Origin of the sequence: Brenneria roseae subsp. roseae, from assembly GCF_003115845.1 — a bacterium.
Lineage (GTDB): Bacteria > Pseudomonadota > Gammaproteobacteria > Enterobacterales > Enterobacteriaceae > Brenneria > Brenneria roseae.
The window spans coordinates 1-115,343 of the sequence record NZ_KZ819028.1 but is presented as its reverse complement, the minus strand read 5'-3'; the positions used below and the strand labels follow the sequence as shown (position 1 = coordinate 115,343).

Sequence of the window (115,343 nt, the reverse complement as noted above, 5' to 3'; positions counted from 1 at the left end):
CTCAGATTGGTGCGGATGTGAATCACGCGACTCGCGCAGGTCTGCTGTCCAAGTGCGATCTGATGACCAACATGGTGTTTGAGTTCACCGACACGCAGGGCGTGATGGGGATGCACTATGCGCGTCACGACGGCGAGGCGGAGGATGTTGCCGTTGCGTTGAACGAACAGTATCAGCCGCGTTTTGCCGGTGACGCCCTGCCATCCTCCCCGGTGGCCTGTGCGCTGGCGATTGCCGACAAAATGGATACGCTGGCCGGGATTTTTGGCATTGGTCAACATCCTAAAGGGGATAAAGACCCGTTTGCCTTGCGTCGTGCGGCGCTGGGCGTGCTGCGTATCATCGTCGAAAAGCGTTTGCCGCTCGATTTGCAGACCCTGGCGGAAGAAGCGGTGCGTCTGTACGGCGACAAACTGACCAACGCCAGGGTAGTGGATGATGTGATTGAGTTTATGCTCGGCCGTTTCCGCGCCTGGTATCAGGAAGAAGGCCATAGCGTGGATACCATTCAGGCGGTATTGGCGCGTCGTCCGACCCGTCCGGCTGATTTTGATGCCCGGGTGAAAGCGGTCAGCCACTTCCGTACGCTCGACGCGGCGGCAGCGCTGGCCGCCGCCAACAAGCGGGTTTCCAATATTCTGGCGAAATCCAGCGATACGCTGAAAGCGAATGTTGATGCGTCGGTATTGAAAGACCCGGCGGAAATCACGCTGGCGACGCACGTCGTGGTGCTGACTGATAAGCTGGAACCGCTGTTTGCCGAGGGCCATTATCAGGAAGCGTTAGCGGAACTGGCTTCGCTGCGCGAACCGGTTGATGCCTTCTTCGATCGGGTGATGGTGATGGCGGATGATGAGCAATTGCGTGTCAACCGTCTGACATTGCTCAGCAAACTGCGTGAGTTGTTCCTGCAAGTCGCGGATATTTCTGTATTGCAATAACTCCTTGTACAGACCCCGGCATTGTCCGTGCCGGGGTCTGAGATTCATCCCTCCTGATCCCGACTCAACCCCGTAGCGTCTTCGTTCTTAAAACGTTTCTTCAATGCCAAATGCGATAAATGGTGTCGATCAGCGTATTTTATCTCTTAAGGAAGAATGGCCGTCTCGCACGCCTTATATGATAGAAGATTATGGTTATACCAACGCGTCTTTAGGCACATCCTGCACTTTACGGTCTATTGCTTGTGGAATAAGTAAATTTGTCATGGGAAGTATTTCTGATAGATAAAATCCTGAATATTGTGCGACAACGGGGTTATTAATCAGCGCGTTTATTGGCATCGTCTTTGCACTTGTTCGGGGAGTGGTGTTGGGTATTCCCGTCATGTGTGCGTTGCGTTTTATCAATGGTGTTTTTGTTTATTTTATTCGGTATGGCGTGGTGGACTGGGCTCCAACCTATTTATCTGAAGTAAAAGGTTTTAGTAAAGAAAATTCAGGACGGGCATATTTTTATATGAATGGGCCGGCATACCGGAAATGCTGGTGAGTGGATATCTGAGTGGCCTGATATTTAAAGGAAAAACAGCGCCTGCAACATACGCTTCTGACCTGATGCTGCCATGTGCCAACACTGTGGGCCGTTGATCGTTCAGTATTGATTAATTAACACATGAACGTAAATTAAATATCATCCCATTAACGTGCGTAAACAATTAATTTTTCATCTTTTCAACATGGCGATAATTATTTCTTATGTGTATTACTTATACCGCTAACCTTATTTTTTCCTGAACGTTGTTGTGGTTTTTTATACTATTTCATTTTTTGTGAAATAGAGTGAAGATCACAATTCTTAGCCAATGGCGAGCCTATACTGAAACAGCCTGTGGTTACGATCAAGGTGCGATAAGCATCACTAAAAATAAATAATTTAATGATTTTGGTTATTTATTTTTTTATTGATTTCGAGGCAGAGAAGGGGATGCTATTGGTCAAATTGGACGAATAAAGAATGAATTAATAACCAACGTACTTTGAACTGATAACGTCGTTACTCTCTGTCTGCTGTAATGCTATTTATATAGTTTATTATTAATTACAGGAGATTATTATGAGTTCGATTAGCTTTTCTATCCCGCGTGATATCACCTATGGTGAAGATGCGTTGGAACGGCTCGCCACTCTGCGCGGACGCAAGGCGGCGATCGTGACCGGCGGTAGTTCGATGAAACGGCACGGTTTTCTGGCGCGTACCGAGCAACTGCTCGAACAAGCGGGGATGGCGTGCCTGATTATTGACAATGTTGAACCCAACCCTTCGGTTAGCACGGTCCAGCGTGGCGCGAAAGCCATGCTGGAGTTTGAACCGGACTGGATTGTCGCGCTCGGCGGCGGTTCCGCCATTGATGCGGCAAAAGTCATGTGGTGTTTCTATGAGCATCCGCACCTGACGTTTGAAGATATCTTACCCGTCGGCTCCATGCCCCCACTGCGTAACAAAGCCAGGTTTGTCGCCATTCCCTCAACCAGCGGTTCCGCGTCGGAAATTACGGCTTTTTCCGTGATTACCGATACGCAAAGCCACATCAAATATCCTATCGTGGCGTCCGATATGGTGCCGGATATTGCGATCCTCGATCCGGCGATCCCCGCCACCTGCCCGCCGCACGTTACCGCCTACTCGGGGATGGATGTGTTGACTCATGCGCTGGAAGCCTATGTATCCACGTCAGCCACGTCGTTTACCGATCCCTACGCGCTGGAAGCGGTTCGGCTGGTGTTTGAGAATCTGGAAACGGCGTATCTGTCGCCGAATAACATGCGCGCACGTTACCACATGCATAATGCGTCGGCTCTGGCGGGTATCGCCTTCACTAATGCGTCGCTGGGGATTATCCATTCGCTGGCGCATAAGCTGGGTGGTGAATTTGGCGTTACGCATGGGCTGGCCAACGCCATTCTACTGCCCTATGTGATCCAATATAACAGCCACTGGACAAACAAATATCAGCAGATTGAGAAACGCTTTGGCATTATCAACCTGGCCAGCGCTATTCGGGATCTGAATCACCGACTAAATATCCCCGATACGCTACGTGAGTGTGATGAGGTGGATTTCTGTGAGACGAAATTTACGCAGGTACTCGACCGGATGAGCAGCAATGCGCTGGCCGATCCCTGCACGTTAACCAATCCGGGTAATCCTCAGGTAGAAGACATGCGGGATCTGTATACCGCGGCGTATTACGGACAATAATCCGGCGTCTTGCTGACCGATGTCATCCGGGATCGATTTTTCGATCCCGGATGGTTCGTGGTTGCGTTTAATCAGATGCGGCTTACGCCGTCTTTGTCATCAATCTTGTGTGCTGGCGCACAATCCGACTTTAAGTGAACAACATCTCGGCACAGCCGGGTTGAGCCGACTATGCTTAATCGTAGCCGGACAATCGTATACCCGTCATCTTTCAGGTTGCAGACGCGTTGGCTGTATATTCAGCCCCGCCACAGGCGTTTTTTAACGTCACGTTAGCGATGCCCATAGGAGGACGGGCATGAATGCCGATCATAAATCTATCGGGTATAGAGCATATAAAAACAGGAGCATGGAATGAGAGGAGTGATGGAATATCGCACACGTTGGCTGTGGTCTGTTTTCGTATTTTTTATGGCATTGCAGATGGCGGGATGTGGCGATAGCGAAGCCGATCAGCGTAAAGCGTTTACGGCTTTCGTGCAGAATGTTCAACTGCAACAGGATGGGAAACTGCCTGAATTGACAGAAGAACAAAAGAAGAATTTCGGGCCTTTTGTTAACGATTACGCGATTTTGACCACCTTTTCCCAGCAGTTTCATCAGGCCGTAGCCGGTAGCCTGACGCCAATGATGGCGCAGGTTTCCCGTATACGCGTCCCCGAAGATTTCCTGTCTCAACGTGACGCGCTCCGCCAGTCTATCGGCGCCATAAATATGCTGGGGCAGCATATTCAGACGGCAAAAGCGCAAGCGGATAATGCCCGCCGCGCGCTCAAACAACCGGAAGAATTACAAGTTGGCTATGACCGATTGTATAACCGCGTGGTGACGCAGCCGACCAACATATTGCTGCCGTTGATCCCCAGCGCGATTTCGTTTGCCCAGAGTCTGATTCAGGTGGGGGATTATTTGCAGGCGCAAGGCGATCAGGTCGTTTACAACGGTGCCTTGGTGCAGTTTCATACGCCACAACAGGTGGCTCAGTACAACGGCATGATATCGGGGTTATCTGCGCAGCAGCAGAATCTGTTGAGCGCGCTAACGTCGCTGGGTGTCGCCGCCGCGCCGTAAGTTCGACCATTGAGGGGGGAAACGGGGACTGGGGTGAAAATAAATTGTGATAAGAATCACATAATCAAAACAAATGGCATGAGTTGAAATGTGATTAGTATCACAAATATAGCTAAGGGATACTGGCTGGCGGCGTGAGATTTTGGCCTTTTTAAGGCTTTTTTGTGAAGTTAATCACCTATTTGTGGCGGTAATGTAGGGTGATTGTGTGATTTTTGTCACGTTTATGCCGTGAAGTTGCGGTATGAAAACAGCGTGCTAGAGTCCGCGTTGCATATAGCAATACAGACGGGGACGTTCATGTGATGAATGGTTGTCACAGCGTCTCACGATAATTATCACGCGCTCTTATTGTCAGCGCGTCTCAATAGGGGTGTGTTTTTATGCTTTCACCAGACTTTAAGGTCAAAGTGCAAAATTTTGGCCGCTTTCTGAGCAACATGGTGATGCCCAATATTGGCGCATTCATCGCCTGGGGTATTATTACCGCACTGTTTATTCCTACAGGCTGGATTCCCAACGAGACGCTGGCGAATCTCGTCGGTCCGATGATTACCTATCTGCTGCCGTTGCTGATCGGTTATACCGGTGGCCGTCTGGTCTTTGGTGAACGCGGCGGCGTGGTGGGCGCCATCACGACCATGGGGGTGATCGCCGGGACGGATATTCCCATGTTCCTGGGCGCAATGATTGTTGGCCCGCTGGGCGGCTGGGCAATCAAGCGTTTCGACAGAATGGTTGACGGTAAAATCAAAAGCGGTTTTGAAATGCTGGTCAACAACTTCTCTGCCGGTATCCTCGGCATGTTGCTGGCTATTCTGGCATTCCTGGCTATCGGTCCGCTGGTTGAGGTGTTCTCCCATGTACTGGCGGCCGGCGTTAACCTGATGGTGCAGAATAACCTGCTGCCGTTCACCTCGATTTTCGTTGAACCGGCAAAAATTCTGTTCCTGAACAACGCCATTAACCACGGTATCTTCTCGCCGTTGGGTATCCAACAGGCTACTGAAACCGGAAAATCGATTTTCTTCCTGATCGAAGCCAACCCAGGTCCGGGTATGGGCGTATTGATGGCCTACATGTTCTTCGGTCGTGGCAATGCAAAAGAATCTGCACCGGGCGCGGCGATCATCCACTTCCTCGGTGGGATTCACGAAATTTATTTCCCTTATGTCCTGATGAATCCGCGTCTGATTATTGCGGTGATTCTGGGCGGTATGACCGGCGTGTTCACCCTTAACATTCTGGGGGGCGGTCTGGTTTCTCCTGCTTCTCCGGGTTCAATTCTGGCGGTGCTGGCGATGACGCCAAAAGGCGCGTACTTCGCTAACATTGCGGCGATTACGGCGGCATTTGCTGTTTCCTTCATCGTTTCTGTGATTCTGCTGAAGAGCATGAAGCAAAAGAGCGAAGACGATCTGGGCGATGCGACTCGCCGTATGCAGGAAATGAAAGCCACCGCCAAAGGGCAGGGCGGCGTGAATACGGGCATCAGCGGCGATCTGAGCACCGTGCGTAAAATCATCGTGGCATGTGATGCCGGTATGGGTTCCAGCGCGATGGGCGCGGGGGTGCTGCGCAAGAAGGTGCAGGATGCCGGGCTGACCAATATCTCCGTCACCAACAGCGCGATTAATAGCCTGCCGGACGATGTCGATCTGGTTATTACCCACCGCGATCTGACCGAACGGGCAATGCGGCATGCGCCGCAGGCTCAGCATATCTCGCTGACCAATTTCCTCGACAGTAATCTGTATAGCGATCTGGCGACCCGCCTGGTTGCCGCGCAGGGGAGCGCGACGCCGTCTGTTGCCGCGCCTGCCGCCGCAGCTGCCGAGTCGTCAAACCTGTTCCAACTGCGTGCCGAGAATATCTTTCTCAATCAGCATGCGACCGATAAAGAGCAGGCGATTCGCTTCGCGGGTGAGCAATTGGTTAAGGGGGGCTATGTTGAACCGGAATATGTCGAAGCGATGCTGGATCGCGAGAAACTGACGTCCACGTATCTGGGTGAATCCATCGCGGTACCGCATGGTACGATTGAAGCGAAAGATCGGGTGCTGAAAACCGGCGTGGTTTTCTGCCAATATCCTGATGGCGTACGTTTCGGCGATGAAGAAAATGAGGTGGCTCGTCTGGTCATCGGCATCGCCGCCCGTAACAATGAACACATTCAGGTGATCACCAGTCTGACTAATGCGCTTGATGACGACGCGGTGATTGATCGTCTCGCGCATACCCACGACGTGCAGGATGTACTCGACCTGCTGTCCGGTAAAAAGAACGCCTGATTATACCCGTCATCTTTCAAGTTGCAGATGCGTTGGCCGTTCCCGGTTTACCCCGGTCACTTACTTAAGTAAGTGACCGGGATTAATGAGAGACCTCCGGTCTCTCATCGTAGGCTGTTCAGATTCGTTCCCGACGAATTGGTCACTCGATTGCCGCCTTCCTGCACGTTGAAATCTATTGGGTATATATGCCGCCGCCTCCGGGCCGCCTCTTTTTATCTTTTCGTTTTAAAAGGTTAAAGCATGATGAAAGCATTACATTTTGGTGCCGGCAATATTGGCCGGGGATTCATTGGTAAACTGCTGGCCGATGCCAATATCGAACTGACATTTGCTGACGTCAGCCAGCCGCTGCTGGATGCGCTGAACCGTCGCAAAAGCTATCAGGTGCGTATTGTGGGAGAACAAACGCGTCTGGATACCGTAAGTAACGTCAGTGCGGTGCACAGCGGCAGTCAGGAAGCCGTCGCGTTGATTGCCGCGGTTGATCTGGTCACCACTGCTGTCGGGCCGCAGATTCTGGAAAAAATTGCCGGGACGATCGCACAGGGATTGGTGAAACGTCATGAGGATGGCAATTCACAGCCGCTGAACATCATCGCCTGTGAAAATATGGTGCGCGGCACCAGCCAGCTTAAGCAGCACGTTCTGAAACTGCTGCCGGAAACGCTGCTGGCATGGGTCGATGAACATGTGGGATTTGTGGACTCCGCCGTTGACCGTATTGTTCCGCCTTCCGAAGCGGGCAGCGACGATGTGCTGGCGGTAACGGTAGAAACGTTCAGTGAATGGATTGTTGATCAAACCCAGTTCTGCGGTGAACTGCCCGCCATTCCGGGTATGGAACTCACCGATAACCTGATGGCGTTTGTTGAGCGCAAGCTGTTTACGCTTAACACCGGTCATGCCATTACGGCCTATCTGGGGCAGCAGGCCCGGCACCAGACTATCCGTGATGCGATCCTCGATCCGGAAATCCGTGCCGTGGTCAAAGGCGCGATGGAAGAGAGCGGCGCGGTACTGATCAAACGCTACGGTTTTGATGCCAACAAGCACGCGGCGTACATCAATAAAATCCTCAGCCGGTTTGAAAACCCCTATCTGCACGATGACGTGGAGCGGGTGGGGCGTCAACCGTTGCGTAAGCTGAGTGCGGGCGATCGTCTGATCAAGCCGCTGTTGGGGACGCTGGAATATCAATTACCGCATGACAACCTGATTATCGGTATCGCGGCGGCGATGCACTATCGCAGCGAGCAGGACCCGCAGGCGCAGGAGCTGGCTGAACTGTTGCGCAACCTTGGTCCACAGGCTACGCTGGCGCAGATCTCCGGTCTGGATGCGAACAGTGAGGTTGTCGCGCAAGCCGTGAGTGTGTATAACGCCATGCAATAATGGGTGGGTTCTGATGTACGCCATGTTTGCCTTCTGAACGTTGACAAACTTTATCCGGCACGTGTCATCCCCGTGAACGCGGGGATTTTCCCCTGATGTCATTGGTTGATCTTAAAAAGATGTCTGTCTGCGCGGGCATGACGGATAATGCCGTTGAGCGTTCTGTTGGGGATGTGTGGGACGGATAGTGTCGGGAAACGGGCATGGTTGCGCTGGCTAGTTGAATGTCCTACCGGAGATAAGCAGGTCTGTGTGCGGGTTAAAGGTACGAGAAGTGATGATGGAAGAAACACAGGCGTTTGAAAACCGGGTTCTTGAGACACTGAACTCAGGTACAACGGTGCGCAGCTTTATGCTCAAGGCCGTTGACCTGCTGGCTGAGGCCGTCAGTATCCTGATGTTGCAGGTGTTTCGCAAAGATGACTATGCCGTGAAATATGCGGTTGAGCCACTAATGACCGGGACGGGGCCGCTGGGCGATCTTTCTGTGCGTCTCAAACTGATTTATGGCCTGGGCATGATTAGCCGTACAGAGTATGAAGACGCCGAATTGCTGATGGCGCTGGGCGAGGAGCTCGCTCATGACGAGCATGAATACCGTTTTACGGATGACGAGATTCTTGGACCGGTTGGCGAACTGCATTGTGTGAGCGCGCTGCCCTCTGCGCCTGCGCTACCGTCTGGCGGCGATACCGTCGACCCACTGCTGGTCAGCATGCAGCAACAGCGCTATCAGCAAATGGTGCGTTCGACGCTGGTGCTGTCGCTCACCGAACTGATTTCCCGGATCAGTTTGAAAAAAGCCTTTTAACCCCCCTGTTTCTCTGTTTTCGTCCACTGCACCGGTGAGCCATTTGGTGTATGCTTGTGCCCCGCATGATTCTTCAATGATATACCCCGATTAATTGGCGTTGCGGATAAGCGGCAACGGCAGGTAAGAAGGGACGACAGGTTTATAGGTTATGAAAGAGCAAGAAAAAGCAGAAATTAAACGCCTTAGCGATCAACTGGATGCGTTGACTCGCAAGCAAGCTGTGTTGCTTGCTCAGGGTGATGCCGAAGCGATAGCCCTTAATCTGGAGGCATGCGAGACGCTGACGGCAGAAATCGAACGTTTGCGAAGCGTACGAGTTCAGAAGCTCAGCCAGGAAGCGCAGAAACTGTCTCGCTTACCCTTCAGCCGTGCCATCACCAAAAAAGAGCAGGCGAATATGGGCGCGTTGAAGAAAAGCGTCCGTGGGCTGGTGGTCGTGCATCCCATGACGGCGCTGGGCCGTGAAATGGAACTGAAAGAGATGACGGGCTACGCGCCGAAGCCATTTTAAGCGGCCATTTTCCCCGGCCGCTTTACACAATCAATAACGCTATTGGCCGTGTTGTCTGGCAGCAAATGCATTTCGATGCGCTTACATTGGTAAGTGCGCAGCCTGTAACGAACTGCGCACAATAATAATGTATCGTTCCTGATTAGGGTTTGTAGCCCAGTTGCGTTGGCGATTGGGAGAAAGCGATGCCGGCTGGCGTTGATTCATCGCGCGTATTGGATAAACGGAAGACGGAAACCGCCTGCTTCAGCAGTGCCGCCTGCTCTTCCAGCGAGTCGGCCGCCGTCGAGGATTGTTCCACCAGTGCGGCATTTTGCTGGGTAGTGCTGTCCATTTCGACAATAGCCTGATTGACCTGCTCGATACCGCGACTCTGTTCATCGGAGGCGGTAGCAATTTCACCCATAATGTCATGTACTTGAGTGACTGACGTCACGATGTCGCTCATGGTTTTGCCTGCGTTGCTGACCAGCACGGCTCCCTGAGTCACCTGACGGACGGATTCGGCGATCAAACCTTCGATTTCTTTCGCGGCTTGCGAACTGCGTTGAGCCAGATTACGCACTTCGCTGGCCACTACGGCGAATCCCCGGCCCTGCTCGCCCGCGCGAGCGGCTTCTACCGCGGCATTCAGCGCCAGGATATTGGTCTGGAAGGCTATGCTGTTAATTACAGAGGTAATTTCTGCAATGCGTTTGGAGCTGTGTTCAATGTCATTCATGGTTTTCACCACGTTGTTGACTTGTTCACCGCCTTGTTTCGCGGTTTGAGACGCGCTGATGACCAGATTATTGGCGTGGTGCGCGTTATCGGCGTTTTGTTTCACCGTGGCCGTCAGCTCTTCCATACTGGCCGCCGTTTGCTCGACCGCCGCCGCCTGTTGCTCGGTGCGTGAAGACAGATCGGTATTACCCGCCACGATTTCGCCTGATGCGGTCGAGATCTGGCTGACGCCGATACGGATTTCATCGATCATGTTATGCAGATTGTCATTCATTTTCGCCATGCTGCTCATCAGCTGGCCTAGTTCATCACGGCGAGCGGTCTTGATCGACATGGTGAGATCGCCGGTGGCGATGCGTTCGGCCATATCCAGCGTTTGATGCAGCGGCGTCGTAATTTGGCGGGCAATAAACCAGGAAATCAGCAGTCCAAGCACCAGCGTAATCAGCGCGGTGATGACCATTTGAATTTCGGAAGAACGAATATCCTGCTGGGTGGACTGTAGCTGGTTGTCGAGCAACGTTTCGATCGCGTTATTCATCTGGTCGGCGATGGTTCCCATCTGCCGGGCTAACGCCACTTCTTCCTCATAGGCAGGCATATACGCCAACGCCCGTTCTTCATAAGTGTTCATGATGCCGAGTACCGGATTAAGAATTTCCTGTTGCTCAGCTGGCAGGTTTTGATACAGAGCGCTCAGCGTCTTTTGTGCATCATCGATCGCGTTCTTCAGATCGCTTTCCGCTTCTCTATCACGGGAAAGAAGAATACCACGCACATGATAGCGAATAGCGGTCAATTTCTGGTTGAGTTCGGAAAACTGTAGTTGAAGCGCAAAGTTATACTCATCAGCCTTTAACTGATCATCGAGTTGTTGTAAATATTTTCCTGCTTCCGAGAGGTTCCAGCTTTTGCGGATGTCATCTTTTTTATTGATGGCCGCAATGTAGCTTTGCTGAATTTTCTGATATTCGGCAACGGCGGCGGTGATTTGAGAAAGCATCGCGGTGTCATTTCCCCACCAGTCCCATTGCTTCGCCTCAGACACCAACTGATTCATATTATTGATGTGAAGGATATTTTTTTGCATATCTTCAGACTGGTAACTGGCACTATATAGCGCCCGGTAATACTTGGCCTGATTGATTTCTTCACGGATATTGTTGCTTAAATTGGTTTTATCAATACTTTGCTTTAATTCCTCTATGTGCATGACGCCCGCGCCGGCAATGATCGCCGTCATTATTAAGATCAGAAAGAAACCTAATCCTAGTTTTTTACCTACTTTGATATTTTCGAATTTTATCGCCATTCCATTTCTTCCAATCTTTTATGATTTGATTACCTACTCGGGTGACTCCTGCATTGCGAGTGGTATTGGCACCGTGAGATTGTCGTTTGCTGAAGGATATCTTCACAAAAATCACACGATAGAATTGCACATGAGTTATCGGCAACTTGTATGAAAACTTTATATTTATACGGCGATTAAATAGTCAAAGAAGAGGGAGATAAGAAAGGATTTGTGACGCCGGTAAATAAAAAACCGGAATAACAGTACGTTATCCCGGTTTATGTCATCAATGGATGTTCCCTTTATCTTTCAGGTTGCCGCATCCTGAAATCAATGAGTAGAATCCCTGATAGCTGCGAAAAAGATTATTTTTTCGCTTGCGCAAAACGGCTTGCCGCTTCGTCCCAGTTCACCACGTTCCAGAATGCCTTGATGTAATCCGGACGACGGTTCTGGTATTTCAGATAGTAAGCGTGTTCCCACACGTCCAGGCCAATGATTGGGTAGCCGGACGCGCCGGAAATCGCTTCACCCATCAGCGGGCTGTCCTGGTTTGCGGTAGAAACCACCGCCAGTTTGCCGTCATCTTTCAGCACCAGCCAGGCCCAGCCGGAACCAAAACGGGTTGCCGCCGCTTGCTCAAATTTTTCTTTGAAAGCGTCAACGCTGCCAAAATCGCGTTCGATTGCGGCTTTCAGGTCGCCAGCCAGTGTCGTACCCAGCTTCAGGCCTTTCCAGAACAGACTGTGGTTTGCGTGACCGCCCGCGTTGTTACGCAAAACGGTTTTTTTCTCTGCCGGCACTTTGTCCAACTGAGCGATCAGCGCTTCAGCTGACAGGCTGGCAAACTCAGGCAGAGATTCCAGCGCTGCATTTGCATTATTGACGTAAGTCTGGTGGTGTTTGGTGTGATGGATTTCCATCGTTTGTTTGTCGAAATGGGGTTCCAGCGCGTCATAAGCATAAGGCAGGGATGGCAGTGAATAACTCATGTTTAGCATCTCCATGGTTGTAGTACTGAAAGTGGTAGTACCGAAAAAGCGTTGTCGTACTGAAAAACACGATTAAGTACGCCATATTCTCGTACCTAGTACGGCGCCTTTTTTGTTAGCACCGCGTAAGCATTACGTTCATTATAGTTAATTAAATGATATTGAAAATGATTATTCTCGCTCCGGCGTCAAAGGCGGGGCGGTTTTAGCCCTGTATAACAGGCGCTTATGTCATTATTTTCCGGGTTAAAAACAAATTGGTCTATACCCGTCATCGTTCAAGTCGCAGGTGCGTTTTTTACCTGTCATTCGCTCAACCGTTGAGGGTGAGTATAAATGGTGGAGCGGCCCGGTCGACTGAATCCTGCCAGCGTCAGGTTACAGCGTTCGGCAACCTCAACGGCCAGTGACGTGGCGGCGGACACCGCAAACAGGATCTCTACTCCGCACATGGCGGATTTCTGCACCATTTCATAACTCGCCCGGCTGGAAACCAGCACCGCTCCCTGCTGCCATGGCTGTTTGGCCCGCATGCCAAGCAGTTTATCCAATGCCACATGACGGCCAACGTCTTCACAGCCTCCTTGTAGCGTGCCATCCGGTGTAATCCAGGCGGCGGCATGCGTACAGCCGGTCAACTGCCCTATCTGCTGTACGTTTTTAAGCTGTGCCAGCGCGGTATCAAGGTGACTGAGCGAGAACGTTTGGGTAAACGGCAACGGCGCGACGGGTTTGCCAATCTCGGACAACTGCTCCACGCCACAGACGCCGCAGCCTGTGCGTCCATCCATTGCCCGGCGGCGTGCTTTCAATCCGGCAAACCGACGGCTCGACAGCTCGATTTGCACTTCGATACCGTTACACACCCGCAGAACGTCCATCCCATAGATATCTTGTGGCGACGCAATGATGCCTTCCGACAGAGAGAAGCCCAGCGCGAACTGTTCCAAATCCTTCGGCGACGCCATCATGACAACATGTGAAATGCCGTTGTAAACCAGCGCGACCGGCACTTCTTCTGCCAGCCAATCGCTCTGTGTCAGTGACAGCGTGCCTTGATGGCGCACGGTGCGCGGCGATACCCCGACAGGGACGGTAACCGCTGATGGATGGAGGTTTTTCACCTGACATACCCGTAAGTTAGCAACCATAAACTGTGGAGGGCATTATTTCACCACCGAATGATGGATGCGAGCTTTTCTCCCTGAACGGTGAGCGCCTCCGCAAGGTCATGTATGTGCATGGCGGTACAAATGATAAATTGTGCGTTAACTCGAAGAGTTATCATTCTCCCCGCTTTCTGCCTGTCGGAAACATAAATCTCTGTGTACGCTTTATTCAACGAATTTCTTCATATTGCCTCTATTTTCACTGCGGCATGGCCGCGCATTTGGACAGCGAAAAGGAGACTGAAATGACACAAGACACCTCTACAGGCCGATTGACATCCGGCGAGTATGGCTCTCTCAATCTGAAAAAACGCTATGACAACTTTATCGGCGGCGCCTGGGTACCCCCTGACGGCGGTCAGTATTTTGTTAACCTGACGCCTATCACCGGTCAGCCTTTATGTGAAGTAGCCAGTTCGACCTCTCGTGACGTCGACTATGCGCTGGATGCTGCCCATAAGGCTAAAGTGGAATGGGGCGCAATGTCTGTGCAGGAGCGGTCGTTAATCCTCAACCGCATTGCTGACCGGATGGAGCAGAACCTTGACCTGCTGGCCAATGTGGAATCCTGGGATAATGGCAAGCCCATTCGTGAAACCAGCGGTGCGGATGTCCCTCTGGCTATTGACCACTTTCGCTATTTTGCCGCCTGCATCCGTTCGCAGGAAGGCGCAATCAGTGAAATTGACGGCGATACCGTGGCCTACCATTTCCACGAGCCGCTCGGTGTGGTGGGGCAGATCATTCCCTGGAATTTCCCGCTGTTGATGGCCTGCTGGAAAATGGCGCCGGCGCTGGCCGCGGGAAACTGTATCGTACTGAAACCGGCCAAACTGACGCCGATGTCGGTGTTGATCCTGATGGAGCTGATTCAGGATATCCTGCCGCCGGGAGTGATTAACGTTGTTAACGGTTCAGGTAGTGAAATCGGTGAATATCTGGCGACCTCGAAGCGTATCGCCAAAGTGGCGTTTACCGGATCAACAGAAGTGGGCCAGCAAATCATGGGCTATGCCGCGCAGAACGTGACGCCGGTGACGCTGGAGCTGGGAGGCAAATCGCCGAATATTTTCTTTGCTGATGTGATGGATAAAGAGGACAGCTTTTTTGACAAAGTGCTGGAAGGGTTCACGCTGTTTGCCTTCAATCAGGGGGAAGTCTGTACCTGTCCGAGCCGGGCGCTGGTGCAGGAATCGATTTACGATCGCTTTATGGAGCGCGCGATCAAGCGCGTCGAATCTATCCGCGTCGGTCATCCGCTGGACAGCAAAACCATGATGGGGGCGCAGGTATCTTCCGGTCAGTTGGATACCATTCTGAACTATATCGACATCGGCAAGAAAGAGGGGGCCCGCGTCCTGACGGGCGGTCGCCGTAAAGAGATGCCGGGGGATCTGGCTCAGGGTTACTATCTGGAGCCCACCATTCTGTTTGGTAAAAACAGCATGCGCGTTTTCCAGGAGGAAATCTTCGGACCTGTGCTGGCGGTGACGACCTTTAAAACGATGGATGATGCGTTGGAGATTGCCAACGACACCGAATATGGATTAGGCGCGGGCGTGTGGAGCCGCAACGGTAATATTGCGTATCGCATGGGGCGCGGCATCCAGGCCGGACGCGTCTGGACCAACTGTTATCACGCTTACCCGGCACACGCGGCGTTTGGCGGCTATAAACAATCGGGTATTGGACGTGAAAATCACAAAATGATGCTGGAACATTATCAACAGACCAAATGCCTGCTGGTAAGCTATTCCGACAAACCTTTGGGCTTGTTCTGATATCCGTTGCTTACCCCGTTCGGACTTGCTCCCTCCTCTGTGAAGGGGGGTTGGGGTTAATACTTGTAGACCCCACCCAAGCTCCCCCGGCCAGGGGGAGCAACTTCTCTCGGATTAACCCGATTGTTGATTGTGTCAATATGGAACAAGCACTACTCTGTTGAATAGGCACCATATTTTAAGAGGCTGTGCATGACCGACAAGATCGGCTGGATTGATAATTTACGGGCAGTGGCCTGTATGATGGTCGTTCTCATTCACAGCACAACGTACCCGATTACCGCAGGGGGGACTCCGGGTGAAACGCATTGGGACGTGGCGAATATGCTTAATTCGGCTTCCCGCGTTTGTGTGCCGCTGTTTTTCATGATTTCCGGCTATTTGTTTTTTGGTGAACGCAACGCACAGAAAAAACACTTCCTGAGAATAAGTCTGTGTATTCTATTTTATAGCGCGGTCGCATTGATTTATATTTCGACGCTGACGCCTATTAATGGCCTGAATTCACTGCATCATGCTTTACAGAAACCTGTTTTTTATCACTTATGGTTTTTCTATGCCATTGTCGTGATTTATCTTTTTTCTCCGTTGATTAATATCGGACCGGTTTCCGGAAAGTATCTGCTGATATTTATTGCTCTGCTGGCGATTATTGCTAATCCGAATACGGGGCGTGTTGAATTTGCCGGGTTTACGTTATTGCCCATCAATCTCTATATTTATGGCGATACCTTTTATTACTTGCTATACGCCATGCTCGGGCGCGCGCTGGGCATGCTGGATATACCACGGAAAGCGGCGCTGGCGGCAATACCGTTATTTATTTTCTGCATAGTGATGGTGGCGCTGGGAACTAAATACCACACGTTGCGAAACGATAATTTTACCCAGACGTTTTATATTTATTGTGGTCCACTGGTATTTCTGGCGGCGGTCAGCCTGCTGGCGATCGTTAAACATTATCTGAATCATCGGGTGTTGCCGGGATTCGCTTTTATATCGCGCCATTCATTGGCGATTTATGGCTTTCACGCGCTGATTATTCACTATATGCGTTCGCACGGTCTGGATTTTTCCTCTCGTCCCGTATTGGATATTTTCTATATTTTTACGATCGCACTGCTGGGCAGCCTGTTACTGTCGATGGCGTTACAGAAGCTGGATACGCGGCGTCTGGTTTCCTGAGGCAGCGTATCTTGCGCCAAATCTTACATGAGTGGACTAAGCTGCTGATAAAGCGCTTTGAATGTACGTCGTTGCTCCGCATAGGCCGCATGGCGCCGTTCATCCGGCAGGTGTACCTGCTCCAGGGGCAGCGCTGGCAACAGGTCGGATAATGATGCATCGGGATTGATGGCGATCTGCGCCAGACGTGCGGCCCCCAGCGCCGGACCAACATCTCCCCCGGTGCGGTATTCCAGCGTCTGTCCGCTGATATCGGCCAGCATCTGCCGCCAGTAGGGACTGCGGGCGCCGCCGCCAATCAGCGTAATGCTGCTGGGTTTCAGCCCCGTCATATGCAATGCGTCCATACCGTCGGCAAGGGCAAAGCCGACGCCTTCGAGCACCGCGCGCGCCAGCTCCGCCCGGCCATGTTGATGGGTCAGCCCCCAGAACGCACCTTTGGCATTGGGGTTATTGTGTGGCGTTCGCTCGCCGGAAAGATAAGGCAAAAACCATACCGGCGTGACCGTTGCATCGTTGGGGGTTTGCACGACTTCTTGCAAAAGCGACGCGACACTTTCGGCATGGGTCAGATGAGCGACCCAGTCAAGACATGAGGCGGCGCTCAGCATGACGGACATCAAGTGCCAGGTGTCAGGCAGGGCGTGGCAGAAGCTGTGTACGGCATGCTGTGGATTACTGAGAAAGCCATCGCTGACGGCAAAGTAAACGCCGGATGTGCCGAGAGATAGCATTGCCTGCCCTGCCTGATAGAGCCCGACGCCGATTGCGCCTGCTGCGTTATCGCCGCCGCCTGCAATAACCGGGACTGCTGGCATTCCCCAGCGTTTGGCCATTTCTGATCGCAGATAGCCGGTTATCTGGTTCCCTTCGAACAGGTCGGGCATATGCTGACGATTCAGAGAACAGGCAGCCAGCAGGGTTTCGCTCCAGTCCCGTTTTGCCACATCCAGCCATAGCGTACCGGCTGCATCGGACATATCGCTGGCAAACTCGCCTGTCAGGCGCCAGCGCAGATAGTCTTTTGGCAACAAGACCTTATCAATCCGGCGAAAAATATCGGCCTCATTCTCCTGTACCCACTTCAGCTTGGGTGCGGTGAAGCCTGGCATCATCAGGTTGCCGGTGATCTGCCGCGCGGTGGGCACCCGTTGTTCCAGCGTCTGGCATTGGGCCGCGCTACGTCCGTCATTCCAGAGAATGGCTGGACGCAACACGCGCTGATGCGCATCCAACAGGGTCGCGCCATGCATTTGCCCGGTCAGACCCAGCGCTTTGACGGCGTGAAGATCGTGCTGGGCCGCAAGGGCGTCCAATGTACTTTCGGCGGCCTGCCACCATGACTCGGGTGACTGTTCAGACCATAAAAGATGCGGGCGGGAAACGGTCAGGGGGGCGCTGTGGCTGGCAACAACCTGCCCGGTTTCATTCAGTAGAATCGTTTTGACACCCGAGGTGCCAAGGTCGATACCGATGTACATAGAAGCCTCTTGGTGTATTCAGCGACAAGATTAAGCAGAATGAGTATCGCGCTTTGGGTCTTCTGCGCAAGACCGGAATTTCCCGCGCCGCGGGCGGCCATCGGAAGCCGGTCCCTGCCTGTTGCCGCAGGGACGATGGCGATGAACGCCCGCCTATGATTACCCAAACAAATGACGGTTGACGATATTTTCCAGCCGTTCCTGATGGCCGCTCTGATGTTGTGGCGCCAACTGATGGCTTTCCGCATAGTGCGCCAGTGATTCTAGCGATGCTTTACCTTGCAGAATCTGTTGACCCAGTTCGCCGTTCCAGCCGGCATAGCGTTTGGCAACCAGTTGATTCAGCGTGTCGTCTTCAATCATGCGGGCCGCGACCTTGAGCGCCAGCGCCATGGTGTCCATTGCGCCGATATGCCCATGGAAGAGGTCATAGCGATCGGTGCTTTGACGGCGAACTTTGGCATCAAAATTCAAACCGCCGGTGGTGAAACCGCCCGCCTTGAGGATCTCATACATAACCAGCGCGTTTTCTTCCACGCTATTGGGGAACTGATCGGTATCCCAACCTAACTGCGGGTCGCCCCGGTTGGCGTCAACGGAGCCGAAAATACCCAGCGCGATGGCCGTGGCGATTTCATGGTGGAACGAATGGCCGGCCAGCGTGGCATGGTTGGCTTCAATGTTGAGCTTGATTTCTTTTTCCAGACCGAACTGCTTCAGAAAACCATAAACTGTCGCGACGTCATAGTCATACTGATGCTTGGTGGGCTCTTGCGGTTTGGGTTCGATCAGCAACGTGCCCTGAAAACCGATTTTATGCTTATGCTCGACGACCATCTGCATGAAACGGCCAATCTGCTCACGCTCCTGGCGCAGGTCGGTATTCAGCAGGGTTTCATAGCCTTCGCGGCCGCCCCATAGTACATAGTTTTCTCCCCCCAGTTGTTTGGTGGCGTTCATGGCGGTGAAAACCTGTGTCGCCGCCCAGGCGAAGACGTCAGGATCGGGATTGGTGGCGGCCCCGGCGCCATAGCGGGGGTTCGTGAAGCAGTTCGCGGTTCCCCACAGCAGTTTAACGCCGCTGTTTTGCTGTTTTTCGGCCAGTAAATCGGTGATAACGGCGAAATTACGCCGGTATTCCTGCAAAGAATTGCCTTCGGGCGCGATGTCGACATCGTGAAAACAGTAATAAGGCACATTCAGTTTTTGGAAAAATTCAAATGCGATATCGGCTTTGAGTTTCGCCAGCTCCAGCGCGTTCCCTGCCTGTTGCCACGGACGTTCAAACGCACCAACGCCGAACATATCCGAGCCGTTCCAGCAGAATGTATGCCAGTAAGCCACCGCGAAGCGTAAATGATCCGCCATACGTTTACCCAGGATTTCCTGGTCAGGATTGTAGTGGCGGAACGCGAAGGGATTTTCGCTTTCGCTGCCTTCATAACGCACTTTTTCAATCTGTTCAAAATAGGATTGCATCATTGACTCCTTAGAAACCACCCTGACGGAAGAGAAGGGAATTGGAATTAATCTTCGGATTTGATCGGGGTTTACTCAATTACGTTATTTCACACTGAAATTCAGAGAATTATTAAATGTGCGCTGAGTCGCAAAAAAAGATGCGGTTAATTCTGAATGTGCTTCGCAAACGTTAAAAATAGAAAAACATCAGTCGGCAATAAAACATGACCGCTATCAAAAAAAAGAAATTAAACCAAAAAACATAATTGGAGGATAAAAATCTGCAATTGCTGGGGGCGTATTTAGCGACAATACTTTGCGGGCTATTGGAGTTTCATGCCCTGCATTTTAAATAAAAAAGGTACTCTACGATGAAAGTTAAACACTTCTTACTGTCAGCCTGTGCCGTACTCGCCCTTGTCAGCCAACCCGGTTTTGCCAAAGAAGTAAAAATAGGGATGGCTATCGATGATTTACGCCTTGAGCGCTGGCAAAAAGATCGCGATATCTTTGTTGAACGGGCCAGGTCCAAAGGGGCGAGCGTTTTTGTGCAATCGGCAAATGGCAATGAAGAAACACAGATTTCGCAAATAGAAAATATGATTAACCGCGGTGTGGATGTGCTGGTTATTATTCCTTACAACGGGCAGGTATTAAGTAATGTTATTGCGGAAGCAAAACGTGAAGGAATAAAAGTTCTGGCGTACGATCGCATGATTAACAATGCGGATGTGGACTTTTATATTTCGTTTGATAATGAGAAGGTCGGTGAATTACAGGCGAAATATTTGATTGACAAGATCCCCGAAGGGAATTATTTCCTGATGGGCGGTTCGCCAGTGGATAATAATGCCAAGCTGTTCCGTCAGGGGCAAATGAAAGTATTAAAACCGTTGATCGATAATGGAAAAATTAAAATTGTCGGCGACCAGTGGGTTGATGCCTGGTTGGCGGAAAATGCGTTGAAAATTATGGAAAATGCGCTGACGGCAAACAATAACAACATTAACGCGGTGGTCGCCTCAAACGATGCGACGGCGGGGGGGGCTATTCAGGCTCTCGCGGCACAGGGCTTATCCGGCAAGGTGGCTATTTCCGGGCAGGATGCGGACTTGGCGGCGATAAAACGTATTGTTGCCGGAACGCAAACCATGACGGTGTATAAACCGATTAGCAAACTGGCCAGGGATGCCGCCGATATTGCCGTTACCCTCGGTTCAGGCCAGGCGCCGGAGTCCAACGCCACATTAAACAATGGGCTGAAAGATATCCCGGCCTTTTTACTGACTCCCATCCCGGTGGATAAAGACAACATCGATAGCACGGTCATTGCCGATGACTTCCACAAGAAAGCGGATGTGTACTAACCGTATTATCCACGCACCACGATACAACGTCATGGTGTGTGGCGATGTCCCGCGGCTTCTCAGTCTGAGCATGGTGAATCACGGGGGGTTATGATGCCGTGTCTGTTGGAAATGAAAAACATCACTAAGGCGTTTGGGGCCGTGAAAGCGGTGGACAATGTCAGCCTTACGCTGGAAGCCGGACAGGTGTTATCGCTGTGCGGTGAAAATGGTTCCGGGAAATCCACCCTGATGAAGGTGCTATGCGCCATTTACCCTTATGGCAGTTATAGCGGGCAGATACTTTTTGCCGGCGATGAGCTACGGGCAAGCCATATCCGCGATACGGAGCAAAAGGGCATCGCCATTATTCATCAGGAACTGGCGCTGGTGAAAGGAATGACCGTGCTGGAAAACATCTTTCTGGGCAATGAGTGGTCACGCTTCGGGGTCATGGATTATGACAACATGTATTTGCGCTGCCAGCGCCTGCTTGAGCAGGTAAAACTGTCCATCGATCCGAATACCAAAGTGGGCGATTTGGGGCTTGGGCAACAGCAACTGGTGGAAATCGCGAAGGCGCTGAACAAACAGGTGCGTTTGCTGGTGCTCGATGAACCGACCGCTTCGCTGACGGAGCGGGAAACGGCCATTCTGCTCGACATCATTCAGGATCTGCGCGATCACGGTATCGCCTGTATTTACATTTCTCACAAACTCAATGAAGTCAAAGCGATTTCCGATGTGATTTGCGTCATTCGCGATGGCAAACACATTGGTACGCAGCCCGCGTCGACGCTGAGCGAGGATCAGATCATTGCGATGATGGTCGGGCGCGAATTGACGGAGTTGTATCCTAACGAACCCCATACCATCGGCGAAGAGGTGCTGCGTGTTGAGCACCTGACGGCATGGCACCCGGTCAACCGTCATATTCGCCGGGTGGACGACGTGTCTTTTTCTCTGCACCAGGGAGAAATTCTGGGCATTGCCGGGCTGGTTGGCTCGGGCCGTACTGAAACCGTGCAGTGTCTGTTCGGCGCTTATCCCGGCCGTTGGGAGGGCGAACTGTTTCTGGGTGGCAAGCGCGTGACGATCAATACCTGTCAGCAGGCGATGAGGCAGGGGATTGCCATGGTGCCGGAGGATCGTAAAAAGGACGGTATCGTGCCGATCATGAGCGTAGCGCACAACATTACGCTGGCCGCCCTCGATCGTTTCGCTGGAGCCTGTTCGGTACTGAATGAGGCGAGCGAACAGGATGTCATCCGGCAGTCGCTGGCGGATCTGAAAGTGAAAACGCCAAGCCCTGAATTGGCCATTGCCAGGTTGAGTGGGGGGAATCAGCAAAAAGCGGTGCTGGCGAAATGTCTGTTACTGAACCCGCGCATCCTGATTCTGGATGAACCTACTCGTGGTATCGATATCGGCGCCAAATACGAGATCTATAAACTCATCAACGCGCTGGTGAAACAGAAAATAGCCGTCATCGTCATTTCTTCTGAACTGCCTGAAGTCCTGGGATTAAGCGATCGTGTGCTGGTGATGCATCAGGGGTGTATCAAAGCGGATTTGGTGAATCGTGATTTAACGCAGGAACAGGTCATGGAAGCCGCACTGAGGAGTGAACATCGTGTTGAAAACATCGCTGTCTGAACAACGAAATGCCGTCGCTGAGCCGAAATCCCTGTTGCACCGGTTGAAAAGTATCAATCTTCAGGTCTACGTGATGATTGCGGCCATTATCGCGATTATGCTCTTTTTCACCTATATGACCGACGGCTCCTACCTCAGTGCGCGCAATATTTCCAACCTGCTGCGCCAGACCGCGATTACCGGCATTCTGGCGGTGGGGATGGTATTTGTCATTATTTCGGCGGAAATTGATCTGTCGGTTGGATCAATGATGGGGTTACTCGGCGGCGCGGCGGCGATTTTTGATGTCTGGTTTGGCTGGCCGTTGCCGTTGACCGTTGTCGTGACGTTGGTGCTCGGTCTGCTTCTGGGCGCATGGAACGGCTGGTGGGTGGCGTATCGTAAGGTGCCTTCGTTTATCGTGACGCTGGCGGGCATGTTGGCTTTTCGCGGCATTCTTATCGGTATTACCAACGGCACCACGGTTTCCCCCACCAGCGAAGCGATGTCGCAGATTGGTCAAAGCTACCTGCCTTCAGGCGTCGGCTTTACGTTTGGCGCATTGGGATTGATGGTGTTTATTGCCTGGCAGTGGCGTAGACGCAGCAGTCGGGCACGGCTGGGGTTGCCTGTCACGCCGCCTGCCGGGGATGTGGGGCGGCAGACGGTTACTGCCCTGCTGGTGCTGGGCGCGATTTATTTGTTGAACGATTATCGTGGGGTGCCAACGCCGGTGCTGGTCTTAACGCTCCTGATGCTGGGGGGGATTTTTCTGGCTACCCGTACCGCATTCGGCCGCCGTATTTATGCTGTGGGCGGTAATATTGAAGCCGCGCGTTTGTCCGGCGTAAACGTGGAGCGCACCAAGCTGGCGGTGTTTGCCATTAATGGGCTGATGGTCGCGGTCGCCGGGTTGATCCTCAGTTCACGGTTGGGTGCCGGGTCCCCTTCTGCTGGCAATATCGCCGAACTGGATGCGATAGCGGCCTGCGTAATCGGCGGAACCAGTCTGGCGGGCGGGATTGGCAGCGTGGCCGGCGCGGTCATGGGGGCGTTTATCATGGCGTCGCTGGATAACGGCATGAGCATGCTGGATGTGCCGACATTCTGGCAGTACATCGTAAAAGGCGGCATTTTGCTGCTCGCCGTGTGGATGGATACCGCAACAAAACGCCGGGTGTGAGCGTTCGTCATGCCGTGGCGGTGACCAACGGGAAATACGTGGCAGGTCGCAATAATAAGGAAATTATTTTCACCCTCCGGGAGAGCTGTGTTATTCAGGTGAATACGCTATCGAAGGTCGTGTGATTAAAGGGTTTGTCACTAAAGGGACATCGCCACCAATGAACGTTCACTGCCATGTTTGAAAAACGTTATCGCATTACCCTGTTGTTTAATGCAAACAAGGTGTATGACCGTCAGGTTGTTGAGGGCGTCGGTGAGTATTTGCAGGCTTCTCAATGTGACTGGGATATTTTCATCGAAGAGGATTTTCGTTGCCGTATCGATAATATTAAAGACTGGCTGGGCGATGGCGTGATTGCTGATTTTGACGACCGTGAAATCATGCGGTTGTTGCAGAATGTCCATGTACCGCTGGTAGGCGTCGGGGGGTCTTACCATAATCCGGAGGATTATCCGCCGGTCCATTATATTGCCACGGATAACCATGCGCTGGTGGAAAGTGCGTTTATGCACCTCAAGGAAAAGGGATTAAATCGCTTTGCTTTCTACGGGTTGCCTGCGTCGGTCGGTAAAGGCTGGGCGCAGGAGCGCGAGTATGCGTTCCGGCAGCTGGTTGCGGCCGGGCAATATCGAGGGGTGGTTTATCAGGGAATGGAAACCTCGCCGGATAACTGGCAGTACGCGCAGAACCGGCTGGCTGATTGGGTGCAGGCGTTGCCGCCACAGACGGGCATTATTGCCGTAACCGATTCCCGGGCGCGTCACCTGTTGCAGGTGTGTGAGCATCTGAATATCGCGGTGCCGGAAAAGCTGTGTGTGATAGGCATCGATAATGAAGAACTGATTCGCTATCTTTCCCGGGTGGCGCTGTCGTCGGTGGTGCAGGGAACCCGTCAGATGGGTTATCGTGCGGCGAAATTGCTGCATCAACTGCTGTTGAATAATCGTGATCTGCCGCTGCAACGTATTTTGGTGCCCCCTGTCCGGGTGGTTGAGCGCCGTTCGACAGATTACCGCTCGGTGCACGATCCGGCGGTGATTCAGGCAATGCACTTTATTCGTTATCACGCCTGCAAAGGGATTAAAGTCGAGCAGGTGCTGGATGCGGTGGGGATTTCCCGTTCTAATCTGGAAAAACGCTTCAAGGATGAGATCGGCCAGACGATTCATGGGGTGATTCATGCGGAAAAGCTGGATCGCGCGCGGAATTTACTGATTTCGACGTCGCTTTCGATTAGTGAAATTTCGCTGATGTGCGGTTACCCGTCGCTGCCTTACTTTTATGCAGTGTTCAAGAAAGGGTATGACATTACGCCGAAAGAGTATCGTGAGCGTTATGGTGAGGCTGGCTATCAGAATGATTAGGACGTTTGCGGGAACATGGCGCGGATGGACCGCGCCAGAGATAACGTTCAGGCCGGGATGCGCCAGTAATCGTAATCGATGTGCTCAACCTGGAAGTTGGCGTTTTCCTTGTCGCCTGTCAGACGTGTGGCGATAGTGAAGGCGAAATCGAACGCCACGCCCAGACCTTTGCCGCTGATCAGGTTGCCATCTTCGACAACCTTTTCATTCACGTAGACGCCGTCGGTGACATCCTGCCATAGCTTGCCTGAGCAAACGTAGCGACGGCCTTTCAGCAGTTTATTGCCGCCCAGAACGCGAGCAGCGGCGGAACACAGCGGGCAAATCAGTTTGCCCGCTTCATCGTGACGACGGATGAAATCAACCACCGCAGGGTTTGCTGCCAGGTTTACCGTTCCCTGTGGGCCTCCGGGGATGATCACGGCATCGAACAAGACATCCTGATTTCTTTCCAGTAAGGCATCGGCAAACATACGAATATTGTGATAGCTGCGCAGTTCCAGCCTGTCGTGACAAGACAGCATGGTGACTTCCACTTTCATGCGGTGCAGTACATCGATCACCATAATCGCTTCTGCTTCTTCAAAACCAGGTGCCAGCAGAATGGCGACTTTCTTAGACATAACCTCTCCAGCAACATGCAAAGGAAACCATTAACAGCGAGAGGATAGCAAAGATTAACAATGAAACTGAAACGATGTTTTATTATTGTCGGCGATGTCGCGTAAACCGTTTTTGCTGCTTAGCTTGCATAAGAAATCGCGCTATACTCGTCAAATTGGCTGAAAATTACTTAGCTGGTTTGATCGCTATCTTATGCAACATATCCAAGCCTGTTGCATAAGAATAAGAAGCGACTCTACATTTTGCATAACCGTTGGATACACCCGGCAAACAGTTCGACACCCGTTAGTAGTGATTGCTCGTCGAAATCAAAGTTGGATTGATGGTGTCCCGCGGTAAGGTCCGATCCCAGAATAAAATAGAGCGCCTTACCGCCTTTGTCTTGTACTCGTCTGGCAAGGATAGTGGCATCTTCACTGCCGCCAAAGTGGTGTGATACCACCTTCAACGAAGGGTGCTCGGCAATGGCCTGTTTCAATACCTCAATCATTTCTGGATCGTTATGCAGGTCGATGGCTTCGCCTGTAATTTCTGTTTCCAGTCTCAAGTCAAAACTGTGCGCCGCGCCTTGGGCAATACGCATTGCGCGATCGGTCATATAGTCGTTGATCTCTTTGGTCGCGCCCCTTACTTCTATCTGTAGTTCAGCTTTCGCGGGGATCACGTTGCGGCCTTCGCCAGCGCGGATTACGCCAACATTTATCTGCGACATGCCATCGCCGTGTCGGGCGATACCCAACAACTGAATGGCGCAATGGCAGCCGCCTGCCAAGGCGTTATGCCCTTTGTGCGGATCGGCGCCCGCATGAGCCGGTACGCCATGGAAACGAAAATCCAGCTTGGTCGTACAAAGAAAACCCTGCGGATCGACCAAAACTTCATTGCTTTTGGCCACGGTTCCCAGATGTAGAGCCAAAAAATAATCTACATCGTCTAGAATGCCGCTTTCAGCAATGGGCCTGGCCCCCCGAACCCCTTCTTCCGCGGGTTGAAAAATCAGTTTGAAGCGTCCGTTCAGCGTGTTTCGCTGCTGCATCAACCACTGCGCGATACCTAAGCCGATGGCGGTATGTCCGTCATGACCACAGGCATGCATTTTGCCCGGATTGACGGAAGCAAACTGCGCCTGATTGGGGATATGGTCGGGAGACGCGGTTTCCTGCACCAATACGCAGTCAATGTCGAAGCGCAAGGCGATGGTCGGGCCGGGGCGGCCGCTGTCCAGCAGCGCCACGCAGCCTGTCAGTCCGTCCATTTCCGCCAGCAGCGTAGGGTCAATATTCTGGGCATACGCGGCGGCGAGGCCTTTTTCCACCACGTTATCGCTTCTGCCCCGGATGAATTGTTCATTGATATTTTTTTTACCCGCTTGCACGCGATAGCCCATCGCGCGCAGACGGGTAATGATTTTTGCTGTAGTCACAAACTCCGACCAGCCTTCTTCGGGGAATTGGTGAAATTCTCTACGCCAGTCGATTAACGGTTGTAACGTGATGTCTTTCATTTTTTGCACCTTATTACAGGAAGAAAAGCGCCACGACGATGACCGCGACGATCATCCCCGGGGCGGTTCTTTTTATCATATCGACCGGGTTAACCCCGGCCAAACCCGCACAGACGATCGCTGCGCCGGCCAGCGGGGACATATTGCGGCCAAGACAGGCCGCCAGCATGACGCCGACGCCCAGATTGGGAATTTCATACCCGAAAGAGCCGGCATGTGGGGTGACCGCTTCATTAAATGCGAAGGCGGTGGCATCCCCGGTGCCGGTGATCAATCCCATCATGAACGGGCCAATGGTGCCGCCCCAGCGGGCAAACTCAGGATATTGAGTTAACAGCGTGATAAAACTTTTGATAATGCCGCAGGCTTGCAGACCTTCAATAAACACCGCGGCGGCGATGATGATGCCGAGAATGTTGGCATAGGCGGAACCCATGCCGTTGAAGAATTCTTTTGTTAATTGACAGGCGCTGGAGCGGGTAATGAATAAGGCATAAATCGAGCCGATTAACATTGCCGCAGGGACGTTCATTTCGGTTTTACCCAACCATCCCGCATTGGAAAAAACCAGTAATAGCACCGGAATAAAAGGGGCTAACGCATGCAGATAATGGGGTTTTTCATCGGGCGGGTTTTCCGTATCACTGGTTGTCGTTGTCGCCGATATGTCCTGTCCGGCCTGATAATTTAACTCTTTGCGAACCATCGCCACGATCATCAGGCTGACCGCGCAAATCACCCCACAGGCGATACTGATGGGAGCGTGGTAGAACACCAGATCCATGACATTCATTTTGGCGATATTGGCAATAAAGGCGTTATGCGCCACGCCGGGATTGAGCACCGCACCCAGCGTGCCGGATAAAACCGCTCCCCCGGCAATCGCCGGATGCACTTTGGCGGCAATCAGCAAGGGAATCAGCGTTGCTCCCACGGCAGCAGAAACCCCGGCAGCCGAGGGGATGGCGATACTGATGACGAATGTGACCATGACGGCCATTGGCACCAGAAAGATCCCTAGTCGGCTGAGCCCTTTCGTTAAAATCTGCACCAGACTGGCATCACACCGGGTATATTTCATTACATATGCAAACCCCATGCTGGCACAGATCGCCTCAATCAAACCCGCGGTGGTCATCCGCTTGCTGAATGCGGCAAAGGCATCCATGGGTGAAAATGACACCAGGCACAGTAACAGGCCGGAGCCGATGAGCACGGTACGGGTATCGTGCCGTTTTATCAGCAGCCAGAGCGTCGCGAGCAAAACCAGGATACCTAAAATGAGCTGTAGCACGGAGTAAGCTCCATCGTAACGGGACAAAATAGCAGGATGGATACTATGTAACATAACCACTTTGATTGTGTGGAGATGATAATAAGTTGTAGGCGATACCAAAAGTTGATAGAGGCCGTGATGAAGTATTTACCCAAATTACAACAGCTAAGAATTTTTCATGAGATCATTCGATGTGGCAGTATCCGTGCGGCAGCGCGAGCGCTGAATCAATCGCAGCCTGCACTGACTCGGGCGCTACGGGAGTTAGAACAAACGCTGGGCGCGACTCTGCTGATAAGAAGTAATAATGGTATTACGCTAACGGAATCAGGCCGTGCTTTCGCTATACGGATGCGGTTGATCCTGGAAGAACTGGAACGGGCGGCCGATGAAATTGAACAGATTAATCAGCATTCTCAGGGCGGGGTGGCGTTCGGGATTTCATCGCTGTTGGCTGTGACGATTCTCTCCTCGGTTCTCAATGACTTTAAAAAAGAGCTTCCTCAAGCCGGCGTGGTTATAAAAGAGGCCCAGCTTTCGACCCTGTTGTCTGCGCTACGTGAGGGGCAGCTTGATTTTGCAGTAGGAACAATTGCGCCGACGGTGCCGGTCGCCGAATTTGTCATCGAACCCCTTTTTGTCGCGCCGTTTGGCGTGGCGGCGCGTATTGGGCACCCGTTGGCCCACTGCCGTTCTCTGGCGCAGTTGAAAAAGGGACGCTGGTTTATGCCGGAAACGGATATGGGATATTACCAGCAGATAGAAAAGCAGATTTTGTTTGGCGTTTCCGATGTTTCCCAGGCGCCGGTACGTTCGGATTCCAGTATTTGCGGCTTACAGCTGGTGTTGCGTGAAGACTACCTGACCGTATTGTCGCTGGCGCGGTTGGCGTTGGATGATTTTAATCAGCAATTAGGCGTTATACCCATTGAGGATGCTTTACCTGATGCGGTTTATAGCCTGGTTTATTCTCGCTCTCGTCCATTAACCTATACGGCGCAGAAAATGCTCGATTTAGTTTGTCGCCATGTACGGTGTTATAATTGGAGACCGGTTCCCCATCATTGTTGATCGCGAATTTTTTTGCATAAAGTATCACTCTACTCTTCCTGTCCCAGCAAAAAGATGTTTAAATTATCACTCACTTATTTTGCATAAATATGCATTCTTGAGCGTGTTGATTTTGACGATAGTCTTGGCCTGCCTGTTCTGCGATGCGGCAAAGGTATCACCTCTCATCAATGTATTGCGTAACATAATGGTGTGGGCTGCTAAGCTTCTAACCATAGATCTTTCGAGCAGGGATTACATTTATGACAACGATTCTCAAGCATCTTCCAGTTGGTCAGCGTATAGGTATTGCGTTTTCAGGTGGTCTGGATACCAGCGCTGCGCTACTTTGGATGCGTCAGAAAGGCGCGGTTCCTTATGCGTATACCGCAAATCTGGGTCAGCCGGATGAGGATGACTACGAGGAGATCCCACGCCGCGCTATGGAATACGGTGCTGAAAATGCCCGTTTGATCGACTGCCGCAAGCAGCTGGTTGCTGAAGGGATTGCCGCGATTCAGTGCGGCGCATTCCACAACACCACGGCGGGCGTGACCTATTTTAACACCACCCCGTTGGGCCGAGCGGTCACCGGTACGATGCTGGTTGCCGCAATGAAAGAAGACGGCGTTAACATCTGGGGTGACGGCAGTACCTATAAAGGTAACGATATCGAGCGTTTCTACCGTTACGGTTTGCTGACCAATGCCGAGCTGAAAATCTACAAACCGTGGCTGGATACCGACTTCATTGATGAGCTGGGCGGCCGTCAGGAAATGTCCGAGTTCATGGCGCAGGCCGGTTTCGGTTACAAAATGTCTGCGGAAAAAGCCTATTCCACCGATTCCAATATTCTGGGCGCGACGCATGAGGCCAAGGATCTGGAATATCTGAACTCCAGCGTCAAAATCGTTAACCCGATCATGGGCGTTAAATTCTGGGATGAAAGCGTCAAAATCGCCGCGGAAGAAGTCACCATCCGTTTCGAACGCGGTCACCCGGTTGCCTTGAACGGCAAAACCTTTGCCGACGACGTCGAACTGATGCTGGAAGCAAACCGTATTGGCGGACGCCACGGTCTGGGCATGAGCGACCAGATTGAAAACCGTATTATTGAAGCGAAAAGCCGCGGCATCTATGAAGCGCCGGGAATGGCGTTACTGCACATTGCTTACGAGCGTCTGGTAACCGGTATCCATAACGAAGATACCATTGAACAGTACCACGCGCACGGACGTCAGTTGGGCCGCTTCCTGTATCAGGGGCGTTGGTTTGATTCGCAGGCGCTGATGTTGCGTGATGCCTCTCAGCGTTGGATTGCCAGCGCCATCACGGGTGAAGTGACGCTGGAACTGCGTCGCGGTAACGACTATTCCATCATGAATACCGTTTCCGACAATCTGACCTACAAGCCGGAACGTCTGACGATGGAAAAAGGTGATTCGGTGTTCTCGCCGGATGATCGTATCGGTCAGCTGACCATGCGTAATCTGGATATCACCGATACGCGTGAAAAACTGTTCAACTATGTTGAAACCGGTTTGCTGTCTGCGTCTGCCAGTGCGGGTCTGCCGCAGGTTGGTCAGTTGCAGGATAAAACGGAAAAATAATTTTCGATTCCGGCTATAAAAACGAAAGGCACGACATGGGCGTGCCTCAGACTGATTGTGTTAATTGCTATTGTGACGTTTTAGCACAATAGAACAGGTATAGCGGTCAGCGGGATGGATTGATACCGTGGTTTCAAACGTCTCACCGTTGCGATCGATATAGCGGCGCACGATTCTTAAGGCGGGCGATCCGTTTTCAACACCCAATGCTTTGGCTATCCTGGCGGGAATGTTGACGGCGGAAATAGTCTGCCTGACTTCCTTACTTTGCACGCCATAGTGTTCTTCGATTAAATCACTGATTAATGCAAACGGATCGCTGCGCACCAACTGACGTATTTTGGCGTATGTCGGGCTGGCATAGCTGTCAGTCCAGCATATCGGTTCATCTTTTTTCTTGCTGTCTTCACGGATGCTGGCGATATGCAGCCAGCGCGAGCCGGGCTCACAGCCGATAACCCGGGAAAGTTCATAATCCGCGACGATTTCATCGATCTTTTTAACCACCCGCAGATTGTTTTTCGCCAGGAAAAATAAATCTTCAAGACACGCCAGCGGGTGATTAAGCCCCTTATCTGCGGTTCTGTCGGCCACCATGGTGCCGATGCCCTTACGTCGCAAAATTAAGCCCTGCTCGGTTAAATCACGCAATGCCTCGCGTACCGTGTGGCGGCTAACCTGATACTGCTCGCACAATTCCAATTCGGACGGCAGGAGCGTGCCTGCCGGGAACCGGCCGGACGCGATGTTTTGAATCAGTTCACGCGAAATACGCTTATACAAAGACTCTTTCATAGGTAACGGCTTCAATAAATATTAATGATCCACATCACAAAGGGATGCAAAAATACTTCCCTTTAAATGTCCGTACATTCTATTTTGTCTGTACATATTAAATGTACGTACATTTACAGTTGTACGGTCATTTAATCTGACTGCGCATGTCTTATCGTCATGCGGCATTCAACTGATTGTAGCCGCGTTCCGGAGTAAGGCATGCCGTATTTTATCACCCTTATGATTTATCAAGGATTCTTTTATGGCCTCGAATGTACTTGATTCAGTTTTATTTCGTGATGCTTTCGGCACCCCGGAAATGCGCGCTGTTTTTGACGATCGCGAGCTGATCCGCAAATACGTGGAAGTGGAAATCGCGCTGGCTAAAGCCCAGGCTCGCTGCGGTGTTATCCCTGAAGCCGCTGCGCAGGAAATCGCGGCTAAATGCGATGCCGATACGCTTGATTTTGAGCTGCTGCGCCATGAAACAGAAATAGTCGGTTATCCCATCCTTCCGCTGGTACATCAAATCTCTAAGCAGGCGGGTGAATCCGGTGGTTATGTCCATTGGGGCGCGACCACCCAGGATATTATGGATACCGCCGTAGTGCTGCAAATCCGGGACGCTTTTGAACTCATCAAGACGGATATTAAAACGCTGCGCGGCACGCTGGCCGATCTGGCGCTGCGTTACCGCAATACGCCGATGGCCGGCCGTACCCACTTGCAGCAAGCCTTGCCCGTAACGTTTGGCTACAAGGTCGCCATCTGGCTCGATATTTTTGATCGTCATGAAGAGCGCCTTCAGCAAGCCAGTCCGCGCATTCTGGTTGGTGAATTCGCGGGGGCCGCCGGCACGCTTGCTTCTCTGGGCGATAAAGGGTTGGAAGTACAACAAGCCATGATGGAAGAGCTTGGCCTGGGGGTTCCGGTTTCAACCTGGCACGTTGCGCGCGATGGATTTGCCGAAGCGGTCAACTTATTGGCGTTAATCACCGGTTCGCTGGGCAAGATTGCGTATGACGTCATGCTGATGGCCTCCAACGAATTTGGGGAACTGTACGAACCCTTCGTAAAAGGCCGTGGAGCCAGCAGCACCATGCCGCAAAAGCGCAATCCTATCTCCAGCGAATTGATGCTGGCCTGCGCCAAAGGTGTACGCCAACAGGCGGGATTGATGCTGGATGCCATGGTACAGGATTTGGAACGCGCGACCGGCCCCTGGCACGCCGAATGGATCGCCATTCCTGAAAGTTTCGTGCTGACGGCAGGCGCGCTGCATCAGGCCAAGTTTATGTTGGGCGGACTGATCGTGGATGAAGACGCCATGGCCAGAAACCTTGATATGACCAAAGGGCTGATTGTCGCGGAAGCCGTGATGATGGGGCTGGCGCCTTATATTGGCCGTCAGGATGCGCACGATATCGTTTATGACGCCTGCCGCATTGTGAATGAGAAAGGCGGTCGCCTTGCCGATGTGTTGAATGCCATGCCCGGCGTTTCCAGCCGTCTTGACGCTGAATTAATTGAGCAACTGACGAATCCCGCTAATTACCTTGGCATGGCGCCAGCCATGGTTGATCAGGTATTAAAAAGTTCAGCCAGCCGGAATTAATTCACGAAAATCAAACTACCTAGCGATTGAGGAGATGATGATGTCATCTGGATCATCTACGGGGAAAAAGATCATTGCCGCGATTATTCCTGTCGCCATCGGCGGAATAATCTGGCTGTGTCCTATCCCGGAAGGTCTTACGCCTCAGGCATGGCACATGTTTGCTATTTTTGCCGCGACTATCGCTGCAATTTTGACACAGCCATTACCCTCTGGCGCGGTTATGTTAATTGCGCTTTGTGTGACAATTTTCACTAATACGTTAACGGAAGCAAAAGCCTTATCCGGTTTTTCCAGTGGAACCGTATGGTTAATCTTTTGCGCCTACATTCTTTCTCTTGGTTTTGTGACATCGGGCCTGGGAAAACGGATAGCGTATAAAATGCTTTCATTATTCGGCGGAAGCAGTCTCGGTATCGCCTATTCGTTAGGGATATCCGATTTGATCATGGCGCCCGCCATGCCTTCGGTAACCGCGCGTTCCGGCGGGATCATTTTCCCGATTGCACGTTCGATTAACGGCGTATTGGGATCAGCCCCCGGCGAAACCGGGAAGAAGATCGGTGATTTTCTCACCATGGTCTGTTTTCAGTTTACGCCGATTACTGGTGCAATCTTCCTCACGGGGATGGCGGCAAACCCGCTGGTCAGCAGCCTGGCGAAAGGCTCTTTGGGTATAGAAATTACCTGGGGGGGTTGGTTTATCGCCGCGGTTGTTCCTGCCATGGTTTGCTTTTGTCTGATGCCGCTGCTGGTGTACAAAGTTCTCAATCCGGAGCTAAAACGCACGCCTGAAGCGAAAGAGATGGGGCGTCGTTCGCTGGAAGAATTAGGCCCTATGACGCTGGTGGAGAAAAAGGTCGCATTTGGCTTTATTCTCGCGCTGATCGGATGGGGAACCAGTCTGATAACCGGTTTATCTGCCACCTCGGTCGGGCTTGGATTGGCCGCGTATCTGTTCGCTGTTCGCGCCGTTGACTGGAAAGATTTGCTAAAAGATTATGCGGCCTGGGATACCGTTATCTGGTTTAGCGTGATTATCAGCCTCGCCAGCGGACTATCCGATTTGGGATTCATTAAATGGATGGCCGCGATATTAGGCAGTTCCATTCACGGCTTTGGCTCGATACAAACATTTGTTTTATTGGGTGTGCTGTATATTTACGTGCATTATCTCTTTGCCACCGCCTCCGGACATGTTGCGGCGCTGTATGTTCCCTTTGCCGCGACGGCAATCGCCGCAGGCGCACCGCCGATGATGGTTGCCATTTGCTTTGGTATTTTTAGTAACCTGATGTGGGGAAATACGGAATATGGCGGCGGACCCGGGCCGATTTATTTTGCTCAGGGATATTTTGAACGTATACGCTTTTATAAAATTAATTTTTTAATTGTCACCTTCAACGTCATCCTGATTTTCGCCGTCGGTCTGGTTTGGTGGAAATTACTGGGTTATTACTAAGCCAGATTAATCAGTACGTAAGGCCGTACCCCTCGTTAAGGTAAAACAGCGGGTATGGCCTTTGCGGTGAATCTACCCGCTTAATGCCAGCGGCCCCAGATAACAATCAAAGCTATTGCGGTAATACACCAGCAGGCTAAAGCACCGATCAGTGAATAGGATAACTTCGTTATGCCGCTTAAGTACCAGAGAGACGCAAGGTAGGCGAAATAAGGAATGATGGCCCACATGCCGAATAAGATGGTGGTGCGTAGTGCGGCGACATTGCGCTCAGTCGCAACGATGTAATGGGCAATAAGGGCAAATGTCGGGAAGAGCGGAACCAGTCCGGCAATGTAATAATTTTTTGTCTTTGATAAGTATCCGATGAGCAAAACAACAACCGCACCGATCACCGCTTTCAACACTAAGCCCATTTCATTCCCCTGATCAAAACCCGTTATCGGTATCCCAACATGTATGGACAGATCTGTAAATCCTTAAAAACAGAGGAACGCCATTTTAGATGTCCTGCTTATTGAGTCGCTCAATAACCGCCTACAACGTCGTTTATCAGGTCAGGTATAGTGATAAATACACTGAAAAAATAACATTTAATATTGCTTGAAGAGGGTGTTGTTCGGAATTTCTTTTGATGACGGCAATAAATCAGAGCGTTGTTGCTGGATCTGAATACCAGCTAACTTTCCAGGTTTGCCATCAATGCGAACGCCGTTCAGGCAATCGGATGGAGTCTTGGCATATTATCGTGGCTGACTTAGAAGTATCTTACCGCAGGCTATGATTGATTATGGTCTCGACGGTAAAGCGCCCACTCTTCGATACGCTCGCCGTTTGGCAATACGCAGTACCCGACTGTGCCGCTATTCATTTCAACCATCTCCAGCTTGCCGCCTTTTTCCTGGCAATAAACGGATGCAGGATTAGGCATGCCGACTGATTTCTTGGCGCTAACGCCATGTTGAGCGCTACATCCAGCAACAACCATTAGCGCCAGGAATGCCGTAGCGTACTTCATTTCAAATCTCATTCGAATATTTCCTTACGTATACTTGCAGACACCTCTTCACCACGGTAACGGCGCTGTATTGCTCATATACATAAATACACTGAGCAGCAGGACGGCAATAGCAATAAATATAACGACAAGCCTCAAAATACTTCCCTTTCCTGAACTGTTTTGACTACCTGAATCAACGATTATGTACGGCCACAGCGATAAAGACTATCGTCAGTTTACTCATTTTGGTTCTGTTTGGGCGAGGGCACATCAAACTCAGCTTGTTAACTACCAATGAACCCGCCCTTATTGAACATATGACGATGTATGAGAATAAGACAAAGGGTGGAAATGATCTACTGGCATCTAAGGGGGGGTATTGAGGAATGCAGGCGCTGCGCAAAAGAGATCAATGATGAGACATTGTGAGAAAGAAACCGCCCGTATAATCGGGCTGTTAGAGCGGGTTTTAGTGACGGAGAGGTATTATTCGATAAACGCGTTTCGACCATGTGTTGATGAAATGCATTTTTTTAAACATACGGACAGAACATGTTTATGGTATCGACACATTTCAGCTATGTGTTGATAAAACGCGATTTTTTAAACATGATGGCGTGACATGTTCATAGCATCGACATATTATAACTATATGTCGATGAAAACGGTTTTTTTAACCATATGAATTGGAATCCAGAAACCCCTAACAACGCGTTGCCGATACTGCCGCCCGATCTGGAGCGCGTTGAAACGCGCCTCGTACTCAAAGCGTGCATAAGTGCGCGCGCAGCAATCGCAGAGTTAAAAACTGCCGGTGAGTTGATCCCCGATCAGGGTTTGTTGATAAACATCCTTCCGATGCTGGAAGCGAAAGACTCTTCGCGCATTGAGAACATCGTAACGACCAGCGATCAGCTCTTTCAGTATGCTGACCGCGCAGATGGCGCAGATCCGGCCACCAAAGAAGCGCTGCGCTATCGTACTGCGCTTTATGATGGCTATATCCACCTTGAGGACAATCCACTCTGCACAAATACAGCGGTAACTATCTGCACCAAATTACGCGCAGTGCAAACCGATATCAGGAAAACGCCGGGTACGGTATTGCGTGATCAGAATAATAACGTGGTATACACGCCGCCGGTGGGTGAGGACGCCATTCGTAACTTACTGGCGAACTGGGAGCGGTTTATACACGGTGATGATGATTTAGATCCGTTGGTGAAAATGGCTATTGCGCACTATCAGTTTGAGTGCATCCACCCGTTCCCTGACGGAAACGGACGAACGGGCCGTATCCTGAATATTCTGTACCTGATTCAGACTGGATTGCTTTCTCTGCCTATTCTGTATTTGTCCCGCTTCATCTTAGAAAGGCGTGATGATTACTACCTATTTCTGCGCAGGGTAACAGAAGACGGGGACTGGGAATCGTGGATTTTGTTTATGTTAGAGGCAGTGGATAACACGTCGCGGTGGACGATTGATAAGATATCGGTTGTCCGGGCATTGATGGCGGAAACCACCGCGTATGTGCGCGAGAAGCTGCCGAAAATCTACACCCATGAACTTATCCAGGCGATTTTTGCGCGGCCGTATTGCCGGATCGATAACCTTGTTGAACGGGGTGTGGCCAAACGCCAAACGGCATCAACATATCTCAAACAGTTAGTAGATATTGGCGTGCTGGAGGAAATGACAGTTGGTCGTGAGAAGCTGTATATCAACACTAGGCTGCTGCGTGAATTGAGTCAGTAACGTGGATGCTATGTAGTGAATTCACGGAACTTATAAAAAAGGTGATCAGGAACTGGCTAAAGTAGTTTATAAAAATAGAGATATATTCAGTACGAGTGTCATTTTTTATGATTTTTATAAACCGTCATTCTTGACGTAAAAATTGCAGTCAAATGGATATAATGAAACCTATTGATCATCAGCCCAAAGCCTCGCAAATCGCCTGTCTCCCGCGCCAGCAAAATCATATGGATTACTGGCGATTTTTGTTTTCTGACTGCTATCGATTTCCATCTTGTTCCGGTCATTTTTACCGTGAAAAATTTTGATAACGCCAACTATAAAGACAGCACGCGCTGCATAATACAGGGCATTATCAAACGCGACGTCGCTCCGAAGTTCGGCAAAAAGCTGTTAAGCGAGATCACGCCCGATATACTGCGCAACCACTGTGAGCAGGTGAATAGTAGGGTGGCGTCCGCATCGGCGTTGAAAGCGCGCAGACCTCTCATGCGCTCAAAGTCGCGTTCAAGATCATCATGCTGACGCTGGTCAGAAAAAATTCCATCGTTAACGTCACTTAGGATGAGATCGATTTTGTGAATGCCGAATGGACCATACCGGCGGAGAAAATGAAAGCCAACCGCCGTGGCGCGGGACGTCCGTATGTGGTCTATCTCTCCCGGCAGGCGCTGGATCTGTTTATGCAATTACATATTCTGGCCGCTGGCGGTGATTTGCTGGATGATGGCGCGTATGTCCAGCGGTGTGACCTTGCCTAACGCCAGCTCGCCAATGTGTGGCGCGATCTCTCTGGCGAAGATCCGCTGTGGGATATGCGGGTGTTTAAGGCGTCGCACCAAATCCTGTTTCCAGTCGTTAAACAGTTCATCGACGGTATGGATTCTGGCGGGGCGATTGCGTTTACGTTCGGCGATAGGATCGTCGCCTTTCCTGACCTTTCTGCGGGCGTCTTCGGCCTGAGAGCGGCCTCCGCCAGCGCCCGTCAATCGTGGTCTGCGCGAAAAAGTGGATAGTATATAGGTTATAAAACGAACATTTTGGCTTGTAAAGCGATTGTACTACCCAATGTACTACCCACTCGACAGTGGATTTCGGTGGATTCGGGTAGTACGCAGTAGACGTTGATGGCAACAAAAACGCCCTGAAAACAGGGCGTTGTGGCAGTCGGTGGAACCGGGTGGAAGTTATTCGATATTCTGGATCTGTTCCCGCATCTGCTCAATCAACACTTTCAGTTCAATCGCGGAAGTTGTGACATCGGAATTAATGGATTTTGAGGCCAGCGTGTTAGATTCGCGGTTGAATTCCTGCATCATGAAATCCAGACGGCGGCCTACGGCTTCTTCTTTTTTCAGGATTTTGTAGGTTTCAGCTACGTGGGCTTCCAGCCTGTCCAGTTCTTCTGCGACATCAACGCGCTGCGCCATCATCACCAGCTCCTGTTCCAGTCGGTTATTTTCCAACTGAACCTGCGCCTCTTCCAGTTTGCTCAGCAGTCGTTCACGCTGCCATTGCAGGATGTTCGGCATATGGGCGCGGACTTTGAGAACCTCGGCACTGACGCCAGCCAGGCGCTGTTCAATCAGCGCTTTCAGCGCGTTACCTTCGCTTTCCCGTGCGGTGATGAAGTCATCCAGCGCGCCATCCAATCCCTGTAATAATTCGGCGCTGATTGCATCAAGGTCCTGCTCTTCAGCGGCCATCACGCCGGGCCAGCGCAGAATATCGACCGGATTGATTTCTCCCTCATCGCTCTGCATTTTTACCCAGTTAGCGGCGTTGACCAGCTGTTTTGCCAGCTGTTCATTCAAAATCAGCGAACTTTGTGCCCGCGGGTCGAGATCGAAACGCAGGTTGCATTCAATTTTTCCGCGGGTTAATCGTGCACGGATACGATCGCGAATAACAGGTTCCAGACTGCGGAATTGTTCTGGTAAACGGATGTAGGTTTCCAGATAGCGCTGGTTAACAGAACGCAGTTCCCAGGCTGCGCTTCCCCAGTCGCCCTTGATTTCTCGCCGGGCGTAAGCGGTCATGCTGCGAATCATTGGTGCATACCTGTAGAGCAAATGATGAAGGGATTATAGCGTTGAGTACCGGGACAAGGTAGGACAAAATCTACAACTACGCCGTCGGACGATAGTGAATCGTCTTATTGGTTGTGGATAAGTACTCATAATGTGCTGTTATCCCAGCTCACTTGTCGGTTTACGCCGCATGCAACAGCGCTTCGTTTTGGCGGGCGATTTCCCAACATTTACTCTTCATTATCTGTTTCAACTGCAACGTTGCCCGCGACTGAGGGTTATCACGCCGGCTAATCAGTGTGACTTCAAACGGCAAAGGCTGATCAATCGGTACGATCTTAAGCTGATCGGCGTAGCGACAGGCGGTAAAAAGATCCACAACGCCCACGCCTCCGCCGGCCAGCACCATATCGGCAATCACGGAATACGTTTTGATGTATAACGAGGTCGAAGGTTTCAGGGCTTTGTCACGCATTGCCCGATGCAGCACCTGTCCGAGCGGATCCTGTAGCTGCATCATTAGCAGGTTGTTGTTGCATAGCCATTCCAGAGAAACCGGCCCGGTTATCGGGCTGTCCTTAGGAAGCAGCGCCACCATGGATGATTGAAACAGCGGCTCTGCCAGAAATTCGGCAGGGACCTGTTGCCCAAATATCAGCGCAAAATCGAGCTGGTTTTGCAGAATGTTTTGGCACAGGGTATTGAAATGTTCCGTAACCAGTTCGACATTCACCAGAGTAGCCTGCCTGCGAAACTCTACCAGCGCGGGCGCAACGATCATTTGCCCGAACGCATGGGCCGCGCCCAGACGAACCGATTGTTCTTTGCCGGTTTTGATTTGTTCGGTCAACTGGCTAATGTTTTGTAACTGGCTGAACAACTCCTGTACTTTGGGGATTAAGCGGCGGCCTTCAAGCGTCGCAACCATGCCCTGAGCGTGTCGCTCGAACAATGCGAAACCAAGCTGTTGCTCCGCGTGGCTGAGAACCCGGCTGACGTTAGGTTGAGAAACATTGAGCAGGCGCGCGGCGCCGCTGATCGTGCCAGCCTGAATAATGGCCTGAAAGATTTCAATGTGGCGTAAGCGCATGGTCACATGCTCCGGTTGCAACGGGTGTTTCTTCGGTGTGATGCCGTGAGAAAGGTTCGGACGATATCTATACAATGCAATTATTACGCCATTTCCCGGCAATACCGTGACGCTTACCGACACGGAGCGGGTGGAGAGATTGAGGACGAGAGCTAAAGGTTGGGCAACGGTGGTTGTATGCATACTGGTGGCGCACGGCGCACTATGATGGCGCAGAACGCCGGCCGAATCCGTAACGGTATCGTTGGCGCGGCAGATCGGTTATTCGCCGCGCTCAGCGGTAAATCGCCGCGACAGGCGTTTCCCCAACATAGCCGTAGCCGCGGTACATCCCTTCACTGTTAAACGGCAGCGCAATATTGCCGTTGCGATCGACCGCAATTAACCCACCGCTGCCATCCAACTGCACCAGCTTCTCCATCACCACACGATTACCGGCCTGTTCCAGCGTAAGCCCGGCATAGTCCATCAGCGCCGAGACGTCGTAGGCGGCGACGGTGCGCATAAATACTTCCCCGGTTCCGGTACAAGACACGGCTACTGTTCGGTTATTGGCGTAGCAACCTGCACCGATGATTGGACTATCGCCTACGCGTCCGGCCTGTTTGTTGGTCATGCCGCCGGTTGAGGTCGCCGCCGCCAGATTACCCATGCTGTCCAGCGCCACGGCGCCTACGGTGCCGAACTTGCGATCGGGATCGATAGGATCGTTAGCCTGACCATCATGATCCAGTACGACGTTACCTGCTCCGGCTTGTGCGTGATGCAATTGCCGGCGTCGCTCTTCAGTCGAGAAAAACGCCGGTTCGACCATGTCAAGGTTGTGCTGGCGGGCGAACGCTTCCGCGCCTTCAGCGGTAAACATGACATGCTGACTCTGTTCCAGCACCGTTCTGGCCGCCAATACCGGATTGCGGATATGGCTGACACAACAGACCGCCCCGGCATCCAGGCTGCGTCCATCCATGATGCTGGCATCCAGTTCGTGGGTTTCGTTGTGAGTGAATACCGAACCGTGGCCGGCGTTGAACAACGGGCACTCTTCCAACAGCCGGACGGCTTCGGTCACCGCATCCAGCGCGCTGCCGTATCGCGCCAGAATACGCTGCCCACGGGCGACGATATCCGTCAATGCAGCCAGATAGCGCTGCTCTTTTTCCGCGCTCATCGCCGAGCGGGTCAATGCGCCGGCGCCGCCGTGGATCACAATCACTGGTTTGGTCATGCCGCCTCTTATTGGGTTCGTCATTTCTACGCTTCCCGGCTGTCGCCGGTATTTCCTTCTACGGTCTCTGTGCTTTTCATCATGTCTGTGGATACGGCATTGGGTCAGTTTTGCGTTGTCGCCAGATAGGAAAAAGCGCTTAACAGGCTAACAATTTCCGCCATGGTTTGCGCGGTATAACTGACGGTAATCGCATCCTGACGTTTTACGCAAGGGATCAGACAAAACAGATCGGCCAGCACCGGTTTTGCCACCATCAACTCAAGATGGTACGGAGCCTGAATACGCGAGGTGATGGTGTGATGCGCGTGGCTGACTGCCTTCATGGCCGCCTGTCGGATGGTCTGACGGGCGATTTCCGGGCTTGATGATTCCGCTGCGTGTTGGGAAATGGCGCGTTTCACACAGGCATAGTGGGTGGCGGGATAATAGCGGGCGATCCACTGTTGCAGCGTATCGTCGCCGCTGACCAGCAAGAGTGGCGTGTGTTGCTCGGCGCCGGCGGCGGCATAAATATCACTCTCGGCCATGACTTCGCCGTTAATGTGTACCCGGTAAAACGCCCGACCGTTGATGGTATGGGCCAGTACGCCAAATTCCCCGGCGGCGCTGTGATAACCGATGAACATCATGCCGTCATACTGCTGTTGTTCCAGCCCTTCCACCATGGATAAGCCACGCGGCTTCCCCTGCACCAGACGCGCGCGGGAATCGATGTTTTCCGCCCGCAGATTCACCATGGCGGCGTGGCTGTCGGCAACGACCACCTCGGTCGCGCCCCCCGCGAAGGCGCCGTCAATGGCGGCATTGACTTCCTGTTCCATCAGCCCGCGAGCCAGTTGGTACTCGGCGGTGCCGGGGCTGCACTGTTCCGGGCGCATAACCCCGGCAACGCCTTCAATGTCTGCGGAAATAAAAATTTTCATATCCTGTTCCTTACTCAGATAAATTAGCGGCCAGACGGTCCAGCACCTGACGTAATGCCGGGCGATGATGTCCGCGAAAGCCGGTCACCGCATCCGCGCTGAGCATGGCGTCGAGCACCGCGTGTTCAGTGGCGTCGGCGGCGGCGCTCAACAGCGTTTCCAGCCGGGCGTCTTCGGGCGGTTGCGGGTGTGGCTGCGTGGAAAATGCTACGGCAATATCACCGGAACCGTGGCCCCAATAGCTGCCCAGCCGGCCTAAACCGGCGCCGGCACGTTTGGCGATGCGCCGAAGCTGACGTGCATCCAGCGGCGCGTCGGTTGCCATAATAATGATGATCGAACCGGCATCTTTCTGTGGTGTCGGCTCCGGCGATAATAAAGAGGCAATGGCCTCTCCCGCCTGTACGCCATCCAGCGTCAGCGCGGAAAGCGTACCGAAATTGGCCAGCACCAATACACCCAGCGTTGCGTTGAGTTCAGGAACCAGACGCGACGCGGTGCCGATGCCGCCTTTCAGGCCAAAGCAGCTCATGCCGCGTCCGGCGCCGACGCTACCGCGGTTGAACGTTTCTCCGGCTTCCCGCAACGCGTTCTGCGCCATGTGTTCGGTGACGGCCAATGCCTGAATGTCATTCAGCCAGCCGTCATTGCATTCCAGCACCAGCGGATTGACCGTGGGCTGGGAGCGTCCTAATTCGGGATTTTGTGCAATGGCGTGGCGTGTCAGCGCGGTGAACAGGGTGCCGACCGCCAGCGTATTGCTGAGCAGAATGGGCGTTTGCAACAGACCCAGTTCCTCAATCTGAACCAGTCCGATCGGTTTGGCAAAACCGTTCAGTACCGCCGCGCCGCAGGGCAGGGGATGCGTAAACAGATTGGCGTCTGAGGGCACAATCGCGGTGACGCCCGTCTGAATTTCGCCGGCTGCCAGCGTACTGTGCCCGATACGAACGCCAGCGACATCGCTAATGCTGTTGTATGGCCCGCTGGCCGAGCGCGGCGTCCCCAGCTGTTTCTGTGTCCGCCACCGGCGTATGAGCAGGTCGAGCTGTTGCTGCTGGTAAGCTGTCATCACGCTTCCTTAACTTTTCAGTTTGGGGTCAAGCGTATCACGCAGTGCGTCCCCCAACAGGTTAAAGGCCAGTACGGTGAAAAATATCGCCATGCCGGGGAAAACGCTGACGTGCCATGCGCCCGCCATCATCAGGCTGCGGCTCATGGCCAGAATATTGCCCCATTCGGGCACGTCCGGCTCCGGGCCAAGGCCAATAAAACTGAGACCGGCGGCGGTCAGGATGCTGGTGCCGATACGCATGGTGAAATAGACGATAACGTTAGGCAGCGTGCCGGGAAGAATATGACGCATCAGGATAATACGATCCGATGCGCCAGCGCAGCGTACCGCTTCAACATATGCCGCCTGTTTCAGCGACAGCGTGGAGGCGCGTACAATACGGGCGAATACCGGCACGCTGAAGACAGCGACGGCGATGATAACGTTGTTCAGTCCCGGCCCCAGAATCGCCACCACGGCAATCGCCAGCAGCATGCCGGGGAAGGCGAACAGCACATCGGAACCGCGCATAATGAGCATGTCCACCCAGCGTCCGTAGTAGCCTGCCAGCAACCCCAGGGCGATGCCCGCCAGCATGCCCAGCGTGACCGAGAAAATGCCGATATACAAAGAGATGCGCGCGCCGTAGATGATCCGGCTCATTACGTCACGCCCGAGGTCGTCGGTGCCCATCCAGTGGGCGGCCGATGGCGGCGAGGCGAGCGCCATCCAGTCCGGTTCCGAGGGATCCCACGGCGCCAGCCAAGGGGCGAAGATCGCGACCAGCACCAACAGCAGAATAAACCCGCTGGAAGCCAGCGCCATCGGGTTATGAATAAACACCTGAGCGAAATCGCGCCATGGCGAACGGATCGTATCGTTATCAAGCGTGATAGCCGCCACGGCGGGCTCGGAAGGGAGTTTCATCTTGTCTCCTAACGTAAGCGAATCGCCGGATTGACCACCGCGTACAGCAGGTCCACCAACAGGTTAATCACAATAAACTCAAACACAAACAGCATCACCAATGCCTGAATGACGGGTTGATCCTGTGTTTTGATGGATTCGATCAGCAGCCAGCCGAGGCCCGGCCAACTGAACACGCTTTCCACTACGATTGAACCACCGAGCAGAAAACCGAACTGTAATCCCAGCATGGTAATCACCGGGATCAGCGCGTTGCGCATCACGTGTTTCCACGTGACCAGCCGATTGCGTAGCCCTTTGGAACGGGCGGTACGCACATAATCTTCCTGCGCGACTTCCAGAAAAGCAGAGCGGGTAAAGCGCGCCATCACCGCGGCCACCGAGGCGCCCAACGTCAACGCAGGCAGAATAATATCGCTGGGCTGATTAAAGCCGCTGACGGAAAAGACCCCGAACGGCATGGCAACAAACTGAATCAATAACAGGCCCAGCCAGAACGGCGGCATGGAGATACCGCCGACGGCAACGCTCATCAGCGTCCAATCCTGCCATTTCCCCCGTTTCAGCGCAGAAACCACGCCAATCAGCAGACCCAGCGCCACCGACCAGGCAAACCCGGCCAGGGCCAGCCACATCGTCGGCATAAAGCTTTTACTAATCACCTCTGCAACGGGTTGCTGGGTACGGTAAGTGACCCCGAGATCGCCCTTGAACAAACCGCCGAGCCAGTTGATGTACTGCTGTGGCAGAGGGTCGTTCAGCCCTAATTGCTGGCGCGCTGCCTCTACCGCTTCAATCGAGGCATCCGACCCGGCGTAGATGCGTGCCGGATCGCCCGGCAGCAGTTTGATAAAACCGAACACTAACAGGGAGATCACCAGCAGAACCGGGATCATTTCCAGCAAACGTCGGGCGATATAGGCAAGCATGGTTTTCCCCCTGGATGATTACTTGAATTCCGCCTGATCGAAGATCAGCGAACCATCGGCCAGTATGTAAACGCCGGACAGATTTTTCACTTTACCCACCAGATTATCCGGTGCGCCCAGGAAGGCGACGGCCGCATCCTGCCAAATCAGCTTCTGCGCTTGCGCATACGCTATGGCGCGTTTCGCCGGATCGGCGGTTTGCAGGCCGGCCATAATGGCCTTATCGACCTCAGCATTGCTGTAGTAAGAGACGTTGTAGGCGGTCGGCACCCAGGATTCGGTGGCGAACAGCGGGCGCAGCGCCCAGTCGGCATCCCCGGTTGAGGTTGACCATGCGCCATAATAGAGGTCATATTCCGCCTGTTTCGGATCCTTCACTCCCCAGAGTTTGGCGTTGCGCGCGCCGGAGTCCATTGGCGTGACGGTGGCGCGGATGCCGACCTGGGCCAACTGTTGTTTGAAGAACTGCGCGCTACGGATGTAATCCGTGCGGTTGGTGGTCCACAGTTTCAGATCGAGCCCGTTGGCGTAACCGGCTTCTTTCAGCAGCGCTTTGGCTTTTTCCGGGTTATAGCTGTAATCCGGCGTGGTTTGCTGCTGATAGAACTGGACGTTAGGCGGCATGGCCGAGGTGGCGGGTACGCCCATGCCGGCGAATCCGACTTTCAACCACATATCGCGGTTGATGGCATAGTTGATGGCCTGACGCACGCGCACATCCTGCAACGGTTTGTGCTGGGTGTTGAGCGACATGTAGTAGAGATAAATACCTTCATCACGCTGTACCGCCAGCTTGCCGTCGCTTTGCACCGCGTTCAGCAGATCGGACGGCAGCGGGTAGATGGCATCGACCTGACCGGATTTCAGCGACGCGACGCGGGTAGAGTCTTCCGGCGCCGGGAAGAACGTTACGCTATCGACTTTCGGCCAGCCCTTCTGCCAGTAGTTGTCATATTTCACCAGCTTCACATCTTTGCCTTGCTGCCATGCGCTGAATTTGAACGGACCGGTTCCCACCGGATTAAGGCGCAACTGTGCTTCATCCGGGTATTTTTTCAGGGCTTCCGGGCTGTGCATAACGGCTGACGGGTGGGCCAGCGTGTTCACAAAAGCGCCGAATGGCTTGTTCAGATCGATTTTTACCTGTGTCGGGGTGATTACGGTGACCGTTTTCACCATGTTGAACAGGCTGTTGCGTTTCAGTCCTTTACTCTGATCGGCCAGACGTTCAAGATTGGCTTTTACCGCATCGGCATTGAACGGCGTCCCGTCCTGAAAAGTGATGCCCTCGCGCAGGTTGATCACAAACTCGGTGGCGTCCGTGTTGCTGGTGTAATCGGTAGCCAGTCTGGGGACCAGCTTCATCTTGTCATCGAACTGGAACAGGCGTTCGAAGATACCGCTCTGGATGGAGTAACTCAGCGTATCCGAAGTGTCGTGCGGGTCCAGCCCGGTAATATCGGCGTAGATGGAAATGCGAAGATCCTGTGCCTGGGCAACAGCTGCCAGACACAGTGAGAGCCCGAGGGCGGCGGCGGAACGGCGAAGTAATGGCTTCATGGTGTCTCTCCTGGTTAGCAATAAAAAAGTCGTCTTTGGTGTCAGGCCGCGAATTCGCTGTCTGCCACCCAATGGTGCGGCGCGACCTGTCGATAGCGTGTTTTTGTCACGGTCTCGTCCGCTTTACGCAGCGGAGAGGGGATCTCGCTGTCATCAAGTTCACGCCCGCCGCGCTGCATGGGGTCGGCAATGGGTACCGAAGCCAGCAGGCGACGGGTATAGGGATGCTGTGGCGCGTTGAATACCGACTGACGCGGCCCGATTTCCACAATCTGACCGAGGTACATCACGGCAACCCGGTTGGCGATGCGCTCGACGACGGCCATGTCGTGAGAGATGAAAATCCACGCCACCCCGGTATTTTTCTGCAAATCCATCATCAGATTGACGACCTGAGCCTGAATGGACACATCCAGCGCGGAGACGGCCTCATCGGCGATGATGATTTGCGGCTGCAACGCCATTGCGCGGGCAATGGCGATACGCTGCCGCTGCCCGCCGGAGAATTCATGAGGATAACGGCGAGCATGTTCCGGCAGCAGACCGACGCTTTTCAGCAGCGCCTGAACCTGCGGCGTCGCTTCTTCCAGTGATTTCACCAGACCGTGCAGCAGAAGTGGCTCGGCAATGGTGAAGCCGACCGTGAGGCGGGGGTTCAGCGAGGCATACGGATCCTGAAAGACCATCTGCATTTCACGGCGTAGCGGCTGGAATTCGTTATCCTTCATCTGGGAAATCTCTTTGCCCTGGAAATGAATGCTCTCCGCCTCACTTTGCGTCAGACGCAACAGCGCCCGTCCGGTGGTGGATTTACCGCAGCCGCTTTCCCCGACGATGGCCAGCGTTTCCCCCGGCCAGACGTTAAAATCAATTTGTTCTACAGCATGAACATGGTGCGTCACGCTGGAGAGAATGCCGGTGCGTACCGGGTAATAGACGCGCAGGCCACGAATATCCAGCAGCGGTTCGGCGTCGTAGCGGGCCGTGATCTGCTCGCTGTCATCATGGCCGGACAATTGGCCAAGCAGTGGAAAACGTTTGGGCCAGGCGCTTTCGCGCATATCGCCCAGTTTGGGCACGGCGGCCAGCAATGACTGAGTATAAGGATGTTGGGGATCGGCGAAAATCTGCTCAACGCTGCCCTGTTCCACCACTTCACCGCGATACATCACCACAACGCGATCGGCAATTTCCGCCACTACGCCCATATCGTGGGTAATAAACAGTACGGCCATATCGCTCTGCTGTTGCAGATCGCGCAGGATTTGCAGAATGCGAGCCTGAACGGTGACGTCCAGCGCGGTTGTCGGTTCATCGGCGATAAGCAACTGCGGATCGCAGGCCAGCGCCTGCGCAATCATGACACGCTGGCGCATACCTCCGGACAGCGAATGGGGGTAGTTTTTCATGACCCGATCAACGTCGGCGATGCGTACCTTACGCAGCAGTTCGCGCGCTTTCTTATCCGCGCCGGCGGCATCGCAAATCTGATGATCGCGCAACGCCTCCGTCAACTGGTCGCCAACCTTCAGTACCGGATTCAGTGAGGTCATCGGCTCCTGAAAGATCATGGCGATTTCGCGGCCACGCAGCTGGCGACGCTGCTCCGCTTTCAGCGTGAGCAGGTTGTGCTGCCGTCCGTCGCGGGCGGTAAAATTGATGTTGCCCCGCTCAATGTTGGCTGAATCTGCCAGCAGGCCCATCACGGTTAGCGACGTGACGGATTTGCCTGAGCCGCTTTCCCCGACCACGGCGACGACTTCCCCCTTATTCAACGTGAAGGAAACGCCTTTCAGCGCTTGATGCGTACCGGAGCGTCCGCTAAAGCTAACGCTCAGATCGTTGATTTCCAGCACCGGTCTGGTGGCTTTATCGGGTGTCGTGGCGGTTACGGCACCCGTTTGCGTGATATCCGTCATGGTCACTCCGGTTGGTTGCGTCATAGCCAGATACGGCCGAGGTTATAGGTCAGATAGGGTGAACTGTCGGCCGCAAGCCAGATCGGGCCGTCGAGGTCGACGTGTTCCGCGAACGTGGTGAGAGGCAGCGCGGCCTCCATCGCCATAGATGAGCCCAGCATGCAGCCAACCATGATCCGCATGCCGTAAAGTTTCGCTTCTTCCACCATGGCCAGCGCTTCGGTAATACCGCCGCATTTATCCAGCTTGATATTGATCATGTCGTAGCGGCTACGCAGTCTGGCAATGTCAGCGCTGTGGCGGCAGCTTTCGTCCGCACAGACCGGAATGGGATGGGTAAGGCGCAATAAATCATCATCTTTACCTGCCGGAAGCGGCTGCTCCACCATGGCAATCTGGTATTTCGTCAGCGCGTTGAACAGGCTGCCGAGATCCAGACCGCTCCATGCGCCGTTAGCATCAATCATCAGCATGGCATTCGGGGCGGCCTGACGAATGGCGGCCACCTTTTCCAGAATCAGTTCGCGATCCAGTTTGATTTTCAGCAATAGCGCCCCGTGAGAAACGGCCTCTGCGGCGGCTATCGCCATGTTTTCCATACTGTCGAGAGACAGGGTTTCCGCACTGATGACCGATGCAGGCGGTTGAATGTCGAGACACTGCCACAGGGTCTGCTTGTTTAACGCGGCTTTGAGTCGCCAGAGCGCGCAGTTCAGCGCGTTTCTGGCCGCGCCCGGCGGCAATATGTCCTGTAGCGCGTCGGGAGTCAGTCCGTTTTCTACGGCCTGAGCGATCGTTTGCAATTGATGAGACACGCTTTCCGGCGATTCGCCGTTAGGGAAATTGGGCGTGCATTCTCCTTGCCCGATGAACCCCCGTTCTTCCAGCGTGACGCGCACCACGGTGACCGCGTTGCGGGTATGGCATGAAATAGAGAGAGGCCGTGCTAAAGGTAGCTTGACGATTTCAATTTGCATGTCTCGCATCGTTGACCTTCCTCCTGTCATGCCGGCTTTGCATTTATGCCGATGGCATCACACGCGGAAGTCCCCATCAGACGCTGATATAGCGTGACGGTGACAGGCATCGTCAGAACCAGGGATTCAATCTCATTACCGGTAGCGGGCAGGTAAGGCGGTGGAATCAACATGACGCTTTTCTCATCAAAATATGGGGTGATGAGAAGAATATTTCATGATGCATCATCACTGACGAATACTTGTTCATGGGTAGGGTATAGCCTGAGGTTATACCCGGAGGTGGTATGATTTTTTGTTCTTTTAGTCAGTTAGACGTTAGCAGCGTCAGCAGGTTAATCAGGGCAACCAGTAACGCAGTGACGATAATCGCGCACGTAAAGCCGCGCATCATACGGATGGAAAACCGTGAACACGGTGAGTGGGAGCGCAGGATGAGGCGTAGTCTGATGGCCGACCAGGCATACATGGCCAGTGTGACCAGGAATAGCAGCGCACCGCCGGAAATAAATCCGGGGCTGGATAACGTTAATCCTGCTTTCAGCAATAGCAGGCTGTTGACTAACAGCAGGAATGCGGTCCGTGACCAGGCCAGCGCGGTTCTTTCCTGTTGCAGGCCCGGATCGTGCGGCGCGGCGTCGGTATCCATGTTCACTCTTGATTAAACCATGAAAATCAGCAGGGTCAGAATCACGGCAATCCCGATGACAAACACGGTGATAACCAGCAACAATCGGGTGTATGGCAGGTTTTTCCCGGTGCGCATGGCCAGCTCGTTGGCAACCCAACGACGATAAGCCATCCAGGTCAATAACGCGCACGCGAGCGACAGGAAGATCGCCATCCCTTCGCGGACAACGGTTGGCGCCAGCGTCAGGGCAAACTGATCGATAGCGATAGCGCCGGCGAGAAACGCCAGTGCCGTTCTGATCCAGGCGAGAAAAGTTCGCTCGTTCGCCAGAGAGAAACGATAATCGGGCGTACTCCCCTGTTGCTGCCAGGGGATTTTTTTCTCATGTTGTCGGGTCTGCTGCTGAGGTTCGCTCATGTTTATGCCTTTTATCTTTCAGATGGCCGCCGCGCTGGCTATCTCCCTCATTCCAGTCATGGTATGGCTGATGGCGATGATCGACTGCAAAGCCCGGCATCCCTTAAATTATAACCGTGTGCCGCAAGGCAAGATAGGCATTGCGCCGCTAAGGCCGTATAATGCGCGCCAGTTACCTTTACCCGCCGGAGATGAGCCATGCGCCCTACAGGCCGAAGTGCACAACAAGTACGACCCCTCAAGTTGACCCGCCATTACACAAAACATGCCGAAGGATCGGTTCTGGTCGAGTTTGGCGATACCAAAGTTTTATGTAATGCCACGGTTGAAGAGGGCGTGCCGCGTTTTCTGAAAGGGCAAGGCCAGGGCTGGGTGACCGCCGAGTACGGCATGCTGCCGCGCGCGACGCATAGCCGCAATGCGCGTGAAGCGGCCAAAGGCAAGCAGGGCGGACGGACGCTGGAGATTCAGCGCCTGATTGCCCGTTCTCTGCGCGCGGCTCTCGATCTCAAAGTGTTGGGCGAGTACACCATTACGCTGGATTGCGACGTGCTGCAAGCGGATGGCGGTACGCGAACGGCCTCCATTACCGGCGCTTGCGTAGCGCTAGCCGACGCGCTGAATCAGATGGTCGCCAGTGGCAAACTGAAGAAAAATCCGCTGAAAGGCATGGTGGCAGCGGTATCTGTGGGTATCGTCAACGGCGAGGCGGTGTGCGATCTGGAATATGTGGAAGATTCTGCCGCGGAAACCGATATGAATGTGGTGATGACCGAAGACGGCCGCATGATTGAAGTGCAGGGTACCGCGGAAGGTGAACCGTTCACCCACGAAGAGCTGTTGTCCTTGTTGGCATTGGCCCGCGAGGGGATCGGGAGCATCATTCAGGCACAGAAAGCGGCGTTAGCCGATTGATTTTCTTAAAGCGACCTGTTGGTCGCTTTTTTATGGTCTGTCTTTTATCGATGTGGCCGTGATGCACAACAAATCTATTAACCCGTAAGACGAGGAGATGCAGTAATGAAAGCCTATCAGCGCCAGTTTATTGAATTTGCGCTCAGCAAACAGGTATTGAAATTCGGTAAATTTACGCTGAAGTCGGGACGTATCAGCCCTTATTTCTTTAATGCCGGATTGTTTAATACCGGGCGCGACCTGGCATTGCTGGGGCGTTTTTATGCAGAAGCGCTGGTAGATTCAGGCATTGAATTCGATTTGTTGTTTGGGCCGGCTTACAAAGGTATTCCGATTGCAACCACCACGGCAGTGGCGCTGGCAGAACATCATGAACGTGATATCCCATACTGCTTTAACCGTAAAGAAGCCAAAGATCATGGCGAAGGCGGCAGTCTGGTCGGCAGCCCGTTACAGGGACGCGTGATGCTGGTGGACGATGTGATCACCGCGGGCACCGCGATCCGCGAATCGATGGAAATCATTACGGCCCATGGCGCCACGCTGGCCGGGATCATGATTGCGCTGGATCGTCAGGAGCGCGGACGCGCCGAGATTTCGGCTATTCAGGAAGTGGAGCGAGATTACCAGTGTAAGGTGATTTCCATCATTACCCTGAAAGATCTGATCGCGTATCTGGCGGAAAAACCGGAGATGGCCGCATACCTGACAGCGGTGAAAGAATACCGCGAACAATACGGCATTTAATGATGGCCTGTTGATGTGGCTCCGCCAGAGACGCTTCTGGCGGGAATTGACCGACAGAAAAAGAACGCTAGTACAACTGTGCGGCGAGCAGAGGCCAGCGCGTATCAAATTCCTGCGTCGGGCGATAGCGGAACTCGGAGCGAATAAAACGTGAGAGCATACCTTCGCAAAACGCCAGTAATTGACTGGCCAGCAGCGTTTCGTCATGTTGAAAGCCTTTGCCATCCCGCAACTTTTGCTCACGTAAGACCTGACGCAACTGCGATTCGATACGCTCGAACAGTTGATTGATGCGACCCTGCAAACGATCCTGTTCAAACATCAACGCGTGACCGGTCATGATGCGTGTCAAACCCGGATTACGCTCTGCAAACCCCAGAATAAGCAATAAAATCAAACGCAGACGGTTAAACGTATCTTTTTCATCTTGCAGAATCAGGTTGATGCGAGTGGTCAGACTGTCCTCGATAAACTCGATAAGACTGTCAAACATACGCGTTTTACTGGGAAAGTGCCGGTAAAGCGCCGCTTCAGATACCCCAACGTTGGCAGCCAGTTTCGCCGTGGTGATACGTTGGCTACCGTCACTGGATTCCAGCATTTGCGCCAGCGCCTGCAAAATTTCCTCGCGACGATTCCTTTTCGTATTTTCTTTTTCTGCCATGTATGAAAAGACCCTTGCTAAAAATTTGACTGACAAACAGTCACTAACGCCACAGTCGCGATAACGCGCTGTGGCTTATATATTTTTCATCGTAACAGGAGGCCGTGCGTGTTAGCTACGACCAGAATGGCCGAACCCCCCTTCTCCCCGTTCGCTGCTGACAAAATCTTCGACCAGATTAAATTCGGTCTGAACGACAGGGACGAAAACCATCTGCGCGATACGTTCGCCCGGTTCAATGGTGAATGTCTGCTGACCACGGTTCCAGACGGAAACCATCAACTGTCCCTGATAGTCAGAGTCAATCAGGCCAACCAGATTACCCAGTACTACGCCGTGTTTATGACCGAGACCAGAGCGCGGCAGCACCATGGCCGCCAGATTGGTATCGGCAATATGAATCGCCAGTCCGGTTGGGATCAGCGTGGTTTCACCGGCTTTTAATTCGATCGCCTGATCCAGACAGGCGCGCAAATCCAGTCCGGCGGAACCCGGCGTTGCATAGGTTGGTAAGGGGAATTGCTGACCAATGCGTGGGTCAACAATCTTTACGTCGATTTTTTTCATCATAACGGCTGACAATCTCGTCGATTAAGTTTTGGCTAAGAAGATGCTTGTCGCATTGCGGCAACTGCTTGTCCCCGTCCTGCCAGAAAAGATGTAATGCATTGGTTTCACTGTTAAAACCATGCCCGGAAAGGGAAACGTTATTCGCGCAGATCAGATCCAGCTTTTTACGCGCCAGCTTTTGCCGGGCGTATTCTTCCACATTCTGGGTTTCGGCAGCAAACCCGACAACATAAGGCCGATTTTCATCCAGCGCGGCGACATCAGCGATAATATCCGGGTTTTTTATCATGGTGACAGTGATTTCATCACCCTGCTTTTTGATTTTTTCGTCGGCGACGAATTTGGGGCGGTAGTCTGCCACGGCGGCGCAACCGATAACGATATGCGCACGCGGAGCCTCGCTCATCACGGCCTGATGCATGTCCAGCGCACTGCTGACATCAATCCGCTTCACTCCGCCCGGCGTTGCTAAAGTGACGGGGCCCGTAATCAGCGTAACGTTTGCCCCTCTGGCCGCAGCGGCCTGTGCAATGGCAAACCCCATCTTTCCGGAACTGTGGTTACTGATAAAACGCACGGGATCGAGCGCTTCCCGGGTTGGGCCGGCGGTAATCATGATATTCAGGTGTTGCAGATCGCTGACGGCGTAGAAATGCCGCCGCGCGCGTTCAACAATTTCCAGCGGATCGATCATACGGCCGGGGCCAATATCACCACAGGCCTGGCTGCCGCTATCCGGTCCCCAGAGCATCAGGCCACGCGCTGTGAGCGTATTCAGGTTGTCCTGTGTCGGTGTGGCGCGGTACATCTGCTGATTCATCGCCGGGGCGACGGCAATCGGCGCTGCGGTCGCAAGACACAGCGTGGTCAGCAAATCGTTGGCCATGCCCGCGGCCAAACGCGCGATAAGATCGGCGGTGGCGGGGGCAAGGATCACTAAATCCGCCCATTTCCCCAGCTCAATATGGCCCATTGAGGCTTCAGCGGCGGGATCGAGCAGATCGTCAGAAACCGGGTAACCCGAGACGGCCTGCAACGTCAGGGGAGTGATAAAGGCTTTGGCGGCTGGCGTCATGACCACTCGAACATCGGCGCCGGCGTCGCGCAGGCGTCTTACCAGCTCGGGACATTTGTAAGCCGCAATGCCGCCGCTGATACCGAGCACGATTCGTTTGCCGGAAATACATTTACCAGAAACAGGTTGGCTGGAAAGTTCCGTCATCATCATGATCCGATTGAAAACCGAAAGAGAGGCTATTTTACCATAACCTTGACCCGGTAGAGGAGTCTTAAGCGGTCGCGCGCTTTTATAGCCGAAAATTGCGTAGCGCTTCGCAGCCTGTTCCGTTCGCTGTCGTTACTCAATACGGGAGCTGTCATGATATCCGTCTGTCAGGAGAGGAGGGGTGATGGACTGGGATAATGGGCTGGCGCCGCGGGAGAAACTGGTGAATTTGGGGGCTGAAGCGCTGACGGATGCAGAATTGCTGGCGATTTTTTTACGGACCGGGTTACCCGGTATACATGTGATGCAACTGGCGGAACATTTGCTCGCGGAATTTGGTTCGCTGCATCAGCTGCTGTCGGCCGATCGGGCGACATTCTGTATGGCAAAAGGGATTGGGCTTTCAAAATATGCGCAGTTGAAAGCCGTGGCGGAACTGTCACGCCGATTATTTTCGTCTCGTCTGGCGAAAGAGGATGCGATGCTGAGCCCGGAAATTACCGGACAATATCTGCAATTATTGCTGGCGCGTCAGGAAAGGGAGGTTTTTTTGGTGATGTTTTTAGATAATCAGCATCGGGTTATTCGTCATCAGGAGATGTTTGCTGGTACCATTAACAGCGTGGAAGTTCACCCGCGGGAAATTGTGCGTGAAGCGCTGAAAGCCAATGCCGCCGCGCTGATTCTGGCGCACAATCATCCCTCCGGGAAAGCGGAGCCCAGTCAGGCTGACCGTGCGATAACCGAACAAATCATTAAAGCTTGTCTGTTACTGGATATTCGCGTGCTTGATCATCTGGTCATCGGACGCGGTGAATACGTTTCTTTTGCCGAGCGTGGATGGATTTAACCGATATTTCCGCGATCCTTCGGGATCTTTAGTTGTTCGGGACTTGAGCACTAACGCTTCAGAGCGTATACTACGCCACCTTTGAGAATCTTGGGTGTGGCGTTAAGAGCCTATCTCAGCAGGTTTACCCTGATGACAGAGTCTTTTCAGTGAAGTTGCTGAGATGGGCTCTATAGCCTGACGAGGCGGCCAACATCCTATACGAAGCTCGAGCTGATTTGATTTTTGGAGAATAGACATGTCCCGAGTCTGCCAAGTTACTGGCAAGCGTCCGGTGACGGGTAACAACCGTTCCCACGCACTGAATGCGACCAAACGCCGTTTTCTGCCGAACCTGCACTCACACCGTTTCTGGGTTGAAGGTGAAAAGCGCTTTGTAACGCTGCGCGTATCCGCTAAAGGTATGCGTGTTATTGATAAGAAGGGTATTGAGACGGTTCTGGCCGATCTGCGTGCCCGTGGTGAAAAGTATTAAGGAACTGAATCATGGCTAAGGGTGTTCGCGAGAAGATCAAGCTGGTTTCTTCTGCTGGTACTGGTCACTTCTATACCACCACGAAGAACAAGCGCACGAAGCCGGAAAAATTGGAACTGAAGAAATTCGATCCAGTTGTCCGTCAACACGTGATTTACAAAGAAGCTAAAATTAAATAATTTTAGTGGACTATTGAAAAACCCGGCCTTGGCCGGGTTTTTTTATGACAGAATTTCCTGCCCATTCTTATATTGGGCGGTTGACGAAGACGCTTGCGGCGTTGTTATGTTAACTTACCCGGCATTTCTCAGGAGATAAGCGATGCCTGAATTACCAGAGGTTGAAACCAGTCGTCGGGGAATCTCTCCCTACCTTGTCGGTCATACCATTCTCTATGCCGAAGTCCGCAATTCCCGCCTGCGCTGGCCGGTTTCCAGCGAAATTTTATCGCTCAGCGATCAGGCTGTGCTGGGCGTTCATCGGCGCGCCAAATATCTGCTGATTGAATTAACCACCGGATGGATCATTGTTCACCTGGGCATGTCCGGCAGCCTGCGTATCCTGCCGGAGTATATCGAACCGGAGAAACATGACCACGTCGATCTGGTCATGGATAGCGGCAAGGTTCTGCGTTATACGGACCCCAGACGTTTCGGCGCCTGGTTATGGACAGATAACCCAGAGACAAGCTCTGTGCTTGCACATCTGGGACCTGAGCCGTTAAGTGAGGTATTTTCCGGTGATTATCTCTATCAGCGATCGCGTGGTAAAAAGATGCTGGTTAAGCAGTGGATTATGGATAATAAAGTGGTGGTTGGCGTAGGGAATATCTATGCCAGCGAGTCGCTGTTTATGGCGGGCATCAGGCCGGACAGGGCGGTCGGTTCGTTAAATGCAGCTGAAGCGCATTTACTGGTCGATACCATCAAACGGGTACTGCTGCGCTCCATTGAGCAAGGTGGCACGACCTTGCGCGATTTTCTTCAGTCCGATGGCAAACCGGGATATTTTGCTCAGGAGCTTCAGGTCTATGGTCGGGCCGGTGAGCGTTGTCGGGTGTGTGGTTCACCGATAGCAACGGCGAAGCATGGGCAGCGCAGTACGTTTTTTTGTCAGGTTTGCCAGCGTTAGTTTTTCCTGAAATTTCATTCATTAAATCAGGGTTGATATATGCACAGAAATAACGATGTCGTCTTTTTCCTCGAAAGTTCAAAGAATATGGGGGGACAGGAATGGCAGCTTTTGCAACAAATGGAGGCGTTGAATGGGCAGGGATTGATTACCTATTTATTGTGTAATCCTAAAGGGCGAATTGATGGTGAAGCTCGTTCACGCGGTTTATCCGTCATTAATCTGCCTTTTCGCAACAGCTTTCATCTGCCAACGATTCGAGGTATTAGAAAGGCAATAAAGCAGCATCGTCCTACGGCGTGTATTTGTCACAGTGGGCATGATGCCAATAATCTGTGCGTGGCGGCGATCACGTTGGTAAGACGGCCTAAAATCATCAGATCGAGAACGTATTATACCAATAGAAAACCGAATCCTCTCAGTCGCTTCCTCCCCATTGATTTGGTCATGGTGCCAAGCCGGTTTATGGCACACAAGATCAAGCCACAGTTTCCAGGTAAAGAGATTCGTGTGGTTTACCCGGGAATTAATTTTGCCAAGCTCGATAATGAGATCGATTTCCCTGTCAGGGAGGATTTGTCTGATTGGTTCAATGAAAATCAGGGTGAGGTGATTATTCAGCTTGGTATGCTAAGAGAAGAGAAAGGGCACGGTATCATACTCTCTGCGATGAGCGAATTAATAAAAAGCAGACCTCACCTGAGATATATTGTGGCGGGCGGCGGTGACGCTGAAAAATTAAAAAAAGAAATCAACCAGCGTGGTTTGCAAAAAAATATCTGGATGGGAGAATTAAAGTCGGTTGCGGCAGCGTTGAAGAGAGCCGATGTGCTGGTCATGCCTTCAATGAAAGAGCCTTTGGGAATGGCGCAAATAGAAGCGTTGGGTTTAGCGGTTCCCGTTATCATCAGTAATGAAGGTGGCTTGCCTGAAACGGTACAGGACCATGTTACCGGTCTTGTCGTATCGCGTAATGAACCGCAGGAATGGGTGAAAGCGCTGGATTTCGCACTCTCAAATAAAGCGGTCATGCTGTCCTATGCTCAAGCAGGTCAGAAAGATGTCCGGGCCCGCTTTGGTCTGGAGGCCAATACGAATAGCCTGCTTAGCATTATCAGGTCTTGATGTGCTTCTAGGACGATTGCAGCTTTTTCTGTAATGCGTCAGCAATAGGTCCGGGCAGGAAATGCGAAACATCGCCACCGTGACGAGCGACTTCCTTGACCAGAGTAGAGGAAATAAAAGACCACTCTTCCGACGGCATGAGAAACACGCTCTCCAGTGCCGGCATCAGGTGGTGATTCATTTTGGCGAGTTGGAGTTCATACTCAAAATCAGAGACGGCGCGCAACCCTCGGACCAGAATGTTGGCCTGCTGATGCTGGGCAAAATGGACCATCAGCTCGCTAAAGCCGACCACTTCGACATTCTTCAGGTGCTGAGTCACGTTTCTGGCTAATTCAACCCGTTCAGCCAACGAGAATAACGTGTTCTTGCTTGGGCTGGCGGCAATTGCCAGCACCAGCTTGTCGAACATGTGTGAGGCGCGCGTCAGTAAATCCAGATGACCATTGGTTAATGGGTCGAAAGTGCCAGGATAAATCGCCTTGGTTGTCATAGGATGCCTCATACCCGCAACGGGTTTTTATCGATCAGTGGGTACGCGGTGGCAGATAGGGTTCCAGCAATGTCAGCAGTTTTTGTAGTGCCCCCTGATTCTGATGCAATACTTCGACCGCATGTCGACCATAGTAGCGGCGATAGTCTTCATCAGCGAGCAGATTACCCACTTCTTTCGCTATGGACGCGGCATCTGTCACGGTGATCAGGCCATCTGCCTGTTCAAGTTTGTTACAGATGTCTTTAAAGTTGAAAGTATATGGCCCCATAAGGACAGGAATAGCATGCGCTGCCGCTTCGAGTGGATTATGTCCGCCTCGTTCAATCAGGCTACCGCCCACAAATGCCAGATCGGCAATACCATACAGCAACATCAGCTCGCCCATCGTATCACCGATAACCACTTGAGTATCGGCTGATGGTTGCTCGCCGCTGCTGCGTAAGGTGTAAGTGAAACCTAAACTTTGCGTTAAAGCCTGGGTTGCCGCGAATCGCTCCGGGTGGCGAGGCACCAAAATGAGTAGTAAATCTGGGTATGTCGCCAACAGCTGACGATGCGCCGCTAAAATGATGGACTCTTCGCCTTCGTGCGTGCTGGTGGCAATCCATACCGAACGGTGTGGCGCCCACTGACGGCGCAGCGTCACTGCCCGGGCCGCCAACTCAGGCGTGACGGAAATATCAAATTTGAGGCTACCCGTGACGGTCAGGCTTGAGCGTTTCAAACCGAGATCGATAAAACGCTCGCCATCTTCCTGATTCTGTGCCGCCACCAGTGTGATGCGTCGCAACATGTGTCGCGCCAAACGACCTATTTTTTTATAGCCGGCCGCTGAACGAGCGGATAAGCGAGCGTTAGCAATCACCAGTGGAATTTTGCGTTTATGCAGCTCTGCGATCAGATTGGGCCACAGCTCCGTTTCCATGATAATCACGACCTTGGGGCGTACCTGATTAAAGAAACGCTTTAATGCGCAGGGCAAATCGTAAGGCAGATAGACATGGTAAACCGAATCACCGAAAGCGGAACGCACACGCTCTGAACCGGTCGGCGTCATGGTGGTTACCGTGATCGGCAGATTAGGGTAACGATGACGTAGCGCCCTGACCAATGGGATCGCCGCCAGCGTTTCGCCCACGGAAACGGAATGCAGCATAATGCCATCTGGTTTGACTTTCTCTGCGCAGAAACCGTAGCGCTCGCTCCAACGCCTGCGGTATGCGGGCGCCTTGCGACCGCGCAGCCACAGTCTAATCCATATCAGCGGCTGGATAAGGTACAGAAGTACGGTGTAGAGAATTTGTAGCATGCGTTTTACTGTCGTTGGTTATCGCTGGTGGCGATTTTATCGGGTTAAGCAGGAGAAGGCTATTTGTAATGCATAGGCGTTCTGTACTGGCAGCCATGTTATTACCTTGCACCATGGTAATACATCGTCTGATTTGGATTAGACTGGGAGCTGAGCGCTGTACACGGGCATAACCGATGTAATTGAGGGGACGCTGACCTTCGGCCTCAGCTTACGGAATATGCTAAGTACCGTGATATTGGTGATGGTCGGAATCATGCTGATTGTGATTATTTCATTACTGACTTTGTAACTGCAGGATAGTGGCATAAGGGGGTAATCCAAGATTTTCTCGTCTGTGGGTGAGAGAACGGTAACATCAGTTTATTTGGTCGTGTAGAGCGCATATCGCCATTAGTGTTTTTTGATGAAAGGTCATCTACCGGGAGCCAGTTTCTACTATAGTAGATAGTAGGCTGGGATTTTGTGGCGATGAAAGCCTATCGGCAAATGGATGAGGCAGAGCAAGAGGCTACATAGTGGCTGTATCATGAATTTTTATGTTCTGGGTGAATTGTAATGATTTTGTAGTGTTAAAAGAAATAATGTTATGGATTTTTCAGAAGAGAAAGATTTCTAATAATTGTTTCTAGCATCGCATCGGGGCTATATTGGTACAATATGTCTTTCCTAACCGGAGTGAATTCCGTATCTAAAAATTTTCCTATGTCATCAAAAGAATCTTTACCAAGAATAAAAATCTGTTCTGGTGAGTAGAAATCATACTGTACTATATCTTGGTTGTTGGTAATCAGCTTTTTATTAAAAAAAATAGCTTCTAAAGCGCGCAACGTTAGTCCTGACTGGCCCTCTCTGTTTATTTCTATTAATATTTCTGAGTGTAATGCATTCTCTATATTTTCTTCATAGCTTAAGTTCTTGTCGATATAATATTCCGAATTTTTCAATGATGTTCTATCTCTAACAACATAAAAGCTTATGACACATGAGTGTTTTTTTAAAATGGTAGCAAGGTTTTCTATGATGTCAATTCGTTCTTTGTCTTTCCCAAGAAAGAAACAACTCTTAGGAGTGCATTTTACGTTCTCTGTTATTTTATCTATTTCTTTAAAACCAAAGGGAAAGAACTGGTTAAGATAGTTTAATTCTGTTTGCTGACAATCCTTTTTATCAAAACTATAGGCACTATCGAAAACTTTTTTAACAACATCAAGTTCCACATCTCTGCTTTCTGTTAAGCTACTTCTAAGTAAAAGTATTTTCTTACAGTTGATGTTTTTTATTATTTCTATATATTTAAAAAAGAGTGACTCTTTACAAATAAATATGTCCTCGGGGGTTATTTTATTGTAAACGAATCGAATGTAGCATTTAACAAACCAATCATTTTTTATATTATATCGTATAAGTCTTTTATTAATTGAGTTGAATCGTTTTGATATGCAACTAATTTCTCCAATATGTTCCATTTTCTTTAGATAAGATATCATCCTACGTTCGTAGTCATCACACCAATCAACAAAATAAATCATTACTTTTACCTTAGTGGATAAATATGTTTTAATCGAAATGGTTTTTGTATTCTGATTTATAAAAAATATCCTCTGATACGGAGCTATTTTTTGATAAATTAATTACATTAATATTTAATTTATTTTTTAATACGTGGCTAGCATGTTCAAGGGAAGAGATAATTGATACCATGTCTTGATCTAATTGAGTATGAATCTTGTCTTTTTCTGTTTCATAAAATCTTGGTTTGTTGAAATTATTCATATCCATGCCAATTATATAAATAGTATCGAAACCCAAATGAGAGATTATTTGTAAGGCCCAGTATATTACTGTTTTCCCTGGAAATATTCCATCCTTTATGTCTGAAACAAATCCAATTTCGTTTTTTTTGTCATAATGAAAATGATTTTCTTTTTTGTATAGCGAGATTATTTCAGATGGTTTTTTTATTTTTTCATATACTCTATCACCTAAATCCTCTATTATAATAAAAGAACATTTTATTTCTTTAATAGAGAATCTCTCTAAGATTTTCATAATAATATCTATAGTAGTGAAAAAAATAATATTAGAGTCAAAGACTACTTTTTTTATTATGTCCGGTTGATGCTCGGGGAAATGAATATCTGTAACAACATAGAATGAAAAATCCACATATGATTTAAGAAAATATGAGCCATTTACACCCATTGCCGGAATGGGTGGGGGAGTATTAAATTTTATATGATTAACTGATGGCCCTGTTGCAGTTAATAAAATCGAACCGGTATATTTATTTTTAATATTTTCAGGATTGATTAAAGGAACGATTTGTTTTTTATAGAGCAAATGAGTTATTTCATGACTGCTGTTCCTTTTTATTTTTATATATGGCCATCGTTTTCTATTGTGATGGTATTTTTTAGTATGGGTTGATTTATATAGTAACTTGTAAAATTCGATTAGTAATTTTTCAGTTAATTTCATTATAATACCTGTACGTAGTATATTATATATTGTTTTTTGTTTTCTTTAAAAAATATTTAATATAATTTATAATGCCGTTGATTATTTTGTTTTTATGAAACTGATGTTTTGCACAATATCTAAGTTGATTTGCTGATGTTGCCTCTTCCAAAGGAACATCTTTCCATGGCGAGTTATTTCTGGCGATATAAAAATAGCTTGAACTAGGATACTCGGCCCATTCATGCCACGGCTTGGTCGGCCCTATGTAATGAATGAAGATAGTATTGTCGTTTATAGGATGGGGATAGGTTTCACCGGTTTTGCACTTCAACTCGTAGTTGAGGCTAAACTGCGTATTATATTTTTTATCAAGAAATATAACGCGATCTGACAAAAGCATATTTAATATATCTTGATCAGGGTAGGTGATTCTGTTTTTGATATTATCATCTTTTAACATTTCCATTGTTTTTTCAGTAACAGATTCATCATCCCAATTCTTCAGATTGATGAGAAGTACCCCTGAGTTAAAATAACCCTTTTTGATACTAGATACCCCTAAGGTTTCAGCCCTTTTCTCCCACCAAGAAACATCGCGATCAGTGATGACGGCTGCAACAACATTATTAATATCAAGAGCGATTATTTCCTGAATATCACCTTTGCATATGATATCGGAATCAAGATAAAGAAACTTATCAAGTTTATCTAATAAGTAATCTGAAGCAATAAATCTGAAGTATATTGCATAGCTCCAATTTTTATTACTTGGTAAGTTTTTCAACCATTCACAATTAACGATATAGATACTGATATCGGCATTATATAACTTTGCTAATTCGCGGAATTTTTCTTTGTTTTCTTCATCGATAAGATCTGTGAAAATATGAAAAGATAGCTTTTTATCTTTGTTGTACAATAATATTGATGCAATTGAGATAGCACAACCATAAAGAAAGTTTTTATCTGTGCCAAATGCGATATTCAGATCTTCCCTCTCTTTAGAGAAAGAAAATTTGAATACTTTTTCGATCACCATCTCTTTATTAAAATACATTGATATTACCGATATCTTTAATGTTAAATAAAATTCTTTAAATTTATAAAGTGTTAGGACGGTTACAATGCCTTGCGTGTCGTTCTCTCGCGTATTTTCTCTGCTTTAATGCGAGCCTTATGGAACAGCGGTTGTTCTTGTTGCAAGGTGGTACGTAGTGATTGATGATCAAAGTAGATCGTTAAGAACCAAAGCAGATCGCTTCTCGTTAAACCGATATTCAGCGATGAAAAATAGAGACCGATCAGATCTTTATTACGCCAGCGCAGTGGAACTTTGCTGCGGATTTGTGCCCGATGTAAATCAATCACCGAAATTTTCAACTGGGTATCCGTGGGCTGGTAAGGAAGATGAAGCAGGAAGTGGCAAATATAACAGTCCCGGTGGTTCACCCCGCCGGCGTGCATCTTTCTGACCATTTCCGCGACCCGTTGAATAAGGCGCCGTTTCTCTTTCACCGATGGCGGTTTTTCCAGCCAGGTGGCGCAATAATCTTCCAGACTAATCGTCGGGCTCAGATCTTCGGTAATAATGAACGACTCGCGCTGCAATGGGTTCAGCCCACGTTGCCCAAACCCGGCTCCGGTCATGGTGTCTACGCCGAGGGATTGCAGGCGGTGAATGGCATACCATTCACGATCGGCGCCTAGTACGGGAAGGCGCAGTGAAAGCAAGTTTTTCAGCGCTTCTTTCAATGCGGTGCCACGATGTATTTTGATGAACCAGGAACGTCCGGCCAGCGTGAAACGCAGCGTTTTACGGCTTTCCAGCGCCCGGAAAACGTCACCATCCAGTTTTTTGACTTCTTCAAATGGATCGCGATCTTTCCATAGCGACGCAAAAGGCTCTTTTAGTTCAATCATGCTGTTTCTTCACTCATCATCGCTGGAAATCAGCATCGCTGCTTTCTCTGGCAGGCTGTATAAATCTTCGGTATCGGCGAAATGTCGGGCGTTTTCCGACCAGCGCGGTAACGTGTCCGGTTGACTCAGGGCGTCTAGCAAGGCCGTATTCAACAACGCCTGATGGTACGGAGAGGGGATTACGCACCCTGCCTGCGCCTTGTCGATATAGAAGGCATAACCACACACATCGGTGACCATGACCGGTAATCCGGCGGTCATCGCTTCAAGCAGCACAATACCAGCGGCTTCCTGATAGGCCGGATGTATCAGTAGATCGGCGGCGGCCATGAAGTCCGGAATGTCATCTCGTCCCGAGAAAAAGCGTATATTTTCCACTACGCCCGACTGGCTGGCCAGTGACTGGTAACGTTCGGGTTTATCCTGCCCGACAACCAGAAAAACCAGCTTCTGGCGCAGCGCATCTGGCAGGCTGGCGATGGCCCGAATGCTGCGCTCAACGCCTTTGCGTTTAAAATCAGAGCCAACCTGAAGCAGGACGATGGCGTTTTCGTCAATGCCTTGCGCATGACGGAATGTCTGTCGGACCCCGGGTGCCTGACGATCGTATTTTCTGTTGAGGTCGATGCCCGGGGGCAGGATGAAAAAGCGTTCGTCTTGTGTGCCGTAATGTTTCTTGAAATCCGCAATCTGGCGCTGCGTCAGCATCAGCATTCTGGTATGACTGCGGCGCTCGAATACCGCGTTCTCAAAGGCGGCATAGTGCTTGTAGCGAGGCGTCAGGCGGTAAAAAAATCCTTTTTCCTGCTCGACTTTCTCTGCGTAGCAAACATCGGCCGCATAGTAGAAATCCAGTCCCGGCATTTTATTAAAGCCGACGACGCGATCGACAGGATGTTGTTGAAGGTGGCGTTGAACCCATGCGGCATAACGTTGGTTACGGAGATGATTACTTATGCCGGATACAGGTACGAGAATAATCTCAAGGTTATCCGGCTTTTCGCCTTGCCATGACAACACATAAACGCGGACATGATGCCCCAGCTTTACACAGGCTTGGGCAATACTGAAAAAGTCGCGCTGTAGTCCGCCAAAGGGAAAGTATTTATACAGGCAAAGGGCAATGTTCATCGGCGGTTCCTTATTTCCCGTCAGAGAGCGGCGGGCGGCTGTCGTGGTCAACAAGCAGGGTCTCCGCTGCCTGAATCACATCCTGAGCGGGAATACAGGAGAGATATTTCTGGTTTCTATCGAGATGCCGTCTCTCCGGCATTGCCTGATAGTCCCCCGCCCAGATCACGATACTGTTATCAGACCAAGGCCGCCATTTCTTATGGTCTGTAGGGCCAAACAGGCATACGGCAGGCGTGTTCAGCGCGGCGGCCATGTGCATCGGGGCTGAATCGACACCAATATAAAGCACCGCTTTGTCGATTAACGCGGCCAGTTCTAAAAAGCGGGTTTTGCCTGCGAAAGTGATATCCGGTTTGTATTCGCACTGGGCATGAATGTCGTGAACAATGTTGAGATCGTCCTGTGAGGGGCCACAGGTCAGTACGACTTCTAATCCCTTTTGCTTCAGATGATCAACAACATGGGAAAACTTGTCGTTATCCCAGCATTTGAAAAGTTGTCTGGCCGTAGGCTGAATCACGACATATGGCTGTTCCAGAAGATGGGGATGTGAAGCGAAAATGTGTTCTGCATCTTCCTGGCCGTAATAAAGCGACATGCGGTCTTTTTGTTGCGTTGCAGGCAGGCCTAGCGGCGAGAGCATCGAACGGTTTTGTTCGATAATGTGTACGCCCTGTGGGCGTACACATTCACTGAACAACGAACGCCACCACCTTCCTTTATGGTGATCGCCACGGTCTATAGCAATACTTTTACTGCCCAGTGATTTGATTAACAGCGCCACGGGCCACTGGTCGGCCAGGTTGATGATCAGATCGTAATGATTCTGCTTAAGGATTTTCCGTATCGAAAGGAAATCTTTGATTTTTTCCAATCCGGTGGCCGTTTTTCTTTGCAGGCCGTAGAGACAATGAATATCCGGATTTTTCGACAGAATGGGGCGAGTGTCTTCATACAGCAGGACATCGATCTTCGCATCGGGATAATGGGATTTTAATGTGCTGATGAGCGGCGTGGTAAGAAGCATATCGCCGTGAAAGCGCAGTTTCACGACCAAAATCCGATGATAGGGAAGGGCTTTTTGACTCACTCGCTTTCCTTCTTTCTTTAAATGACAGAACGCTACCGCCCTTGGCTCAACAGCTACCAATGGACTGCGGGTCGTATTCTGTTATCTATAATATAACAAGGCTATTCGCACACGGTATGCGGTGTGCCATTTCATACCGCTATGGTACTAAAACCCGCTATGCTCTCACAGCGATAATTAAGAGTATATCCGTCATCTGATGATTAAGACGCTGGCGTATATTACCGTTACCGCTTCAACCATCTGCCGGTTAATGTTGTGCCGAGACAGAATGCCATGAGCCAGGCCATGAGCATATCTCGTGAATACAGAATGACGTCGCTGAGCCCATACATCATCAGGGCAAAAAGGAGCGCGACCGATAGATGACTGCGTAGAATGAAAAACGAGAAATAGAGCAGCGCCGCATATAACGCCACCAGGAGCAGGGCTCCCGGTAATCCTTTGAGTGAAAATGCGTCAATCACTTCGTTGTGAAGATGGACGTTCAGGAATGCCAACGCGCCGCTTAAGCCGGGGTTTTGCTCCGCCAGCGCGGTAATTCGTACTGAACGCTGCTCGGCGGATTGTCCAAGCAGGGCCTCTTCTCCCGCTTCAATGCCCGATTGGTACATGGCGATACGCGCCCCAACCGATGTCCTGCTGTTATTCATGCTGTAGCTGCGTATATCGTTCAGCAGATCGTTGGTTCGTTTGTGGATTGTGTCGTGAAAGAGCACCGAACACAGCAGGATCGTCATGACGGAGCCCAGGAACGCTTTGACGAGCAGGCGCTTATCATGCCGGACTTCTGATAACAGGATCATGGCGCCGACAATCGGATAGACGAAAATGGCCGCTCGCGTTTCTGTCAAAATGATCGCAATGGTGACCAGTAAGAAGTGCGCCAGATAGAGATAATATTTATAGCGTGAGCTGAGCCTGAGCAACGCCTGTGCGCTGAGTGCGCCAACGAACGTCATGAAATAGGCGGCGCTGGTTGCCGGGCCAAATACCAGCCCCACACGACGCATACCGCCAAATAAGGACTGATAAAAGGCATAGCCCAGCATCAGGGCGCACACCGCCATAATGCAGGGAAGCAGAAATTTTTGCCTTTCCTGAGTGATATGCAGCGTCGTCAGCAAGATGAAAGCCCCCAGAATACAGGCATGGGCAGAAGTCTGATAAGCGTTGTAGACGTCAGGGAAGAGGTTGTCAGGCAGATAGTATTGGTGATACCAGATAAGATTGCTCAGGCCAAGAACCAGCAGACACAGTGGGATTGCCAGTAGTCGTTTTGCCGTCATGATGGTTTTCAGGTGCGTCATCACGTAAAAAACCGATAGCGATCCGGTTAAATAAAAAATCCACCCGGCAATAATGGTACTAAATGGCATAACACCTAACGTCAGTAAACAGCCGGGGAAGATGGCATAAAATGCGAGCGTACTTATGCCGGAAGGTTTTTCCAGATCGTATCTTAATTCATTGATCATGCGTTTATTCAAATAGTGGGAGAGCAGGATTACTCGCCTGATGCCGTTAATTCTATCATTTGATCCAATTTCCGACGGACTTCCCCGGCGGTAATCGCAGCCATTTGCCGATTTTCAGACAGTTCCACCGCCTGATTTAACCCATAGCCGCCAATTAATCCCGGATCGGTGGGGCCATACAGGGTGATATTGGGGCGGTCCAGCGCGGCAGTTAAGTGGCTCAGCCCCGTATCGACGGAAACGACGGCTTTTGCGCCAGCCAGCACCTCCGCGACCTGCTGTAGCGTTAAACGCGGTAATACCTCGACGTGGGGAAAACCTTCCGCCAGACGCTCGGCCCGCTGATGTTCATGCTCGGTGCCCCAGGGAAGCTTGATCTTGAGTCCGCTGGGTTGCAGCAGAGCAATCAGTTCATGCCAGTGAGATTCCGGCCAGTGTTTTTCATCCCGGGTCGTGGCGTGGAGAAAAACCAGATATTGATTGGCATCCGCGGGTAACCGGGAAAGAAAGCGGGCGGCAATCGCATAATCACCGCGTTCAGCCGGTTTCCTGTAGTGCAGGCTGGCAGCGAAGAGTTCTCGAACGCGTTCGACCGCATGTTGTTGGCGGCTGATGCTGTGACGATAGTTATAGAACCAGCTCGCCAGCGGCTCACGGGCACTTTTACAATCCTGACCGTGTTTTTTCCCGCGAGCGAGTCGCGTCACCAACGCCGCGCTTTTAATCAGTCCCTGAGCGTCAATCACCGCATCATAGTGATATTCACGCAGTTGCTGCTTGAAATGCGCACGTTCCTGACGTGTTTGCCGGCTGAACCAGCTTTTTCTCCAACGGCGGATAGCCACCGGGATGACGCGCGACACTGCTGGATGCCAGCCTGGGATTTGTGCAAATCCTTCTTCCACAACCCAATCGAACTGAATGCCGGGTATGGTGTGCATGGCATCCGTCAGAGCAGGTAATGTGTGAAGTACGTCGCCCATGGAAGAGGTTTTGATGATCAACACCCTCATGCGTTTTCTCCCGGCGTCGTCAGGTATTTTTCCAGCGCCGTGAGAACACGTTCGGGCTGAATGTCGATCAAACTTTGATGGTAGCCCTGCTCCGCATCTCCCTTACGCACGCGGTGGTAGCCGGTAATCAAACGAATGACTTCCGCCTGATTCGACAAGGGAGGGGTAAAGTCCGGGCTGCTTGGTCCGTAAAGGGCAACTAACGGACGATTAAGTGCCGCAGCGACGTGCATCAACCCGGAATCATTACTGACGACGGCGCCGCAGGCCGCGATGAGCACGACCGCCTGCTCCAGCGAGGTTTGCCCTGCCAGATTCGCGCAATATTGTCGCGCGTTTTCCGTCAACGCCTGAAGAATATCATCACCAGCCAGGCGATCCTTGGCCGAACCGAATAAGGCAACCTGATAGCCTCTTTCAATCAGCGATTGTGCCAGCGCGGCATAATGATAATGCGGCCAGCGTTTGGCCGGACCGAATTCTGCTCCGGGACAAAAGCCAATCAGCGGACGCCCGTCAGATAGGTTGAAGGTCAACTTCATGTCGGTGATTTCTGCCTGACTCACCTGTAGCTGCGGCCACAATAAGGGTTGCGGCAGATCCTGCGCGCGACGAATACGGTGGCGATCGTAAGCCAGTGCAACATAACGCTGCACCATCAACGGGAAGGCGGTTTTATCCAGTACCCGAAGATCGTTCAGCAGGCCATAGCGCATTTCTCCGCGCCACCCGGTGCGTTGTGGGATATTGGCGAAAAAAGGCACCAGCGCGGATTTAAACGAGTTGGGCAACACGTAAGCGCGATCGTAATGGGCGTCACGCAGTGAGAGACCGAGGCGGCGGCGTTCGCCTAACGCCAGCGCGCCATGTCCCAGCGGCATGGCCAGCGCCTGATTGACTTCCGGCATACGGGCCAGCAGCGGACGGCACCAGGCCGGCGCCATCACGTCAATGACCGCTTCCGGATGTTCAGCCTTCAGCGTGCGATAGAGACTGTGCGACATCATCATATCGCCTACCCATGAAGGGCCGATGACCACGATTTTCATGATAGTGTTTTCATACCGTTGATCCGTTCCTTGTCCGATTAAACGGTACGATTCAACCAGGCCATGTATTCTGCAACACCTTCGGCAACGGTTTTAAACGGCTTGTCGTAGCCTGCTGCGCGAAGATTGGTCAGGTCAGCCTGAGTATAGGCCTGATAGCGTCCTTTCAGCTTTTCCGGGAATTCGATGTATTCCACGCTGCCTTTTTTATGGAAGGCCAGCGTCGCATCGGCTACGGCCTGGAACGATTCCGCACGGCCGGTGCCGCAGTTGAAAATACCGGAGGCGCCGTTTTGCCAGAACCACAGATTGACCGCGGCGACATCACCGACATAAATGAAATCGCGTTTAAAGTTTTCACTGCCGGAGAACAGTTTGGGGTTTTCCCCCTGATTAATCTGGTTATTCAGGTGAAATGCGACGCTCGCCATGCTGCCTTTATGGCCTTCGCGCGGGCCATAGACGTTGAAGTAACGGAAGCCGCAGATTTGTGATTCTGCATGCGGCAGAATTTCGCGTACGTATTGATCGAACAGGAACTTGGAGTAGCCATAGACGTTCAGCGGCTGCTCGTACTGACGCGCTTCGATGAAGTTATCGTTACGGCCGCCATAAGTGGCGGCGGAAGAGGCGTACAGGAAAGGAATGCTGCGATCGAGGCAATAGTGCAGGACGTCTTTGGAATATTGATAGTTATTGTCCATCATATATTTGCCGTCCCACTCGGTGGTGGATGAGCAGGCGCCTTCATGGAACACGGCATCGATATCACCCAGATCGTCGCCGGCAACGATACTGGCAATGAAATCTTCTTTATCCATGTAATCGGTGATGTCCAGATCCACCAGGTTGACGAATTTCGTCCCGTCTTTCAGGTTATCGACCACCAAAATGTCCCGATAGCCAATGTCATTCAGAGCTTTTACGATATTGCTGCCGATGAAACCGGCGCCGCCAGTAACGATAATCATGGGATCTACCCTTGCTAATCTTGCCGGTGAGGCACCACGCCTCACGCTGTTATAACCGCTATAATAGCATTTCATTTTACGGCAAGCAGCCCGGTGTTGCTTTATCCCCAAATTCTGCGTCTGTGACTGGTATCAGACAATGTACGCAGGGCGTGATGCAGATTACATTTTCAGATTCTTTACCGCTCATTCCTGTCTATATCCGCTAGCTTATTAATTTGTATATACCCTTCATCTTTCAAGTTGCAGGTGTGTTGGCGGGACAAATTCGTTCCCGACGAATTTACCCTTCGCTTGCCGCCTTCCTGCAACTCGAAATCTATTGGGTATGGACATCCTTTTCACCGGAGAAATCGCTTATGCCCGCCGCATTTTATCAACAACTCAGCACGCAGACTCTGTCTGCCCGTAAGGAAGGGCTTTTCAAGGAAGAACGTCTTATTACCTCCGCACAGCAGGCTGAAATTGATGTCGCGGACAGCGATAAGCTGCTTAATTTCTGCGCCAACAATTATCTTGGGTTGGCTGATAACCCGGAAGTGATTGCGGCGGCGAAATCGGGACTGGACAGCCATGGCTTCGGTATGGCGTCGGTCCGCTTCATTTGTGGTACGCAGGATATTCACAAGCAGCTGGAACAAACGCTGGCGGATTTTGTGGGCATGGATGACGCGATACTTTACTCCTCCTGCTTTGATGCCAACGGCGGCTTGTTCGAAACGCTAATGGGTCCGGAGGACGCGATAGTATCCGATGCGTTGAATCATGCTTCGATCATCGACGGTATCCGGCTTTCCAAAGCCCGGCGTTATCGCTATGCCAACAACGATATGAATCAGTTGGAAGCCCAGCTTCAGCAGGCCAGAGCGGAAGGCGCGCGCCATATCATGATCGCCACTGATGGCGTCTTCTCGATGGACGGCGTGATCGCCGATTTACAGGGGATCTGCGATCTGGCCGATCGCTACGATGCGCTGGTCATGGTGGATGATTCGCATGCGGTCGGTTTCGTTGGTGCGCAGGGGAGAGGAACGCACGAGTATTGTGCCGTGATGGGGCGCGTCGACATCATTACCGGAACCTTGGGCAAGGCGTTGGGCGGCGCCTCCGGTGGTTATACCGCCGGGCGACGCGAAGTGATTGAATGGTTGCGTCAGCGCTCGCGACCTTATCTTTTTTCCAATTCTCTGGCTCCGTCGATTGTCACCGCCTCGCTTAAGGTGCTTGAGATATTGGCGCAAGGGGATGCGCTGCGTCAGCGGCTGTGGGCGAATGCCCGTCGGTTCCGCGAACAGATGGGCAAGGCCGGATTCACGCTGGCTGGCGCCGACCATGCCATCATCCCCGTTATGCTCGGCGAGGCTCAGCTGGCGCAGGATTTTGCCCGGGCGTTGCAGCGTGAAGGGGTCTATGTGACGGGATTCTTTTATCCGGTCGTACCCAGCGGTCAGGCCCGTATTCGTACCCAGATGTCCGCCGCGCATACGCCGCAGCAGGTTCAGCAAGCTGTCGATGCCTTTATCCGGGTGGGGCGGCGTCTGGGGGTGATTGCCTGAGGGAGTGATGATGAAAGCACTGGCCAAGTTACGAGCGGAAAAAGGGATTTGGATGACCGATGCGCCTCTGCCGGAGATGGGTCATAACGACATCATGATCAAAATCCGCAAGAGTGCCATCTGTGGCACGGATGTGCATATCTACAACTGGGATGAATGGTCGCAGAAAACCATTCCTGTCCCGATGGTTGTCGGGCATGAATACGTGGGTGAAATCGTGGCCATTGGTCAGGAGGTCAGCGGGTTCAGAATTGGTGACCGCGTATCCGGTGAAGGCCATATTACTTGTGGATACTGTCGCAATTGTCGGGCCGGCCGCCGCCATTTGTGCCGCAATGCCATTGGCGTCGGCGTCAATCGTCCCGGTTCGTTTGCCGAATATCTGGTGATTCCCGCCGATAACGCTTTCCATATTCCCGACAATATTTCCGATGAACTGGCGGCGATCTTTGATCCGTTCGGGAATGCGGTGCATACCGCTTTGTCGTTTGATTTGGTCGGTGAGGATGTGCTGATTACCGGCGCCGGGCCCATCGGAATAATGGCGGCGGCGGTGTGCCGCCACGTGGGTGCCCGCAATGTGGTGATTACGGATGTCAATGAGTACCGTCTGGCGTTGGCCCGTAAAATGGGGGTATCGCGGGCGGTCAACGTGGCACATGAAAATCTGGCGGAGGTCATGATTGAGCGGCGAATGTCCGAAGGCTTTGATGTCGGGCTTGAAATGTCGGGCGCACCGCCGGCGTTTCGCACTATGTTGCAGTTCATGAATCACGGCGGACGGATTGCCATATTGGGCATTCCGCCGGAGCCCATGTCGATTGACTGGGGAGCGGTGATTTTTAAAGGGTTATTCATCAAGGGGATCTATGGGCGGGAAATGTTTGAAACCTGGTACAAAATGTCGGCGTTGATTCAGTCTGGACTGGATCTTTCACCGATCGTCACTCACCGTTTTCCCATTGATGACTTTCAAGAAGGATTCGATGTCATGCGATCCGGCCAGTCGGGTAAAGTTATCCTCAGTTGGGATGAGAGCTGACGTCTTTTCCCTATCCCTCCTATCGGATTTACGCGATAAAAGGGATAGGGTCTCTCTGAAGGTCACGGCTGTTTTTTCTCATCGGTGTCCGCCGGAGCAACCCAGGTTTGCCAACGACGTTTGATGAACGTAACGGCGGCGCTTTCGCGGATACTGCTGCTGACCAGCTTGAAGATGACATCATTTTTCACGGGCTCCGGTGGCCGTTTCGCCAGACATTGCGGTATTCCCCGGAACGGGTTACGTGGTTTAAGCGGTTTCGGCGTCTTTGACGGAGGCAGCGGCTCATAATGTTGGGCCGGTTCGTTCAGCAACTGGCTGGGACGCACCAACACGATATCCGGCTCCAGCGTGGGCAGCATCTGTTGTAACACCCGGATGGTGGACGGATGTGGGTGACCAATGGCGATAGCGGAGCCGCTGCGTCTCGCTATCTGCACGGCTCGGTTGAACTGTTGGCGAATATCGGCTTCATTTTGCGTGTCATCCAGAAACACTTTTCGTTTGATGACTTTGACGCCTGTTCCGACAGCCGCCTGGCTGGCTTTGCTGCTGCCGATCGTCATGCTGTCTAGAAAATAGAGCTGGTAAGCGCTGAGAGACTGCATCACTTTCTGCATCCCTGACAGGCTGGAGGTCATTGCGCTGCCCATATGGTTATTCAATCCTACCGCGTAAGGCACATTGTTGACCGACTGGCGGATAATACGCTGGATCTCTTCGCTGCTCATATCCGGACGCAGCGTATCGCGTTCCAGTGGCTGTTTGCTTATGGGGGCCATGGGAAGATGAATCAGAACCTCACGTCCCTGCTGGTGCGCCTTGATAGCCATTTCCCGGGCATAAGGCGCATTGGGTAAAACGGCGATCGAAATGGCTGTCGGCATCGCCAGAATCTGATTTTCATTATGAGGGCGATAACCGAAGTCATCGATAACAATGGACAGTTTCCCGGCAAGTGCAAAAGGGGTGAGCGTCAGCAGACCCAGCGCGTAAAGATATTTTGGTTTCAAATAAGACAAGACTACCTTCCCAGCCAAGGTTGTGGATTAACCGCCTGACCCTGGCGGCGAATTTCAAAGTAAAGCGCGGGCTGGCTTTGACCGCCGCTGGTTCCCACCAGGGCAATAGGCTGACCGGCTTTCACCTGTGCGCCAACGGATACCAGCGCGCTTTGGTTATAGCCGTACAGACTCATATCGCCTTTGCCATGCTGGACGACCACGACCAGACCATAGCCTTGCAGCCAGTCGGCCATCAGGACGTTGCCGTCGGCAATGGCTTTGACTTCAGTCCCTTCCGGTGCGGCGATCACCAACCCTTTCCAGCGTAGTTCGCCTTGCAGCGGTTCGCCAAAACGATGTTCAATTCGTCCGCGCACCGGCCAGAACGCCTGAGCCGATGGGCGACCGAGGCCGCCGGTGCGCGCCATAAGCGAGCGTTCATTTTCTGTCGGTTTATAGCTGCCGCCGCTACGTTTGGCCTGTTCTTCTTTTTCTCGCACCTTGGCCGCTTCACGGGCTTCCCGTTCGGCTCTGGCTTTGGCTTCGCGTTCTGCACGGGCGATTTGATCGCGCAGGCGGGCTTCGTTCTGGCGGAGTTCCGTTAGCTGCTGTTGATCTTTTTCCAGCGAACTTTCCAGCGTCGAGAGGGTTTTCTTGCGTTCGGACTGCGCTTGCTCCAACTGCTGTTGCTGCTGTTGCTGATTGCTCAGCAGCGTTTTTTGCTGCGCCTGTTTTTGCTCCAGCAATTTTCTCTGACTGGCCAGCTCGGTACGCGTTTGCTGTAATTCCTGAATGGATTTCTGACGCGCTTCGTTCAGGTAGCCGAAATAGGCCAGAATACGCTCACTGCGCTGGCTCTCTTCGCCGCTCAGAATAAGCTGCAACGCGCTATGCTGGCCCTGACGGAATGCCGTATCAAGCTGGCGGGAAAGAATACTCTGCTGTGTGTTCTGCTGCGTCTGTAATCTGGCGATGGACGCGTTCAGTGCGCTCAGTTCTTTACCTAATGTGGACAGGGTATTGCGTGTTTCATGCAACTGGCGGCTTGATTGCGCGATGGACTGTTCTTGCTTTTTCAACTGCTGGACTAAGGCGCCGCGCTGTTTTTGCTGTAGTTGAACCCGTTTTTCTTTCTCGGCGATATCCTGTTGCAACGTTTTGAGCTGTTGTTGATTATCTGCGCCGTGGCTGAAGCCGGAAAACAGCAAAACGCCGACGCAAAGCGCGCTGGCGCATCGGGTGAACAGCTTTTGTAACGCAGAAGAACAGCCACGGGCGCTACATGCCACTCTTAACTGAACAGATAACGCTTTTTTACTCATAACGATGGATTATTCCACGATGAACAGCGGCTTACCAGTTGTCTCTTGCCGGATTTCTATTTCCAGACGTGACAAGAGTGACACGGAATTGGCGCAACAGGTGCATCAATAATAGATAAATGGGAACGTATACGCATAGAATGGTTGAATTACATAATCTGCGCAGTGATTTTTTGTTGCCGCCATCCCTGGCTGCCACCCTTACGGGCCGTCGCTGGCGCGACGTTAAAAATTTCTCCTGGAAATTTTTTTGTACCGCGCCGCAGATTCAGTACGCTATCTTGGCTTACTGGCTGTAATTGCCGTATCACGCAGGTATACTCAGGAACCTTATATTTTTATCGCTTAACTGATTCGGGAGTCGTTACACCCCATGCAAGAGATTATGCCATTCATTAGCAAGCACCCTATATTGAGCGTGGCCTGGGTTGCCCTGCTGGTTGCCGTCATCGTGCTTACTGTGAAGAGTAAACTGTCTAAAGTGAAGGATGTGGTTCGCGGCGAAGCGATCCAACTGATCAACAAAGAAGATGCCGTGGTTGTCGATATTCGTAATCGTGACGATTACCGCCGTGGTCATATTGCCAACGCATTTAACCTGTTACCTAATGACATTAAAAATGGCAGCGTAGGCGAGTTGGAAAAACATAAATCTCAGCCGATTATCGTGGTCTGCGCCAATGGCCTGTCTTCGCGCGAAGCGGCGGACAATCTGCTGAAAGCCGGATTTGAGCGTGTAGTCGTGCTGAAAGACGGCCTTGCGGGCTGGAGCGGTGAAAATCTGCCTTTGGTCCGTGGAAAATAAAAGGTTCGCGGAAATCGGGCAAATCAACCATTCGCCGTGACCGAAAGGTGACGGGAATAAGATGATGTAATGTGCTGGCGTCTGTTCCTTCAGCGACGATGGAAGACGTCAAGTAAATCCAACAAAAGGTATTATTTAACATGTCTGAACAAAACAACACTGAAATGTCTTTCCAAATCCAGCGTATTTATACCAAGGATATCTCTTTTGAAGCGCCGAATGCGCCTCAGGTATTCCAGCAGGAATGGCAACCGGAAGTAAAACTGGATCTGGATACGGCCTCCAGCCAACTGGCGGAAGACATTTATGAAGTTGTACTGCGCGTAACGGTAACGGCTTCTCTGGGTGAAGAAACGGCATTTCTGTGTGAAGTTCAGCAGGGCGGGATTTTCACCGTTGGCGGTATCGAAGGGACTCAGTTGGCGCACTGTCTGGGCGCTTATTGTCCGAACATCCTGTTCCCTTATGCGCGTGAGTGCATTACCAGCCTGGTTTCCCGCGGTACGTTCCCGCAGTTGAATCTGGCGCCGGTAAACTTTGATGCGCTGTTTATGAACTATCTGCAGCAGCAGGCCGACGGTGAAGGCGCTGAAGCACAGCAGGATGCCTGATGAAAGCCTCTGACGCTTCCATGACAGTCGTCGGTGCCGGTTCATACGGCACCGCGCTAGCCATTACGCTGGCGCGCAACGGTCATCGCGTTGTGCTCTGGGGACACAGCCCCGAGCACATTCAGGCGTTACAGGCCGCTCGTTGTAATCAGGCATTCCTGCCTGATGTTCTTTTTCCCGACACGCTGGAACTGGAAACCGATCTGGCGCGGGCATTAGCTGCGAGCAGAAATGTGCTGGTGGTGGTGCCCAGTCATGTTTTTGGCGATGTGCTGCGTCAAATCCAGCCTCATCTGCGTGCGGATGCGCGAATGGTATGGGCAACCAAGGGGCTGGAGGCGGAAACCGGGCGTTTGCTACAGGATGTGGCGCGCGAAGCATTAGGTGAGCAAATTCCGCTCGCAGTGGTATCCGGCCCGACTTTTGCGAAAGAACTGGCGGCAGGGTTGCCAACGGCGATTGCTCTGGCATCGACGGACAGCGATTTTGCGGACGATCTTCAGCGTCTGTTGCACTGTGGTAAAAGCTTCCGGGTATACCGCAACCCTGATTTTATCGGGGTACAGCTTGGCGGCGCGGTGAAAAACGTGATTGCCATTGGCGCGGGTATGTCTGACGGCATTGGTTTTGGCGCCAACGCCCGCACGGCGTTGATCACCCGTGGTTTGGCTGAGATGACCCGGCTGGGCGTTGCACTGGGCGCCGACCCCTCCACCTTTATGGGGATGGCCGGATTAGGCGATCTGGTACTGACATGTACGGATAATCAATCCCGCAACCGGCGGTTCGGCATGATGCTGGGGCAGGGAATGGATGTGCAGGATGCGCAGGATAAGATTGGTCAGGTTGTGGAAGGATACCGTAACACCAAGGAAGTGCTGGCGTTAGCGCAACGTCATGGTGTTGAAATGCCGATTACCGAACAGCTTTGGCAAGTTCTGTATTGTGGAAAAGATGCTCGTGAAGCTGCGTTAAGCTTGTTGGGACGCACGCGTAAAGACGAAAGCACCCGATTATAAAATATCTCGTTTTCTACTGGGCTTCCTGATTTGGGGAGCTGATAGTATCTTTCGTTTTTTATAATAATAAATTGTATTGCGGTGTGTGGTACTGCGGGGAGTAAGGCAATGTCGATAGAAGAGCTGGAACTGGTCTGGAAAAATATCAAGGCGGAAGCGCGCAGTCTGGCGGATTGCGAACCCATGTTGGCCAGCTTTTTCCATGCCACACTGCTGAAACATGAAAATCTGGGGAGCGCGCTGAGCTATATGCTGGCCAACAAGCTGGCTAATCCGATTATGCCTGCGATTGCCATCCGTGAGGTTGCCGAAGAAGCGTACCAGGCCGATCCGCAAATGATCGTTTCCGCCGCTCGTGATATCCAGGCCGTTTGCCTGCGTGATCCGGCGGTGGACAAATACTCTACTCCGTTGCTGTACCTGAAGGGATTTCACGCATTACAGGCCTATCGTATCGGACACTGGCTGTGGACACAGGATCGCAAAGCGTTGGCGATCTATTTTCAGAATCAGATTTCAGTCTCGTTTGGCGTCGATATTCACCCGGCGGCCATGATTGGCTGTGGGATCATGCTCGATCATGCGACCGGTATCGTGATCGGGGAAACCGCCGTCGTTGAGAACGATGTTTCCATCTTGCAGTCCGTTACCCTCGGGGGGACGGGCAAGACCAGCGGCGATCGCCATCCTAAGATTCGTGAAGGTGTCATGATCGGCGCCGGCGCCAAGATTTTGGGGAATATTGAGGTGGGGCGCGGCGCCAAGATTGGCGCGGGTTCGGTGGTGCTACAGCCTGTCCCGCCGCATACGACGGCAGCAGGCGTGCCTGCCCGAATTGTGGGACGTCCGGAAACCGATAAACCTTCGATGGATATGGACCAGTATTTTAATGGCGTGAATCGCGGCTTTGAATATGGCGACGGTATTTAGTTTTTGGCCGTTCGCTATCGGTTCACTCCGGTTTTTTATTTATAAACCATCTGAAAATCAGATGGTTTTTTGTTATTTCAGGTAGGAAATTTCTGAAACACTTTCCTAAACTAAAATTTATTTAACTCCTGTTGTCATTTATGTCTACATAATAGCTGACTTTTATTGTCGCACTTATCTGTGCAGACAGAATGATTTGAGTTATATCATTCAACTTATTGTTATATCTCTTATCCGAGAGATTTCAGGATACAGGAAAGCGGTAAACGAATTTGTCCAGCCAACGGCTGGCCTTCGGTGAGTGACAGGATATCTCTCATTAATCCGATGAGTTTACATCAGTCAGTTATTCGAGTGAAAACGACGACCAGCATTTCTGTAATTTGAAAGCCGAAGGATATGGGTGGTGTTTGTTACGTTGCAGAGAGTCTTATGATGTATTTAAAACGTATTTTAGTAACCCTGTATTTGGCCGCGTTATCCGGCATGCCGTTCCTGGTTCAAGCAGCTGGAATGGAGAATAATCTTAGCCTGGATAATAATAACAGTGTGGTGAATACCAATAATACCACTGGCTATTCGTCTAACGACGGCGCCACGGCGGGCACGGATATTGCTGCGACGAAACATGACGAAAGCTGGTGGCAGAGAAGTAAAAATAATATCTCTAAAACCTGGTCAGAGTCGCCCAATCACGATATCTATATTCCAGCGATTACCTGGCATAACCGTTGGACGTACGATAAAGAAAAAACGGATGAATATAATGAACGTCCGTGGGGGGCCGGCTATGGTGTGTCACGTCTGGATGAGGATGGCGACTGGCATTCACTGTATATTATGGCTTTCAAAGACTCTCATAATAAATGGGAACCGATTGGCGGTTATGGTTTTGAGAAACGGTGGCGGCCAACCAGCGATCAGGATTTCCAACTGGGGTTGGGATTTACTGCCGGTGCGACGATGCGGGATAACTGGAATTATATCCCTATCCCGGTTCTGTTGCCTTTGGCCTCAATCAGTTACCACAAGCTTTCTTTCCAGGCGACGTATATTCCTGGTACATACAATAATGGTAACGTTTTTTTTGCCTGGTTTAGATGGCAAATTTAATAAGCGTATTCTGTCAGCCGATTGCGATACCCTAAATAATCCGGGCGGCGGGACAGCACGTTGTCGTTTTGAATACGTTACGGACGCGGCTCATTTATGAGCCTCGTCACTACGTTGGTATTGCCTGTGTGTTTGATGCGCGGCTGCGATTAAATATCATTCGCTGCTGATTATTCAAACCCTCCTTCCGTCAGTCTTCCGTGCTTTTGTTCGTTCATTATTTGTTCAGATGTAAACTTATTTGCTTGAAACTTATACACCGTTCTCTATTACAATACGACCACTTCATTGTTGAGTGGATTTTATTGTGTCATTACTCATTATCACCACCATTTTGTGGGCCTTTTCATTCAGTCTGATTGGCGAATATCTGGCTGGTCAGGTAGACAGCTGTTTTTCGGTATTAATGCGTATCGGGCTGGCGGCGTTGGTTTTCCTGCCGTTCCTGCGCTGGCGCGGATATGCGCCGCGCGTTTTGTTTCTGTATCTGCTGGTCGGCGCATGTCAACTGGGGATCATGTATCTATTTGTTTTCCAAGCTTATCTCTATTTGAGCGTGCCCGAATTCTTGCTTTTCACGGTCATGACGCCATTGTATGTCACGTTAATTTACGATCTATTACGGCGTGAGCGGCTGCGCTGGGGATATGTCCTGAGCGCGCTATTGGCGGTGCTGGGGGCGGCAGTGATCCGCTATGACGAGATTAGCCCCCATTTTGTCTGGGGTCTGATTCTGGTACAGGCGGCGAATATCTTTTTTGCTATCGGGCAGGTTGGTTACAAGCGCCTGATGGAAGTGCATCCTATGCCGCAACATACTGCGTTTTCATGGTTTTATTTGGGGGCGCTGGCCGTTTCGGTGGTGGCCTGGCTGCTGTTCGGCAATCCCAACCAGCTACCCAGCACTTCCCTGCAATGGGGAGTGCTGGTCTGGCTGGGCGTGGTTGCCTCGGGGCTGGGTTATTTCATGTGGAACTACGGCGCGACTCAGGTTGATGCCGGTACATTGGGGATTATGAATAATTTCCATGTTCCTGCGGGGTTGTTGGTCAATCTGGCTATCTGGCAGGAAACGGTACACTGGCCGAGTTTTATTATTGGCGCAATGATTATTATGTCCTCACTGTGGGTACACCGGCGTTGGGTCGTGAAGCGTCCCGTACAAACGGTAAATGGTCACAAGCGTGCTGACGCGCCGAGCGAATAAACGCTTCAATCACCGGCTGGCGCTGTTCTCCGTCTCTGACGGCAGCGTACAGCCGGCTCCAGAGCCCTTCCCCTAATGTTTTGGTGACGACCAGTCCCTGACGTTCGAAACTCTCCACCACCCAGTGCGGCAGCGCGGCGATCCCCATTCGGGCGGCCACCATCTGAATCAGCAGTAGCGTGTTATCCACACTTTTCAAGGTCGGGCTGACGCCTGCCGGTTGCAGAAAATGACGCCAGACATCCAGTCGTTGGCGCTGTACCGGATAAATCATCAACGTTTCCAGACTGAAATCTTCCGGTTCGATTCTCTCTTTCGTCACAAGGGGATGATCGGGAGCCAGTACCAGCCTGACTTCAAAATCAAACAGGGGAGAGTAGTGCAACCCACTACGGGGCATGATATCCGAGGTCATGACCAAATCAAGTTCCCCCTGTTGTAATGCGGGCTGCGGATCGAACGTTACGCCCGATTTGAAATCCATGACCACCTGCGGCCAGTTTTGATGGAACTCATCCAGCGCAGGGGTCAGCCACTGGATACAGCTATGGCATTCGATTGCCAGACGCAGTGTGGTCTGGTGCGGTTCATGACATGCCTGCAATGCCTGTTGGATTTGCGGCAACACCTGCTCAGCCAGCTGCAACAGAATCTCTCCCTGAGGCGTAAAGCGTAGCGGCTGACTTTTACGAACAAATAACCTGAATCCAAGACGTTGCTCCAGATCGCTGAACTGGTGAGACAGCGCCGATTGGGTCTGGTGAAGGGCGGCGGCAGCGGCGGCTAACGATCCCGTGTTGCGCAGAGCTTGCAGTGTTCGCAGGTGTTTAAATTCGATCATGAGGGTCCTTCACAGTGACAGTGAATAAATTGCGCTTGTTATTAATACACTACCTGCGGATTATGGATGTGTAAACATCTGGATGGCTAAATGGGGTATTAACGATGACGATTTTGAATCACACACTGGGTTTTCCGCGTGTTGGATTACGACGTGAGCTAAAAAAAGCACAGGAAAGCTATTGGGCTGGCAACGCCACACAGGAAGAGTTGCTGACGGTTGGACGCGAACTGCGGGCGCGGCATTGGCAGCAACAGAAGGATGCGGGCGTTGATCTGGTGCCGGTGGGTGATTTTGCCTGGTACGATCATGTACTGACGACCAGCCTGTTGCTGGGTAATGTACCGGCACGTCATCAGAATGTTGATGGTTCCGTCGATCTGGATACGCTGTTTCGCATTGGCCGTGGACGTGCGCCCACGGGAGAACCGGCTGCGGCCGCGGAGATGACCAAGTGGTTTAACACCAACTACCACTATATGGTGCCTGAATTTACCACAGGGCAGCAGTTTAAACTGACCTGGACTCAGTTGCTGGATGAAGTTGATGAGGCGCTGGCGCTGGGCCATAAAGTGAAACCTGTTCTGCTGGGGCCGGTCACCTATCTGTGGCTGGGCAAAGTGAAGGGGGAGCCGTTCGATCGTTTGTCTCTGCTGCAAGCTATTCTGCCGGTGTATCAGCAAGTGCTGGCTGAGCTGGCTAAACGCGGCATTGAGTGGGTGCAGATTGATGAGCCGGCATTGGTACTTGAACTGCCGCAGGAGTGGCTGGCCGCGTTCAAACCCGCCTATGACGCTCTGCAAGGACAAACAAAACTGCTGCTGACAACCTACTTCGACAGCGTTGGCCAGAACCTGGATACCATCAAGACGTTACCGGTTCAGGGGCTGCATGTTGACCTGGTCCATGGTAAAGATGATGCAGCCGTGTTGCATGCGCAATTACCTGCCGACTGGCTGCTGTCTCTGGGGGTAATCAACGGACGTAACGTCTGGCGTGCCGATCTGAGTCGCTGGTTTGAGAGCCTGCAACCACTGGTTGGCAAGCGTACCCTGTGGCTGGGCAGCGCCTGCTCACTGTTGCACAGTCCTATCGATTTAAGCGTCGAAACGCGTCTTGATGATGAAGTAAAAAGCTGGTTTGCATTTGCTATCCAGAAATGTTCAGAGCTGTCTCTATTGTCTCAGGCGCTCAACAGCGGCGACGCGCAGGCTCTGGAAGCGTACAGCGCGCCGATCCGCGCTCGCCGGACTTCGGCTCGGGTTAACAATCCGGCGGTTACCCGGCGTCTGGCGGCCATTACCCCGCAGGACAGCCAGCGCCAGCAGCCGTATCCGCTGCGTGCCAAAGCCCAGCGTGAACGCTTCAATTTGCCCGCATGGCCGACCACCACCATTGGTTCTTTCCCGCAAACCACGGAAATTCGTGGCCTGCGTCTGGACTTTAAACAGGGGCGTCTGGATGGCAATAACTATCGTACCGGTATCTCCGAACATATTAAGCAAGCGGTGGCGGAGCAGGAACGTCTGGGGCTGGACGTACTGGTGCATGGTGAAGCCGAGCGTAACGACATGGTGGAATATTTCGGCGAGCATCTGGATGGTTTCATCTTTACTCAGAACGGCTGGGTACAGAGCTACGGTTCCCGTTGTGTGAAACCACCGGTTATTATTGGCGATGTCAGCCGTCCTGAAGCCATTACCGTTGAGTGGGCGAAGTACGCGCAGTCTCTGACCGACAAACCGATGAAAGGCATGTTGACCGGTCCGGTGACCATTCTGTGCTGGTCTTTCCCGCGTGAAGACGTGACCCGTGAAACTATCGCCAAACAAATCGCGCTGGCGCTGCGGGATGAAGTGGCGGATCTGGAAAAAGCCGGCATCGGTATTATCCAGATTGACGAACCGGCGCTGCGTGAAGGTTTACCATTGCATCGCTCCGACTGGGGTGCGTATCTGACCTGGGCGGTGGATGCGTTCCGTCTGAGTGCGGCGGTCGCGCAGGATGATACCCAGATTCACACTCACATGTGTTATTGCGAATTCAATGACATCATGGATTCCATCGCCGCGCTGGATGCGGATGTGATTACCATTGAGACGTCACGTTCCGATATGGAATTGCTGGAATCGTTTGAAGAGTTTGAATATCCAAACGAGATCGGCCCGGGCGTGTATGACATCCACTCACCGAACGTCCCCAGCGTTGAATGGATAGAAGCGCTGTTGTTGAAAGCGGCGCAACGCATCCCGGCCGAACGTCTGTGGGTTAACCCGGACTGTGGTCTGAAAACCCGTGGCTGGCCGGAAACGCGTCAGGCGCTGGCGAATATGGTTCAGGCGGCACAGCGTTTGCGTGAAGTTCAGGCTTGATATGGTAGGGAGGCGTAAGCCTCCCTGCTTCCGTTTAGCAAACTTCGTATTTTTTAAACCATGCCAGCATGCGTTGCCAGCCGTCTTGTGCGGATTCTGCATGATAGTTGGGGCGATAGTCGGCATGGAATGCGTGTCCCGCATCCGGATAGACAATAATTTCTGCATCCGCATTGGCGGCGCGCAGCGCCTGACGCATCTTATCCACATCGCCCAGTGGAATCCCTCCATCTTTGGCGCCATACAACCCCAGCACGGGGGCGCAGAGTTCTGTCGCGATATCAATAGGGTGTTTGGGACTATTCAGCGTTTTTGCGCCGCTGAATTTTCCGTACCAGGCGACGGCGGCCTTTAACTGCGGATTATGGGCGGCGTAGAGCCAGGCGATACGCCCGCCCCAGCAGAAACCGGTGATGGCGAGCTTACTGGCGTCGCCTCCCTGCCTGATGGCCCAATTTGCCGCATGATCGAGGTCCGATAGCACTTGTGCATCGGGCACGTTGCAGACCAGCTCGGTCAGAATCTGTTGGACTTCATGGTACTGACTGGGATCGCCCTGGCGGAAATAGAGTTCAGGCGCGATGGCCATATAGCCCTGTTTAGCCAGACGACGGCAGGTGTCCTGAATATATTGATGGACGCCGAAAATTTCCTGAACCACCAGCACGATAGGGAAAGGTCCCGGTTGATTGGCCGGTTTGGCAAGGTAAGCTGGCAACTGCTCGCCCTGAGAAAGGATTGTGGTCTCACCGGCGATAATGTCCGAGGTATCCGTATTTATGGTTGAGGAGGCTGGCGGTGTCACCGCCGGAGAAAATCCTCGCGGCAGGTGTCTGAGGGCTGTCGGCTCATCAGTCTTCATGGCGATCTCCTGTATTGGGCAGGCGGCGAAAATTCACAGCCATAACCAATAGTAACAATGATTAAAGAATCTACAATAAAAGCGGCATCATCGGCGTAAACGGTTTTTTGGCACCTCTATTTGTGATTATTATCACGTTTTTTATGTATGCTGATTTTTGTTTCCTTTTTATGAGTGATGTCTATCACTAAAAACAACATGGTAATACGTTAGAGTCTTGCTGATTGCGGGTTTTCCCCTGTCAAACGTTCAGAACGCTGTTTTATGCAATGCGACGCGATGCCGTACAACGTCGAAGAATTTTTTTATCCCTCTGACTACTCAACTAATTGCCTGGGAGGCGGTTATGTCTACATCTGATGTTTTCCATCTCGGTCTGACAAAGCATGATTTACAGGGCGCCACGCTGGCGATCGTTCCCGGCGACCCGGAGCGTGTTGAAAAGATAGCCCGTCTGATGGATAACCCGGTATATCTGGCATCGCATCGTGAATTTACCTCCTGGCGTGCGGAGTTGGATGGGAAGGCTGTCATTGTTTGCTCCACCGGCATTGGTGGTCCATCAACCTCGATCGCGGTAGAAGAGTTGGCTCAGCTCGGAATCCGTACTTTCCTGCGTGTCGGTACTACCGGCGCGATTCAGGAGGGGATCAACGTGGGTGATGTGCTGGTGACCACGGCGGCGGTGCGTCTCGATGGCGCCAGTCTGCATTTCGCGCCCATGGAATTCCCCGCGGTTGCTGATTTTGCCTGTACGACTGCGCTGGTTGACGCGGCGAAGGCTGATGGCGTTGCGCTGCACATTGGGGTAACCGCATCATCCGACACGTTTTATCCCGGCCAGGAGCGATATGATACGTTCTCTGGTCGCGTCGTTCGCCGCTTCCGTGGTTCAATGGAGGAGTGGCAAAGCATGGGCGTACTGAATTATGAAATGGAGTCCGCTACGCTGCTGACCATGTGCGCCAGTCAGGGACTGAAAGCCGGAATGATCGCCGGAGTGATCGTTAACCGGACCCAACAGGAAATTCCTGACGTGGCGACAATGAAACTGGCTGAGACAACCGTTATCAAGGTTCTGCTGGATGCCGCCCGCCGATTGCTGGCTGCCGAGTAGTTCCGCGTACTGTTTAAGCGCATTTTGGGCTGGGTTTTATTGAGCGATCGTCATTGATACCCGCCCGTCTCCTGATAATCTGTTATTGGTTGACCGACATGATGTGCCGTTTGACCGTCAGACGGTGGCGTTGCTCGCCCATTACAACAAATCGCAAGGAGATATATGACCGAACCAACGTTGCTCCATCCTTCTTTATTACCGCTGGACGGTGGGATTAACTTCCGCGATCTGGGCGGGAACCGCGCCGCAGATGGGCGTCTTATCCGTCACGGTAAACTGTTTCGTTCCGGTTCCCTGGATTTGCTGAGTCATGCCGATTGTGAATATCTTGCCGGTGTACCGGTTTCTCACGTCGTTGATTACCGGGATGAGGACGAAATTGCGGGTAAACCCGATGTACTTTGGTCTGGCGCGAACTACCATGCGTTTCCGGCCAATCCTCTGCGTCATGAAGTGACGGCGAATCTGGATTCGTTAGGATCTGATGTGCTGGCGGCGTTTGATTCGCGGGCATTTATGCTGGAGCTTTACCGTCGTTTACCGTTCGATAACTCAGCCTATCGTCAATTGGTGGCATTGCTGATGCAGCCGGATGATGAAGGCGCGCTGGTACAGCATTGCGCCGTGGGTAAAGATCGCACCGGGATTGGTTCTGCGCTGGTGATGTTCGCGCTGGGAGCGGATGAGCAAACGGTGGTGGAAGATTATCTGTTGACCGACACCACACTGGCTCCTTTCCGTCAGCAACTGGTGACGCATCTGGCCAACACGCTCAATGAAAAAGCGCTGGGTCAGTTTTCTTATGTGCTGTCGGTGCAGGAAGAATTTATTGTTACGGCGTTACAGGCCATTTATGAGCGCCATGGTTCTGTCGATGGCTGGCTTGAGGCCGAATATGGGTTGGACAACCGGGCTCGCCAGTTCTTGCAGGATAAATACCTGGTTTGAGCGATTGAAAGGCCGGTCTTTAGACCGGCCTTTGTCTGTTACCGCAGCGCTAAATTCGGCGGTCAGCCCGTATTGCGCATACCGGCGGCGACGCCCGCAATCGTAACCATCAGCGCCAGTTCCACCTCGGCATCCGGCTGTTCCTGTTGTCGTGAGCGATGCAGCAGTTCGGCCTGTAGTACGTTCAACGGGTCGGTGTAGACGTTACGCAAGGCAATGGATTCTGCAATCCACGGCAGGTCTTCCATCAGGTGATCGTCATTGGCGATCGTCAGCACCACATTGATATCGGCAGCTAACTGATCGCGCAGCTGTTTCCCTAATGGCCACAGTTTTTTGTCAACCAGTCGCTGGTCATAATATTCCGCCAGCCACAGGTCGGCTTTGGCGAATACCATCTCCAGCATCCCGATACGCGTGGAGAAGAAAGGCCAGTCACGGCACATGGTTTCGAGCTGTTTCTGCTTGCCGTCGTCAACGACTTTCTGCAAGGCTGCGCCGGCGCCCAACCAGGCGGGCAGCATCAGGCGGTTCTGTGTCCAGGCGAAAATCCACGGAATGGCACGCAGGCTTTCAACACCGCCATTAGGACGACGTTTCGCCGGGCGTGAGCCCAATGGCAATTTACCCAGTTCCAGTTCGGGCGTGGCGGCGCGGAAATAAGGAACGAAATCCGGATTCTCACGCACATATCTGCGGTACATATCGCAGGAAACGCGGGACAGCTCATTCATCACTTCATGCCATTCCTGCTTGGGTTCCGGCGGGGGCAGCAGGTTGGCTTCCAGAATGGCGCCGGTATACAGAGCCAGACTGCTGATAGTGACTTCAGGCAGGCCGTATTTGAAGCGGATCATTTCACCCTGTTCGGTAACGCGCAGCCCGCCTTTCAAACTTCCCGGCGGTTGAGACAACAGCGCGGCGTGCGCCGGCGCGCCGCCACGGCCAATTGAACCACCGCGGCCGTGGAACAGCGTCAACGCAATGCCCGCTTTCTCACAGGTTTTGATCAGGGCGTCCTGAGCACGGTATTGCGCCCATGACGCCGCCATGACGCCGGCATCTTTCGCCGAGTCGGAATAGCCAATCATGACCATTTGTTTACCCTGGATGAACCCGCGATACCAGTCGATATTCAGCAGTTGGGTCATCACCTCGTCGGCGTTGTTCAGGTCATCCAGCGTTTCAAACAGCGGGGCGACCGGTAACGCAAACGGACAGCCGGCCTCTTTGAGCAGCAGGTGAACCGCCAGCACGTCAGACGGCGTCCGCGCCATTGAAATCACATAGGCCGCAATAGAGCCTTGCGGCGCTTTGGCGATCACGCGGCAGGTATCGAGCACTTCCTTGGTGTCTGCGCTCGGTTCCCAGTAGCGTGGCAATAGCGGACGCTTAGAGCTTAATTCACGGATCAGGAACGCTTGTTTATCGGATTCAGACCAGCTTTCGTAGTCGCCGAGACCCAGGTAGCGGGTAATTTCAGCCAGCGCGTCTGTGTGGCGGGTACTTTCCTGACGGACATCGATGCGCACCAGCGGCACGCCGAAACAACGCACGCGGCGCAGCGTATCCAGCAGTTGGCCGTCGGCGATGATGCCCATTCCGCAGGCGTGCAGTGACTGGTAACACGCATGCAGCGGTTCCCAGAGCTGTTCGTTATTGACCAGCAGATCTTTCGGCGGCAGCAGCTGTTCGCCTTTAAGACGGGCTTCCAGATAGCTCAGCGTGGTATTGAGCTGGGCGCGCAATGATTTCATGATGGCGCGATAAGGTTCCTGCACCTCGTCGCCGCCAGCCAGCTTGCGCAGCGCCGGCGTACATTCGGACATCGACAGTTCTGATACCAGAAACTGGATATCTTGCAAAAACAGGTCGGCGGCTTTCCAGCGGCTGAGCAATAACACATGACGGGTGATTTCGGCGGTGACGTTCGGATTGCCATCGCGATCGCCCCCCATCCAGGAAGTGAAGCGCACGGGCACGGCCTCAACGGGCAGGCGGTAACCAAACGATTGCTCCAGCAGTTCATCCAGCTCGCGCAAGAAAGCAGGCACCCCTTCCCACAGACTGTTTTCAACCACGGCAAAGCCCCATTTTGCTTCCTCTACCGGGGTGGGCCGTATTTTGCGGATTTCATCGGTATGCCAGGATTGCGCAATCAACTGACGCAGACGGCGCATAATCTGGTTACGTTCATAATCGGCCAGATCGTCATGATCAAGCTGTTTAAGACAGGTATTGACTTCAACCAGCTTATGGATCAGCGTCCGGCGGGTGATTTCAGTGGGGTGTGCCGTTAGTACCAGCTCAATGGAAAGCGATTCCACCGCATCACGGATATCTCTTTCCGTTAGATGCTTACTTTCTTTTAAGCGATCGAATGCTCTGGCGAGTAACTCCGGGTTGCTGGCTGCCTCGCCATGGGGTGAAATGGTATGGTATTGCTCGGCGGTATTGGTCAGGTTAAGAAACTGGCTAAATGCACGGGCAACTGGCAACAGTTCATCGTTGGACAGATTCTGTAGTGTGGTCAGCAGTTCCTGACGATGTTTCTCGCTGCCTGCCCGGGAGGACTTTGACAACTTGCGGATTGTTTCTACTTTATCAAGAATGTTTTCGCCCAATGCCTCCTTGATGGTATCGCCAAGCAGCTTACCGAGCATACTGACGTTACTTCGCATTGCGGAATATTGTTCGTTCATATTTACCCTGACCCATCTCTCTATTTTTGTAAGTTTGTTTCACTTGACAGACATTCTGCACTTCTTTCATCTAGCCACGACAAGTCTGATTCGTCAATTGACGATTCTTTGTTCTCGCTATTTTCTACCTGCGGATCTTTTTACCCGCATTGATGTAGGTATGGCAATTTGTGAAATTTAATTACAAACACGCTGATATTAGGGGAGCTTATTGGAGGGAGAGGCGAAGCCCGCAGGCTCCGCTTCATTAGCGGTCACACTCAATTGGCGGCCACACTCAGCGGTGGCAGAAATGCTGAATGACCTGCGCAATCAATTCCCGCGTTGGTTTGATAAAGGCGGTATCAATATATTCGTCCGGCTGATGGGCCTGATCGATAGAACCCGGCCCCAATACCAACGTCGGACACAGTTCCTGAATAAACGGCGCTTCCGTACAGTAATTCACCACCTCGGTTTTCGTTGCCAGTAATTTTTCCACTACCGACACCAGATGATGGTCGGCCGGGCATTCATAGCCCGGAATGGGAGGATGTAATTCGCTGATGGTCAACCGGCCCGGCCAACGCTGACTCACTGGCGCCAGCGAGTCAGCCAGTAAGCCATTCAGGTCATTCAGCGTCAGCCCCGGCAGCGGACGAATATCCATATGCAGCTCACAGCAGGCGCAGATACGGTTGGCGGCATCCCCGCCGTGAATGTGGCCCAGATTCATGGTGGGATAAGGAATGTTGAACGCCGCGTTGTGATAGCGTTCCTGTAGCGTGTTGCGCAGCACCAGCAGATGCGAAATGGCTTCATGCATAAGTTCAATGGCGTTTACACCGCGGGACGGATCGCTGGAATGGCCCGACTGCCCCTGAATCCGGATCGCGCTGGACATATGGCCCTTGTGGGCGCGCACCGGCTGTAACGAGGTCGGTTCGCCGATAATGGCGCAGTCCGGGCGGATCTGCGTGGATGCTGAGAAGTATTTGGCGCCCGCCATGGTGGTTTCTTCATCGGCGGTCGCCAGAATATAAAGTGGTTTCGTCAGTTTTGTTGGGTCGATGTCACGCAGCGTGTCGAGAATGAAAGCGAAAAATCCTTTCATATCGGCGGTGCCCAAACCATAAAGTTTATTATCGTGTTCGGTCAGCGTGAAAGGATCGCGCGTCCAGCGTCCATCATCGAAAGGCACCGTATCCGTATGCCCGGCCAGCAGTAAACCACCTTTACCTTCACCGATCCGCGCCAGCATATTAAATTTATGTTGTGTGCCGGGGACGGGTTGAACATTGACATGGAAGCCTAAATCGGTAAACCAGCCTGCCAGCAAGTTGATTAACGCCTGATTACTTTGATCGAGTGCGCTGTCGGTTGCACTGATGGACGGAGTCGCGATCAACGCCCGGTATAGCTCAATAAAAGGGGGTAAATTCATCTTCACTGTTGACAGCCTCTGGTTAGGATAGTATCAATATTCATGCATTTATTTTGAATAAAAATACAATAACGCTAAGTGAAAGGAAACCACAAGATACCGGGTGGCGAGGAATTCATCACTTTGCTTAGCTTCGCGGGTGAACAGCGTGTTTACGCTGGTGAACCCTGTTACCTGTTACATAGATAAATTAAGAAGGTATACGGATCCCATGCTGAATACGTTGATTGTTGGTGCAAGTGGTTATACCGGTGCAGAACTTGCACTCTACCTGAACCGTCACCCACAGATGAACATAACCGCTTTGGCGGTTTCAGCGCAAAGTGTTGATGCCGGAAAATTGATTTCCGATTTGCATCCACAGCTGAAAGGCATTATCGATTTACCGGTACAGCCGTTGACCCATGTTGCTGAAGCCGCCAAAGGCGTTGACGTGGTGTTTCTGGCGACGGATCACAAGGTCAGTCATGATTTGGCGCCCGAGTTTCTGGCGGCCGGCTGCACCGTTTTTGATTTGTCGGGCGCCTACCGCGTTCAGGATGCCGATTTCTATACCCGCTATTATGGATTTGAACATCAACATACGGACTGGCTGGCTCAGGCCGTATACGGTTTGGCCGAATGGAAGGCCGAAAGTATCAAACACGCCCAGCTGATTGCGGTGCCGGGGTGCTATCCAACCGCGGCACAACTGTCGTTGAAACCGCTGGTGGATGGACAATTACTGAATCCGGCGCAGTGGCCGGTCATCAATGCCGTCAGCGGCGTGAGCGGCGCCGGACGTAAAGCGTCCTTAACCAGCAGCTTCTGTGAAGTCAGCCTGCAGCCTTATGGCATTTTTAACCACCGTCATGCGCCTGAGATTTCAACCCACCTTGGTACGCCGGTCATCTTTACGCCACATCTCGGTAATTTTGCCCGCGGTATACTGGAAACGATCACCTGCCGTTTGCAGCCGGGCGTAACATCGCAGGATATCGCAGAGGCTTACCATAATGCCTATCATGATAAACCGTTGGTGCGTTTGTATGAGAAAGGTGTTCCGGCATTGAAATCTGTCGTCGGTCTGCCATTCTGTGACATTGGCTTCTCCGTTGAGGGCGAACATCTGATCATCGTCGCCACGGAAGATAACCTGCTGAAAGGCGCTGCCGCTCAGGCAGTACAATGCCTGAATATTCGTTTTGGTTTCCCGGAAACCCAGTCTTTACTGTGATCAAAAATTTATCATTCTGAGGCGCGAGAGCATAATGAACCCGTTAATTATCAAACTAGGCGGCGTGTTACTGGATAGCGAAGAGGCGCTGGAGCGTCTGTTTACCGCATTGGTCACCTATCGTCAGACGCACCAGCGTCCGTTGTTAATTGTGCATGGCGGTGGCTGTCTGGTTGACGACCTGATGAAGAAACTGTCGTTACCTGTGGTGAAGAAAAACGGCCTGCGCGTCACGCCCGCCGATCAGATCGACATCATTACGGGGGCGCTGGCCGGTTCCGCAAATAAAACGCTCCTGTCCTGGGCGAAGAAACACGATATTAACGCTGTCGGCCTATGTCTGGCGGACGGCGACAGCACCAGGGTCACGCAGTTGGATGAGGCGCTGGGCTTTGTGGGTAAAGCGGAAGCGGGTTCTCCGCTACTGTTGAATACGCTGCTGTCAGCGGGTTATTTGCCTGTCGTCAGCTCCATCGGGATTACCGAACAGGGCGATCTGATGAATGTGAATGCCGATCAGGCGGCCACCGCGCTGGCCGCAACGCTGGGTGCGGATTTAATCCTGCTGTCGGATGTCAGCGGTATTCTGGATGGAAAAGGCCAGCGTATTGCCGAGATGACAGCGCAAAAAGCCGAGCAGTTGATCGCGCAGGGTATCATCACCGATGGCATGATCGTGAAGGTTAACGCCGCGCTGGATGCCGCGCGTACGCTGGGACGTCCGGTGGACATCGCCAGCTGGCGTCATGCTGATCAACTGCCTGCGCTGTTTAACGGTGTGGCGATCGGTACGCGTATTTTAGCGTAAGCCGCTTCTGGGTATGGCATGATGCGATACCCGTATTTATTTGAATTCTTGGAGTAATGGTTATGGCTTTGTGGGGCGGTCGGTTCAGTCAGGCAGCAGATCAACGGTTTAAACAGTTCAATGACTCACTGCGGTTTGATTACCGTCTGGCAGAGCAGGACATCATCGGCTCGGTTGGCTGGTCGAAAGCATTAGTGACCGTCAATGTGCTCAGCGAGCAGGAGCAGCAGCAACTGGAACAGGCATTGAATGCGCTGCTGGTTGAAGTACAGGCTGACCCGGAAATGATCCTGCAAAGTGATGCGGAAGATATTCATAGTTGGGTTGAACAGCGTCTGATTGAAAAAGTCGGCGATCTGGGCAAGAAGCTGCATACGGGGCGCAGCCGTAACGATCAGGTCGCAACGGATCTGAAACTGTGGTGTAAAGCGCAGATTGCCGAACTGCTGCTGGCGGTGCGTCAGCTGCGCCAGGCGCTGGTAACCACCGCGCAAGCGAATCAGGATGCGGTGATGCCGGGCTATACCCATCTGCAACGGGCCCAGCCGGTTACGTTTGCTCACTGGTGTCTGGCCTACCATGAAATGCTGCTACGTGATGAAAGCCGTCTGGAAGATACGTTGAAGCGCCTGGACGTCAGTCCGTTAGGGTGTGGCGCGTTGGCGGGCACTGCCTATCCGATTGATCGCGAACAACTGGCTGGCTGGCTGGGATTTGCCTGTGCGACGCGTAATAGTCTGGATACGGTATCCGATCGCGATCATGTATTGGAACTTTTGTCTGACGCCTCAATCGGCATGGTGCATTTGTCCCGTTTCGCCGAAGATCTGATTTTCTTTAACAGCGGTGAAGCGGCATTCGTTGAGCTTTCTGACCGTGTGACGTCCGGTTCATCGCTGATGCCACAGAAGAAAAATCCGGATGCGCTGGAGCTGATTCGCGGCAAATGCGGCCGTGTTCAGGGCGCGTTAACCGGCATGATGATGACGCTGAAAGGGTTGCCGCTGGCGTATAACAAGGACATGCAGGAAGACAAGGAAGGCCTGTTCGATGCGCTGGATACCTGGCATGACTGTCTGATGATGGCGGGTCTGGTTCTGGAAGGGATTCAGGTGAAACGACCGCGCTGCCGGGAAGCGGCGGAGCAGGGTTATGCCAATGCGACGGAACTGGCTGACTATCTGGTCGCTAAAGGCGTGCCGTTCCGCGAAGCTCATCATATTGTCGGCGAGGCGGTGGTAGAAGCCATTCGTCAGGGTAAAGCGCTGGAAGCGCTATCGTTGGCTGACTTACAGAAGTTCAGTCCAGTTATCGCAGATGATGTCTATCCGATCCTGTCGCTGCAATCCTGTCTGGACAAGCGCGCCGCACAGGGCGGCGTATCCCCGCAGCAGGTGGCGAAAGCCATCGGTGATGCGAAGCAGCGTCTGAGCTGATTCGTACCCGTCATTCATACTTTCAGGCCGGTAAATGTACCGGCCTGAAATATTTCATCGATTTCCCTGAATACCGTTCGCATTTTTCACCGAATTTCTTGCCAAACGTTCCCGTAGCCCGAATTGTCTCTGGACATCCATACAGTATCATTTTACCTTGACGCACAGAGGTAGATGCTGCGGAGGTATTGTGGATATCAGCATATTTTATGGACTGGGCGGGGGATCTGTCGGCTTGCTGGTGGGTTGGCTGATTGCCAGCCTGATGCAACAACAGCGATTGTCCCGTCATGACACCGAACAACGCCTGCTGGAACAGACGTTGCAGCAAACGCAGACATTGCTGGGGGAGAGCCGGCAGGTTCAGCAACTGGACGAGCAACGGTTGCGGCAAAACGAGCTGGAACTACGCAACGTACACGCCCAACTGTCGGCCAGTCATGAAAAACTGCAACAGCTGGGGCAACTGCGTGACGAATGCAGCCAGCTAAATCAGGAACTGCGGACGCTGCGGGAGATTAACCGCGCGCAGGAAGCCGAACTGCGGGAAGTCACCATCCGGCTGGAAGAAACCCGCATGGCTGCGGAGGAAAAACAGCGATTGCTGGCGAACAGCGAACAACGCCTGACGACCCAGTTCGAGAATCTGGCTAATCGTATTTTTGAACACAGCGGTCGCAAAGTGGACGAACAAAACAAACAAAGTCTGGATCGTCTGCTGATGCCGCTGCGTGAACAGCTCGATGGGTTTCGTCGTCAGGTACAGGACAGTTTTGGTGCAGAAGCTCGCGAACGGCATACGCTGGCGCATGAAATCCGTAATCTGCAACAGCTGAATGCCCAGATGGCGCGCGAAGCCATCAATCTGACCAAAGCCCTGAAAGGAGACAATAAGACTCAGGGTAACTGGGGCGAGGTGGTATTAAGCCGCGTACTGGAAGCTTCCGGCTTGCGTGAAGGCTATGAGTATCAGACTCAGGTCAGTGTACAGACCGGCACTAACAGCCGCATGCAACCTGATGTGATTGTCCGTTTGCCTCAGGGAAAAGATGTGGTCATTGATGCCAAAATGTCGCTGGTGGCCTATGAACGCTACTTCAATAGCGAGGATGACGCCGATCGCCTGGCGGCACTGAATGAACATTTGCTTTCTGTTCGCGGTCATATCCGCATGCTGGGCAGTAAAGATTATCAGCAACTGCCGGGGCTGCGTTCTCTGGACTATGTCCTTATGTTTATTCCCGTCGAACCGGCTTTTCTGGTCGCGATCGATCGTCAGCCAGAGTTGATCAGCGAGGCGCTAAAGCACAATATTATGTTGGTTAGCCCGACGACGTTGCTGGTCGCGTTGCGCACCATTAATAATCTGTGGCGCTATGAGCAGCAGAGTCGTCATGCACAGCAGATCGCTGAACGGGCGTCACGGCTGTACGATAAACTGCGTTTATTTGTGGATGACATGGAAACATTGGGGCAAAGCCTTGATAAAGCACAGGGCAGCTATCGTCAGTCAATGAATAAACTTTCCTCCGGGCGTGGTAATCTCATTGGTCAGGCGGAAGGATTTCGTCATCTGGGCGTGGAAATCAAACGTTCAATCAGCCCTTCTCTGGCAGAGCAGGCAACGGCACATGAAAATGCGGTTCAGGATACGTTGGCTGCGGCGCCTGACGGTATGGATGCGGAGAATCTGCCTGCAAACGCCGATATGAAAGAAAATTGAGTGGTGGTTTGCAACCCCTTATGGAGTTGTACGGTACTTTTACGCTGCGGTGAATCCTTAACCGATAGGCATTAGGCGGTGGGCTTTTTATACGGGTCTGTTACACTCTTCCCACTAATTAGGTAGACCCGATTTGACTGAAAGAGTAGGCGGATAAAATGGCTAATGAGCAGGAGAAAACAACCGACTTTGGTTTTCGTACTGTCGCCAAGGATGAAAAAGAAGTCATGGTGGCTGATGTTTTTCATTCTGTAGCAGCAAAATACGATCTGATGAATGACCTGATGTCTTTCGGTATTCATCGTATCTGGAAACGTTTTACGGTCGAGTGCAGCGGCGTGCGGCGTGGTCAGCGTGTTCTGGATGTTGCTGGCGGTACGGGCGATTTGACAGCAAAATTCTCCCGTATGGTGGGGGATGAAGGTGAAGTGGTGTTGGCCGATATTAATGCTTCGATGCTGAAAGTGGGGCGTGAGAAACTGCGCAACAAGGGCATCATCAATAATATCAGCTATGTGCAGGCAAACGCGGAAGAGTTGCCGTTCCCTGACAATTTCTTTGACTGTATTACCATCTCTTTTGGTTTACGTAACGTAACGGACAAAAACAAAGCGCTGCGCTCCATGTATCGTGTGCTGAAGCCGGGTGGACGCCTGTTGGTGCTGGAATTCTCCAAGCCGACGCTGAAGCCGTTAAGCAAGGTTTACGACATCTATTCATTCCATATCCTGCCGAGAATCGGTGAAATGGTGGCGAGCGATGCCGGAAGCTATCGTTATCTGGCGGAATCCATTCGTATGCATCCCGATCAGGAAACGTTGAAGGGAATGATGAGCGACGCCGGTTTTGACGATGTGAATTATTTCAATCTGACTGGCGGAATTGTTGCGCTGCACCGTGGTTTTAAATTCTGATTGGAAATGCCAATGCTGATAACGTCTGTCCTGACTGCCACGCTGGAAACAGCGCTGAATCAGCTGTTGTTTCGCGACCGCAGTATGAAAGCGCCCCGTCAGCGCCTACAGGGGAAAACGCTGCAAATCGAGTTGTCTGAACTGGACGCGCCTTTGGTTCTGGTTTTCAGTGAGCTGCGCCTTGATGTGATAAGCCAGTGGGAGGAGCCGGCAGACTGCCAGCTCAAGACCCGTCTATCCGTCCTGATGAAACTGCGCGATCGCCAGAATCTGTCAGCGCTGATGCGCAGCGGCGATCTGGTGATCGAGGGGGATATTCAGGTTGCTCAGCAATTTATTGTGCTGCTTGATTTAGCTGAGTTTGATCCTGCGGAATGGCTTGCACCCTATGTGGGGGACATTGTTGCTCAGGGCCTAAGCCAGACGGCGCAAAAAACGCTGCGTTTATTCAGCCGTACCTTGTGCAGACGGCAACACGTGTTATCAGAGACGATCACGGAAGAATGGCGTTTAGCGCCGGGTAAACTTGAAAATGCCTGGCTTCATGATGAAATCACCGCCTTGGAGACATCAGCCGAACGGTTGTCTGAACGGCTGGCGAAGTTGGAGACCCTACGATGATGCCTGGTGAGCTGATTCGCCTTTACAGCATCGTTCGCGTTTTGCTGAGCTACGGTCTGGATGAGCTGATCCCTAAAATGCGGCTGACGATACCGCTGCGTTTTGGCCGCCGCCTGTTGTTCTGGTTGCCAAACCGTCACCGCAATATGCCATTGGGAGAGCGTTTGCGGTTAGCTCTACAGGAGCTGGGTCCGGTCTGGATCAAATTTGGTCAGATGATGTCGACGCGGCGCGATCTGTTCCCGCCCGCGATTGCCGACCAACTGGCTATGCTGCAAGACCGCGTTGAACCTTTTGATGGCCGGCTGGCGCGCCAGCAAATCGAGCTGTCGATGGGCAGCGTTCCGTTGGAAAGCTGGTTCGATGATTTTGACATCAAACCGCTGGCGTCCGCTTCGATAGCACAGGTACATACCGCCCGTCTGAAAAGCACGGGGAAAGAAATTGTTATTAAGGTTATCCGGCCCGATATTTTACCCGTCATCAGGGCCGATATGCGCTTGATGAAACGATTGGCTGGCTGGCTGCCGAGACTGTTGCCCGATGGACGGCGCCTTCGTCCGCGGGAAGTGGTGCAGGAATATGAAAAAACCTTGCTTGATGAGCTTAATTTGTTGCGTGAAGCGGCGAATGCGATTCAGTTGAGACGAAATTTTGAAGAAAGCCCGATGCTGTACATCCCGGAGGTGTATCCGGATTACTGTAGCGAAAGCATGCTGGTCATGGAGCGGATTTACGGTATTCCGGTTTCTGATATTGAGGCCCTGACAGCCAATGGCACCAATATGCAGCTTCTGGCGGAACGTGGCGTACAGGTCTTCTTCACCCAGGTGTTTCGTGACAGCTTTTTTCATGCGGACATGCACCCCGGCAATATCTTTATCAACCACGAGCATCCTGAAGATCCGCAGTATATCGGGATCGATTGCGGTATTGTCGGTTCGCTGAACAAAGAAGACAAACGCTATCTGGCAGAGAACTTTATCGCCTTCTTTAACCGGGATTATCGTAAAGTCGCCGAACTGCATGTGGATTCCGGCTGGGTACCTGCGGATACCAACGTTGAAGATTTTGAGTTTGCAATTCGTACGGTTTGTGAGCCCATTTTTGAAAAGCCATTAGCGGAAATTTCATTCGGTCATGTATTATTGAACCTCTTTAATACTGCCCGCCGTTTTAACATGGAAGTACAGCCGCAGTTGGTGCTGTTGCAGAAAACCTTGCTGTATATCGAAGGGATCGGACGGCAACTCTATCCCCAGCTTGATCTTTGGAAGACGGCAAAACCGTTCCTGGAAACCTGGCTGAAAGAACAGGTTGGGTTACCGGCGGTGATCCGCGCCTTAAAAGAAAAAGCCCCGTTCTGGGCGGAGAAACTGCCAGAAATCCCGGAATTATTTTATGACGGTTTACGACAGCATAAGATGTTGAAACAGAGTGTAGACAAGCTTGCCAATGAATTGCGGACTCAGCATGTTCGTCAAGGACAGTCCCGTTATCTGTTGGGTATTGGCGCAACGCTACTGATCAGTGGTACGGTGTTACTGGTGAGCCATGTTGAAGCCGATATCGTCCCTTCGGGACTGATGGCGGCGGGAATTGTCGCCTGGATTATTGGCTGGCGTCGAACTCGTTGAAGCAGATCATGATACATAGCAGATTACCTTACTATAATGATAGTAATTTTCATGACCCCCTTTTTTGAAAGAGGTAAACGATATGGGTGGCATTAGTATTTGGAACTTGTTGATTATTGCGGTAATCGTCGTATTGCTGTTTGGTACCAACAAGCTGAGAACGTTGGGTTCAGATCTGGGTGCATCAATCAAAGGTTTTAAAAAAGCCATGGGTGATGAGCAGCCGTCTGCCAATACGGATAAGACGGAACAGGATGCGGATTTTGCGACCAAGTCGATCGCAGAAAAACAGTCTGAAACGAAGCAGGACGACGCCAAGAGCCAGCACAAAGAGCAGGTATAATCTGTGTTTGATATTGGGTTTGGTGAACTGTTGCTGGTCATGGTGATCGGTCTGGTTGTTCTTGGGCCGGAACGTTTGCCCGTAGCGGTAAGAACGGTGGCTAACTGGATTAGAACACTGCGTTCGCTGGCGTCTACGGTTCAGAATGAGCTGTCGCAGGAATTGAAATTGCAGGAGTTGCAGGAAAGCCTGAAGAAGGTGGAAAAAGCCAGCCTGCAAAATTTGTCGCCGGAACTGAAAGCATCCATGGACGAACTCAAGGAAGCGGCTGAGGCAATGAAGCGCGGTTATTCAAAATCACCGACCGATGAGGGGAATGCACAGCCGTCAACAAGCCAGCCGTTGAACGATCCGGAAGCGATTCACGATGGTGTGATTGAGATTGAAAACGCCCCCTCATCAACCTCAATCTCAGAGAGTCAGGTTCCGGAAAGCGACCCGGCTACGGCTGCGCCGATTGCAGAGAACACGCCAAAATCTGAACAGCCTCTTGCTGTTTCTCCCCACCAAACAAGTGATGATCGTTAGTTTATGGCTGCTGAAGAGACTCAACCGCTGATTAGCCACCTGATCGAGCTGCGTAAACGGTTACTGAACAGTATTATTTGCATACTGGTGGTGTTCTTTTGTCTGGTGTATTTTGCCAACGACATTTATCAGATGGTTTCCGCTCCGCTGATTGCGCAACTCCCGGCGGGAGCCAGCATGATTGCCACCGATGTCGCCTCGCCGTTTTTCACGCCTATAAAGCTGACGATGATTGTATCGGTGTTTGTCTCCGCTCCGTTGGTGTTATATCAGGTCTGGGCATTCGTTGCCCCGGCATTGTACAAACATGAACGCCGCCTGATGATACCTTTGCTGGTTTCCAGCAGCCTACTATTCTACGCAGGTATGGCATTTGCCTACTTTGTAGTGTTCCCTCTGGCGTTTGGTTTTTTTGCTAAAACCGCGCCTGAAGGGGTTCTGATTGCGACGGATATCAACAACTATCTCGATTTTGTCATGGCGCTCTTTATGGCTTTTGGCGTGTCGTTTGAAGTACCCATCGCCATTGTGTTGCTATGCTGGAGCGGTGTGATTACTCCGGACGATCTGAAGAAGAAACGCCCCTATATACTGGTCGGTGCTTTTATCGTTGGTATGGTGTTGACGCCGCCGGATGTATTTTCTCAGACGTTGTTGGCGATTCCCATGTACCTGCTGTTTGAAATCGGCGTATTTTTCTCCCGGTTTTATGTGGGAAAAGGGCGTCGTGCTGAAACTGAAGAGCCTTCGCCATAAGGTGGCTCTTCCTGTATTTTGGAAAGGAAATGACCTCTCTTTGAGAGGTTTTGTTTTTTGTTCGCCTTGGTAGCGGTGCTACCGTCGCGATAGACGGGTAAGTAGCCAATGTTTGATATCGGAGTCAATTTAACCAGTTCTCAGTTTGCGAAAGACCGGGGGTTGGTTGTCGCTCGCGCAAAACAGTCTGGCGTCAGCGGTATGCTGATTACAGGGACAAATATTGAGGAAAGCCGTCAGGCGCTGGCGCTGACAGAGCAATATCCAACATACTGCTGGTCGACGGCGGGCGTCCATCCCCATGATGCCAGCCACTGGGATGAATCCGCCGCCGAGCAGGTTCATGATATGGCGCAATCGGATTGCGTGGTTGCAATCGGTGAATGCGGGCTCGACTTCAACCGGAATTTCTCAACGCCAGCCGATCAGGCGTTCGCGTTCAGCGCCCAATTAGCATTGGCTGCCGAACTCTCCTTGCCCGTATTCCTGCATTGCCGTGACGCGCATTCTCGCTTTCTTGCCTTACTCAAGCCCTGGATCAGCAAACTCCCGGCCGCTGTCGTTCATTGTTTTACCGGCAATCGAACCGAACTTGACGAATGCCTCACTGCGGGATTAATGGTTGGCATTACCGGTTGGGTCTGCGATGAGCGTCGGGGCCTTGAGCTGCGTTCGCTGCTAAAACATATTCCAGCAGATCGGTTGTTATTGGAAACCGATGCGCCTTATTTGTTACCCCGGGATTTAAATCCTAAGCCTGCATCTCGTCGTAACGAACCCTGTTTTTTGCCACATATCGTCCATCAGGTCGCAGGTTGGCGTGAAGAAGACGCCCTATGGCTGGGGCAGAAAACAGATGAAAATGCTCGCCGGGTTTTCCGGTTGGCTTGATTCAGGAGAATAATTATATGAGCAATGCTTTTCCCGGCACTTTTCCCGGACGGCGCATGCGTCGTCTCCGTCGTTATGATTTCAGCCGTCGCCTTGTTGCTGAGCATCACCTGACGGTCAATGATCTGATTTATCCGGTCTTTGTTATGGAAGGTTCGAACCAACGACAGGAAGTTCCCTCTATGCCGGGGGTTTTCAGAATGTCGATTGATGTGTTGCTGCAAGAGGCGGAAGCGATCGCTAAATTGGGTATTCCTGTTTTATCGCTGTTTCCGGTCATTGAGGCGGATAAAAAATCGTTACATGCCGAAGAAGCCTATAACCATGATGGTCTGGTTCAGCGAGCCGTTCGCGCCCTGAAAGACGCAGTGCCGGAGCTGGGGTTGCTGACGGATGTGGCGCTCGATCCTTATACCACCCACGGGCAGGACGGCATCATTGATGGAGAAGGCTATGTGATTAACGATGTCACCAAGGAGATCCTGGTCAGACAGGCGTTATCACATGCAGAGGCAGGCGCTGAAATTGTCGCGCCCAGCGATATGATGGACGGACGGATTGGCGCAATCCGTGACACGCTGGAAGCGCAGAACCTGATTAATACACAGATTATGGCGTATTCGGCCAAATATGCTTCCTGTTATTACGGTCCGTTTCGGGACGCCGTGGGCTCTGCGGGTAATCTGAAAGGCGGTAATAAGAAAACCTATCAAATGGATCCCGCCAACAGTGATGAGGCCTTGCAGGAAATCGCACAGGATCTTCAGGAGGGGGCGGATATGGTGATGGTCAAGCCCGGTATGCCTTATCTGGATGTGGTGCGTCGCGTGAAGGAGTCGTTCGGCGTGCCGACGTTTGCCTATCAGGTTTCTGGTGAATATGCGATGCATATGGCGGCCATTCAAAATGGCTGGCTACAGGAGCAGCCGGTCGTCATGGAATCGTTGCTGTGTTTTAAACGCGCGGGGGCGGATGGGGTACTGACCTACTTTGCCAAGCGTGTCGCACAGTGGCTGCACGATCAGCATTTACAGCGCTGATAGGACGATGACAGAGCGGCGAGCTGCCGCTCTGCCGAGATTACATTTTCTGGAACTGCCGATTATCAATACTTTGCCGAACCTGCTTATTCAACAGGTTCAGCAACAGCATAGAACGGGCCTCGCCATCTGGTTCAGTATAGATTGCGTGCAGACCGCTAAAAATCCCATCGGTAATCAGTACTTCATCGCCCGGCTGCGGAGTATGAGGATCGGTAATTCCCTGCATTGGATATAATGACAGATCGTCTATCACCTGCTGGGGAATGATGGCCGGCACATTACCAAATCGCACGAAATTACTTACGCCACGTGTGGCGCTGATTGTGGTGGTGTGGATTCGTTCGGGATCGAACGCGATAAACAGATAGTTCGGAAAGAGCGGTTCGCAAACCTCGGTACGTTTACCACGCACAATTTTATCCAGTGTGATCATGGGACTCATGCAGGCGACATCCTGACGTTCAAGATGCTCTTTCGCCCGTAGCAGTTGACCACGTTTACAATACAGTAAGTACCAGGCTTCCATGATTTTGCAGACTTATGATTATGACGGGCAAGCATAGCAAAAGCAGGCCCGGATAAAAAATTTTCGGAAGAAATTTTTAACATTGTATCGTAACGGCCTGAAAAGAGGCGTATAGGACACCGACCATAAAAAAACGCCTGGAGCGTTTTTCAACGTCGCCTGCGACGGTCATAAATAGCCGCACTAAGCAGCGACAGGCTGGAGAAGAGACTTTATAATGATCAGCCTCAACAAACTGCCCCGATGATCAGCATGAAATACCGTGACTTACGCGAATTCCTCTCGCTGCTGGAAGAGAGGGGTGAATTGAAACGCATTAGCCAGCCCATTGATCCCTATCTTGAAATGACGGAAATCGCCGATCGTACCCTGAGAGCGGAGGGCCCGGCATTGTTGTTTGAAAACCCGACGGGCTACGCCATGCCCGTGCTGTGCAATTTATTTGGCACGCCGAAGCGTGTCGCGCTCGGGATGGGGCAGGAAGATGTCAGCGCCCTGCGTGAAGTCGGGAAACTGCTGGCATTTTTGAAAGAGCCTGAGCCGCCAAAAGGGTTTCGCGATCTGGTGGATAAAATGCCGAAATTCCGTCAGGTGTTGAATATGCCCACTAAGCGGTTATCATCCGCGCCGTGTCAGGAACAGGTTTGGCAAGGTGATGACGTTGATTTGAGCCGGATACCCATCATGCAATGCTGGCCGGAAGACGTGGCGCCGCTCATTACCTGGGGACTGACCGTGACTCGCGGGCCTAATAAAGAACGGCAGAATCTGGGCATTTACCGGCAGCAGGTGTTGGGGAAAAACAAGCTGATTATGCGCTGGTTATCGCATCGCGGCGGCGCGCTGGATTTTCAGGAATGGTGTCAGGCAAATCCAGGGCAGCGTTTTCCTGTTTCCGTCGCGTTGGGCGCCGACCCGGCGACCATCCTGGGAGCCGTTACCCCTGTACCGGACACCTTATCCGAATATGCTTTTGCCGGTTTACTGCGTGGCCATAAAACCGAAGTCGTGCAATGCCTGTCTAACGATCTGGAAGTGCCTGCCAGTGCGGAAATCGTTTTGGAAGGCTATATTGAAGCGGGAGAAATGGCGCCGGAAGGGCCGTACGGCGATCATACCGGTTATTACAATGAGGTCGACAATTTTCCCGTGTTTACGGTAACGCATATTACCCAGCGGCATGATGCAATTTATCACTCCACCTATACGGGTCGTCCGCCGGATGAACCGGCGGTATTGGGTGTGGCGCTAAATGAAGTATTCGTCCCCATTCTGCAAAAGCAGTTTCCTGAAATCGTCGATTTTTATTTGCCTCCGGAGGGTTGCTCTTATCGTCTGGCGGTCGTTACCATAAAGAAGCAATACGCCGGACATGCGAAACGCGTCATGATGGGCGTTTGGTCTTTTTTGCGGCAGTTTATGTACACGAAGTTTGTTATTGTCTGTGACGATGATATTAATGCCCGCGACTGGAAAGATGTAATCTGGGCGATCACAACGCGCATGGATCCGGCACGCGATACCGTATTAGTGGAAAATACACCGATAGACTACCTGGATTTTGCCTCACCCGTTTCCGGTTTAGGTTCCAAAATGGGACTGGACGCCACCAATAAATGGCCGGGCGAAACGCAGCGCGAGTGGGGACATCCGATCAAGAAAGATCCACAGGTATGCGCCCGCGTTGATGCCATATGGGATGAGCTTGCTATTTTTAGTGACAGAGAACCCCGGCGCTAAGTGGCTGTTGCTCTGTTCTCAGTTTTGCTTTTATGACCCTACAGAGGGAATGCATGACAACATTGAGCTGTAAAGTGACTTCGGTAGAGGCCATAACCGATACGGTTTATCGTGTTCGCTTGTTACCTGAGGCACCTTTTTCTTTCCGTGCAGGTCAGTATCTGATGGTTGTGATGGGCGATCGTGACAAGCGTCCTTTCTCGTTGGCATCTACGCCGATGGAACAGAATTTCATTGAGCTACACATTGGTGCGTCTGAGCTTAATCTTTACGCGATGGCGGTGATGGAGCGTATCCTTAAGGAGAAAGCGCTGACGGTGGATATTCCGCATGGTGAAGCCTGGCTGCGGGAAGACAGTCAGCGACCGTTAGTGCTGATTGCCGGCGGAACCGGTTTTTCATATGCCCGCTCTATTCTGCTGACGGCATTGGCGCAGCAACCTGAACGCGATGTTTCAATTTACTGGGGAGGGAGAGAGAGTAAGCACCTCTATGACCTTGCCGAGCTGGAAAAACTGACGGCACAGCATCCCAACCTGCGGGTGATCCCCGTTGTTGAGCAGCCGGAAGATGGCTGGAATGGCCGAACCGGTACGGTGTTAAGCGCGGTATTGCAGGATTACGGTTCATTAGCCGATCAGGATATTTATATTGCCGGCCGCTTTGAAATGGCGAAAATTGCGCGGGAACGTTTCTGCAATGAACGCGGTGCGCTGGCCGCACACATGTTCAGCGATGCGTTTTCGTTTATTTAAAAATATCACGCTGATCTGCAAGCATAAAAATCCCGCCTGTCATCAGCGGGATTTTTTATAAGGTATGTATTGCCGGCTTACTTAAGCGCGTTCAAAAATCGTAGCAATACCCTGTCCCAATCCAATGCACATCGTTGCCACACCGAACTGAATATCGCGACGTTCCATGAGGTTGATAAGCGTGGTCGATATTCGCACACCTGAGCAGCCCAGCGGGTGACCGAGCGCAATGGCGCCGCCGTTGAGGTTGACTTTCTCGTCCAACTGTTCCAGTAGTCCCAGATCTTTAATACACGGCAAGGTTTGCGCGGCGAAAGCCTCATTAAGCTCAAAAAGTCCGATATCTGACAAACTCAGTCCGGCTCGTTTCAGTGCCAGCCTGGTTGCGGGTACAGGGCCGTATCCCATAACGGAAGGATCGCAGCCGACGACGGCCATTGCCCGGATTCGTGCTCGGACCGTTAACCCCAATGACGCCGCACGTGATTCGCTCATGATTAACATGGCTGAAGCGCCATCGGACAGGGCGGACGAACTGCCGGCCGTTACCGTGCCGTTGACGGGGTCAAAAGCGGGTTTTAACGCGGCCAGACCAGCAACGCTGGTTTCCGGCCGAATGACTTCGTCATAATCAAAACGCTGTAAAACACCATCGGCATCATGGCCGGAAGTTGGCACGATTTCATGGTGAAACGCACCCGATTTTGTTGCACGGTCAGCTCTCTGATGGGAACGTGCGGCAAACTGATCCTGCATTTCCCGGCTGATACTGTGCATGCGAGCCAGCATTTCGGCAGTCAAACCCATCATGCCCGCCGCCTTGGCGGTGGTTCGGCCAAGTCCGGGATGGAAATCCACGCCATGATTCATGGGAACGTGTCCCATATGCTCAACACCGCCAACCAGGCAGACATGGGCATCGCCGACCATAATGGCGCGAGCCGCATCATGCAATGCCTGCATGGATGAACCACATAGCCGGTTCACGGTTGTGGCAGGAACGGTCGCCGGAATTTCTGCCAGCAATGCAGCATTGCGGGCAACATTGAAGCCTTGTTCCAGTGTTTGTTGTACGCATCCCCAATAAATATCATCAATGCTGGCGGCCTCCAGCGCCGGATTCCGGCTAAGCAGGCTGCGCATCAGATGGGCAGACAAATCTTCGGCCCGCACCTGACGGAACGCGCCGCCCCTGGAGCGTCCCATGGGGGTGCGCACGGCATCAACAATGACTACGTTTTCCATATTTCTTGCCCTCATGCCGGTTGCCCCTGGGAAACGTCCGCGTGTGGCGCGATCGATGGATAATAACTTTCATTGCCTTTGGCTTTTTGCTTCAGTCCGTCAGGGACCTGATAGAGTGGCCCAAGCGATGATAGCCGCTGCGTCATTTCCAGATAGCGGGCACTGCCGAGTGTATCCAGATAGCGGCATGCGCCGCCATGGAACGGCGGGAAACCGAGCCCATATACCAATGCCATATCGGCTTCAGCCGGGCTATCGACAATGCCCTCCTCCAGACAGCGCGCTACTTCGTTAATCATGGGGATCATCATCCGGGCAATGATCTCTTCCGCACTGAAGTTTTTTCTTGGTTGGCTGACCGAGGACAGTAATTTCTCGACGTTTTCGTCCAGCGTTTTCCGCTGTTTTCCGCTGTTGTCGGTCTGATAGCGATAGAAACCCTGACCATTTTTCTGGCCAAATCGCTGATTGTCGAACAGTACGTCGATAGCATCGCGATAGTCTTTTGCCATGCGCTGTGGGAACCCTTGCGACATCACGGCCTGTGCATGATGAGCGGTATCAATGCCAACCACATCCAGCAGGTAGGCTGGCCCCATCGGCCAACCGAATTGCTTCTCCATAACCTTGTCAATTTCACGGAAATCCGCGCCATCGCGCAGTAGCAAACTGAACGCGGCAAAGTAGGGAAACAGCACGCGGTTAACAAAGAAGCCAGGGCAGTCGTTGACGACAATGGGCGTTTTTCCCATTTTGCTGGCGTAAGCCACTACGCGGGCAATGGTTTTTTCATCTGTTTGCGGGCCACGAATAATTTCTACCAGCGGCATACGGTGAACAGGGTTAAAGAAGTGCATACCGCAAAAGTTCTGTGGCCGTTTTAATGACGCAGCCAGCAGTACAATGGGGATGGTTGACGTATTGGAAGCCAGTACGGTATGTGAATTGACGTGAGATTCGGTTTCGGCCAGCACGCTGGCTTTCACTTTCGGGTTTTCAACAACGGCTTCAACCACCATGTCCATGCGATCAAAACCGGCATAATCCAGCGTTGGGTGAATATTAGCGAGTATCCGCGCCATTTTCACGCCATCCAGCTTGCCGCGTTCCAGCTGTTTATTCAGCAGCTTCGCGGCTTCGTTCATGCCGAGAGCGAGCGGCTTCTCATCGATATCTTTCATGCGAATCGGGACGTCTTTATACGCCGATTGATAGGCAATCCCTCCGCCCATAATCCCCGCTCCCAATACGGCAGCCTGCTTCGGGGGCGATAGATCACCGACGAGCTTTTTCGCTTTACCTTTTACATATTGATCGTTAAGGAAAATACCAACCAGCGCGCGGGCAGCATCTGAACGAGCCAACGGGACAAAGTTTTGCGTTTCAAGCTGTAACGCGGCATCGCGCGTCATGGATGCTGCGGCTTCAATGGTTTTCACCGCCGTCATGGGCGCAGGGTAATGCTTACCCGCGGTTTGCAGCACCATGGCTTTCGCCGTGGCAAAAACCATACTTGCTTCGATCTTGCTCAGCGTTAATGCTTCAAGTTTGGGGCGTCGATAGGCTTGCCAGTCGAGATCGCCCTTGATAGCCTGCTGCAATATTTTCAGGGCGGCGGAGTGAAGTTTTTCCTCTGCGACAACAGCCTGTACCAAACCTATCTTCAATGCCTCGTCTGCGCCGATATCTTTGCCTGCGGCAATAATTTCCAATGCACTATCGGCTCCCAACAGGCGTGGCAGCCGAACGGTTCCACCAAAACCCGGCATAATGCCCAGCTTGGTTTCAGGCAAACCCATGCGTAGACCGGTGGCCGCGATGCGAAAATCGGTCGCCAGTACACATTCACAGCCGCCGCCAAGTGCATAACCATTAATGGCGGACAGCGTGGGCACCGGCAAATCCTCCAGACGATTGAAAATACTGTTCGCAAAGGTTAGCCACTCATGAAGTTTGTCGGCCGGGGCGGCAAACAAAGAGAGAAACTCTGTAATGTCTGCACCGACAATAAACGCAGGCTTGTCCGAACGTAATAACAACCCCTTCAGTGATTTTTGTTCCGCCAGAACGTCGAGCGCTTTACCCAGGCTGGCAACCGTGCGGGTATCTAACTTATTGACGGAGCCTGGGGCAGCAAATACCAGCTCAGCGATGCCATCTTCAAGCCAGCGAAGGTAGAGGTTTTCACCTTGATAAAGCATGTTGATCTCCGGAGTCAGTGTAAGCGATCTGGTACGACCAGATGATCGAATTGTGGTTATGATGTTAATTATTTGCAAATAAAAGATTAATTTTTTGTCGATAGGATCACAAAGCACCGGACACTGCCGTTGAGTCATGGCTGTGTTAAAATGGAAAAATTGTGTTGCGATGAAAATCGTGTTGTGACGAACGGGGATACCCATGGAAAAGCTGGCTTCTTTATATCACCACCATCTGGCTACTTTGCAGCAGCGCACGCAGGCCGTTCTGGAACGTCATCAGCTTGATGCATTGTTAATTCACTCTGGCGAGCTCCTGACTGTATTTCTGGACGATCACGACTATCCTTTTAAGGTCAATCCGCAGTTTAAAGCCTGGGTTCCGGTCACACAGGTGCCCAATTGCTGGCTATGGGTGGACGGGGTTAATCCGCCAAAACTGTGGTTCTATTCGCCGGTCGACTACTGGCATAACGTCGCACCCATACCAGACAGTTTCTGGACGAATGACGTAGACATCTCGGTTTTGCGTCACGCAGATGATATCGGAAAGCGGCTTCCGGCTTCGCGTCAACGTGTGGCCTATATCGGCTATATCCCGCAGCGAGCGGTGGATCTGGGCATCCAGGCGGAAAATATCAACCCTCAAGGCGTGCTGGATTATCTGCATTATCACCGTGCTTATAAAACGGACTATGAACTGGCCTGCATGAAGGAAGCTCAGAAAACTGCGGTTGTGGGACATCGCGCCGCGCATGAAGCTTTTCTATCCGGCATGAGTGAGTTTGATATCAATCTGGCCTACCTGACGGCGACGGGTCATCGTGATACCGATGTGCCTTACAGCAATATTATCGCGCTGAATGAGCATGCCGCGGTGCTGCATTACACCCAGTTGGAACAGCAGGTTCCGTCAGAAGTGCGCAGTTTTCTGATTGATGCGGGTACTGAATATAATGGTTATGCGGCTGATTTGACCCGTACGTATTCTTCCCTGAGCGATAATGCGTTTGCCGCGTTGGTGAAAGATCTGAATCAGGAACAGCTAGGTTTGATCGATACCGTTCGGGCTGGCGTCCGCTATACCGATTATCATCTGCAAATGCACCAACGTATTGCGAATTTGCTGAAATCACATCAGTTGATTCAGGGAATCAGTGAAGAAGCGATAGTGGAAAACGGACTGACGACGCCCTTCTTTCCACATGGATTAGGGCATCCTTTAGGGTTACAGGTCCATGATGTAGCCGGCTTTATGCAGGATGACTACGGCACTCACTTGGCGGCCCCTTCTCAGCATCCCTATCTGCGTTGCACCCGGATTCTTGAACCTGGCATGGTATTGACCATCGAACCCGGCATTTATTTCATTGAATCGTTGCTTGAGCCCTGGCGTGCCGGTGCATTCAGCCAGCATTTCGACTGGCGGAAGATTGATGCATTAAAACCATTTGGTGGTATCCGTATTGAAGATAATATCGTCATTCATGAAAAGCGGGTTGAAAATATGACTCGCGATCAGAACCTGGCCTGATGCAGAGCTATAAGGTCCCCATTGAGCCTGTGAGTTTCAGTGAGGAAATCAAGAAGAGCCGTTTTATTACCATGCTGGCGCCTACGCAGGGTGGTGACGCTGCAAAAGGCTTTGTTCAACAGGTAAGAGAATGGCATCCTGCCGCGGGCCATCACTGCTGGGCGTTTGTGGCAGGTGCGCCGGATGATTCTCAGCAGCTTGGTTTTTCTGATGACGGCGAACCTTCAGGAACAGCAGGCAGGCCGATGTTGGCGCAGCTGATGGGAAGCGGTATTGGAGAAATTACCGCTGTCGTCGTTCGTTACTACGGTGGGATACAGTTGGGTACTGGCGGGTTAGTGAAGGCCTACGGCGGTGGTGTTCAACAGGCTTTAAAGTTGGTGCCATTGCAAGAGAAAATATTACAGAAAGAATACGGTTTATGCTGTGACTATGCACTGCTGGCTCAGATTGAAACGCTGGTATATCAGCTCGGTGGGCAAATCCTGCATAGTGAATATGGTGCGGAAGTGACACTGCGTTTGTCTATTCCTGTCCGAAGGGTAGAGGAAGCGACGGTGAGATTGCGCGATCTGAGCCGTGGGGCGTTGCATTTATTGCCAATTTCACAGTAATTCCAGCGCTGTTTTATGAATCACTAAGGAATTTTCTGCAATGCATTTGCGTGCCATAACCCGAATTGTGGGCCTGCTGGTTATCCTATTTTCCGGAACAATGTTTATCCCCGGATTAGTGGCCTTAATTTATCGTGATGGCGCCGGCCGGGCTTTCACCCAGACATTTCTTGCCGCACTGGCTATCGGGGTAATGCTTTGGCTGCCTAACCGGACGCAACGGCATGAGCTGAAATCCCGCGAGGGATTCCTGATTGTTGTCCTGTTCTGGACCGTGCTCGGCAGCGTCGGAGCACTGCCTTTTCTATTTGCAGAACATCCGAACCTTGGCGTAACGGATGCATTTTTCGAGTCGTTTTCCGGCCTGACGACGACGGGAGCGACCACACTGGTGGGGCTGGATTCACTGCCCAAGGCAATACTCTTCTATCGGCAGATGTTGCAATGGTTTGGCGGTATGGGGATTATCGTCCTGGCGGTCGCCATTTTGCCTATTTTGGGCGTTGGTGGCATGCAGCTCTATCGCGCAGAAATGCCGGGACCGCTGAAAGATAACAAAATGCGTCCGAGGATTGCCGATACCGCAAAAACACTATGGCTAATCTATTTGTTACTCACCATCGCCTGTGCCACATCACTGTGGCTGGCTGGCATGCCGATTTTTGACGCGATTGGCCACAGTTTTTCAACGGTATCGGTAGGCGGTTTTTCTACCCATGACACGAGTATCGGCTATTTTAATAGCCCAACGATTAATACCATTATTGCCGTCTTCTTGTTGATCTCCGGCTGTAACTTCGGTCTGCACTTTGCGGTATTGAGTGGACGCAGTCTTCGTGTTTATTGGCGAGATCCTGAATTCCGGATGTTCATTTTTGTCCAGATGTCCTTGGTTGCGGTATGTACCGTTGTACTGTGGTTTCACAATGTTTATGCCAGCAGCATGCAAACGCTGAATCAGGCGTTTTTTCAGGTTGTTTCCATGGCGACGACGGCAGGTTTCATGACAGACAGTATTGCTTCATGGCCGCTGTTTTTACCCGTACTTCTGCTATGCTCCGCTTTTATTGGCGGCTGCGCGGGATCTACCGGCGGGGGATTGAAAGTTATTCGTATTCTGCTGCTTTTTCTGCAAGGGTCGCGTGAGTTGAAGCGATTGGTGCACCCTAATGCGGTTTACACGATAAAATTGGGCCATCGAGCCCTGCCCGAAAGGATACTGGAAGCCGTATGGGGATTTTTCTCCGCCTATGCGCTGGTTTTCATCGTCAGTATGTTGGCCGTCATCGCTACCGGTGTTGATGATTTCTCTGCGTTTGCGGCTGTCTCGGCAACGTTGAATAATCTGGGGCCGGGTCTGGGCGCGGTGGCCGATAACTTCACCTCCATGAATGATGCGGCGAAGTGGATTTTGATCCTGACAATGCTGTTCGGACGTTTGGAAGTGTTTACTCTTTTAGTCTTGTTTACGCCAACATTCTGGCGTGAATAAAGCGGCAAGGAATAGGGTGATGAAAGCGTTAATTTTGTTCTCGAGTAAGGATGGGCAAACAAGAGCAATAGCCTCTTATATTGCCAATGCCTTAAAGGGGGCGTTGGAGTGTGATGTTATTAGTTTACTCAGTGCGCATAATATTGATTTGACTAAATATGATTGTATTCTGATCGGCGCTTCTGTCCGGTATGGTCGGTTTAATCCCGTCGTTAATCGGTTCATTCGTCAGAATCTTGCATCCTTACAACATATGCCCAGTGCTTTTTTTTCTGTCAATCTAACTGCCCGTAAACCGGAGAAACGTTCAATTCAGACGAACGCTTATACACGTAAATTTCTATTGAACTCACCCTGGCAGCCCGATTTGTGCAGCGTTTTTGCGGGGGCGCTGCGTTATCCGCGTTATCGCTGGTTTGATCGTGTAATGATTCAACTCATTATGCGGATGACGGGGGGAGAAACCGACAGTAGTAAAGAAATCGAATACACGGATTGGCAGCAGGTAACGCGATTCGCACAGGAATTCGCGCAGTTAGCGGCCAAAAAAGTCTCAT

General features: G+C 51.9%; 105 protein-coding genes (1 of these 105 running past the window's edge). 55 read left to right on the top strand and 50 right to left on the bottom strand.

The features are described from left to right. The 7 genes from glyS to DDT52_RS11085 form a co-directional block, all read left to right on the top strand. Positions 1-941 carry the 3' portion of a glycine--tRNA ligase subunit beta gene (gene glyS, locus DDT52_RS11115; protein ID WP_136156407.1) on the top strand. 1,129 nt of this gene lie to the left of the window's left edge, so the window shows 941 of its 2,070 coding nt (coding positions 1,130-2,070); the start codon falls outside the window, past its left edge; its stop codon occupies positions 939-941. 1,114 nt (positions 942-2,055) lie between these two features. Next, positions 2,056-3,201 carry an iron-containing alcohol dehydrogenase gene (locus DDT52_RS11110; protein WP_136156406.1) on the top strand — a complete coding sequence of 382 codons (1,146 nt, stop codon included), beginning with the start codon at positions 2,056-2,058 and terminating at the stop codon, positions 3,199-3,201. Positions 3,202-3,555: 354 nt separating this feature from the next. Next, complete coding sequence (locus DDT52_RS11105; RefSeq protein WP_247595515.1) at positions 3,556-4,272, top strand: DUF3053 domain-containing protein; 717 nt, start codon at positions 3,556-3,558, stop codon at positions 4,270-4,272. 383 nt (positions 4,273-4,655) lie between these two features. Then, on the top strand, positions 4,656-6,563 hold the full coding sequence (locus tag DDT52_RS11100; RefSeq protein ID WP_136156405.1) for a PTS mannitol transporter subunit IICBA: 1,908 nt from the start codon (positions 4,656-4,658) through the stop codon (positions 6,561-6,563). Between the two features lie 246 nt (positions 6,564-6,809). Then, positions 6,810-7,958: a mannitol-1-phosphate 5-dehydrogenase gene (locus DDT52_RS11095; RefSeq protein ID WP_136156553.1), complete on the top strand. Its 1,149-nt coding sequence runs from the start codon at positions 6,810-6,812 to the stop codon at positions 7,956-7,958. A 277-nt stretch (positions 7,959-8,235) separates the two neighbouring features. Further along, positions 8,236-8,769: an MltR family transcriptional regulator gene (locus DDT52_RS11090; RefSeq protein ID WP_210732703.1), complete on the top strand. Its 534-nt coding sequence runs from the start codon at positions 8,236-8,238 to the stop codon at positions 8,767-8,769. 151 nt (positions 8,770-8,920) lie between these two features. Continuing rightward, on the top strand, positions 8,921-9,283 hold the full coding sequence (locus DDT52_RS11085) for a YibL family ribosome-associated protein (protein ID WP_136156404.1): 363 nt from the start codon (positions 8,921-8,923) through the stop codon (positions 9,281-9,283). Between the two features lie 142 nt (positions 9,284-9,425). On the opposite strand, the gene DDT52_RS11080 is transcribed toward DDT52_RS11085, so the two are convergent. The 3 genes from DDT52_RS11080 to fdhD all read right to left on the bottom strand — a co-directional run bounded on the left by DDT52_RS11080 (position 9,426) and on the right by fdhD (position 13,416). Continuing rightward, positions 9,426-11,318: a methyl-accepting chemotaxis protein gene (locus DDT52_RS11080; RefSeq protein WP_136156403.1), complete on the bottom strand. Its 1,893-nt coding sequence runs from the start codon at positions 11,316-11,318 to the stop codon at positions 9,426-9,428. A gap of 347 nt (positions 11,319-11,665) precedes the next feature. After that, positions 11,666-12,292: a superoxide dismutase [Mn] gene (gene sodA, locus DDT52_RS11075; protein ID WP_136156402.1), complete on the bottom strand. Its 627-nt coding sequence runs from the start codon at positions 12,290-12,292 to the stop codon at positions 11,666-11,668. A 305-nt stretch (positions 12,293-12,597) separates the two neighbouring features. Continuing rightward, a complete protein-coding gene (gene fdhD / locus DDT52_RS11070; protein ID WP_425591547.1) occupies positions 12,598-13,416 on the bottom strand; it encodes a formate dehydrogenase accessory sulfurtransferase FdhD in 819 nt (272 codons plus the stop codon). Between the two features lie 290 nt (positions 13,417-13,706). On the opposite strand from fdhD, the gene exaC reads away from it, so the two are divergent. Further along, positions 13,707-15,242 carry an acetaldehyde dehydrogenase ExaC gene (gene exaC / locus DDT52_RS11065; protein WP_136156400.1) on the top strand — a complete coding sequence of 512 codons (1,536 nt, stop codon included), beginning with the start codon at positions 13,707-13,709 and terminating at the stop codon, positions 15,240-15,242. A gap of 192 nt (positions 15,243-15,434) precedes the next feature. Next, entirely contained in the window at positions 15,435-16,427 is a 993-nt protein-coding gene (locus tag DDT52_RS11060) for an acyltransferase (protein WP_136156399.1), read from the top strand. Positions 16,428-16,450: 23 nt separating this feature from the next. Here the strand turns inward: DDT52_RS11060 and xylB are convergent, their stop codons facing one another. Beyond that, the gene (gene xylB / locus DDT52_RS11055) at positions 16,451-17,908 is read right to left on the bottom strand and encodes a xylulokinase (protein WP_136156398.1); all 1,458 of its coding nucleotides are present in this window, start codon (positions 17,906-17,908) and stop codon (positions 16,451-16,453) included. Positions 17,909-18,067: 159 nt separating this feature from the next. Further along, a complete protein-coding gene (gene xylA, locus DDT52_RS11050; protein WP_136156551.1) occupies positions 18,068-19,387 on the bottom strand; it encodes a xylose isomerase in 1,320 nt (439 codons plus the stop codon). A gap of 353 nt (positions 19,388-19,740) precedes the next feature. Between xylA and xylF the strand changes: the two genes are divergently transcribed. The 4 genes from xylF to xylR all read left to right on the top strand — a co-directional run bounded on the left by xylF (position 19,741) and on the right by xylR (position 24,900). Further along, positions 19,741-20,736 (top strand): D-xylose ABC transporter substrate-binding protein, encoded by a 996-nt coding sequence (gene xylF, locus DDT52_RS11045; RefSeq protein ID WP_136156397.1) that lies wholly within the window; start codon positions 19,741-19,743, stop codon positions 20,734-20,736. Between the two features lie 93 nt (positions 20,737-20,829). After that, complete coding sequence (locus DDT52_RS11040; RefSeq protein WP_136156550.1) at positions 20,830-22,371, top strand: xylose ABC transporter ATP-binding protein; 1,542 nt, start codon at positions 20,830-20,832, stop codon at positions 22,369-22,371. Continuing rightward, positions 22,364-23,533: a xylose ABC transporter permease XylH gene (xylH, locus tag DDT52_RS11035; RefSeq protein ID WP_247595519.1), complete on the top strand. Its 1,170-nt coding sequence runs from the start codon at positions 22,364-22,366 to the stop codon at positions 23,531-23,533. The genes DDT52_RS11040 and xylH overlap by 8 nt, the downstream gene beginning before the upstream one ends. A gap of 176 nt (positions 23,534-23,709) precedes the next feature. Then, on the top strand, positions 23,710-24,900 hold the full coding sequence (gene xylR, locus DDT52_RS11030; RefSeq protein WP_136156395.1) for a D-xylose utilization transcriptional activator XylR: 1,191 nt from the start codon (positions 23,710-23,712) through the stop codon (positions 24,898-24,900). 47 nt (positions 24,901-24,947) lie between these two features. Here the strand turns inward: xylR and DDT52_RS11025 are convergent, their stop codons facing one another. The 3 genes from DDT52_RS11025 to dcuC all read right to left on the bottom strand — a co-directional run bounded on the left by DDT52_RS11025 (position 24,948) and on the right by dcuC (position 28,322). Beyond that, the gene (locus tag DDT52_RS11025; protein WP_136156394.1) at positions 24,948-25,523 is read right to left on the bottom strand and encodes a DJ-1/PfpI family protein; all 576 of its coding nucleotides are present in this window, start codon (positions 25,521-25,523) and stop codon (positions 24,948-24,950) included. A gap of 236 nt (positions 25,524-25,759) precedes the next feature. Continuing rightward, the gene (locus DDT52_RS11020; RefSeq protein WP_136156393.1) at positions 25,760-27,028 is read right to left on the bottom strand and encodes an amidohydrolase; all 1,269 of its coding nucleotides are present in this window, start codon (positions 27,026-27,028) and stop codon (positions 25,760-25,762) included. A 13-nt stretch (positions 27,029-27,041) separates the two neighbouring features. Then, positions 27,042-28,322, bottom strand: a complete 1,281-nt coding sequence (gene dcuC, locus DDT52_RS11015; RefSeq protein ID WP_210732702.1) for a C4-dicarboxylate transporter DcuC — start codon at positions 28,320-28,322, stop codon at positions 27,042-27,044. 120 nt (positions 28,323-28,442) lie between these two features. On the opposite strand from dcuC, the gene DDT52_RS11010 reads away from it, so the two are divergent. After that, positions 28,443-29,375, top strand: a complete 933-nt coding sequence (locus tag DDT52_RS11010; protein WP_136156391.1) for a LysR substrate-binding domain-containing protein — start codon at positions 28,443-28,445, stop codon at positions 29,373-29,375. Positions 29,376-29,617: 242 nt separating this feature from the next. Beyond that, positions 29,618-30,964 carry an argininosuccinate synthase gene (gene argG / locus DDT52_RS11005; RefSeq protein WP_136156390.1) on the top strand — a complete coding sequence of 449 codons (1,347 nt, stop codon included), beginning with the start codon at positions 29,618-29,620 and terminating at the stop codon, positions 30,962-30,964. Positions 30,965-31,024: 60 nt separating this feature from the next. On the opposite strand, the gene DDT52_RS11000 is transcribed toward argG, so the two are convergent. Beyond that, on the bottom strand, positions 31,025-31,759 hold the full coding sequence (locus tag DDT52_RS11000) for a GntR family transcriptional regulator (RefSeq protein ID WP_136156389.1): 735 nt from the start codon (positions 31,757-31,759) through the stop codon (positions 31,025-31,027). A gap of 244 nt (positions 31,760-32,003) precedes the next feature. On the opposite strand from DDT52_RS11000, the gene DDT52_RS10995 reads away from it, so the two are divergent. Together DDT52_RS10995 and DDT52_RS10990 are read left to right on the top strand one after the other, a co-directional pair. Then, positions 32,004-33,356 carry a class-II fumarase/aspartase family protein gene (locus DDT52_RS10995; RefSeq protein ID WP_136156388.1) on the top strand — a complete coding sequence of 451 codons (1,353 nt, stop codon included), beginning with the start codon at positions 32,004-32,006 and terminating at the stop codon, positions 33,354-33,356. A 40-nt stretch (positions 33,357-33,396) separates the two neighbouring features. Next, on the top strand, positions 33,397-34,818 hold the full coding sequence (locus tag DDT52_RS10990; protein WP_136156387.1) for a DASS family sodium-coupled anion symporter: 1,422 nt from the start codon (positions 33,397-33,399) through the stop codon (positions 34,816-34,818). An 80-nt stretch (positions 34,819-34,898) separates the two neighbouring features. On the opposite strand, the gene DDT52_RS10985 is transcribed toward DDT52_RS10990, so the two are convergent. Both DDT52_RS10985 and DDT52_RS10980 read right to left on the bottom strand, forming a co-directional pair. Next, positions 34,899-35,234, bottom strand: coding sequence for a GlpM family protein (locus tag DDT52_RS10985; protein ID WP_136156386.1), 336 nt, complete (start codon positions 35,232-35,234; stop codon positions 34,899-34,901). Positions 35,235-35,596: 362 nt separating this feature from the next. Then, the gene (locus DDT52_RS10980; RefSeq protein WP_136156385.1) at positions 35,597-35,836 is read right to left on the bottom strand and encodes a putative hemolysin; all 240 of its coding nucleotides are present in this window, start codon (positions 35,834-35,836) and stop codon (positions 35,597-35,599) included. A 663-nt stretch (positions 35,837-36,499) separates the two neighbouring features. Between DDT52_RS10980 and fic the strand changes: the two genes are divergently transcribed. After that, on the top strand, positions 36,500-37,576 hold the full coding sequence (gene fic, locus DDT52_RS10975) for a protein adenylyltransferase Fic (RefSeq protein WP_136156384.1): 1,077 nt from the start codon (positions 36,500-36,502) through the stop codon (positions 37,574-37,576). 317 nt (positions 37,577-37,893) lie between these two features. Here the strand turns inward: fic and DDT52_RS10970 are convergent, their stop codons facing one another. The 15 genes from DDT52_RS10970 to DDT52_RS10905 form a co-directional block, all read right to left on the bottom strand. Further along, positions 37,894-38,265, bottom strand: coding sequence for a hypothetical protein (locus tag DDT52_RS10970; protein WP_136156383.1), 372 nt, complete (start codon positions 38,263-38,265; stop codon positions 37,894-37,896). Further along, positions 38,266-38,565, bottom strand: coding sequence for a hypothetical protein (locus tag DDT52_RS10965; protein ID WP_136156382.1), 300 nt, complete (start codon positions 38,563-38,565; stop codon positions 38,266-38,268). It abuts the gene before it with no gap. Between the two features lie 198 nt (positions 38,566-38,763). After that, positions 38,764-39,627 (bottom strand): YicC/YloC family endoribonuclease, encoded by an 864-nt coding sequence (locus tag DDT52_RS10960; RefSeq protein WP_109054329.1) that lies wholly within the window; start codon positions 39,625-39,627, stop codon positions 38,764-38,766. A 160-nt stretch (positions 39,628-39,787) separates the two neighbouring features. Continuing rightward, the gene (locus DDT52_RS10955) at positions 39,788-40,696 is read right to left on the bottom strand and encodes a LysR family transcriptional regulator (RefSeq protein ID WP_136156549.1); all 909 of its coding nucleotides are present in this window, start codon (positions 40,694-40,696) and stop codon (positions 39,788-39,790) included. A gap of 274 nt (positions 40,697-40,970) precedes the next feature. Further along, entirely contained in the window at positions 40,971-41,921 is a 951-nt protein-coding gene (locus DDT52_RS10950) for an isoaspartyl peptidase/L-asparaginase family protein (protein ID WP_136156548.1), read from the bottom strand. A 104-nt stretch (positions 41,922-42,025) separates the two neighbouring features. Then, positions 42,026-42,847, bottom strand: a complete 822-nt coding sequence (locus DDT52_RS10945) for a M55 family metallopeptidase (protein ID WP_109054326.1) — start codon at positions 42,845-42,847, stop codon at positions 42,026-42,028. A 10-nt stretch (positions 42,848-42,857) separates the two neighbouring features. Then, positions 42,858-43,919 carry a DmpA family aminopeptidase gene (locus tag DDT52_RS10940; protein ID WP_136156381.1) on the bottom strand — a complete coding sequence of 354 codons (1,062 nt, stop codon included), beginning with the start codon at positions 43,917-43,919 and terminating at the stop codon, positions 42,858-42,860. Positions 43,920-43,928: 9 nt separating this feature from the next. Then, complete coding sequence (locus tag DDT52_RS10935; RefSeq protein ID WP_136156380.1) at positions 43,929-44,828, bottom strand: ABC transporter permease subunit; 900 nt, start codon at positions 44,826-44,828, stop codon at positions 43,929-43,931. An 8-nt stretch (positions 44,829-44,836) separates the two neighbouring features. Further along, positions 44,837-45,757: an ABC transporter permease gene (locus tag DDT52_RS10930; RefSeq protein ID WP_136156379.1), complete on the bottom strand. Its 921-nt coding sequence runs from the start codon at positions 45,755-45,757 to the stop codon at positions 44,837-44,839. Positions 45,758-45,775: 18 nt separating this feature from the next. Then, positions 45,776-47,317, bottom strand: a complete 1,542-nt coding sequence (locus DDT52_RS10925) for a glutathione ABC transporter substrate-binding protein (protein WP_136156378.1) — start codon at positions 47,315-47,317, stop codon at positions 45,776-45,778. Between the two features lie 41 nt (positions 47,318-47,358). Further along, positions 47,359-49,236: an ABC transporter ATP-binding protein gene (locus tag DDT52_RS10920; protein ID WP_136156377.1), complete on the bottom strand. Its 1,878-nt coding sequence runs from the start codon at positions 49,234-49,236 to the stop codon at positions 47,359-47,361. A gap of 20 nt (positions 49,237-49,256) precedes the next feature. Next, the gene (ycjG, locus tag DDT52_RS10915; protein ID WP_136156376.1) at positions 49,257-50,222 is read right to left on the bottom strand and encodes an L-Ala-D/L-Glu epimerase; all 966 of its coding nucleotides are present in this window, start codon (positions 50,220-50,222) and stop codon (positions 49,257-49,259) included. Positions 50,223-50,239: 17 nt separating this feature from the next. Then, positions 50,240-50,386, bottom strand: coding sequence for a hypothetical protein (locus DDT52_RS20930; RefSeq protein ID WP_168709761.1), 147 nt, complete (start codon positions 50,384-50,386; stop codon positions 50,240-50,242). A 134-nt stretch (positions 50,387-50,520) separates the two neighbouring features. Next, the gene (locus DDT52_RS10910; RefSeq protein WP_136156375.1) at positions 50,521-50,862 is read right to left on the bottom strand and encodes a DUF202 domain-containing protein; all 342 of its coding nucleotides are present in this window, start codon (positions 50,860-50,862) and stop codon (positions 50,521-50,523) included. A gap of 12 nt (positions 50,863-50,874) precedes the next feature. Beyond that, the gene (locus tag DDT52_RS10905) at positions 50,875-51,261 is read right to left on the bottom strand and encodes a YidH family protein (RefSeq protein WP_136156374.1); all 387 of its coding nucleotides are present in this window, start codon (positions 51,259-51,261) and stop codon (positions 50,875-50,877) included. On the opposite strand from DDT52_RS10905, the gene DDT52_RS10900 reads away from it, so the two are divergent. From DDT52_RS10900 to pyrE, 3 genes are all read left to right on the top strand, one after another. Beyond that, entirely contained in the window at positions 51,260-51,508 is a 249-nt protein-coding gene (locus DDT52_RS10900; RefSeq protein ID WP_136156373.1) for a hypothetical protein, read from the top strand. The genes DDT52_RS10905 and DDT52_RS10900 overlap by 2 nt on opposite strands. Beyond that, positions 51,460-52,176, top strand: coding sequence for a ribonuclease PH (rph, locus tag DDT52_RS10895; protein ID WP_109054317.1), 717 nt, complete (start codon positions 51,460-51,462; stop codon positions 52,174-52,176). The genes DDT52_RS10900 and rph overlap by 49 nt, the downstream gene beginning before the upstream one ends. 105 nt (positions 52,177-52,281) lie before the next feature. Next, positions 52,282-52,923 carry an orotate phosphoribosyltransferase gene (gene pyrE / locus DDT52_RS10890; protein WP_136156372.1) on the top strand — a complete coding sequence of 214 codons (642 nt, stop codon included), beginning with the start codon at positions 52,282-52,284 and terminating at the stop codon, positions 52,921-52,923. Between the two features lie 67 nt (positions 52,924-52,990). Here pyrE and slmA read toward each other — a convergent pair whose 3' ends face one another. The 3 genes from slmA to coaBC all read right to left on the bottom strand — a co-directional run bounded on the left by slmA (position 52,991) and on the right by coaBC (position 55,379). After that, positions 52,991-53,587, bottom strand: coding sequence for a nucleoid occlusion factor SlmA (gene slmA / locus DDT52_RS10885; protein WP_109054315.1), 597 nt, complete (start codon positions 53,585-53,587; stop codon positions 52,991-52,993). A 111-nt stretch (positions 53,588-53,698) separates the two neighbouring features. Continuing rightward, the gene (gene dut, locus DDT52_RS10880) at positions 53,699-54,157 is read right to left on the bottom strand and encodes a dUTP diphosphatase (RefSeq protein WP_109054314.1); all 459 of its coding nucleotides are present in this window, start codon (positions 54,155-54,157) and stop codon (positions 53,699-53,701) included. Beyond that, complete coding sequence (gene coaBC, locus DDT52_RS10875; protein WP_425591548.1) at positions 54,126-55,379, bottom strand: bifunctional phosphopantothenoylcysteine decarboxylase/phosphopantothenate--cysteine ligase CoaBC; 1,254 nt, start codon at positions 55,377-55,379, stop codon at positions 54,126-54,128. The genes dut and coaBC overlap by 32 nt, the downstream gene beginning before the upstream one ends. A gap of 187 nt (positions 55,380-55,566) precedes the next feature. Here coaBC and radC point away from each other — a divergent pair, with 187 nt between their 5' ends. The 5 genes from radC (at position 55,567) to DDT52_RS10850 (ending at position 58,963) form a co-directional block, all read left to right on the top strand. Then, complete coding sequence (gene radC / locus DDT52_RS10870) at positions 55,567-56,232, top strand: RadC family protein (RefSeq protein ID WP_136156370.1); 666 nt, start codon at positions 55,567-55,569, stop codon at positions 56,230-56,232. Between the two features lie 238 nt (positions 56,233-56,470). Then, on the top strand, positions 56,471-56,707 hold the full coding sequence (gene rpmB, locus DDT52_RS10865) for a 50S ribosomal protein L28 (RefSeq protein ID WP_009110942.1): 237 nt from the start codon (positions 56,471-56,473) through the stop codon (positions 56,705-56,707). Between the two features lie 11 nt (positions 56,708-56,718). Further along, complete coding sequence (gene rpmG, locus DDT52_RS10860) at positions 56,719-56,886, top strand: 50S ribosomal protein L33 (RefSeq protein WP_004392084.1); 168 nt, start codon at positions 56,719-56,721, stop codon at positions 56,884-56,886. Positions 56,887-57,028: 142 nt separating this feature from the next. Further along, the gene (gene mutM / locus DDT52_RS10855; RefSeq protein ID WP_136156369.1) at positions 57,029-57,838 is read left to right on the top strand and encodes a bifunctional DNA-formamidopyrimidine glycosylase/DNA-(apurinic or apyrimidinic site) lyase; all 810 of its coding nucleotides are present in this window, start codon (positions 57,029-57,031) and stop codon (positions 57,836-57,838) included. 39 nt (positions 57,839-57,877) lie between these two features. Beyond that, positions 57,878-58,963 carry a glycosyltransferase family 4 protein gene (locus DDT52_RS10850; RefSeq protein WP_136156368.1) on the top strand — a complete coding sequence of 362 codons (1,086 nt, stop codon included), beginning with the start codon at positions 57,878-57,880 and terminating at the stop codon, positions 58,961-58,963. A gap of 7 nt (positions 58,964-58,970) precedes the next feature. Here the strand turns inward: DDT52_RS10850 and coaD are convergent, their stop codons facing one another. The 12 genes from coaD to rfaD all read right to left on the bottom strand — a co-directional run bounded on the left by coaD (position 58,971) and on the right by rfaD (position 71,886). Then, entirely contained in the window at positions 58,971-59,456 is a 486-nt protein-coding gene (gene coaD, locus DDT52_RS10845; protein WP_136156367.1) for a pantetheine-phosphate adenylyltransferase, read from the bottom strand. A 34-nt stretch (positions 59,457-59,490) separates the two neighbouring features. Next, positions 59,491-60,768 carry a lipid IV(A) 3-deoxy-D-manno-octulosonic acid transferase gene (gene waaA, locus DDT52_RS10840; protein ID WP_136156366.1) on the bottom strand — a complete coding sequence of 426 codons (1,278 nt, stop codon included), beginning with the start codon at positions 60,766-60,768 and terminating at the stop codon, positions 59,491-59,493. Between the two features lie 587 nt (positions 60,769-61,355). Then, a complete protein-coding gene (locus DDT52_RS10835) occupies positions 61,356-62,300 on the bottom strand; it encodes a WaaS/CpsH family glycosyltransferase (RefSeq protein WP_486599210.1) in 945 nt (314 codons plus the stop codon). A gap of 28 nt (positions 62,301-62,328) precedes the next feature. Next, positions 62,329-63,249, bottom strand: a complete 921-nt coding sequence (locus tag DDT52_RS10830) for a sugar glycosyltransferase (protein WP_136156364.1) — start codon at positions 63,247-63,249, stop codon at positions 62,329-62,331. Positions 63,250-63,271: 22 nt separating this feature from the next. Then, complete coding sequence (waaO, locus tag DDT52_RS10825) at positions 63,272-64,288, bottom strand: lipopolysaccharide 3-alpha-galactosyltransferase (protein WP_136156363.1); 1,017 nt, start codon at positions 64,286-64,288, stop codon at positions 63,272-63,274. Between the two features lie 62 nt (positions 64,289-64,350). After that, positions 64,351-65,151 (bottom strand): lipopolysaccharide core heptose(I) kinase RfaP, encoded by an 801-nt coding sequence (gene rfaP, locus DDT52_RS10820; RefSeq protein ID WP_136156362.1) that lies wholly within the window; start codon positions 65,149-65,151, stop codon positions 64,351-64,353. Positions 65,152-65,160: 9 nt separating this feature from the next. Then, a complete protein-coding gene (locus DDT52_RS10815; protein ID WP_136156361.1) occupies positions 65,161-66,282 on the bottom strand; it encodes a glycosyltransferase family 4 protein in 1,122 nt (373 codons plus the stop codon). A 10-nt stretch (positions 66,283-66,292) separates the two neighbouring features. Next, entirely contained in the window at positions 66,293-67,375 is a 1,083-nt protein-coding gene (gene rfaQ / locus DDT52_RS10810) for a lipopolysaccharide core heptosyltransferase RfaQ (protein WP_136156360.1), read from the bottom strand. A gap of 227 nt (positions 67,376-67,602) precedes the next feature. Continuing rightward, the gene (locus DDT52_RS10805) at positions 67,603-68,853 is read right to left on the bottom strand and encodes an O-antigen ligase family protein (RefSeq protein WP_136156359.1); all 1,251 of its coding nucleotides are present in this window, start codon (positions 68,851-68,853) and stop codon (positions 67,603-67,605) included. A gap of 29 nt (positions 68,854-68,882) precedes the next feature. Next, the gene (gene rfaC / locus DDT52_RS10800) at positions 68,883-69,866 is read right to left on the bottom strand and encodes a lipopolysaccharide heptosyltransferase RfaC (protein WP_136156358.1); all 984 of its coding nucleotides are present in this window, start codon (positions 69,864-69,866) and stop codon (positions 68,883-68,885) included. Further along, positions 69,863-70,915, bottom strand: a complete 1,053-nt coding sequence (gene rfaF / locus DDT52_RS10795) for an ADP-heptose--LPS heptosyltransferase RfaF (protein ID WP_136156357.1) — start codon at positions 70,913-70,915, stop codon at positions 69,863-69,865. The genes rfaC and rfaF overlap by 4 nt, the downstream gene beginning before the upstream one ends. A 38-nt stretch (positions 70,916-70,953) precedes the next feature. Next, positions 70,954-71,886 (bottom strand): ADP-glyceromanno-heptose 6-epimerase, encoded by a 933-nt coding sequence (gene rfaD, locus DDT52_RS10790; protein WP_136156356.1) that lies wholly within the window; start codon positions 71,884-71,886, stop codon positions 70,954-70,956. A gap of 359 nt (positions 71,887-72,245) precedes the next feature. Here rfaD and DDT52_RS10785 point away from each other — a divergent pair, with 359 nt between their 5' ends. Together DDT52_RS10785 and tdh are read left to right on the top strand one after the other, a co-directional pair. Continuing rightward, complete coding sequence (locus tag DDT52_RS10785) at positions 72,246-73,442, top strand: glycine C-acetyltransferase (protein ID WP_136156355.1); 1,197 nt, start codon at positions 72,246-72,248, stop codon at positions 73,440-73,442. Positions 73,443-73,452: 10 nt separating this feature from the next. Continuing rightward, the gene (gene tdh / locus DDT52_RS10780) at positions 73,453-74,484 is read left to right on the top strand and encodes an L-threonine 3-dehydrogenase (protein ID WP_136156547.1); all 1,032 of its coding nucleotides are present in this window, start codon (positions 73,453-73,455) and stop codon (positions 74,482-74,484) included. Positions 74,485-74,546: 62 nt separating this feature from the next. Here tdh and DDT52_RS10775 read toward each other — a convergent pair whose 3' ends face one another. Continuing rightward, on the bottom strand, positions 74,547-75,506 hold the full coding sequence (locus tag DDT52_RS10775) for a divergent polysaccharide deacetylase family protein (protein ID WP_136156354.1): 960 nt from the start codon (positions 75,504-75,506) through the stop codon (positions 74,547-74,549). A 2-nt stretch (positions 75,507-75,508) separates the two neighbouring features. Next, positions 75,509-76,810: a murein hydrolase activator EnvC gene (gene envC / locus DDT52_RS10770; RefSeq protein WP_136156353.1), complete on the bottom strand. Its 1,302-nt coding sequence runs from the start codon at positions 76,808-76,810 to the stop codon at positions 75,509-75,511. 373 nt (positions 76,811-77,183) lie between these two features. On the opposite strand from envC, the gene DDT52_RS10765 reads away from it, so the two are divergent. The 6 genes from DDT52_RS10765 (at position 77,184) to DDT52_RS10740 (ending at position 82,495) form a co-directional block, all read left to right on the top strand. Further along, on the top strand, positions 77,184-77,615 hold the full coding sequence (locus DDT52_RS10765) for a rhodanese-like domain-containing protein (RefSeq protein ID WP_136156352.1): 432 nt from the start codon (positions 77,184-77,186) through the stop codon (positions 77,613-77,615). A gap of 140 nt (positions 77,616-77,755) precedes the next feature. Beyond that, positions 77,756-78,226, top strand: coding sequence for a protein-export chaperone SecB (secB, locus tag DDT52_RS10760; RefSeq protein ID WP_136156351.1), 471 nt, complete (start codon positions 77,756-77,758; stop codon positions 78,224-78,226). Further along, the gene (gene gpsA / locus DDT52_RS10755; protein WP_136156350.1) at positions 78,226-79,245 is read left to right on the top strand and encodes an NAD(P)H-dependent glycerol-3-phosphate dehydrogenase; all 1,020 of its coding nucleotides are present in this window, start codon (positions 78,226-78,228) and stop codon (positions 79,243-79,245) included. Before secB ends, gpsA begins: the two co-directional genes overlap by 1 nt. 108 nt (positions 79,246-79,353) lie before the next feature. Next, positions 79,354-80,175, top strand: a complete 822-nt coding sequence (gene cysE / locus DDT52_RS10750) for a serine O-acetyltransferase (RefSeq protein WP_136156349.1) — start codon at positions 79,354-79,356, stop codon at positions 80,173-80,175. 513 nt (positions 80,176-80,688) lie between these two features. After that, positions 80,689-81,288, top strand: a complete 600-nt coding sequence (gene pagP / locus DDT52_RS10745; RefSeq protein WP_425591546.1) for a lipid IV(A) palmitoyltransferase PagP — start codon at positions 80,689-80,691, stop codon at positions 81,286-81,288. Positions 81,289-81,595: 307 nt separating this feature from the next. After that, on the top strand, positions 81,596-82,495 hold the full coding sequence (locus DDT52_RS10740; RefSeq protein WP_136156348.1) for a carboxylate/amino acid/amine transporter: 900 nt from the start codon (positions 81,596-81,598) through the stop codon (positions 82,493-82,495). Here DDT52_RS10740 and metR read toward each other — a convergent pair. Next, complete coding sequence (gene metR / locus DDT52_RS10735) at positions 82,401-83,336, bottom strand: HTH-type transcriptional regulator MetR (RefSeq protein ID WP_136156347.1); 936 nt, start codon at positions 83,334-83,336, stop codon at positions 82,401-82,403. The genes DDT52_RS10740 and metR overlap by 95 nt on opposite strands. Positions 83,337-83,440: 104 nt before the next feature. Between metR and metE the strand changes: the two genes are divergently transcribed. Further along, positions 83,441-85,708 carry a 5-methyltetrahydropteroyltriglutamate--homocysteine S-methyltransferase gene (gene metE / locus DDT52_RS10730; protein WP_136156346.1) on the top strand — a complete coding sequence of 756 codons (2,268 nt, stop codon included), beginning with the start codon at positions 83,441-83,443 and terminating at the stop codon, positions 85,706-85,708. A 34-nt stretch (positions 85,709-85,742) separates the two neighbouring features. On the opposite strand, the gene DDT52_RS10725 is transcribed toward metE, so the two are convergent. Then, a complete protein-coding gene (locus DDT52_RS10725; protein ID WP_136156345.1) occupies positions 85,743-86,570 on the bottom strand; it encodes a dienelactone hydrolase family protein in 828 nt (275 codons plus the stop codon). A gap of 346 nt (positions 86,571-86,916) precedes the next feature. On the opposite strand from DDT52_RS10725, the gene udp reads away from it, so the two are divergent. Further along, the gene (gene udp, locus DDT52_RS10720) at positions 86,917-87,687 is read left to right on the top strand and encodes a uridine phosphorylase (RefSeq protein WP_136156344.1); all 771 of its coding nucleotides are present in this window, start codon (positions 86,917-86,919) and stop codon (positions 87,685-87,687) included. A gap of 165 nt (positions 87,688-87,852) precedes the next feature. Beyond that, positions 87,853-88,638: a tyrosine-protein phosphatase gene (locus DDT52_RS10715; protein WP_136156343.1), complete on the top strand. Its 786-nt coding sequence runs from the start codon at positions 87,853-87,855 to the stop codon at positions 88,636-88,638. Between the two features lie 62 nt (positions 88,639-88,700). Here DDT52_RS10715 and ppc read toward each other — a convergent pair whose 3' ends face one another. Both ppc and argE read right to left on the bottom strand, forming a co-directional pair. Continuing rightward, positions 88,701-91,340 (bottom strand): phosphoenolpyruvate carboxylase, encoded by a 2,640-nt coding sequence (gene ppc, locus DDT52_RS10710; RefSeq protein WP_136156342.1) that lies wholly within the window; start codon positions 91,338-91,340, stop codon positions 88,701-88,703. Positions 91,341-91,617: 277 nt separating this feature from the next. Further along, positions 91,618-92,769, bottom strand: a complete 1,152-nt coding sequence (gene argE, locus DDT52_RS10705; protein ID WP_136156341.1) for an acetylornithine deacetylase — start codon at positions 92,767-92,769, stop codon at positions 91,618-91,620. Between the two features lie 205 nt (positions 92,770-92,974). Between argE and argC the strand changes: the two genes are divergently transcribed. The 12 genes from argC (at position 92,975) to hemB (ending at position 104,676) form a co-directional block, all read left to right on the top strand. Further along, positions 92,975-93,979, top strand: coding sequence for an N-acetyl-gamma-glutamyl-phosphate reductase (gene argC, locus DDT52_RS10700; protein WP_136156340.1), 1,005 nt, complete (start codon positions 92,975-92,977; stop codon positions 93,977-93,979). A gap of 31 nt (positions 93,980-94,010) precedes the next feature. Next, a complete protein-coding gene (gene argB / locus DDT52_RS10695) occupies positions 94,011-94,787 on the top strand; it encodes an acetylglutamate kinase (protein WP_210732706.1) in 777 nt (258 codons plus the stop codon). Positions 94,788-94,849: 62 nt separating this feature from the next. Then, positions 94,850-96,223 (top strand): argininosuccinate lyase, encoded by a 1,374-nt coding sequence (gene argH / locus DDT52_RS10690; RefSeq protein ID WP_136156338.1) that lies wholly within the window; start codon positions 94,850-94,852, stop codon positions 96,221-96,223. Positions 96,224-96,413: 190 nt separating this feature from the next. After that, positions 96,414-97,946 (top strand): DNA recombination protein RmuC, encoded by a 1,533-nt coding sequence (gene rmuC / locus DDT52_RS10685; protein ID WP_136156337.1) that lies wholly within the window; start codon positions 96,414-96,416, stop codon positions 97,944-97,946. 158 nt (positions 97,947-98,104) lie between these two features. Beyond that, entirely contained in the window at positions 98,105-98,860 is a 756-nt protein-coding gene (ubiE, locus tag DDT52_RS10680) for a bifunctional demethylmenaquinone methyltransferase/2-methoxy-6-polyprenyl-1,4-benzoquinol methylase UbiE (RefSeq protein WP_109054275.1), read from the top strand. Positions 98,861-98,872: 12 nt separating this feature from the next. Continuing rightward, complete coding sequence (ubiJ, locus tag DDT52_RS10675) at positions 98,873-99,481, top strand: ubiquinone biosynthesis protein UbiJ (RefSeq protein ID WP_136156336.1); 609 nt, start codon at positions 98,873-98,875, stop codon at positions 99,479-99,481. Next, entirely contained in the window at positions 99,478-101,118 is a 1,641-nt protein-coding gene (gene ubiB / locus DDT52_RS10670) for a ubiquinone biosynthesis regulatory protein kinase UbiB (RefSeq protein ID WP_136156335.1), read from the top strand. Before ubiJ ends, ubiB begins: the two co-directional genes overlap by 4 nt. An 82-nt stretch (positions 101,119-101,200) precedes the next feature. Beyond that, complete coding sequence (gene tatA, locus DDT52_RS10665; RefSeq protein ID WP_109054272.1) at positions 101,201-101,461, top strand: Sec-independent protein translocase subunit TatA; 261 nt, start codon at positions 101,201-101,203, stop codon at positions 101,459-101,461. A 3-nt stretch (positions 101,462-101,464) separates the two neighbouring features. Further along, positions 101,465-101,989, top strand: coding sequence for a Sec-independent protein translocase protein TatB (tatB, locus tag DDT52_RS10660; RefSeq protein WP_136156334.1), 525 nt, complete (start codon positions 101,465-101,467; stop codon positions 101,987-101,989). Between the two features lie 3 nt (positions 101,990-101,992). After that, positions 101,993-102,745 carry a Sec-independent protein translocase subunit TatC gene (tatC, locus tag DDT52_RS10655; protein WP_136156333.1) on the top strand — a complete coding sequence of 251 codons (753 nt, stop codon included), beginning with the start codon at positions 101,993-101,995 and terminating at the stop codon, positions 102,743-102,745. Between the two features lie 108 nt (positions 102,746-102,853). Next, on the top strand, positions 102,854-103,636 hold the full coding sequence (gene tatD, locus DDT52_RS10650) for a 3'-5' ssDNA/RNA exonuclease TatD (protein WP_136156332.1): 783 nt from the start codon (positions 102,854-102,856) through the stop codon (positions 103,634-103,636). A gap of 17 nt (positions 103,637-103,653) precedes the next feature. Next, positions 103,654-104,676: a porphobilinogen synthase gene (gene hemB / locus DDT52_RS10645; RefSeq protein ID WP_136156331.1), complete on the top strand. Its 1,023-nt coding sequence runs from the start codon at positions 103,654-103,656 to the stop codon at positions 104,674-104,676. Between the two features lie 40 nt (positions 104,677-104,716). Here the strand turns inward: hemB and rfaH are convergent, their stop codons facing one another. Beyond that, positions 104,717-105,205 carry a transcription/translation regulatory transformer protein RfaH gene (gene rfaH, locus DDT52_RS10640; protein WP_136156330.1) on the bottom strand — a complete coding sequence of 163 codons (489 nt, stop codon included), beginning with the start codon at positions 105,203-105,205 and terminating at the stop codon, positions 104,717-104,719. Positions 105,206-105,448: 243 nt separating this feature from the next. Here rfaH and ubiD point away from each other — a divergent pair, with 243 nt between their 5' ends. Together ubiD and fre are read left to right on the top strand one after the other, a co-directional pair. After that, positions 105,449-106,945 (top strand): 4-hydroxy-3-polyprenylbenzoate decarboxylase, encoded by a 1,497-nt coding sequence (gene ubiD / locus DDT52_RS10635; RefSeq protein WP_136156329.1) that lies wholly within the window; start codon positions 105,449-105,451, stop codon positions 106,943-106,945. A gap of 53 nt (positions 106,946-106,998) precedes the next feature. Beyond that, the gene (fre, locus tag DDT52_RS10630; protein WP_109054265.1) at positions 106,999-107,700 is read left to right on the top strand and encodes an NAD(P)H-flavin reductase; all 702 of its coding nucleotides are present in this window, start codon (positions 106,999-107,001) and stop codon (positions 107,698-107,700) included. An 81-nt stretch (positions 107,701-107,781) separates the two neighbouring features. Here fre and fadA read toward each other — a convergent pair whose 3' ends face one another. Further along, on the bottom strand, positions 107,782-108,945 hold the full coding sequence (fadA, locus tag DDT52_RS10625; protein ID WP_136156328.1) for an acetyl-CoA C-acyltransferase FadA: 1,164 nt from the start codon (positions 108,943-108,945) through the stop codon (positions 107,782-107,784). Between the two features lie 11 nt (positions 108,946-108,956). Beyond that, positions 108,957-111,146, bottom strand: a complete 2,190-nt coding sequence (fadB, locus tag DDT52_RS10620; RefSeq protein ID WP_136156327.1) for a fatty acid oxidation complex subunit alpha FadB — start codon at positions 111,144-111,146, stop codon at positions 108,957-108,959. A gap of 202 nt (positions 111,147-111,348) precedes the next feature. Here fadB and pepQ point away from each other — a divergent pair, with 202 nt between their 5' ends. From pepQ to hemG, 4 genes are all read left to right on the top strand, one after another. Beyond that, a complete protein-coding gene (gene pepQ, locus DDT52_RS10615; RefSeq protein ID WP_136156326.1) occupies positions 111,349-112,680 on the top strand; it encodes a Xaa-Pro dipeptidase in 1,332 nt (443 codons plus the stop codon). Next, a complete protein-coding gene (locus tag DDT52_RS10610; RefSeq protein ID WP_136156325.1) occupies positions 112,680-113,294 on the top strand; it encodes an IMPACT family protein in 615 nt (204 codons plus the stop codon). Before pepQ ends, DDT52_RS10610 begins: the two co-directional genes overlap by 1 nt. 40 nt (positions 113,295-113,334) lie before the next feature. Next, positions 113,335-114,786: a Trk system potassium transporter TrkH gene (gene trkH / locus DDT52_RS10605; RefSeq protein WP_136156324.1), complete on the top strand. Its 1,452-nt coding sequence runs from the start codon at positions 113,335-113,337 to the stop codon at positions 114,784-114,786. Positions 114,787-114,805: 19 nt separating this feature from the next. Continuing rightward, on the top strand, positions 114,806-115,343 hold a 538-nt coding region (gene hemG, locus DDT52_RS10600), incomplete at its 3' end, for a menaquinone-dependent protoporphyrinogen IX dehydrogenase (RefSeq protein WP_136156323.1).

Excerpts from the sequence above, each read along its gene's own strand:
- DDT52_RS11110 (WP_136156406.1), top strand. The coding sequence starts at position 2,056 with ATGAGTTCGATTAGCTTTTCTATCCCGCGTGATATCACCTATGGTGAA.
- DDT52_RS11105 (WP_247595515.1), top strand. The coding sequence starts at position 3,556 with ATGAGAGGAGTGATGGAATATCGCACACGTTGGCTGTGGTCTGTTTTC.
- DDT52_RS11100 (WP_136156405.1), top strand. The coding sequence starts at position 4,656 with ATGCTTTCACCAGACTTTAAGGTCAAAGTGCAAAATTTTGGCCGCTTT.
- DDT52_RS11095 (WP_136156553.1), top strand. The coding sequence starts at position 6,810 with ATGAAAGCATTACATTTTGGTGCCGGCAATATTGGCCGGGGATTCATT.
- DDT52_RS11090 (WP_210732703.1), top strand. The coding sequence starts at position 8,236 with ATGATGGAAGAAACACAGGCGTTTGAAAACCGGGTTCTTGAGACACTG.
- DDT52_RS11085 (WP_136156404.1), top strand. The coding sequence starts at position 8,921 with ATGAAAGAGCAAGAAAAAGCAGAAATTAAACGCCTTAGCGATCAACTG.
- DDT52_RS11080 (WP_136156403.1), bottom strand. The coding sequence starts at position 11,318 with ATGGCGATAAAATTCGAAAATATCAAAGTAGGTAAAAAACTAGGATTA.
- sodA (WP_136156402.1), bottom strand. The coding sequence starts at position 12,292 with ATGAGTTATTCACTGCCATCCCTGCCTTATGCTTATGACGCGCTGGAA.
- exaC (WP_136156400.1), top strand. The coding sequence starts at position 13,707 with ATGACACAAGACACCTCTACAGGCCGATTGACATCCGGCGAGTATGGC.
- DDT52_RS11060 (WP_136156399.1), top strand. The coding sequence starts at position 15,435 with ATGACCGACAAGATCGGCTGGATTGATAATTTACGGGCAGTGGCCTGT.
- xylB (WP_136156398.1), bottom strand. The coding sequence starts at position 17,908 with ATGTACATCGGTATCGACCTTGGCACCTCGGGTGTCAAAACGATTCTA.
- xylA (WP_136156551.1), bottom strand. The coding sequence starts at position 19,387 with ATGCAATCCTATTTTGAACAGATTGAAAAAGTGCGTTATGAAGGCAGC.
- xylF (WP_136156397.1), top strand. The coding sequence starts at position 19,741 with ATGAAAGTTAAACACTTCTTACTGTCAGCCTGTGCCGTACTCGCCCTT.
- DDT52_RS11040 (WP_136156550.1), top strand. The coding sequence starts at position 20,830 with ATGCCGTGTCTGTTGGAAATGAAAAACATCACTAAGGCGTTTGGGGCC.
- xylR (WP_136156395.1), top strand. The coding sequence starts at position 23,710 with ATGTTTGAAAAACGTTATCGCATTACCCTGTTGTTTAATGCAAACAAG.
- DDT52_RS11025 (WP_136156394.1), bottom strand. The coding sequence starts at position 25,523 with ATGTCTAAGAAAGTCGCCATTCTGCTGGCACCTGGTTTTGAAGAAGCA.
- DDT52_RS11020 (WP_136156393.1), bottom strand. The coding sequence starts at position 27,028 with ATGAAAGACATCACGTTACAACCGTTAATCGACTGGCGTAGAGAATTT.
- DDT52_RS11010 (WP_136156391.1), top strand. The coding sequence starts at position 28,443 with ATGAAGTATTTACCCAAATTACAACAGCTAAGAATTTTTCATGAGATC.
- argG (WP_136156390.1), top strand. The coding sequence starts at position 29,618 with ATGACAACGATTCTCAAGCATCTTCCAGTTGGTCAGCGTATAGGTATT.
- DDT52_RS11000 (WP_136156389.1), bottom strand. The coding sequence starts at position 31,759 with ATGAAAGAGTCTTTGTATAAGCGTATTTCGCGTGAACTGATTCAAAAC.
- DDT52_RS10995 (WP_136156388.1), top strand. The coding sequence starts at position 32,004 with ATGGCCTCGAATGTACTTGATTCAGTTTTATTTCGTGATGCTTTCGGC.
- DDT52_RS10990 (WP_136156387.1), top strand. The coding sequence starts at position 33,397 with ATGTCATCTGGATCATCTACGGGGAAAAAGATCATTGCCGCGATTATT.
- DDT52_RS10985 (WP_136156386.1), bottom strand. The coding sequence starts at position 35,234 with ATGGGCTTAGTGTTGAAAGCGGTGATCGGTGCGGTTGTTGTTTTGCTC.
- DDT52_RS10980 (WP_136156385.1), bottom strand. The coding sequence starts at position 35,836 with ATGAAGTACGCTACGGCATTCCTGGCGCTAATGGTTGTTGCTGGATGT.
- fic (WP_136156384.1), top strand. The coding sequence starts at position 36,500 with ATGAATTGGAATCCAGAAACCCCTAACAACGCGTTGCCGATACTGCCG.
- DDT52_RS10960 (WP_109054329.1), bottom strand. The coding sequence starts at position 39,627 with ATGATTCGCAGCATGACCGCTTACGCCCGGCGAGAAATCAAGGGCGAC.
- DDT52_RS10955 (WP_136156549.1), bottom strand. The coding sequence starts at position 40,696 with ATGCGCTTACGCCACATTGAAATCTTTCAGGCCATTATTCAGGCTGGC.
- DDT52_RS10950 (WP_136156548.1), bottom strand. The coding sequence starts at position 41,921 with ATGACCAAACCAGTGATTGTGATCCACGGCGGCGCCGGCGCATTGACC.
- DDT52_RS10945 (WP_109054326.1), bottom strand. The coding sequence starts at position 42,847 with ATGAAAATTTTTATTTCCGCAGACATTGAAGGCGTTGCCGGGGTTATG.
- DDT52_RS10940 (WP_136156381.1), bottom strand. The coding sequence starts at position 43,919 with ATGACAGCTTACCAGCAGCAACAGCTCGACCTGCTCATACGCCGGTGG.
- DDT52_RS10935 (WP_136156380.1), bottom strand. The coding sequence starts at position 44,828 with ATGAAACTCCCTTCCGAGCCCGCCGTGGCGGCTATCACGCTTGATAAC.
- DDT52_RS10930 (WP_136156379.1), bottom strand. The coding sequence starts at position 45,757 with ATGCTTGCCTATATCGCCCGACGTTTGCTGGAAATGATCCCGGTTCTG.
- DDT52_RS10925 (WP_136156378.1), bottom strand. The coding sequence starts at position 47,317 with ATGAAGCCATTACTTCGCCGTTCCGCCGCCGCCCTCGGGCTCTCACTG.
- DDT52_RS10920 (WP_136156377.1), bottom strand. The coding sequence starts at position 49,236 with ATGACGGATATCACGCAAACGGGTGCCGTAACCGCCACGACACCCGAT.
- ycjG (WP_136156376.1), bottom strand. The coding sequence starts at position 50,222 with ATGCGAGACATGCAAATTGAAATCGTCAAGCTACCTTTAGCACGGCCT.
- DDT52_RS20930 (WP_168709761.1), bottom strand. The coding sequence starts at position 50,386 with ATGTTGATTCCACCGCCTTACCTGCCCGCTACCGGTAATGAGATTGAA.
- DDT52_RS10910 (WP_136156375.1), bottom strand. The coding sequence starts at position 50,862 with ATGGATACCGACGCCGCGCCGCACGATCCGGGCCTGCAACAGGAAAGA.
- DDT52_RS10900 (WP_136156373.1), top strand. The coding sequence starts at position 51,260 with ATGTTTATGCCTTTTATCTTTCAGATGGCCGCCGCGCTGGCTATCTCC.
- DDT52_RS10905 (WP_136156374.1), bottom strand. The coding sequence starts at position 51,261 with ATGAGCGAACCTCAGCAGCAGACCCGACAACATGAGAAAAAAATCCCC.
- rph (WP_109054317.1), top strand. The coding sequence starts at position 51,460 with ATGCGCCCTACAGGCCGAAGTGCACAACAAGTACGACCCCTCAAGTTG.
- pyrE (WP_136156372.1), top strand. The coding sequence starts at position 52,282 with ATGAAAGCCTATCAGCGCCAGTTTATTGAATTTGCGCTCAGCAAACAG.
- slmA (WP_109054315.1), bottom strand. The coding sequence starts at position 53,587 with ATGGCAGAAAAAGAAAATACGAAAAGGAATCGTCGCGAGGAAATTTTG.
- dut (WP_109054314.1), bottom strand. The coding sequence starts at position 54,157 with ATGATGAAAAAAATCGACGTAAAGATTGTTGACCCACGCATTGGTCAG.
- coaBC (WP_425591548.1), bottom strand. The coding sequence starts at position 55,379 with ATGACGGAACTTTCCAGCCAACCTGTTTCTGGTAAATGTATTTCCGGC.
- radC (WP_136156370.1), top strand. The coding sequence starts at position 55,567 with ATGGACTGGGATAATGGGCTGGCGCCGCGGGAGAAACTGGTGAATTTG.
- rpmB (WP_009110942.1), top strand. The coding sequence starts at position 56,471 with ATGTCCCGAGTCTGCCAAGTTACTGGCAAGCGTCCGGTGACGGGTAAC.
- rpmG (WP_004392084.1), top strand. The coding sequence starts at position 56,719 with ATGGCTAAGGGTGTTCGCGAGAAGATCAAGCTGGTTTCTTCTGCTGGT.
- mutM (WP_136156369.1), top strand. The coding sequence starts at position 57,029 with ATGCCTGAATTACCAGAGGTTGAAACCAGTCGTCGGGGAATCTCTCCC.
- DDT52_RS10850 (WP_136156368.1), top strand. The coding sequence starts at position 57,878 with ATGCACAGAAATAACGATGTCGTCTTTTTCCTCGAAAGTTCAAAGAAT.
- coaD (WP_136156367.1), bottom strand. The coding sequence starts at position 59,456 with ATGACAACCAAGGCGATTTATCCTGGCACTTTCGACCCATTAACCAAT.
- waaA (WP_136156366.1), bottom strand. The coding sequence starts at position 60,768 with ATGCTACAAATTCTCTACACCGTACTTCTGTACCTTATCCAGCCGCTG.
- DDT52_RS10835 (WP_486599210.1), bottom strand. The coding sequence starts at position 62,300 with ATGATTTATTTTGTTGATTGGTGTGATGACTACGAACGTAGGATGATA.
- DDT52_RS10830 (WP_136156364.1), bottom strand. The coding sequence starts at position 63,249 with ATGAAATTAACTGAAAAATTACTAATCGAATTTTACAAGTTACTATAT.
- waaO (WP_136156363.1), bottom strand. The coding sequence starts at position 64,288 with ATGTATTTTAATAAAGAGATGGTGATCGAAAAAGTATTCAAATTTTCT.
- rfaP (WP_136156362.1), bottom strand. The coding sequence starts at position 65,151 with ATGATTGAACTAAAAGAGCCTTTTGCGTCGCTATGGAAAGATCGCGAT.
- DDT52_RS10815 (WP_136156361.1), bottom strand. The coding sequence starts at position 66,282 with ATGAACATTGCCCTTTGCCTGTATAAATACTTTCCCTTTGGCGGACTA.
- DDT52_RS10805 (WP_136156359.1), bottom strand. The coding sequence starts at position 68,853 with ATGATCAATGAATTAAGATACGATCTGGAAAAACCTTCCGGCATAAGT.
- rfaC (WP_136156358.1), bottom strand. The coding sequence starts at position 69,866 with ATGAGGGTGTTGATCATCAAAACCTCTTCCATGGGCGACGTACTTCAC.
- rfaF (WP_136156357.1), bottom strand. The coding sequence starts at position 70,915 with ATGAAAATCGTGGTCATCGGCCCTTCATGGGTAGGCGATATGATGATG.
- rfaD (WP_136156356.1), bottom strand. The coding sequence starts at position 71,886 with ATGATTATCGTTACTGGCGGCGCCGGTTTCATCGGCAGCAATATCGTA.
- DDT52_RS10785 (WP_136156355.1), top strand. The coding sequence starts at position 72,246 with ATGCCCGCCGCATTTTATCAACAACTCAGCACGCAGACTCTGTCTGCC.
- tdh (WP_136156547.1), top strand. The coding sequence starts at position 73,453 with ATGAAAGCACTGGCCAAGTTACGAGCGGAAAAAGGGATTTGGATGACC.
- envC (WP_136156353.1), bottom strand. The coding sequence starts at position 76,810 with ATGAGTAAAAAAGCGTTATCTGTTCAGTTAAGAGTGGCATGTAGCGCC.
- DDT52_RS10765 (WP_136156352.1), top strand. The coding sequence starts at position 77,184 with ATGCAAGAGATTATGCCATTCATTAGCAAGCACCCTATATTGAGCGTG.
- secB (WP_136156351.1), top strand. The coding sequence starts at position 77,756 with ATGTCTGAACAAAACAACACTGAAATGTCTTTCCAAATCCAGCGTATT.
- gpsA (WP_136156350.1), top strand. The coding sequence starts at position 78,226 with ATGAAAGCCTCTGACGCTTCCATGACAGTCGTCGGTGCCGGTTCATAC.
- cysE (WP_136156349.1), top strand. The coding sequence starts at position 79,354 with ATGTCGATAGAAGAGCTGGAACTGGTCTGGAAAAATATCAAGGCGGAA.
- pagP (WP_425591546.1), top strand. The coding sequence starts at position 80,689 with ATGGAGAATAATCTTAGCCTGGATAATAATAACAGTGTGGTGAATACC.
- metR (WP_136156347.1), bottom strand. The coding sequence starts at position 83,336 with ATGATCGAATTTAAACACCTGCGAACACTGCAAGCTCTGCGCAACACG.
- metE (WP_136156346.1), top strand. The coding sequence starts at position 83,441 with ATGACGATTTTGAATCACACACTGGGTTTTCCGCGTGTTGGATTACGA.
- DDT52_RS10725 (WP_136156345.1), bottom strand. The coding sequence starts at position 86,570 with ATGAAGACTGATGAGCCGACAGCCCTCAGACACCTGCCGCGAGGATTT.
- udp (WP_136156344.1), top strand. The coding sequence starts at position 86,917 with ATGTCTACATCTGATGTTTTCCATCTCGGTCTGACAAAGCATGATTTA.
- DDT52_RS10715 (WP_136156343.1), top strand. The coding sequence starts at position 87,853 with ATGACCGAACCAACGTTGCTCCATCCTTCTTTATTACCGCTGGACGGT.
- ppc (WP_136156342.1), bottom strand. The coding sequence starts at position 91,340 with ATGAACGAACAATATTCCGCAATGCGAAGTAACGTCAGTATGCTCGGT.
- argC (WP_136156340.1), top strand. The coding sequence starts at position 92,975 with ATGCTGAATACGTTGATTGTTGGTGCAAGTGGTTATACCGGTGCAGAA.
- argH (WP_136156338.1), top strand. The coding sequence starts at position 94,850 with ATGGCTTTGTGGGGCGGTCGGTTCAGTCAGGCAGCAGATCAACGGTTT.
- ubiE (WP_109054275.1), top strand. The coding sequence starts at position 98,105 with ATGGCTAATGAGCAGGAGAAAACAACCGACTTTGGTTTTCGTACTGTC.
- ubiJ (WP_136156336.1), top strand. The coding sequence starts at position 98,873 with ATGCTGATAACGTCTGTCCTGACTGCCACGCTGGAAACAGCGCTGAAT.
- ubiB (WP_136156335.1), top strand. The coding sequence starts at position 99,478 with ATGATGCCTGGTGAGCTGATTCGCCTTTACAGCATCGTTCGCGTTTTG.
- tatA (WP_109054272.1), top strand. The coding sequence starts at position 101,201 with ATGGGTGGCATTAGTATTTGGAACTTGTTGATTATTGCGGTAATCGTC.
- tatC (WP_136156333.1), top strand. The coding sequence starts at position 101,993 with ATGGCTGCTGAAGAGACTCAACCGCTGATTAGCCACCTGATCGAGCTG.
- tatD (WP_136156332.1), top strand. The coding sequence starts at position 102,854 with ATGTTTGATATCGGAGTCAATTTAACCAGTTCTCAGTTTGCGAAAGAC.
- hemB (WP_136156331.1), top strand. The coding sequence starts at position 103,654 with ATGAGCAATGCTTTTCCCGGCACTTTTCCCGGACGGCGCATGCGTCGT.
- rfaH (WP_136156330.1), bottom strand. The coding sequence starts at position 105,205 with ATGGAAGCCTGGTACTTACTGTATTGTAAACGTGGTCAACTGCTACGG.
- ubiD (WP_136156329.1), top strand. The coding sequence starts at position 105,449 with ATGATCAGCATGAAATACCGTGACTTACGCGAATTCCTCTCGCTGCTG.
- fre (WP_109054265.1), top strand. The coding sequence starts at position 106,999 with ATGACAACATTGAGCTGTAAAGTGACTTCGGTAGAGGCCATAACCGAT.
- fadA (WP_136156328.1), bottom strand. The coding sequence starts at position 108,945 with ATGGAAAACGTAGTCATTGTTGATGCCGTGCGCACCCCCATGGGACGC.
- fadB (WP_136156327.1), bottom strand. The coding sequence starts at position 111,146 with ATGCTTTATCAAGGTGAAAACCTCTACCTTCGCTGGCTTGAAGATGGC.
- pepQ (WP_136156326.1), top strand. The coding sequence starts at position 111,349 with ATGGAAAAGCTGGCTTCTTTATATCACCACCATCTGGCTACTTTGCAG.
- DDT52_RS10610 (WP_136156325.1), top strand. The coding sequence starts at position 112,680 with ATGCAGAGCTATAAGGTCCCCATTGAGCCTGTGAGTTTCAGTGAGGAA.
- trkH (WP_136156324.1), top strand. The coding sequence starts at position 113,335 with ATGCATTTGCGTGCCATAACCCGAATTGTGGGCCTGCTGGTTATCCTA.